The following is a 115343-nucleotide window of genomic DNA, read 5'->3' as shown; positions in this document are numbered from 1 at the left end:
GGGATTGTATGCCCCGCGAGGAGCCTCGGCGGCGGCGTTGGATCAGCACTTAGCGTCGTTGAGCGCACGCCTGAGTCTGACGGACAAGCTGAGTCGGCCCTTGAGCCAGCTCTCCGGGGGAGAATGGCAGCGCGTACGCCTGGCGGCGGTGCTGCTCCAGATCTGGCCGACGCTCAATCCCTCTGCGCGTTTGCTGCTATTGGATGAGCCGATGAGCGGCTTGGATATCCGCCAACAGGCGGCGTTGGATGGGCTACTCGCCGAGTTATGCGGCCATGGCATCACGGTGATTGCCAGTGCCCATGATCTGAATCACACCTTGTTTCATGCCGATGAGGTGTGGATGGTCGGGCAGGGGCGGGTATTGGCGCAGGGGCCGACCTCGACGGTGATGCAGTTGGCGGCGTTGAGTGACTTGTTCGGTGTCCCCTTTACCCGTGCGCGCGGTGGTGATCGCGACTGGCTCTACTATCAATCGTGTTAAAAAAGCTTGACCGACGCGCCGCTTTTGTCATGATTTAGCGGTGGCTGCCATCGCGGTATCGCTTGATTCGGCAGCAGAAAACGCCTTGTTCATTCCATTTGCCGGCTCGTCGTCGGTCCAGAGGCAATCGCGGCATCACAGAGGTTCTAGGGAGATGAGTCGACTGGCATCGAGATATCGCTACGGATTATTGTGTGGCATCGCGTTATTCCTCGCGGGCTGTAGCAGCCAACACCGCACCGCGCCAACCAGCACGCGACTGGGCGATCCCATCATGGTGGTCGCGCAGTTGAATGATCAATTGCAGCAGTGGCATGGTGCGCCTTATCGCTATGGCGGCTTGGAGCGCAACGGCGTCGACTGTTCCGGCTTTGTTTACCGTACCTTCCGTGATCGTTTTGCCATTCAGCTGCCGCGCACCACGCAGGAGCAAACTGCATTAGGAACCCGCGTCGCGCGCGCCGATCTGCTGCCTGGCGACCTGGTCTTCTTCCGCACGGGGCGGGGGGAGAATGGATTACATGTGGGGATCTACGATACCGACGATACCTTCATTCACGCCTCTACCTCACAGGGTGTAACGCGCTCCTCGCTGGATAACGTCTACTGGCGTAATGTCTACTGGCAGGCCCGCCGCCTGTAACCTCATCTCATCAAGGGTGCGAAGCCAGCGGTTGTGCTACCGGCTTCGCGTTCGCCCTCTCACGCATCCTGATCGCGCTGTGCGCCCAGCGTTGTGTCGCCGTTGGCGCTAGGCGCAGACGCCTCGTACTCTCTTCGCGTGGCGACCCGGTCGTTTATCGCTCAGCGTGCGCCGCAAACGACGTGCAACCTCATCGAGGGTGAATAGCGGCGGCGGAATGCGCGCCGCCGGGTAACGTTACAGCAGCGGGGCCGCCTGGGGGAAGGCGTGCTGCAATTGCGCACGCGTCGGCGCGCCATCGGGGCCCGGACGGCTGACCACATAGGCGGCGACGCGGTTACCGAGATCGACGGCCTGGTGTAACGTGAGGCCGAGCGCCAGACCGGCCAGCACGCCGCCGCAATGCGCGTCGCCCGCGCCGATGGTATCGGCCACCTGCACCGCATAGGCGGGCAGATGGCCCTGTCCACCCTCGGGGCTGCACAACCAGGCACCGTTGGCATCGAGACGACAGATGAGGTGGATGGCATGACGCCGGGCGAAGTCGGCTGCCGCCGCGACCGGATCACCCTCTCCGCACAGCTGTGCGATCTCGTCACGATTCAGGGTCAACACGCTGCCGGCGGGGAGCCGATCCCAGAGTTCGGCGGGCAAGGCGGGTAGCCGCGGTCCCGGATCCAACAGCAGAGTGCAATGCGCGGGCAAGCGGTATAGCCAGTCACGCAGCGCCTGGCAATGCGCCTCCGCCAGCTCATAACCGCTCAGATAGACCAACGCCCCTGGCGGCAGGGGGATGTGAGCCAGTTGCTCGTGAGACCAATGGGTCTCACAGCCGGCGATGCTGATGAAGGTACGCTCGCCGTCCGCCTCGACACAGGCCAGGCACCAGCCGTTGTCTCGCTGGGAGTCACGCAGCAATACCGGTAGTGCCAAGGCCGCCATCGCCTGTTCGGCGAGGGCACCCCAAGGGCCATTGCCGACCGGCATGCCATTGATCACCGGTAAGTCGAGGCGGCGCAGGGCGCGCGCCACGTTAAAGGCACAACCTCCGATGGCGCGCCCACCTTCCTCGGCCGCGATATCTTCGCCACGCAGCGGCAGACGGGGCAGCGTCAGGATCAGGTCGCCGATGGCGCCGCCGATCACTAACACCGGGCGAGGGGTCATCAAGGCCGTCATGCGCGCCCCCGTAGCGTGACCAGTAGGCTATAGCTCACCAGGCTGATCAGGAAGGCGACGAACAGTCCCAGGCTGGAGTCGGCGAAGACGCCGTATGCCAGGGGGCCGTCAATAAAGCCGGTACGCGTCACCATTAGGCCGCCCAGGGCACCGAACAGCCAACAGAGCAACGGGCCGACGCGCACGCCGGCGTTGGGACCTTGCAGATCGAACAGTTGACTATCCTGATAGCCTTGATGGCGCCGTAGGCAGACGTAATCCACCAGGAAGATGGCCTCCCAGGCGGCGAGGAATACGCCGCAGCATAGCAGGAAGGCGATGAACGGCCCCATGAAGTCGCCGGCGACGAACAAGATATACAGCGCGATACCCAACACGATCAGCGCATCGAGCGTCACCGCCCAGATTTGGCGAATGCGCACCCCGATGGTCAACAGGTTGAGGCTGGCGGAGTAGAGGCTGAGGACGGCGATGGTCACGATACCGGCGGTGGCGGCCAGTAGATAGGGGATGGCCATCCACGGCGGCAGCACCGAGCCGATCAGGGCGATCGGGTTTTCCGCCGCCGCCAGATCGGGCAGTCGGGCAGAAAGCAGGATACCGGCCAACATTAATAGACAGAGCGGCAGGGCGGCTCCACCGCTGACGGCGGCGAAGATATGGCTATTCTTGCTCTTGGCCGACTGGTAGCGGCTGTAATCCGCCCCGGCGATGGCCCAACTGATGCCGGTCCCGGCGGCGATCACCGAGACGGCCGGTAGGAAGGCGGTTAACCAGTCACCGCTGGGCATGGCCAATACCGTTTGCCAAGGGGTGGTAAACAGGATATAGCCGACCACGATCAGCGTCATGCTGCCGAAGATGCGAGTAAACCAACGCTGAATAGCGACCACGGCGGCTTGACCGAGGAGGCTGACGGCGATCGCTAACCCGGCGAACAGGACCAGACAGAGTAGGGTCAGGCCATGGCCGCTCGGTAGACCACAGGCTTGTAGCAAGGCCGCCAGGGTCAAGGTGCCGGTAATGATATTCACCGCCTCCCAACCCATCAGGTTGATCCAACTGAATAGCGTGGGGGCGATGTTGCCACGGATACCGAAGATGGCGCGGGAGAGGGTCAGGGTGGAGGTACGGCCGATCTTACCGGCGAAGCTGAAGTAACCGACCAGGCAGAAACTCAATACACCGAGTAGCGCGGCCAGAATGGCTTGGATGAAAGAGAGACCGAAGCTGACGATGATGGCGCCGTAGACGACCCCGAGAATCCCGATGTTCGCCGCCGACCAGACCCAAAACAGCTCACTGGGGGTACTGCGGCAGGCCGCTTCGGGAACTCGATCGATACCGATCTCCTCGACTTGCCAGGCCGAATTCGCGTTAGTGTCACTCATTATTCAAATCACTCCCTGTTGTTGACGCGTGCTAACACACCGTAACCAGTTGTCGACCCCCTTCCCGTGTGACGGCGCCGCGCAGCGGAGGGGGAAAATCCATGCGCGCACAGTCTACTGATCCCACTTAAGGATGCCAATATAAAACCATCAAGAAACATAATGAGAGAGGCGCCGGCGGGCCGGCGCGGGAGAGAGCCTCAACGGCGGAGATGGATCTGGGGCTCACCACTCTCGGGGTGGCGTCCAGCGACGAGATCGGCCTGATACCAACGGCTGAGCAGCGCCGGGTCCAATACCTGTTCCGGCGGGCCGTTGGCGACCAGTTCACCGTGATGCAGCAGTAGGATACGGTCGGCGTACAGCGCCGCTAAGTTGAGATCGTGCAGGATGCAACAGACCGCGAGCGGCTCACGCCGTGTCATCCCGTGTAACAGGCGCAACAGTTGTTGCTGATGGTAGAGATCGAGCGCCGAGGTCGGTTCGTCGAGGAACAGCCAGCGCGGCTGGGGATCGGGTTGCCATAACTGCGCCAGGGCGCGTGCCAATTGCACCCGTTGCTGCTCACCGCCGGAGAGGGTGCGGTAGTCACGGTCGGCCAACGGCAGGCAGCCGCTCTGCTGCATTACCCGCTGCAGCGCCTGGGGATGATGCCCGGTGGGACAGGGCGCCCGTCCCATGGCGATCACCTCGCGTACACTGAAGGGAAAGGCCAGCGCGCTATGCTGGCGCATCACCGCCCGACGGCGCGCCAACTGCTGGGCGGGCCAGTCGGCGAGATCGCGCCCCAGCAGGGTGCAGCGTCCCGCATCAGGGTGTAGATAACCGGCCAACAATCGCATTAGGGTAGACTTCCCGGCTCCGTTGGGGCCGATGATCGCCACCAGCTCGCCACAGGCCAGGCTCAACGAGACCCGATCGATCAGGGTGCGCCCGTTCGCGCGCAAGACGATCTGCTCTGCGCGTAAGGTTGGGTCATGCGCCATGAGTTATCTCCCGATAACGTAATATCAACCAGAGAAAATAGGGGCCGCCGAGCAGACTGGTTAGCATGCCGACCGGCATCTCCGCTGGCGCGGCCAAGGTACGCGCCAGGGTATCGGCCAGTAACAACAGGCAGGCTCCGCCGAGCGCCGAGCAGGGCAGCAACCAGCGGTGGTCGGCACCCAGGCGGAGACGGAACAGATGAGGCACCACCAGACCGATGAAGCCGATGACGCCGCTGACGGCGACGGCGGCCCCGACCAACAGCGCACTGAGCAGCAGTAGCAGGCGTTTAGTGCGCGCCACATCGAGGCCGAGGTAGTGCGCCTCCTCGTCGCCGAGTTGCAGCAGGTTGAGGCGCTGGGCGAGGGTCAAGGTGTAGAGGCAAGCGGGCAAGATCAGCAGGGCGCAGGCGGCGAGGGTATGCCACTCACCGCGTGACAAGCTGCCCATGCTCCACAGGGTGAATTGGCGCAGTTGCTGATCGTCGCTCAGGTAGCTCAAGACGCCGACCAGGGCGAAGCAGAGCGCATTGATGGCGATCCCCGCGAGCAACAGGCGTGACAGTGTCACTGATGCGCCGCGACTGAGCAGATAGATCAGCAACGAGATGACCAGGCTACCGGTGAAAGCGGCCAGCATCTGCGCATACAGCGCCAGCAGCGGTGTCAACGCCAAGGGGAGAACGATGGTCAAGGCTACGCTCAGCGCGGCGCCACTACTGATCCCCAGCAACGCCGGATCGGCCAGCGGGTTACGGAATAGCCCCTGCATGATGGCGCCGGAGACCGCCAGCGCCATGCCGATGAGTAACGCCAGCAGGATGCGCGGTAGGCGGATATTGAGCCAGATCTGCCACTGGAGGGCATCCCCGTCGCGCAGCAGCGCGACGGGGGATAGGCGCAGGGCGCCGAGGTGCGCGGAGAGCGCCAAGGTCACCAGCAACAGGGCACACAAGAGCGCCAAGGTACGGCGCGGCGAGCGATGCGTCATGGGTGTTGCGCCTGTGAGGCCGCCTGATGCAGCGCCGCCAGCGCATCCGGTGTGCCGAGGGTGAAACCGAGCAGCGCCATGTCATCTACGACCAATACGCGCCGGTGACGGGCGGCGGGCGTCTGGGCCAAACCGGGGAGGTTCCAGACCCGCTCGCTGCCGCCGAGTGCGGCGGCACCATCACGCGTCAGCAGGATCAGATCCGGTTGTGCGGCGATCACCCCCTCCTGAGACAATGGGCGGTAACGGTTGAAGCCCTGCATGGCATTCTGTGCCCCGGCGGCCCGAATGATGGCATCGGCGGCGGTCTGTTGCCCGGCTGCCATCGGTGACATGCCGTTATGGCTCAGGATAAACAACACGCGGCTGGCGAGCGGTGTGCGAGGCACCGCCGCCAAACGCCGCTGGTAGTCGGCGATCAGCGCCTGGCCTTCGCGTTGGCGCCCGAGAGCCTCGGCCAGCTGGCGGATCTTGACCTCGACGGCGTCTAACGAGTTGGCACCGTCGATCTGGGTGAGTGGCACGCCGACCTCTTGGATCTGCTTCAGCGCCAGAGCCGGTTGCGCCTGATCGCTGGCTAACACCCGTGTCGGTTTCAGCGCCAGGATCCCCTCGGCATTTAACTGACGCATGTAGCCGACATCGGGGAGGGCGTTAACGGCAGCGGGATGGGTGCTGGTACTGTCGCGCGCCACCACCTGATCGCCAGCGCCGAGCGCGAAGACGATTTCGGTTACATCGCCACCGATGGTCACTAGACGTTCGGCGGCCTGACTGCCGACGCTAAACAGCGCCAGCAGACACAGGGCATGACGGAGGCGTGGTCTCATGCCGGTACCTCCGTCAGCGCTGCCAGTGCCGCCAGTTGCTCACGCCAACGCGGTTGCTCGGCGTTGCCTTCGGTACGCTGGCCGAACAGTTGGGCGATTTGGCTACCGTCGGCGGCAAACAGCTCCAGGCTGCTGACGATGCCGTCGCGGGTGGGTTTACGCGTGACCCAACTGCTGGCGATGGCGGGCGCCTGTAAATGCAGGATGAAGCGTGGGTTGAACACGTTGAGCCACTGCTGGTGGGTCGTCACCTGCGCGATCTGACCGGTGAAGATCTGTACACAGCCGCGATTGCCGACGAAGATCATGATCTCATTCTGATCGTGCCGGGCTTGCTCCAGGATCTGCTGCAATGCGCCATTGTCAACCGGGTAGGCCAGATCGTCGGCGACGGCGGCGAAGGCTTGCTGACGGGTGACGCCGTGGCGGCGGAGTAGCGGGAAGAACTGATGGACATCCGTCATTGCGCGCCATTCACGCTCCAACGCGGCGCTATCGACGGTGGGCATGGCTGCGGAGGCGGCGGGTGGCGGCGTTGTGCCATTGGGGAAGGCGGGGTTTTCCGGGCTGGCGAAACGCTCGACCAGTGCCTGCCACGCGTCCATGTCACTCTGTTCGGTCGCATAGATCTTATGTACGGCGTCGCCGTATTGATCGAAACACTGCAGGCTGAGGCGTTCACCGCGCGCGCTCTGTTCGCACAGGGCGAAGACGCTATGCCAATGTTGCAGGAACAGGCGTAGGTCTAGCTCACGCGGGTTAAGGATCAGGCCGCCGTGTTCACTCAGACTCAGATTGGTGTAACGCCCCAGATGTTCATGCACGGCATATTCGTTGCGCGTGATGGCCTTAATTTCACCCAGCGCCGCACAGGCCTCGAGCAGGGTAGCGGCATCGACCTGGAGGCGGCGGGCATCGTGGCCGACGCGCGCTCGGGTCAGTTCGCCTTCGCTGACGCCTAAGTGTTGCGCCAGATCGCGTGCATAGCGTTGTGGCTGTTGTTGGCGGGCTTCCAGATAGCGTGTATACAGGGCATGACTCATGGGATGACTCTTCCTTCGTTGATTAGCGTGCAGGTGAACGTGGGCCGTGTCGACGGCCCTGATTATTATTGGGTTACCACTGGTAGCTCAGCAGCAGACGGGCGCCGCGCCCATCTTGTAACGCACCGTTCGGCGCGTAATAGGTCTTGTCGAGCGCGTTACTGAGTACCGCCGTGGCGCTAAAGGTGCCACCCGTTGCCGCGCCACGGTAGCTGAGATAGAGATCGTTGACGCCGTAGCCCGCCTGCGGCTGGCTGCGTGGGCCATAGTGATGGAATGGGGCGGCGAAGGTCCCGATCCAACCGACGGAGAAGCCACTATGAGCCAGCGGGACGTCTAGGCGGTTGGTGATCGTGTCCGGCGTCCCGTTGGCGATCCATTCACCGGTACGGCTATTCTTGCCGCGGGTGTGGTTATAGGCAGAGCGCCAGCTGAAGGCGTCACTCTGGTAGTCTAGACTCATGTCCCAGCCCCACAGCTTGACATCGCTGACGTTGACCGAGGTGCTGTAGAACTGGAAGGTGTGGAAGTTGTTAACCACCTCGGTATCGATATAGTCCTTGGCGCGGGTACCGAAGTAGCTGGACTTGAACTGGAGCGTGTCACCATCGCTCACCAGATCATCGAAGCGCAACCCGAATCCGGCCTCCTGGGTGGCATTACTCTCCGGGCGCAGATTGGGGTTGGGGCGCCAGTAGTTGGTGAAAGGGCCGATGCGGAAGTGAATGGCATCGTTGTACATTTCGCCGATGGTCGGGGCGCGGAACGCCTGGGCATAGCTGGCGAACAGCATCAACCAGTCGGCGGGGGTGACGGTCAACGCGGCACGCGATGACCATTTATCGGCATTGATGTCGCCATATTGGTCGTTATGCGCCCGATAGCTGTCGTAGCGTGCGCCAGCGACTAGGCTGACGGGGAGATCGCGCAAGGTGATCTCATCCTGTAGCCAGCCGGAGGCGAACCGGATGTCGGCCTGCGGGTAGCTGCCTGCGTTGCCGCCGGGTTTCTGGCTCTGGCGATAGGTCTCGCCGCCGTAGGTCAGCAGATGGGCCGCAGACGAGTCACTCAGCAGACGTGAGCGGTTTTCTAGGCGCAGGCCGGTGGTTCGTTGCGTGCGGCGCTCATCGTGTTCCCCCTCGGGGTTGGCCGTGATGTTGACATCGGAGTAGTAGGGGCGCAGCGTGGCATCCAACCATGACTGTTCGCTCGGCCGTAGACGGTACTCCAGTTGAATATCGCGCTGACGCGTGTCGCGATCGGTCATGACGTTGTTGGCGGAGGGGGCGATCTCTTGCGGATTTTTCGGCTCACGCGCCGCATTGTCATAATAGCGGAGGCTGGCGCGCAGAGACTGGGCCGCGTCGATCTGCCAGCTGCCCTTGGCCAGCAGGTCGCCGATCACCTCACGGTTGGCGGCACGCTGACCCGCGCCGAGGCGCAGATCGCCCCGTTGCCGGGTGCTGAAGGAGAGCAGCCCATCCAGGGTGTCGCTCTTGGCGTAGGCGCTGGCGCCCATACCCAGGCTGCTATCCTGGCTGCCGCCGCTGGCGAACAGGCGGTAGCCGCTCGTTTTCCCCGGCGCCAGCAGATCGGCGGCATCCACCGTCTGGTAGGCGATGACGCCCCCCAGGGCCCCGCTGCCATACAGCAGGGCGCCGGGGCCGCGAACCACCTCGACGCGTTTGATTAACGCCGGATCGAGGAAGGTACCGTTTAGGTGCCCGCTATCAACGCCCTGACGCACACCATCCACCAGCACCAAGATGCCTCGATTATCGTAGCCCCGCAGGGTGATGTCTTGACCATTGCTCCGGCCAACCCCGCTCAGCGTCAGGCCGGGCACGGCCCGCAGCATCTCCGGCGCCGAGGCGGCGCTGCTGGCAACCGGATCATGGCTATCGATGACGCTGATCATCATCGGGGCGCTAAAGCTATCGCGTTGGTTACCGGTAGCGACGACCGTCATCGTATCGTTGTGGCTCGGTGCCGCCTGTAGCGCCATCGGCGTCAGTAGGATGCTGGCGATGGCCAGAGTGAGCGGACGTAAGGCGGGGCGGGAAAGTGGGGGCATGGCTCAACACTCCAAATGTAATCACGGCATTGGGATGCTGGCTGCCTTGCCGCACCGTATCGGGTGGGCTGGGTGGCTGGCAAAAAATCGAGGTGCACGATGGTGCGGGAACTACTTGGTCAGGATCAGCTTGCCTGAACGCGTCTGACGCAACTGGTAATGCTCTCCCTGGTGGCTGATGATCACTCGGCCATCCCGACCGAGTAGGAGATGACTGGCGATGATCGCTCCGGGCATTGAGAGCGGCTCTGGCGTTGTTTTGCTACGCACTGAATCGAGATTCACTTTTTCCATAATCGCGTAAGATCAAATTAAGTCGTTATCTTAATGATAATCATTATCGTATAAGCCGCCGGTGGCGGCAAGCAATTTTTACGCGGTGTGGCGTTCCGTGGCCTGCAAGTGTGGATCGATCAGGGTATGGATCTGGTTCCAGGCTTGCGGCTGTGCCATCAAGTGGTACATCCACTGGGCGACATCGGCGCGACGCACCAGACCGTGGCGCGGCGTGGCGTAAAGCTGAGCCTGCCCGCTGGCCTCGCCCGTCAACAGGCCGCCGGGGCGTAGGATGCAGTAGTGCATGCCGCTACTCTGTAGCCAACTCTCTGCCAGGCTCTTCTCACGCACGCTCTGGCCGAAGGCGGCCCGTGCCGCCGGTGAGAGTAACGGCCAGCTATCGCCGCAACCGAGCGACGTCACGAGCAACATCCGTTGGATACCCTGAGCGACGCCCTGGTCGATCATCGCCCGATGTGCGCTGTAGTCGCACCCGCCACCGCCGAGGGTGGAGAGGATGGCACTCTTTGCACCGGCTTGACGGAACAGCGTCGCCAACAGTGCCTCGTCGCGCGCGTCGCCGAGGGTAACCTGGACGCCGAGGTCACGCAGGCGCTGCGCCTGCTCTGTGCGTCGTACCAATGCATACAGCGGGCGCTCGCCCGCCGCCCGTTGCGCCAGCGCCAAGCCGCAGCCTTGCCCGGCGCCGAAGAGGATCCAGGGGGTCATGGTGTCACCTCTGCGCGCGCTTGCGTGGCCAGGCGTTGTGCCAGGGCGCGGAACTGAGCCAACGGCTCCGCACGCAGGCGGCGTTGTTCATCGCGCCCGACGAAGACTTTGAGCATGGCTTGTCCCTCGGGATTGAGAAACCAGACGCTGGCCGTCGCCATGCCCATGAAGGGGCGTTCTACCAGCGCGATGTGGTGGCACCGCTCCGCGCGGATATGGCCGCTCAGTCCGCCGCTTCCCTTCAAGTTGAAGAAGCCGTGGCGGTGGGCACCGGCGGGTAGCGGGCCGTGGAACTCCAGGATCAGATCACGATTGTTGATCAGGGTGGTGACGTCGCCCCACTCGGTCAGGGTCTGCCAGACCTGATCGAAGGCGCCGCCGTCGCACAGGGTGACTTGAGGCAGGCGGCGTAGCACCGCCAGGCAGGATAGGGCGAAACGCTGGGCGATCTCTTCTACGGTGATGGTCGGGGCCGTGGCGAGAAAGGCGTCAAGTTCGGCGTAGTGGCTGTTGTTTTCAGGATGCATGATGATGGGCCTCGTGTCGGGATGAACGATGAGTGGTGCGGCCATTCGCCGCGTCCATTGCTGACGGCTCGCCGAGCAGTTGAGCGATCAGCTGTTGTAGCGCCTGTAACAGGTTACTGGCCCAGAAACGGCCGCGCGCGGTCAGCAGGATGCAATGTTGCTGGAGGTGCAGCAGATCACACTGTTGCCACTGCTGTAATAGCGGCAACAAGGGGGCGGGATCGGCCAGCAGGGTGGTTAAGTCTAGGCGACCGGTCTCGATACCGCCTTGCAGCGTCAGTCGCCAATGGTGTTGAGGCGCGGGCGCACTGAGCATCATCAAGGGCTTACGTCGCGCATCGAGCGAACGGTAATAGCTTGTTAAATCGCGTTGCAGCATATAGGACTGGCCGTTGAGGTGGCCGCCGGCGCCGCTGCCGAAAGCCAGGCAGTCTGCTCCCTGTTTGATCAGCAGGTTATACAGGTTGCGCTCGCGGGTGGTCCGTGCCCAGTGGCTGTTGCTGAGCTGGTGCCACCCGCGCTGCGCCAAGTGCTCCAGCGCGTGCAGATAGAATGCCTGGCGCTGTGCGGCGTCGGCGATCTGGCTGCGACCGCTGTCGACCGCCTTGGCCAGCGGGGTCGAGGGCAGCAGGTTGAGGGCGTACAGATCCACGCCATCCAGCGGCAACGCCGAGACGATGTCCAGATCGTTTTGCCAGCTGGCGGCGGTTTGTCCTGGCAGGCCAAACATCAGGTCGCAGATCACCGCGGCCCGATCGCGCTCGGCCAGATCGCGCAGGAAGGCGATCGCCTCATCGCGATCGGCGCGACGTCCCATGCGTTGGCGCAAACGGGTATCGAAGGTCTGGATGCCGATGGAGAAGCGATTCGCCCCGGCCTCCAGGCAGGCATCGATACGCGCGGCGTCGAAGTTAAAAATACGTCCCTCGACGGTGATCTCGCAGTCGGCGGCCAGGGGCAGTGAGCTGCGCAACTGGCCGATCAGGCGGCGCAGTTGCTCGGCGCTGAGGGCACTGGGCGTCCCGCCGCCGAAGTAGATGGCGTGGATCGGGGCGGACTGTTGCAACGGCTGGGCGCACTCCAGGGCAATCTCCTGTTGCAGGTAGTCGCAGTAGCGGGCGATGGCCTCGTCGTCGAGGCGATTCTGGTAGAAGCCACAGAAGTTGCAGCGCGTGGCGCAGAATGGGATGTGGACATACAGCAGACGTTTGTTAGCTGGCAGGGGCTGCTGGCATAACCTTTGCCAGCCCGACGCGATCTGCTCGCCGGGCAGAGGCTGTTGATGGCGCCATGGCATGGTGGCCCAACGATCGGGAAAGGGGATCCCGTCGGGGGAGGCCAGATAGGGGGTAATGTCCAGCGTCATGATAACTCTCCGTGAAGATCTGAATTGCGCGGCATTGAATGATAATAGTTATCATTCGATCAACGACAATGCGTATCAATCATGATCTGAGTCAAGAAAAAAGCGAAAAATCGTCTGGTAAGGAGAGGGATCGTGGCAAGGAAAGGCGCGGGACGCCGTGATAGACGTCCCGCTATGGGATTACTGGCGGCTGGCGACGGCGTCGGCTAATAATGCCAGTAGTTGCTCGCTTTCCGCCCAACCTAGGCAGGGATCGGTGATGGATTGACCGTAGGTCAATGGCTGACCGGGTAGGTTCTTCTGCGCGCCCTCGGTGATGAAACTCTCGGCCATCAGGCCGACAATATTACGCGAACCGGCGCGGATCTGGCGTGCCACCTCTTCGGCGACCACCAACTGTTGGCGGTGCTGCTTCTGACTGTTGCCATGGCTGGCGTCGACGATCAGATAAGGCGGTAGATCGAACTGACGCAGGCTATCGCAGGTCTGTGCAATATCGGCGGCATGATAGTTGGGCTGCTTACCGCCACGCATGATGATGTGGCCGAATGGATTACCGCTGGTCTGGTAGATGGTCATGCGCCCCGCTTTATCGGGAGAGAGGAACATATGGCTCGCGCGGGCGGCGCGGATGGCATCGATGGCGATACGGGTGCTGCCATCGGTGCCATTCTTGAAGCCGACGGGGCAGGAGAGTGCCGAGGCCATTTCGCGATGGATCTGGCTTTCGGTGGTGCGCGCGCCGATGGCCCCCCAACTGATCAGATCGGCAATATACTGCCCGGTCACCATATCCAGGAATTCGGTGGCGGTGGGTACCCCGAGTTGGTTCACCCGTAGCAGCAGTTCACGGGCCAGGCGGATACCGTGATTGACGCGGCAGGCACCGTTGAGGTCGGGATCGGAGATCAGCCCCTTCCAGCCGATGACGGTGCGAGGCTTCTCGAAGTAGGTGCGCATCACGATCTCCAGCCGATCGCGGTAACGCTGGCAGAGTGGTGCCAGGCGTTGGGCATAGTCTAACGCCGCCGCCGGATCATGAATGGAGCAAGGGCCGATGATCACCAACAAACGGGGATCGTCACCTTGCAGGATGCGTTCAATACGTTTTCGTGACGTTGTCACGTGTTCCGCCACCGAGGGATCGATAGGCAGTTGCTGCGCCAGTTCTGCAGGCGAAACGAGCGTGTCGATGCGTGCAGTGCGCAGTTCATCGGTTTTGTGCATGGTGTTCTCTAAAAAGCTGGTCTTCTCAACGGCAGGAGTACCGGGAAGTGATGGAGATCACGATAAAGCAATTGCCGGACAAATCAATAGAGCGCCGCCGCTTTTGTGAGCTGTTGGTGTACTTTCTTACTAGTACGAGTGAGCGAGCGCACGATCGGTCACTTTTTTCGCCTTGCACACAGGGCGGCGGGCGGTCAGTACATGCGGCGGTTGAGGCCCAGGGTGTCGATGATCTTGGCGGCGATCTCTTCGACCGAATGATTGGTGGTGTTGAGGTAGTGGATCTGCTGCTTGCGGTATAACGCCTCGACCTCGGCCAGCTCAAGACGACACTGACGCAAAGAGGCATAGCGACTGTTCTCTCGCCGCTCCTCACGGATAGCGGCCAAGCGTTCAGGATTAATCGTCAGACCGAACAACTTGCCGGCATGTTCGCGTAACGCCGGCGGCAGTTGTAGGTGATCCATATCGTCGGCGGTAAAGGGGTAGTTGGCGGCGAAGATACCGAACTGCATCGCCAGATAGAGGCTGGTCGGGGTCTTACCACAGCGCGATACCCCCAGCAGGATCACCTGGGCACGCTCCAGATTGCGTAGCGAGATGCCATCATCGTGAGCCAGGGTGTAGTCCACGGCGGCGATACGCGCATCGTAACGGTTGAGATTGTGGGCCGTTAGGCCATGCGTCAAGTTGGCGACATGCACCGGTTGAATGCCGAGTTCCTGCTGCAGTGGGGAGACTAAGGCGCGGACGATATCTTGGCAGAACCCTTCGCTGCGTTCGATGATGGTGCGTACGGCCGGTGAGACGATGGAGTAGAACACCAAGGGGCGCACACCGGTATTTTGATAGATCGCGTCGATCTGTTGCCGTACCTCCTCGGCACGCGCCTCGGTTTCGACAAAGGGGAGGGTATAGCTCGTGATCTCCAAGGCAAATTGCGAGAGCACCGCGTGCCCCAGCACCTCGGCGGTGATGGCCGTTCCATCGGAAATATAGAACACGCTACGCTTCATGCTCGGCTCCTGTCGCTGGCGGTAAAGAATGCGCGGCGGGTGGCTTGCCACCCGGTTGCTGATAAATAGCACGAATGAATTTTTAAGACTACAGTTAATTAAGGTCTGGCAAAGAAAGTCTTTTCTTTCAATATGCTGCCTCAAATTATTCACCTGTTTATCTCATCGTTTCTCGGGGGGCGGCACCAAGCGGCGTCAGCTAAGGGCGCCGATCGGCGAAAATAGCTGACGGATTTCAGCTTGAATCAGTAAAAAAGTGCGCTATTTGGCAGAATGTCAAAATCCGCGCCAGGTGGAACGATTCACCTGTCTTGGGCTGAGCGTGCAGTGTGATAGTCTGGCGACACCGCCTTGGCGGAGTCATGTTTCCGAAACCCATGCTTTGAAAAAGAAAGGATTGCTTCGATGTCTAGTAATGGCGCGCAATTGCATCATGTGGTGTGGTACAACCAGCTCGGGATGCACGATGTCGATCGGGTAGGCGGTAAGAACGCCTCCCTGGGGGAGATGATCACCAACTTGTCTGAACTGGGAGTGTCGGTGCCGAATGGCTTCGCCACGACGGCTCAGGCGTTTAACGATTTTCTGGAGCAGAGTGGCGTTAACCAGCGGATCTACGCGCTGCTGGATCAGACGGATATCGACGATGTCGATGCGCTGGCACGCGCGGGCGCACAGATCCGCCGTTGGGTGGTGGAGACCCCGTTTCCGTCGGCGTTAGAGCACGCGATCCGTGAGGCTTACACGACGCTCGCCGCCGATAATGCACACGCCTCCTTCGCCGTACGCTCTTCGGCGACGGCAGAGGATATGCCCGACGCCTCCTTTGCCGGTCAGCAGGAGACCTTCCTCAATGTGCAGGGTATTGAGGCGGTGATGACGGCGGTGAAACATGTCTTCGCCTCACTGTTTAACGATCGCGCCATCTCTTACCGGGTGCATCAGGGGTACGATCACCGCGGCGTGGCGCTTTCCGCCGGGGTACAGTTGATGGTGCGCTCCGATCTGGCCTCCTCTGGGGTGATGTTTACGCTGGATACCGAATCGGGTTTCGATCAGGTCGTTTTCATTACCTCGGCTTACGGCTTGGGGGAGATGGTGGTACAGGGGGCGGTGAATCCCGACGAGTTCTACGTGCATAAGCCGACGCTGCAGGCGGGGCGCCCGGCAATCGTGCGCCGTACCCTGGGTTCCAAGAAGATCCGCATGGTCTATGCCGACAGCCAGGAGCATGGCAAGCAGGTACGTATCGAAGAGGTGCCCGCGACGCTCTCGGCGCGTTTTAGCCTCAGCGATGAGGAGGTGCAGCAGCTGGCGCGTCAGGCCCTGCTGATCGAGCAGCATTATGGGCGGCCGATGGATATTGAATGGGCCAAGGATGGACACAGTGGCAAGCTGTATATCGTACAGGCGCGGCCGGAGACGGTGCGGGCGAACGAGCAGGTGATGGAGCGTTATCAGTTGAGCCGGCGTGGCGAAGTGCTGGTGGAGGGTCGAGCCATCGGTCACCGTATCGGCGCCGGTTCGGTTAAGGTGATCACCGATATCAGCGAGATGCATCGTATCGAACCGGGCGATGTGTTGGTCACCGACATGACCGATCCCGACTGGGAGCCGATTATGAAGAAGGCATCGGCGATCGTCACCAATCGCGGCGGACGGACCTGTCACGCGGCGATCATCGCCCGCGAACTGGGTATCCCGGCGGTAGTCGGTTGCGGCGATGCTACCGAGCGCTTGCAGGAGGGGGATCTGGTCACCGTCTCCTGTGCCGAAGGGGACACCGGATACGTTTACCGTGAATGCCTCGATTTCCAGATACAGAGTTCACAGGTCGATCAGATGCCGGCGTTGCCCTTGAAGATCATGATGAACGTTGGGAATCCGGATCGCGCCTTCGACTTTGCCCGCCTACCGAATGAAGGGGTTGGCTTGGCTCGCCTGGAGTTTATCATTAACCGCATGATCGGGGTGCATCCGCGCGCCTTGTTGGAGTTCGATCGTCAGGAGCCGGCGGTACAGGCGGAGATCCGCCAGCTGATGCAGGGATTCGATGATCCGGTGGAGTTCTATGTAGGGCGTCTGACGGAGGGCATCGCGACGCTGGCGGCGGCGTTCTGGCCGAAGCGGGTGATCGTGCGCCTGTCTGACTTCAAATCCAACGAGTATGCCAATCTGATCGGCGGTGAGCGTTATGAGCCGCACGAGGAGAACCCGATGTTGGGCTTCCGCGGCGCCGGGCGCTACGTGGCGGAGAGCTTTGCTCCCTGTTTCGCATTGGAGTGTGCGGCGATTAAGCGGGTACGCAACGAGATGGGGCTGACCAACGTCGAAGTGATGATTCCATTTGTGCGTACGGTGGAGCAGGCGCAGGCGGTGGTCGCGCAGCTGGCCCACGAGGGGTTACGCCGTGGGGAAAACGGCCTGAAGGTGATCATGATGTGTGAGATCCCCTCTAACGCCTTGCTGGCCGACGATTTCCTGGCACATTTCGACGGTTTCTCGATCGGCTCGAACGATATGACGCAGTTGACGCTGGGCTTGGATCGTGACTCCGGCGTGGTGTCCGAGCTATTCGATGAGCGCAATGCGGCGGTGAAGGCGTTGCTGGCGATGGCGATCCGTAGCGCTAAGGCGCAGGGTAAGTATGTGGGGATCTGTGGCCAAGGGCCGTCGGATCATCAGGACTTCGCTCGCTGGTTGATGGAGCAGGGAATCGACAGCCTGTCATTAAATCCCGATACGGTGGTACAGACCTGGATTAATTTGGCCGAAGAATAAGCTAATCGTATTAGATTAAATGGAGACGGTCGCTCGGCGGCCGTTTTTTTTGTCCGTTTCTGGGTCAAAAATAAGCCGGATGGTTTGTCGCATGAGGTAAAAAAAAGCCCACCGAGATGATGGGCAAAGACTACACACAGCAATAGGGGACGAAATCCGGCGCGCGGCAACCATGCCGTGGCGTATTTCGAGATTCGGGGGAACGGGCGGCTTGTGGTCTGCTATTGGTCTATACCGCCGGGATACGTTACCGCAGCGGATTATATATCTAATTTATTACTATGACGATAGTTAACTTATAAAAAATAAGTAAGTCAGAATCTTTATAGTCAGTGAATAGGAAAGCAATATGTACAGATTAAGGGTGAGGCGTTATTAAATAATCACATTTGGCTATGGGTAAATATCCGCCCATTTCTGGGCGGATATTATGGTTCAGATGAATTAACGTAATTTTTCCAGTTCGTCGCTGAGTTGCCGCGCGTCTTTTACTGGTGGGGGGGCCTCGTTGACCCAGGCCGAAACCAGGCGGTAGGAGACCGCTAATACCACCGGTCCGATAAACAACCCGATCATACCAAAGGCTAATAGGCCACCGATAACACCGGAGAGCACTAAGAGCATCGGTAGATCGGCCCCCATACGGATCAAGGCGGGGCGCAGGACGTTATCCATGGTGCCAACCACGCCGCTCCATACCAACAATAATGTCCCCCAGGTGGTATCGCCGCTCCAATAGAGCCAGCCGACTGCCGGTAACAGCACCAGTAGTGGCCCGAGTTGCGCCAGGCAGCAGACAAACATGACCACGGTCAATAACACCGCATAGTGGATACCGCTGACGGCGAGACCAATCCCCGCTAACAGCGACTGAGCCAAGGCCGTTACCACTACCCCTAAGGCTACGGCGCGAATGGCCTGACCACCGAGGATCACCGCCGCATCGCCGCGTTCGGCAGCCAGTCGGATGGCGAAGTGGCGGATCCCCAGCGCGACATTCTCGCCACGGCTATACAGCAGCGCGCTAAATAGCAGCATCAGTGAACAGTGCAGGAAGAAACCGCCGACATGGGCGGCCTGGGTGACAAACCAGGTGATCGCTTGGCCGATGTAGGGCTGGATCTTCGCCATTAAGGCGCCTTCACTCATCAGCCCATGCCAACTGGCATACAGCTTTTCACCGACAAGCGGCAGCGTCTGGAGCCACTCTAGCTGCGGCATCTGCCAGTTACGCGCATTAGCCGCCCAGTCGAGGATCGGCCCGGCATTCGTGATCAGACTGGCGATCACCATCCCGATCGGAATGACAAACAGCAGTAACAGTAACAGCGTCATCAATAACACGGCCAACCAACGCTTTCCCCAGAGGTGGCGTTGTAGCCACACCAAGACCGGCCAGGTGGCGATGACCACCATGCTGGCCCAGGTGAAGCCCAGAATAAAGGGCTGCACCACCCACAGGCAGGAGATGAGCAGCAGGGCAATAAACAGTGACCCGAAAATAATCCGGGCCAGATCATACTTCGCTTGTGGCTTATCCATAGACTCCATCCAGATTGTGCGCAGTACCGTGCGCGATGCCTATGATGCGCAGAATAGAGAGAAAACCCAAGTCCCGCACGCGGATCTTTCTGTGGTTCTGGCCGAGGCGAGGAAAATTTCACCGTTGCCGCTTTTATGATAGCTTGAATGTTCGCCTATTGGTGAAACCCCTCATGACGAGCGGCGTGCAGCCAGGCCGGGGCTATTGCTGCCGGGGCGGAGGATGGATTGGGCAGCGCACGGAGAATCAAACGATAAGGCGTGCGCCGGGGTGTGGGCCGATGCCTGCACAGTATTACTCTATGGACAGGATTCACGCGCATGATCCCACAGCTTTCTCAGCCGCCGGGCCTCGACCCGACGGTGATGGCATTCATTCAGCAATTGACCGAGCAGGGGTTTACCGGCGAATGCGACACGTGCTACGCGGCGCGTTTGAGCATGGCGACGGACAACAGTATTTACCAGCAATTACCGGACGCATTACTGTTCCCGCGTTCGACGGCCGATGTGGTGCTGATCGCGCGCCTCGCGGCGGAGACGGTGTTTCGTTCACTCAATTTTACGCCGCGTGGCGGTGGAACCGGCACCAATGGTCAGGCGTTGAACGCTGGGGTAGTGGTGGACATGTCGCGTCATATGCAGCGCATTCTGGAGATCAATCCTCAGGAGGGATGGGTACGGGTCGAGGCGGGGGTGATCAAGGATCAGTTGAACGCCTGTCTCAAACCGTATGGCTACTTCTTTGCGCCCGAGCTCTCCACCAGCAACCGTGCCACCTTGGGGGGAATGATTAACACCGATGCCTGCGGGCAGGGTTCGCGTGTCTATGGCAAAACCTCTGACCATATTCAAGGGCTGCGCAGCGTGTTGCTGGGGGGCGAGATCCTCGACAGCGCCCCGATGCCGACTCGCCTGGCGCAGCATCTGGCACAGCAGGGGGGGCGCATCGGCGCGATCTATCGCGGGGTGCTGGAGACCTGCCTCGGCCAGCGTGAGGCGATCGTCGAAAAGTTTCCGCCGCTCAATCGCTTCTTGACGGGATACGATCTCCGTCATGTATTGAGCGATGATCTCCAGACCTTCGATCTCTCGCGCCTGTTAGCCGGTTCGGAGGGGACGCTGGCCTTCGTGACCGAGGCGCGTCTGCATATCACGCGGTTACCGCGTGTTCGCCGCCTGGTGAATGTGAAGTATGACAGCTTCGATGCGGCGTTGCGTAACGCGCCACTGATGTTGGAGGCCAGCGCCCTGTCGGTGGAGACTGTGGATTCGCGGGTGTTGGATCTGGCACGCCAGGATATCATCTGGCACGCGGTACGCGATCTGATCGACGACAGCCCGACGCGTCCGTTGCAAGGGTTGAATATCGTCGAGTTTGCCGGTGAGGATGAGGCACAGATCGAGGCGCGTGTGGCGGCGCTCTGTCAGCAGCTTGAGGAGTTGGCCAGCGCCGGCGAGGCGGGCGTCATCGGCTACCAATGTTGTCGCGACGGCGAGAGTATCGAGCGTATCTACGCCATGCGCAAGAAGGCGGTCGGCTTACTGGGCAACGCCAAAGGCGCGGCCAAGCCGATTCCCTTCGTCGAGGATACCTGTGTGCCGCCACAGCATCTGGCGGACTATATCGCCGAGTTTCGTGCCCTGCTCGATGCCCATCAGCTCAGTTATGGCATGTTCGGTCATGTTGACGCCGGGGTCCTGCATGTGCGGCCAGCGTTAGACATGTGTAATCCGCAACACGAAGCGTTGGTCGGCGAGATCTCCGACGCGGTCGTGGCGTTGACGGCGAAGTATGGCGGCCTGTTGTGGGGGGAGCATGGTAAGGGATTCCGTGCCCAATACAGCCCGGCGTTCTTCGGCGAGGCGTTGTATCACGAGCTACGCCGCATCAAGACGCTGTTCGATGCCGATAATCGCCTCAATCCCGGTAAGATCTGCCCGCCGTTGGCGTGTGATACGCCGATGAAGCAGGTGGATGCGGTGAAACGTGGCACCTTCGATCGCCAGATCCCGCTGGCGGTGCGCAGCGCGTATCGCGGCGCGCTGGAGTGTAATGGTAACGGACTCTGTTTCAATTTCGATCGGTACAGCCCGATGTGCCCATCGATGAAACTCAGTGGCGACCGTATCCACTCGCCCAAGGGGCGTGCCGCCTTGGTGCGTGAATGGTTACGCCTCTTGGCGGAGCAAGGCGTCGATCCCTTGCGCCTGGAGGCGGCGCTGGGCGCTACGGCTTCGTTGCGCGGACTGATCGCCCGGACGCGCCACAGTTGGCGAGCGCATCGCGGCGAGTATGACTTCTCGCACGAGGTGAAGGCGGCGATGGCCGGTTGTCTGGCCTGTAAGGCGTGTTCTAGCCAGTGCCCGATCAAGATCGATGTGCCCGACTTCCGCGCCCGTTTCCTGCAACTCTACCATAGCCGTTATCTGCGCCCGCTGCGTGACCATCTGGTGGCGAATGTGGAGAGTTATACCCCCTGGCTGGCGCGCGCCCCGCGCCTGTTTAATTTCTTCCTACGTCAGCCGTTAACGGCACGTCTCAGCGAACGAACCATCGGCATGACCGATTTGCCGCAGCTCTCGACGCCGACGTTGCGTCAGGCCTTGGCCGGTCATCCGGCATTGATAACGTCGCTGGAAGCGCTGGAGGGATTGGACGCGGCGGCGCGGGCGCGGCGGGTCTTGATCGTACAGGACCCATTCACCAGTTATTACGATGCGCAGGTGGTCGAGGCGTTGATCCGCCTGTGTGATCGCCTAGGCTTCCAGGCTCAACTGTTGCCCTTCGTCCCGAACGGCAAGGCGCAACATATCAAGGGATTCCTGCAGCGCTTCGCGCGTACGGCACGCCATGGGGCCGAGTTTCTCAATCGGGTCGCTCGCCTGGGAATACCGCTAGTAGGCGTCGATCCGGCGATGGTGTTATGCTATCGCGATGAATATAAAACTATTCTTGGTGAACAGCGTGGCGATTTTCACGTCCAACTGATCCAAGAGTGGTTGGCGCAGGTCCTGCCGGCGTCACCCGCCGCGTCGGCGACGTCGGCAAGACCTTGGTATCTGTTCGCGCACTGTACCGAAAGCTGCGCCGAGCCGGTCAGTATCAACCAATGGCAGCAGGTGTTCGCGCGCCTCGGCGCGCGTCTGGAATCGGTTCGCGTGGGATGTTGCGGCATGGCGGGAACCTATGGCCATGAGATGCCCAATCAGGCGGCATCGCGCGGCATCTATGCGTTGTCCTGGCAACCGATGCTGGCGGAGCGGCCTGCGGAACGCTGCTTGGCCACGGGGTATTCCTGTCGCGGGCAGGTGCTGCGCCAACAGGGGGTGGCGTTACGCCATCCGGTTCAGGCCTTACTGGAGATAAGTCATGATTTGGAAACGCACGCTGACACTGGAACAGCTTAATCAGGCGGGCGCGACCTGTATGGTCGGCCATCTGGGGATCACGATCACCCGGATGGGGGAGGATACCCTAGAGGGCAGCATGCCGGTGGATGAGCGGACTCGCCAGCCTTTCGGGCTGCTGCATGGCGGTGCCTCGGTGGTGCTGGCGGAGACGTTGGGATCGTTGGCCGGTTACCTGTGCAGTGAGGGGGAGCAGCAGGTGGTGGGGTTGGAGATCAACGCCAACCATCTGCGCGCCGTGCGCAGCGGTGTGGTGCATGGCATCTGCCGAGCGTTGCATCTGGGACGCAGCCATCAGGTGTGGCAGATCGAGATCCGCGACGAGCGTGGGCGGCTGTGCTGCACCTCGCGCCTGACCACGGCACTCCTGGATGGACGACGCTGAGCGGTAGCTATGCGATAAACCTCGGGGAGAGACGAGATGACAGAGAACCAGCCGATCGACGCGACATCCTTGCCGTTGACGCGGGCGGTGTATGCCTTGCAACTGAATGGTGAGGGGGGCTGTCTGCCGTTGACCGTCGCGGCGCCGCTCGCCATATCACATCCGGCCTGGCTACACCTCGACGCCAACGATGCCGAGAGCCGTCACTGGTTGGCGGCGACACCGCTGGTGCCGGAGACGCTGCGCCAGAGTCTATCGGGCGAGAGCCTACGGCCCCGCATGACACGTCAGGGGGAGGGGGCGCTGCTCACTCTGCGCAGTATCGAGTTGGCCAGCCCGGCGGCGGTGTCGCACTGGGTGGTGATCCGCATCTATGCGACCGGAACCTTGTTGTTAACCTCGGGGCAGCGCCAGAGCGCGGTGCTGGAGGCGGTGCGTGGCGACCTCTTGGGGAACTTAGGGGCCGATGATACCAGCGGTTTGCTGGTGGCGATCGCCGATGCGCTGGTGGATCAGGTAAGCGAGGCCATCGACACCCTGCACGATCGCATCATCGACATGGAGGATAGCCTGCTGGATCAGCAACTACCGCCGCGTGGTGAGTTGGCTCAGTTGCGTAAACAGTTGATCGTGATGCGCCGTTACCTGGCGCCGCAACGCGATGTCTTGGCGCGGCTGGCGATCGAACGGCTCCCCTGGTTAACGGATGATGATCGCCGCCGGTTACAGGATATCGCCGATCGCCTGGGGCGGGGACTGGAAGATCTGGACAGTTGTATCGCCCGTACTGCGTTGTTGGCCGATGAAATCGCCTCGTTGGTGGCGGATGCGCTTAATCGCCGCACCTATACCATGTCGTTACTGGCGATGCTGTTCCTGCCAGCGACGTTTTTAACCGGGCTGTTCGGCGTCAATCTGGGCGGCATCCCCGGTAACGCGTCGCCGCTGGCTTTTATGCTGTTTTGTTTATTGCTACTGATTTTGGCAACCTGCGTTGCTTTATGGTTAAAACGCAGTAAATGGTTGTAATGGCGCGGGCCGGCAATCTTTGTGACGTGTCAAACTTCATGGGGCCGGTGAGCAAAAGCGCAAAGGAAATTGAGCAATATCAAACTTTACTCATAATGGGTAGGGCAGACTTCATTTCGCAGGTGAATGCAACGTCAAGCGATGGGCGTTGCGCTCCATATTGTCTTACTTCCTAATTTTGAATTATTGCATAGCACAATTTAATTCGTCGTATGCCGGTGATCACCGGCATTTTTTTTGCCTATCGTCCCGCTCTATGGGGATGAAGGGCGCCGTGACGCCCCTCTGGCCGCTTACTTCACCTCCACCACATCCAGGCGCAACGCGGCGTCCTGCGTCGGCTCGTCACCGTCATTCAGGCCGACGGGCTGCAGCGGGATGCTTTGACGATCGAAGGCCAGGTCGCCGCCATCGATCACCTCGCCGCCCTGTTGCAGGCTCTTGAAGTCAAACAATGCGCCGTCGGCCAGATGCGACGGCACGACGTTCTGCATGGCGCGGAACATGGTTTCGATGCGTCCGGGATAACGCTTGTCCCAGTCACGCAGCATCTCCTTGATCACCTGACGTTGCAGGTTAGGCTGTGAGCCGCACAGGTTGCAGGGGATGATCGGGAAGGCCTTGGCACTGGCGAAGCGTTCGATATCTTTTTCGCGGCAGTAAGCCAGCGGACGAATGACGATGTGCTGGCCGTCGTCGCTCATCAATTTGGGGGGCATCCCCTTTAGCTTGCCGCCGTAGAACATGTTGAGGAACAGGGTTTCCAGCATATCGTCGCGATGGTGGCCGAGGGCGATTTTATTACAGTTTAGCTCAGTGGCGGTGCGATAGAGGATGCCGCGGCGCAGGCGAGAGCAGAGGGAGCAGGTGGTTTTCCCCTCGGGGATCTTCTCCTTGACGATGCCATAGGTATCCTCCTCGACGATGCGGTATTCGATGCCTTGGGCGTCGAGGTAGGCGGGCAGTACGGTTTCGGGGAAGCCGGGTTGTTTCTGGTCGAGGTTGACCGCCACCAGGGTAAAGTCGACCGGAGCACTCTGCTGCAGGTTGCGCAGGATCTCCAGCATGGTGTAGCTGTCTTTCCCGCCGGACAGGCAAACCATGACGCGATCGCCTTCCTCGATCATATTGAAGTCGGCGATCGCCTCACCGACGCAGCGGCGCAGGCGCTTCTGCAACTTGTTCAGGTTGTATTGCTCTTTTTTGCTGATCTCTTGCATCTCTGACATCGTTTCTGTTACCCGGCATAAACAAAGGGGTGACGGCAGCGCGGCGGGCGCTGTCGCGCGAATAAGGGGCAGTCATCGAGGACGGCGTGGCGTGTATGGTACGGATTACGGCGCCGAATGCCAGCAAGAATTGTGCCTGCGCGCCTGGCGAGCCGTGATGTCGCGCCGCTTCCCCCATCATGGGGGCAGGTTGGCGGTGTCATGGGTGGCATGGCGTCGTGTGAGCGGTGACTTGCTTTCTTGCGCGGCATACTCTATTTTGTATCAATCAATACAAAATTGAGGAGCGAATGATGCGAGCGTTGCGCGCGATCTTGGCGGTAATTTTTCTGCTCTCTGGCGTGGCCAAGCTGATGGCGTTGCCGTTTGAGGTGGCGGCGTTCGAGCGCTGGGGTTACGCCATCGGGTTTATGTATGTGGTCGGCCTGGCGGAGTGCGCCGGGGCCATTGGCGTGCTGTTGCCCTTACCCTCCCTGCGCCGAGTGGCGGCCGGGGGGTTGATACTCCTGATGCTCGGTGCGTTGCAGACCCATCTGCGGCATGCCGAAGGGGGAATGGCCGTGTTGGCGGCGTTACTGCTGCTGGCGTTAGCGTTAGTGGTATGGCGGCCCGGTGGGGGCGATGTCAACAGGATGGCCGACTCACGCCGATTGAGATAGCGGCGTCGTCTCTCAGGTGATGCATGTGATCCTGCCCGCCGGGCGGCGGGCAGGGGTGAGACACGTTTAGGCGATCTCTTCCAGACGAATACGCGGACGCTGCGCTTCGACGCCGAAGTAACGCATCATACCATCGGCGGCATGGCGCCCTTCGGCGATGGCGGTGACCACCAGATCGGCGCCACGTACCGCGTCGCCACCGGCGAAGATGCGTGGGTTTGTGGTCTGGTAGGGGATGGCGCTATCCACGCGGGCGATGATGCGCCCGGCGCGGTCGAGCTTCACGCCTTGCGCCTCCAGCCACGGCATCGGATGGGGGGTGAAACCGAAGGCGATGACGACGGCGTCCGCCGGCATCAGGAATTCGGAGCCCGGGATCGGCTTGGGACGGCGGCGCCCGGCGGCGTCCGGCTCACCTAGCGCGGTGCGTAACATATGAATGCCGCATACCTTGCCCTGATCGTCGATGGCGATGGAGAGCGGCTGGACGTTAAATTCAAACTCCACTCCCTCTTCACGCGCATTCTTGACCTCTTTCTTCGAGCCCGGCATGTTGGCCTCGTCGCGGCGATAGGCGCAGGTCACCCGGGTAGCCCCTTGGCGAATCGAGGTGCGCACACAATCCATCGCGGTATCGCCGCCTCCCAGCACCACCACCTGTTTGCCTTCCATGCTGATGTACGGATAGTCGTCGCTGTGCGCCAGCCCCATCACTTGCTTGGTGTTGGCGATCAGGAACGGCAGGGCGTCATAGACACCTGGCGCCTGCTCGTTTTCGATGCCGGCTTGCATCGAGGTATAGGTCCCGGCACCGATAAATACGGCGTCGAAGTCGGCCAACAATTGCTCCAGGGTCACGTCGCGTCCCACCTCGGTATTCAGGCGGAACTCGATGCCCATGGCGCTGAAGATCTCACGCCGACGCGCCAGGATGCGCTTATCCAGCTTGAAGGCCGGGATCCCGAAGGTCAGTAGGCCGCCGATCTCCGGGTGGCGGTCGAAGACTACCGCCTGGATGCCGTTACGCGCCAGCACATCGGCGCAAGCCAGACCGGCCGGTCCGGCACCGACGATGGCCACGCGGCGATCGACCGGTTTGACATAGGAGAGATCGGGACGCCAGCCGAGGGCGAAGGCGGTATCGCTAATGTAGCGCTCGATGTTGCCGATGGTCATGGCACCATACTCCTTACCCAGGGTACAGGCCCCCTCACACAGGCGATCCTGCGGGCATACACGCCCGGTGACTTCCGGTAGGCAGTTGGTCTGGTGCGATAATTCTACCGCCTCCAAGATACGCCCCTCTTTAACCAGGCGGATCCAGTGCGGAATATGGTTGTGCAGTGGGCAGGTCCACTCGCAGACGCTGTGGGTGCCGCAGGCTAGGCAGCGTTCGCTTTGCCCCTGCGCCTGTTCGCGGCTGAAGGTGGGGTAGATCTCATCGAATTGCGTTTTGCGGATCGCCAGCGCGATCTTCACCGGATCTTGGCGCGGAGGCGTCTGGCGCAACTGGCCGACCTTACTGCCAGTACCGGGAGCGGCGAGGCTGATGGCCTGCGCATCGGCGTTGGCGCTGCCATTGAACAGGCGCCCGGCCTGTTCGTTAAATACGGCCCGCAATTGGCGTTGTTGGCGTAGCTGGTTGAGCAAGGCCTCATCGATCAGTTGCAGGGCATTACTCGGGCAGGCGGCGACACAGGAGGGCGATTCGGCCACCTCGTCACACAGATCGCACTTATGAGCATTGGCGCGCACGCTGTCGGGATGGTTGCTGCGCGGATCGGCCTGGGTGATCACTTCGATGGCGCCGAATGGGCAAGCCACGACGCAGGTTTTGCAACCGATACACTTCTCTTGCTTGACCTGGATGCTGTCGTTACGTTTCTCGATGGCGCCGTTGGGACATACGCTGGCGCAGGGAGCATCTTCACAGTGGCGGCAGAGGAGTGCCGTGCTGCGGTTTTCGCGTTTGATGACGTGGATGCGCGGCTGGAACTGCGCCGCAGTGAGAACATGCTCGCCGTGATTGTGGGCCATTACGCAGGCGATCTCACAGCTACGACAACCGATGCAGTTGTTAGCATCGGCGATGACAAAACGATTCATAACGACCTCACCCAAAGACGAAAAGGAGAAAACATGTTTGGGATATATGCACATCGCGTGCACAAATGTAGGGGAAATCCTTATTAAAGGTAAGGAAACCTGACGGCTGCGCAATGTATCACAGTTTTTGTTATGAACTGATTAAAAAATCGCTAAAAATGGGGAAATGATGCGTTGCATCAAGAGAAGCATGCAAATTAATTTGTTGTGAAGCTTTTTTTTGTTGTATCACGATTATCACAGTGACACAGAATGAGTTTTTATTGTGTACAAAGTGATAATCGCCGCGAGAAATGTAGCCAAGAGGTAAAATGGCGCTACCCCGTAGGATAGCGCCATGGGTCATTCAGCAGAGTTATCGTCGTTTTGGCTGGCTAGACGGCTGAGGAAGGCGAAACGTTGGCGTAAGTTCTCGGCCGCCTCAAGGTACAACGCCTGCGCCTGTTGCGGATCTTGGCTATTCAGGCGGCGGAAGCGCTGCTCAGCCAGCAGGGTCTGAGCCAGATCACCGCTCGGCGGACGCGAGTCGAGGGCCAGGGCGGCCTTACCGCTGGCGGGACGTCGCGGATCGAAGCGGTACAAGGGCCAGAAACCATTGGCGGTGAGTCGCTTCATCTGCTCGTGGCTGTCGGCCAGATCGTAGCCATGCTCCTCGCAGGGGCTATAGGCGATAATCAGCGATGGCCCAGGGTAGGCCTCCGCCTCCTGCAACGCCTTGACGGTTTGGTTGAGCTGGGCGCCCAGCGAAATCTGTGCCACATAGACATGTCCGTACATCATCATGCTAATGCCGAGATCCTTGCGGGCCTTGCGTTTACCATGCTCACCAAACTTGGTGACTGCCGCCAATGGCGTCGCCTTCGACTGCTGTCCACCGGTATTGGAGTAACACTGGGTATCGAGTACCAGCACGTTGACGTTTTCCGTCAGGCTGAGTACGTGATCCAAGCCGCCGAAACCGATGTCATAAGCCCAGCCATCGCCGCCGATCAGCCAAATGGATTTCTCTACCAACGCATCGGCGTCGCGCGCCAACTCACGAGCCTGCGCCGTATCGATCTCGGCGAGGGCATCACGCAGGGCCGCGACCTGTTGACGCCGTGTGTCGATATCTGCCTCCGGCTGAGCCAAGGCGTGCGTCAATGTCTCAGGCAGACGATCACCTAACCCGTCGAGTAGGCGCAGTGCCCGTTGGCGGTGTTGGCTGGTGCTCAGACGGAAACCGAGACCAAATTCGGCGTTATCCTCGAACAACGAGTTGGCCCAGGCCGGTCCGCGCCCATGGGTATCGGTGGTGTAAGGCGTCGTGGGCAGGTTGCCGCCGTAGATGGAGGAGCAGCCGGTGGCGTTGGCGATCAACATGCGATCGCCGAACAACTGTGTCAGCAACTTGATGTATGGCGTCTCGCCACAGCCGGAACAGGCGCCCGAGTACTCGAACAGGGGCGAAATCAGCTGTGAAGTGCGGATGTCGATGCGCTCCAGACGACGGCGATCGATCTCCGGTAGGGCGAGGAAGGCATCATAGTTAGCGCGCTCGGTCGCCAGATGCGCCAGGCGTGGCTGCATGTTGATCGCTTTGATGCTGGGATCTTGGCGATCGGCGGCTGGGCAGACCGTGACACACAGGTTACAGCCGGTGCAATCCTCCGGGGCGACCTGTAGCACATAGCGTTGGCCACGCATATCACGCGATCTGACTTCCAGGCTGGCGAGGGTATCGGGGGCGTCGGTTAACGCGGCCGGATCGACCACCTTGGCGCGGATCGCCGCGTGTGGGCAGGCGGCGACACAATGGTTGCACTGGGTGCAGAGTGTGGGCTGCCAGATGGGAATCGCGTCGGCGATATTGCGTTTCTCCCAGCGCGTGGTACCCACGGGCCAGGTGCCGTCCGGCGGGAAGGCCGAGACAGGCAGGGTGTCGCCGAGGCCGGCCAGCATGGTCGCCGTCACCGTCTTGACGAAATCCGGGGCCTGATCGGAGACGATCGGTGGCCGGCGCGGGCTGGTGGGATCGACCGGGCGTAACGGTATGGCATGCAGGGCCTCTTGTGCCATGGTCAGCGACTGCCAGTTGCGCTCGACGATCTCTTGTCCCTTGCTGGCGTAGCTACGCGCGATGGCGTCTTGCAGCAACGGCAACGCGCCGCCCTCGGGGATCAGCGCGCTGAGATGGAGGAAGGCCATCTGCATCACGGTATTGATACGGGCGCCGAGTTGACACTCGCGCGCGATGCGGGCGGCATTGATGATGTAGAAACGCGCGCGGCGCGCATTCAGCAGTGCTTGTACCTCTTGCGGCAATTGCGCCCAGATCTCGCTGGCGGAATAGGGGGTGTTGAGTAAGAAGATCCCGCCGGGGCGCAGCCGCTCGACCATCTGATAACGTTCGATAAACTGCCATTGATGGCAGCCAATAAAGTCGGCCTGATCCACGAGGTAGGCGGAGTGGATAGGCGTTTCTCGTACCCGCAGATGGGAGACGGTCAGGCCGCCCGCCTTCTTGGAATCATAGACGAAGTAGCCTTGGGCATAGAGCGGCGTGCTGTTGCCGATGATCTTGATGTTATTCTTGGCCGCCGAGACGGTGCCATCGCTGCCCAGACCATAGAACAGGGCCTCCAGACGATTGGTGACCGGACGAACGTCCGCCTGGCGCGTCAGGGAGAGTTGGCTGACATCGTCGTTGATGCCGACGGTAAAACGCGCTTTCGGTTCGGGAGCGGCCAACTCGTCGAAGACCGCCAGGGCACAGTCGGGCCCGAACTCCTTGGAGGAGAGGCCGTAACGTCCGCCGATCACCCGCGGTAGCGAGGCGCGTTCCCCCTGGCTGACGGCTTGCGCCAGCGCGGCAATGATATCCAGATAGAGCGGCTCGCCTAACGCGCCCGGCTCCTTGGTACGATCGAGCACGGCGATGCGTTCGACACTGTTGGGCAGCGCGGCGAGCAGATGGCGCGCGGAGAAGGGACGATAGAGACGGACCTTGAGCACCCCGACCCGTTCACCGCGTGCCAGTAGCATATCGCACAGCTCGCAGCAGGTGCCACAGGCCGAGCCCATGACGATGATCACCCGGGTCGCTTGGGGATGACCGTAGTATTCGAAGGGCTGATAACGCCGTCCACTGTGTTCGGCAAAGGCATCCATCGCCGCGGCGACATGGTCATAGGCGGCGTCATACCAGGGGTTGGCCGCCTCGCGCGCCTGGAAATAGGTGTCGGGGTTGGCCGAAGTACCGCGGATCACCGGATGGTCGGGGGTAAGGGCGCGGGCGCGGTGGGCCTCGATGGCCGCCTGCGGCAGCAGGTCACGCAGCGTCTCATCCGCCAGCGGCACGATCTTGTTGATCTCGTGTGAGGTGCGGAAGCCGTCGAAGAAATGGATAAACGGCAGCCGGCTGTTCAGCGAGGCGATGTGGGCGATCAGGGCGAAGTCTTGCGCCTCTTGCACACTGGCGGCGCATAGCATGGCGCAACCGGTCTGGCGCACTGCCATCACATCGGAGTGATCGCCAAAGATGGAGAGCGCATGCGTGGCGACGGTGCGGGCGGCGACATGGAGGACGAAGGGCGTCAGCTCCCCCGCCAGCTTATACAGGGTGGGGATCATCAGCAGCAATCCCTGCGAGGAGGTAAAGCTGGTGGCCAGTGTGCCGCTCTGTAGCGCGCCGTGTACGGCGGCGATGGCGCCTCCCTCCGACTGCATCTCTACCACGCGCGGGATATCGCCCCATAGGTTGTGACGCCCATCCGCCGACCAGGCGGAGGCTTGCTCAGCCATGCTGGAACTGGGGGTAATCGGATAGATAGCAATGACTTCGCTCAGCCGGTAGGCCACGGATGCCACTGCGCTGTTACCATCAATGGTGATCATTAAGGTTACCTTTGGCTCACAGTGTGATTTTGTTATTAACGAAATTCTAGCAAACGCGATTTCAGCCTCTTATCAGTTTTATGGCAAATAGTTGTCGGCGGAGGGAATGAACGAATGTGTCGGCGTGTGGATTGTCGTCGCTGCGGGAGGCGGCTAGAATTGCGCCGGCTATATATATTCAAAGGATGAATAAATGAACGGATATGTCTATCTGGCGATGGCGATCGGCGCCGAAGTGATCGCGACCACGGCCCTCAAGGCGACCGAGGGATTCACCAAGCTGGGGCCAAGTTTACTGGTCGTTGCTGGCTATGGCATTGCTTTTTGGGGACTTTCTCAGGTAGTCAAGACGATTCCTCTGGGGGTGGCCTATGCCATCTGGTCCGGTATGGGCATCGTGCTGGTATCGTTAGCCGCCTACTGGTTGTATCAGCAGACGCTCGATTGGGCCGCGCTGTTGGGCATGGCGTTGATCATTGCCGGCGTCGCGGTCATTAATCTCTTTTCCCACACCTCGGCACACTAAATTACATTCTGTCATCACCTGGGCGGGGGAAGAGAGGCCGCCCAGGGGCGCGTGCGCTTAACGTATCTCGATGATCTGTATCCCTGGTAAGGCCTGAAGTTGCTGATACAGTTCGCTGATCGGTTGCTTTGGCCGTAGGGTGAGTTCGAGACGAACCTCGCACAGTGTGGCGTCCGGCGCTTGGCGCAGCGAGAGGCGCTCAGGCGTGAGATGCTGCTGTTGCAGGGCCAGTAACAGGGCGCTCACCCTGTCGGGGGGTAATTGCACGCTCAGGCGGTGGTGTTGCCCCATCAGGCGGTTGCTCAGTTGACGGAAGAGCTCCAAGACGATCAGGGTCATCAGGGTGCCGTAGATCCCGATCTCATACAGCCCGCTGCCGATAACCAGCCCGATGGCGGCGGTGACCCACATCCCGGCGGCGGTGGTCAGCCCTTTGACGGCCTGCTTCTGGATGATGATGGTGCCGGCGCCGAGGAAACCCATGCCGGAGACCACTTGAGCCGCGATACGGCTAGGGTCAAGTCCGACATGGTTGAGCGCGAGAATATCGGCGAAGCCATACTTCGAGACGATCATAAATAGCGCGCTGCCGATACCGACCAGAATGTGGGTGCGTAGTCCTGCCTCCTTGGCGCGGAGTTGGCGTTCGATGCCGATTAATCCGCCCAAGAGTCCTGCCAGGGCGACGCGCAGCAATAAGTCGCTGACCATACCTACCTCAGTTGTTTGTGACCTGCTTGTTTTCCTGCCCCATTCGGCGTACAACCCCGAGCAGAGTTCAGTTAACTGTCTATGTTAACAAATCTTGAGGCGTTTGCCGCCTCGCGCAGCGGGCGCGATAGTATCAGACGGTAACGCGCAATCAGACAGGTCGGGAGGAGTCAATCGATGAGAGGTGGGGTGTTCGGAGCGGCATTGCTGGCGTTGGCGCTGACGGGGTGCGCCGATGAGGCGGCAGAGCAGACGGCGAAGGCATCGCCGCGTATCGCCGCCAGCGCGGCGTTGAGTGAGGGGTGCGCGCTGGTGGGGGGCGAGATAGCCTTGGCGCATCAGCTCGATGGCAGCGCACTGGTTCAGTGCCAGTTACCGGATGGCAAACGCTGTAGCGAACGCGGGGTGATCAGCGGCAACTGCCCCAATTGAGGGGCCTCGCTCGGTCGCTATAACCAATCGCGTAGGTGATAGCGGAAACGGTGGCCGTGACGATCGATTAATTCCAGACTATAGGGGGCTTGGCGCCAGCGCAGCGTCCCCCCTTGGCGTAACAGCGCCGCTAAGCGGGATTGTGCCATCTGCCAGCGGGGATCGGCACAGGGGGTGGGTTGCTCCTGCAGATCGGCGACGCGTAACTGACCCGCGTGTAGCGTCGCCTGGCCACTCATCTGGCCGCAGAGTGTGGCGCTGAGCCACATCCCTTGGCCAAACTCCAGATCGGGCGTCATGCGTTGTGCGTCGCCGGCGATCGGTTGCTCATCGATAGCCTGTAAGACGTAGTGATGGTGTTGGAGTTGGGCCGCCGTTGGCGCCAGGCGACAACCGACCAGTAGGGCACTCATGCCCAGTAGTAATAGGATGCGCATCATTTCTTTTCTCCATCTCGGTATCGCCGCATCGCGACGCCGATTTCTCTTTGCTTTTCCCGGCACGTTTTCCATTTAACGCTACACTTAAGTCTAAGATGCGTCACCCGCCAACACGGGGACGTATCATCGTACGTCGGCGTGGTTGGGGAGATTCAGTATGCCACAGTGTGATGTCATGCTGGCGTCGGCGGCGGAAGTGACGTCGGAGTAAGGGAGTAGGGAGCATCGTGCGGGCGGCGTTGACCGACCCGCGTCTCGTCGCGTCTTCAGGCTGGCGCGTGAGACACGCCGCTTACGGGTGCCCCATGGCGCTGTGTGGCGGTGATGGCAATTGGCGTGTGTATCAATACAGAAAAAGGAGTGTGCGAAATGGTGATGGTATCCGAGCCACCTAACGCGGCGTTTAGCACAAATACCATGGACTTTCTGGCCAGTAGTATTGCAATGATGGAGTTTCAGGGGCGTAACATCAGCGCCCGCGATGTGCAGGGTAATATGACGGCGCAGCAACGCGCGTTGTTCAATGAGCGTCTGGCCTATTATCGCCAGCAGTATACGGAGGAGGCGCTGGCGTAAACGGTCGCTCTGTCGATAAGGAGTAAAAAAAACCCGCCTCGGCGGGTTTTTTTGTGGGATGCGCGCAGGCTATTCGGCGGTAAGCAGGTTAGGGCAGTGACGGTGCTGGATCAGATCGTCAATATTTTGCAACGTGGTCAGCGAGATGCTGGTCAAGGCCTCCTCGGTGAGGAAAGCCTGATGACCGGTGAACAGCACGTTATGGCAGGCCGACAGGCGGCGGAACACATCGTCCTGGATCACGTCGTTAGATTTGTCTTCGAAGAACAGATCGCGCTCGTTCTCATACACGTCCATCCCCAGCGCCCCGATCTTCTGTTGCTTCAGCGCGTCGATGGCGGCACTCGAGTCGATCAAAGCCCCACGGCTGGTGTTGATGATCATCACCCCATCCTTCATCTGGGCGAAGGCCTCTTGATTCAGGAGGTGGTGGTTTTCCGGCGTCAGCGGGCAGTGCAAGGTGATCACATCGGAGCGGGCATACAGCGTCTTCAGATCGACATACTCCGCCCCAAGCTCCAGCGCCTGCGGGTTGGGGTAGGGATCGAAGGCGAGGATGTGCATGCCGAATCCTTTGAGGATACGCATGGTAGCGATGCCGATCTTGCCGGTCCCAATCACCCCGGCGGTACGGTTATGCATGTTAAAACCGATCAACCCTTCGAGAGAGAAGTTGGCGTCGCGTGTCCGTTGGTAGGCGCGATGGATGCGGCGGTTGAGGGCTAGCATCATGCCGACGGTGTGTTCGGCGACGGCCTCTGGCGAGTAGGCCGGGACGCGGACGACGGCGATCCCGAGCTCTTTGGCCGCGGCCAGATCGACGTTGTTAAATCCGGCGCAGCGCAGCGCGACGATGCGGATGCCCATGGCCGCTAGCTGCTCCAGCACCTCACGTCCGGCGTCGTCGTTAACGAAGATGCACACCGCATCGAACCCTTGGGCCGTTTTGACCGTCTGGGGACGCAGTAAAAAGTCAAAAAACTCCAGTTCAAAACCAAACTGTTTATTCACCAGCTCAATGTATTTTCGGTCGTATTGTTTAGTGCTGTAGATAGCGAGTTTCATACGATGTCTCCAACTTAAATTGTGATCATCATAGCAAAAATCGCCATGGTCGACAAAAGTGACGCCGGGGTGTGATGTAAATCATTTTTTCCTCTCAGTGCATTGAATGGCAATAGATTAATCCGCTATTGTCCCGCCGTCATTTAGCTAAACTGATCACTATGATGAGGCGATAGCGTGCGGTGGAACGGGGGCGGTATGAGGAGAGTGTGGCGTATCGGCGCGCTGACGGCGGCACTCGTGTTGGGCGGCGGCGTCGCGGCGTGGTGGGCGCTGCCCTATTGGCTCCCGCCACTACTGCGACCGTGGCTGCCCGCCGGGGCGGCGTTGCGTCTGCCCGAGCGTCCCTATTGGTCCCAGGGCGCGTTGCGCCTGCCGCAGCTGGAATATCGCCAGGCGGGATGCCCGCTACTGACGTTGCGCCAGGCGGCATTGCGTTATCGCCAGGCGCATTGGCAGTTACAGGCGGCGACGTTGGCGCTGGATAGCCGCTGTTTCAGTGCCGGGACGGGCGGCGGCAGCTTGCCCACGCTGAGTGCCCTGCAACAGGCGTTGCCGCCGTTGAACCTCACCATCGATCGATTGACATTGCTCCCCTGGCAGCACTATGGCGGCACGCTACAGCTGCATAATCAGAATGGTCGTCAACGCCTAGGCCTGAATGGCGAACAGTTGCAACTGGATGTGGCGTTGGAGCGCCAGGCATTGAGCGTACGGCGCCTGTTACTGAAGCTGCCGCAACTGGATCAAGATCTGCAACTCCAAGGGCAGATAACCTTGGGCCTGGATCTGGCCAGTACCCCGCCTGGCGGGGCATTACAGGCGCAGTTTCGTCTGGCCGGCACGCCCGACCCGTTGCAGTTACGTCTGCGTTGGCAGGCGCAAGGGGGGCGGGCATGGCTCACGCGTGATGGCAGCACGCGGCCATTACTCGATCTCCCCTGGCAACAGCAGCAGGATCGGTTGCGTATTCGTGACGGCGCTTGGTTTTGGCCCTATGGCCCGCAACCACTCCACGGGGCGATTAACCTCACGTTAGAGGAGTGGCGGCAGGGATGGCGCCATGCCACCTTGCAGGCACGCTTGAATATGTTGAGTCAGGGAGAGCAGGGTAAGGCGAATCTGGTGATGCAGCTTGGGCCAGGACGCTTGGATCTCCAACCGGGGGCTTTCCCTTTGCGCCTGGATGGGCGAGTCAATCAGCAGGCATTGTCTTTCGCCGCCGCGCTCTCGGCCGAGGTGACGGGGACGCCAGACGATCCCACGCTACGCTTCTTACCCGGAGCCTTATTGCGTTTCTGGGGGCGGACGGATGCGCAGACGACGATCAGGGAGGCGCGTTGGCCCCTGGCGGGGGTTCAGCTCAATCGTGCCGGGATCAGTGGGCGTCTCCAGGCGATTCTACGCGTCACTCACCGTTACTGGGGGGAGGGACAACTGCATCTCGATGGCCAGGCCGTGGCCTTTCGCCCCGACAGCGGCAGTTGGCGTTGGCGCTATTGGGGCAAGGGGCGCATGCCGCCATTACGGGCACGTTGGGATGTCAGCGGTCAGGGCGGTTGGCTGAATGATGAGTTACGCGTCGATCACCTCTCTGCCGGTTTCGATCGTCTGGCCTATGGCTTGGCCCGTGTGACGCAACCGCGCCTGACGTTGAGTCAGCCGCTGATCTGGCAGCGTTCGGCCCAGCATGCCGCCTTCAGCGCCGGCTTCGATCTCGCGGCTCGGCGGGTCGACTTCAAGAATGGCGGCTACCTGCCCACGCCACAATTGCGTGTCGTGGCTGTCGGCAGCGCGCCTCAGTCGATGCAGTTGCGTGGTGATCTGCGTGCCGGTGCCATCGGCCCGATCCGCCTCGCCGGGCGTTGGGATGGTTCCCGTTTGCGTGGCCAGGCCTGGTGGGAAAGTCAACCGATGCGTGTCTTCCAGCCGTTACTGGCGCCGGCGTTAGGGATGCAACTCCATGCCGGACGTTTCCACGCTCAAGCGGCCTTCTCCGCGGCCCGTGGGCAAGGTTTTATCGCCGGGGGACATCTCCAGGCACAGCGAGTGGGGCTATGGCTGAAGGAGGGGAGAGTCGAAGGGCTGGATTTGATCTTGCCTTACCGTCTACACGATAGTCGTTGGCAGCTTGGCCCCCATGGGCCGGTGTCTCTGCGCATCGATCGTCTGGTCAATCAATTCGATTTGCAACAGATCCAGGCGGATCTACAGGGTTACTATCCCTATAGCGAGGCCTATCCCTTAACGGTGTCAGGGGTGAGTGCCGGCCTGTTTGGCGGTGAGGTGGCCTTATCCTCCCTGCGTCTTCCCCAACACCAGGCGGCGGTATTGCGCCTGCACGCTATCGAGTTGAGTGAACTGATCACGGCGCTGAAGGTGAAGCAGTTTGCCCTGTCGGGACGGGTAGATGGGGCGTTGCCCCTCTATCTGCACAATCCGCAATGGATCATCCACAATGGTTGGTTCGCCAATACACGACCGATCACCCTACGACTGGACAAGGACATGGTGGATGCCGTGGAGGGGAATAATTTGGCGGGCGGGGCCGCCTTGGATTGGTTGCGCTATTTGGAGGTGGGGCGCTCTCATGCCCGCATCGATTTGAGCAATCTGGGCGAACTGACGCTGGATGCCACCCTGTATGGCATCAACCGGATGAAGGATGACCGACGCGTCATCGCACTCAACTACCGCCAACAAGAGAATGTATTTCAGTTGTGGCGCAGTCTACGCTTCGGCGATAACTTACAGGCCTGGCTGGAGTCCCGCTTGGCCCATATTACGAGGAGTCAGCATGAGTAACGCCATGATGATGGGGCCAGCGTTAATGCTGGCGCTACTGGTGACGGGGTGTACGCCACGTATCGAAGTGGCGGCACCGACCCAGCCGATCACCATCAATATGAATGTGAAGATCGAACATGATATTCACATCACCTTGGATAAAGAGGTGGAAGCCCTGTTGAAGTCTAAACCCGGCCTATTCTAAGGGGGACGCGTGAATCGTTATCTTACAGGATTGCTGGGCATACTGTTGGCACTGAGCCTGGCGTCACCGGCCTGGGCCTTGACGCTGGATGAGGCGCGTGCCAGTGGACGTGTGGGGGAGACGTTAAGCGGTTACCTGGCGGCGCGTAGTCAGGATGCCGAGACCTTGGCGCTGGTGGCGCGGGTTAATCAGGGCCGAGCGCAGAGCTACCAGGCTCTGGCGCAGAGCAATGGCGTCAGTCGTGAGAGTGTGGCGCGTCTGGCCGGTGAGAAGTTGGTCGCACGCGCCCCGCGTGGGGAGTACGTCCAAGGGATCAATGGATTGTGGCTGCGTAAGCCCTAAGCCCTAAGCCCTAAGCCCTAAGCCCTAAGCGCGTGCGGCGTGTCCTCGTCGGGTGCGCTTCGCTGTCCCGAGGTGTGAGAGCAGGGGGAGACGTCCGCGCGCGGGTAAGCGACGGTGTGTTTGGGCGGGGGAAAACCGACCCGACCCTCGATGGCGTTGCTTTTTCGGCGCGACGACGCGTGTTGGAGAGGGAAATTGCGCGCGGCGTCACACTCCGATGCGACGCCGTGCTGTGGTAAGATAGTCACATACCCGGATATTAACTGCCGCGTCGGCGCCTGTTTGCCTATCGGCACCTTTCCAATCCAAGGAATTCTGATCGTGAAATCCCCACTTGCTGCGCTGGTCGACCAGCTTGATGATGTCATGCTGCGCGATCGTCAGCGTTTACTGCGCCGTATCCAGGGCGCCAAGAAGATGACTCAGCCCGCCGCCGTGCAGGCGATCGCCGAGACGTTGGCCGGTGATATCGCTCAGGCGCGTCAGGTGACCGCCAATCGACGTGCCGCCTGTCCGACGATTAGTTATCCGCCAGGGCTTCCCGTCAGTCAGAAACGTGATGCGTTATTGGCGGCGATCCGAGACCATCAGGTGGTGATCGTCGCCGGGGAGACCGGTTCGGGTAAGACCACCCAGCTACCCAAGATGTGCCTCGAGTTAGGACGTGGCGTGCGCGGGATGATTGGCCACAGTCAGCCACGTCGTCTGGCCGCGCGTTCGGTCGCCGAGCGTATCGCTCATGAGCTTGAGACCCCGCTGGGAGGATGCGTTGGCTACAAGGTGCGCTTTAGCGATCAGGTGGGCGAGAATACCCTGGTTAAGTTGATGACCGACGGTATTCTGCTGGCGGAGATCCAGCAAGATCGCATGTTGATGCAATATGACACGTTGATCATCGACGAGGCGCACGAACGTAGCCTCAATATCGACTTCATCCTGGGCTATCTACGCCAGCTATTGCCGAAGCGTCCAGACCTGAAGGTGATCATCACCTCGGCGACCATCGATCCGCAGCGTTTCTCTCGCCACTTCAATCAGGCTCCCATCATCGAGGTCTCCGGGCGTACCTACCCGGTCGAGGTGCGCTACCGGCCGATTGCCGATGGCGACGGTGAGCGGGATCAGACGCAGGCGATCATCGACGCGGTCGACGAATTGGGTCACGAGACACCGGGGGATATTCTGATCTTTATGAGCGGTGAACGGGAGATCCGTGATACTGCCGATGCCCTGACACGCCTGGCGCTGCCGCATACCGAGGTGCTACCGCTATATGCCCGCCTCTCCGCCGCCGAACAGAACCGTGTGTTTCACTCCCATAGCGGACGGCGCATCGTGCTGGCGACTAACGTGGCAGAGACCTCGCTGACGGTGCCAGGAATTAAATACGTTATCGATCCCGGTACCGCACGAATTAGCCGTTATAGCTATCGAACGAAGGTACAACGCCTGCCGATTGAGCCGATCTCTCAGGCCTCCGCCAATCAACGTAAGGGGCGGTGTGGACGTGTCTCCGACGGTATCTGCATCCGTCTGTATGATGAGCAAGATTTCCTGTCTCGTCCCGCCTTTACCGATCCGGAGATCTTGCGTACCAATCTGGCCTCGGTGATCTTGCAGATGACGGCGTTGGGACTGGGGGATATCGCCGCCTTTCCCTTCGTCGAGGCACCGGATAAGCGCAATATCCAGGACGGGGTTCGCTTGCTGGAAGAGTTGGGCGCGGTGACGTTGAATCAGCGTGGTCATCAGCAATTGACCGCCTTGGGACGTCAACTGGCCAAGCTGCCCATCGATCCGCGCTTGGCACGCATGGTGATCGAAGGGGAACGTAACGGCGCCTTACGTGAGGTGATGGTGATTGCCGCCGGTTTGTCGATCCAGGATCCGCGTGAGCGTCCCGCCGATCGTCCTCAGGCCGCGGATGAGAAACATCGACGCTTCCAGGACAAGGAGAGTGATTTCCTGGCGCTAGTCAATTTGTGGGACTATCTGCGCGAGCAGCAACAGGCGCTCTCCAGTAATCAGCTACGCCGTCTGTGCAAGAGTGAGTTTCTCAATTATCTGCGGGTGCGCGAGTGGCAGGATATCTATACCCAGTTGCGTCAGGTGGTGAAGTCACTCGGTTTTCATATCAATAGCGCCCCGGCCGATTATCGCGCGTTACATTGCGCGCTGCTGAGCGGGCTGTTGTCCCATATCGGCCAGAAGGATGTCGAGAAGCAGGAGTTTACCGGGGCGCGTAACGCACGTTTCGCCATCTTCCCCGGCTCGGCCCTGTTTAAGAAGCCGCCCAAATGGACCATGGTGGCGGAGTTAGTTGAGACCTCGCGCTTGTGGGGACGCGTGGCGGCGCGCATCGATCCAGAATGGATCGAGCCATTGGCCCAGCATCTGATCAAACGCAGCTACAGTGACCCGCATTGGGAGAAGAGCCAGGGCGCGGTGATGGCCAGCGAGAAGGTCACCCTCTATGGTTTGCCGATCGTCAATGAGCGACGCGTCAATTACGGGCGTATCGATCCGCTGTTGTGTCGCGAGCTCTTTATTCGTCATGCCTTGGTGCAAGGGGAGTGGCAGGCTAAATACGCCTTCCTGCGCGCCAACCAACGTCTGCGCAGCGAGGTTGAGGAGCTAGAGCATAAGTCGCGGCGGCGCGATATTCTGGTAGATGATGAGACGCTGTTCGCCTTCTACGATCAACGCATCGGCCAAGAGGTGGTATCGACACGCCATTTCGATAGCTGGTGGAAGAAGGCGGGCGCCGCTCAACCCGAGCTGCTCAACTTCGAGAAGTCGATGCTGATCAAGGAGGGGGCCACGCGCATCAGTGCACAGGACTATCCCAACGTCTGGCAGCAGGGCAACTTCCGTCTGCGTCTCTCCTATCAGTTTGAGCCGGGAGCCGACGCCGATGGGGTGACGGTACATATCCCTTTGGCGATCCTTAATCAGATCGAGGATCACGGCTTCGATTGGCAGATCCCGGGTATCCGTCGCGAGCGGGTGATCGCGCTGATTAAGTCGTTGCCCAAGCCGCTGCGGCGTAATTTTGTGCCGGCACCGAACTACGCCGAGGCCTTCCTGGCTCGAGCCACGCCGTTAGCGCTGCCGTTGCTGGAGTCGTTGGAACGCGAGCTGCGTCGCATGACGGGAGTGACAGTGTCACGCGATGATTGGCAATTGGCGCAGGTCGCGGATCACCTCAGCGTCACCTTCCGGGTGGTCGATGAGCGTAACCGCCCGTTGGCCGAGGGCAAGTCACTGGAGGCGTTGAAGCTGCGTCTCAAGGATCGATTACAACAGACCCTCTCCGCCGTGGCCGATGACGGACTGGAGCAGCAGGGGTTACATCTGTGGAGTTTCGGTGAGCTGCCGCAGTGTTACGAGCAGAAGCGTGGTAACTACGCTATCAAGGCCTATCCGGCGCTGGTGGACGACAAGGACAGCGTGGCGATCAAGCTGTTCGAAACCGAGCAGGAGCAACAGCAGACGATGGGCGCCGGCTTGCGCCGCTTGCTGCTGTTAAACATTCCCTCACCGGTGAAATACTTGCACGAGAAGCTGCCCAACAAGGCTAAGCTCGGCCTGTACTTCAACCCCTATGGCAAGGTGTTGGAGTTGATCGATGACTGCATCGCGTGCGGTGTGGATGCGTTGATAGCCCGTCATGGCGGCGCCGTTTGGCAGGCGTCGGCCTTCGCCGCGCTGCACGAGCAGGTGCGCGCCGAGCTCAATGAGACGGTGGTGACCATCGCCGCCCAGGTCGAGCGTATCCTGACCTGCGCCAACGGCATCAATAAGCGGCTGAAGGGGCGGGTCGATATGACGATGGCCTTGGCGCTCTCCGATATCAAAGCACAGATGGGGGGATTGATTTACCGGGGCTTCGTCACCGCGACCGGCGCCGAACGTCTGGCGGATGTGGAGCGCTATCTGCATGCCATCGAGCGGCGTCTGGAGAAGTTAGGCGTCGATCCGCATCGCGATCGGGCGCAGATGCTGCGTGTCGAGCAGGTACAGCAGGCCTGGCAACAGTGGATCCAGCGTCTGCCTGCCGTGCGACGCCAGGCGCCCGAGGTGCAGGCGATCCGTTGGATGATCGAGGAGCTGCGCGTCAGCTACTTTGCCCAGCAACTGGGCACGCCCTATCCGGTCTCCGATAAGCGTATTCAGCAGGCGATGGAGGCGTTGGAGCAGGGGTAAACATGTCGGGAGCGGCATGGCGCCGGCGTCGCTCCCTTCGCCCTGTTATTGCATCAGGCGTTGCAGCCCGCCTTGTAGGGCGGTGACCGCCACCGCATGGTTGTCGGCCAAGGCTCGGTTTTCCGGCGCGGGCGCCGAGCTTTGAATGGCGACTAACGTCCATCCCTTATCGTTTCGCATCAACAACGGTGAACCGCTATCGCCCGGTAGGGTATCGCAACGATGGCTCAAGACGCCACTCTGGGCCCAGCCGGTGATCAGACAGTCCTGATGGCGGTAGAGACCGTCCAGATGGTCCTGCGGATAACCGGCCTGGGTCACCTGACGTCGCTGCGCCTTCAGTGCGGCGCTCAACGCCGGTGCCGTGCCTTGCCAGACCGGCAGTGGGCGGATGTCAGGCAGCGGGCCGCCGGTGATTTCGACCAGACCATAATCCTGCGGCGCGGCCGCCGGCGGGACGATCCAGCCATCGCCGTCCGCCTTGAGTTTATTCTGCAACTGGGGATTGACCCGGGTACGCAGTTGGTGTGTCTGATAGCGCCACTTCCCATCGTTGGCGATGAAGCGCAGCGCTACGGCACGATCGATCTTCCCCGGCGGCGCCAGTAGGCAGTGACCGGCGGTCAACGCCCAACGAGGGGCGATCAGCGTGGCGGTACATAAGTTGCCGCTGGCCGTCTCCACCTGACCGATGGCCTGCCAAGGCCAGGCTGTGACATCGTTGACTTGGCTACGATCATCATAACCGAAGAAGAGTTGGCGTTGTTGCGCCGGGGTAAGGCCATCATCCGCTTGCGCAGTGGTTGGCAGCCAAGGGGTCAATAACAGCGTGAGACTCAATAGAGCGGGGAAGCGCATAATCAAATCCATATGTCATCTGTCACAATCAACAGTATAGTCAATAAGTTGCCTGCCATGTCGGCCCGTGTCTTTGCTACAGATAAAAACTGGCTGCGATGAGACCGCATAGGATCAGCAACAATAGCAGCAGTTCGAAGCGATAGTGACGAAACATAGCGATACCCTGATGGTGCGGGCTGGCGATGATATTATGGTAGAAGATTACCGGGATGACGACTGTGGCAGAATGGTTTCGGCATGTAACCCTTTGTACGTCGTCAGGCAACCATGGCCCTTTCCCTCATCACGGGTATCCTCTTATCGCCGCGTCCACGCCATGCCGGGCGACGGGGCTTACAGTCGCCTGATCAACCTGGCGGGATTTCCGGCATAAATACCGGTTATCTCGATGGGTTTAACGACCACCGCCCCGGCGCCAATGACCGAGCCGCTACAAATGTAGGGCGATAGGATGGTGGCTCCGCTACCGACGACGACAGCCTCGGCGAGGGCGATCCTCAGCCAGCTTTTCGCCGACGGATCGGGCGTGCCGCTGCGAAACAGATCGTTGGCGAAGGTCACATTATGGCCAATAAAGCAGCGCTGCCCCAGCGTGACGTTTTGGCAGATAAAGGTATGTGACTGGATGCGACTCGCGTTACCGATCACGCACCCTTGCTGTATTTCGACAAAGGGGCCGACAAAGACGCCATCGCCAAGCTCGCATTCATAAATATTGGCCGGTTTAATGATGGTAACGTTTTTCCCACAAATGACGTCACGGATTTCACTCTCGACTATTCTCATCGTCCTAGCTCCAATGGCGGGGGAAGGGGCGCGAGCGGCAGGATAGCGCCGTGATACGCGTTATCGGCTCCTCGCTCGGAGGCCTGGGTGCTGGCGATTCCGTCGAGCAGAGAGCGAGGCGTGCCTGCATACCCGCGTTGTGATATCTGTTAGCTCGCGCAATACGTGAGGTCACCGGCACTAGGGGCGAGAGTAGTGTGATGACCGAGTGCGGTCGCGATAGCGAGCAGAAAGAGCAGAACAAAAAAACGGCGTAATGTAAATGTCCCTGATGATTTTCGCGGCGTAGTAGAGCGGGCTTGCGCAGATCGTTCCACCAATTGGCTCGCGCCAGGAAATCGCTCGCCTTATCGCTGGTTAGCGGCTAGTCACGGGCTGGGGCGAGAGCGACGCCGCGACATAACGAGAGCGTGTCGCCTACATTTACGTTAATTAGTTACAACATACATATGATCATGTTTTCTCCCTCTCCTGAAACCCATACGCCAACGAAAAGTTACCGCCACTCTTCAGGTAAGAAGGGGGGCCTATGGCACACCTCCGGGCAAGGGGGCTCTTTGACGGCCGCCTGACTGAGCTCTGATACTGATAAGGGGAAGGGAGATCGCTCTTTATGCGTGTAGCAGGCCCGGGGAGGGCGCAGGGTGTCTTTCCCGGGCCGTACCGGCGTAAGATTACTGCGCTGCGTGATTCAGCACCGCATTAAATTGTTCGACCGGACAGAAGCCGTTGGCATCTACCGGACAGCCGCTGAGTGCAAGTGTCACCCGCTGCGGCGGTGACGCCAGCGTCAGGGGGGCGGCATCGCGTAGCTGGCGGGTGCTTTGATACAGGTACTCAATCTTCATCATCTCTCGGTTTTTTGCCGTATCTCGCCAGCGCTGGAATACGATTTTTCCGCCGATGGGCGTACGTTCATACTGGTCATGCAGCCGGTAGGGTTTGAAATCCAGCGCCGTCAGCAGCGAGGCGATGTTCGAATCATGTCCCACCAGTAGGGTTATTTTCGGCGCTTTCGCCGCGTCGGTCACCAGTGCCTTATCCAGGTATTTTACCAGCGGCTTGGCGACGTTACGCGCTACCGCCGGGGAGGTAAACAGGCTGTCTTGATAGCCGTTTTTCAGCTGCGACAAGCGCCGCCACTGCGCGTCGGTGTTGATCTCGCCCCATGCGACCTGATCCGCCGGAAAACCTTGGTAATACTGCAGGGTAAATGCATCGACCAGCGAATTACCGATCTTCAGCGGCCCGGAGACGCTCGGCTCCTGCCCCAGGTTGGCGCTAAAATGATCCTTTCCGTCCGCCAGCGAACACAGGTGCTTCTCTTTGCATGCCGGGGAGTCTTGATAGTCTACGATCTTCGCCAGCAGCCTGTAGCTATCGCCCAGCTGCATTTTTTGCCGCTCACTCTCCATCGCCTTCAGCGCCTGTTCGCGAAACGCCGGAGAGGCATCCGTAATCACCGGATTAAACGTGGGATCCATGGTGCCCATCTTATCCTGGTGATGCACCACGATATCGCACCCCGGAAACGCGCCGGTAATGAAGAACTGCGCAGTAGCGACGGTGCGCTGCAGGCTGTTGGCGTAGGCATATACCGCATCGGGGGCAGGACATTCGCCGCTGCTGATAAGCCCTTGTTGCACCAGCCATTCACGCACATAGTGTCCCATGTACACCTCGAGCACGCCGCCTTTGGTGGTGAGCTGTCCGCCTGGGACATCCCACTGCGGCCAGGCTTTGGCGGTTGATTGCTCCAGCACGCTCCCGTTATTGGCCAGCGGGGCTCGTAGATTGTGCCGGCTCATGATCAGCACCTGCTGCAACTGGTATCCCTGCGGTTCACTTTGCGCCTGTGCGGCACCGGCCGTCAGCAGCACCCCGACAACGACCGCGACTATCTGTTTTTTCATCCCTAACTCCTTACGCTTCTTTGATACGCCGTAAAAGTGTGACAGGTTGGCGATAATTTGCCTGGCGCTATACCGCAAAGTTACACCTACGCTGCATGTAGACTTTATCGGCAGGCGCTGGCCATGGGCATAAGTGGTAGAGGTCATTCGGCGTCTCTCAGCCGGAAAGGCGCCCGCGGCTTTTCCGTTTTATCTCCACAGGAGCGGCGCCTAGGCGCCATTAGGACAGAGTGCGGGCTCAGCGTGCAGGTTAGGCATACAGGAGATAATGTTGATGTGTTATTTTATTGTCTTGTAAGATTTTTTCTCATTATGGCCTGCTGTAACCTCACGCCCCGGCAGACAGGGAACCCCCTCTCCACCACATGAAAACCATGTCGCATAAAGAACCGTTCGGCAGCCTGGCTGACATTTGACGTAAGCGCACTCACGCCGAGTCGGATGGCCTCTTCATGCAGGCGATTCATCAGTAATGTCCCGACGCCTTGGCCGGAGCAGGCTCCCGAGACAAAGAAATGGTCTATGTATCCATTGGGCTGAAGATCGGCGTATCCAGCGATTTCGCCATTTATCTCAACGATAAAGGGGCGCAGCTCCCTCATATGGCGGGCCCATTGTTCTGGGTCGATATCGGCGGGAGCCCAGGCTGCGATTTGTTCACGAGTGTAGTAGCGTGATGCAATGGTATGTACAGAAGAGAAAAAGACGCGGAATAACGCCATTTCATCCCCATGTCTAAACCTTCTTATTTTCATCAAACCTCGCGGGTCAGGTGGGGGGAGCCCGGCTGATAAAGCCTCGTTCATGCCGTTCGAGCTGCTGTTGCAACGTTATCCCGGCGCTTTCAGCCACAACCAACCTCAACCGACAAGGGGCGTAACTCCCTGGCGTGAGGCGCGGTGCTTGGCGAGGCTCCGTTGATAAAGCGTGACGTCATAACGGCCCCTCTGATGCAGAAAAAACGGAGTCGCCAGCGAATAGAATGGACTGGCGGCGCATTGCGCACACGCTGTTTATGCCTAACAGACTCCGAGATCCCGCGCTACGTCGCTAATAACGTCGAGAGCGGGATCGCGTCATGATTTTCTAGGCTATTGAGACAGACGATCATCGTCCATGCCCTCCCGCGGCGCGGAAGGTGCACACATGCCTTATCGTAAACACTCCTCTGTTTCCTGCGGGGAGCCAAGATAGCGTTGCTCCAGATGGCGCCGCAGGTAATCTGGGTTCAGCGGCTCCCCACAGGCGTTACGGATCAGGGTGTCGGTATCCCAGCGTGAACCATGGCGCCAGACATGCTCACGCAGCCAGTCGCTGACCGGCGCCAGCATACCGGCCGCCACCTGGGCGGATAGATCGGGAATCGCTCGCTCAGCGGCGGCATACAATTGGGCGGCGTACATGGCGCCGAGGGTATAGGTCGGGAAGTAGCCGAAGGAGCCATCCGTCCAGTGAATATCCTGCATGCAACCATCGCGATCATTCCCTGCGGTACTTAACCCCAATGACTGGCGCATCTTCTCATCCCACAGCGCGGGAATGTCCTCCACCTCGATATCGCCTTCGATCAGAGCGCGTTCGATCTCATAGCGTAGGATGACGTGGGCCGGGTAGCTCACTTCATCGGCATCGACGCGGATGTAGCCAGGTGCGACGGATTGATTGAGGCGAACAAAATTGTCGGCACTAAAGGCGGGATCGTCGCCAAAGGCTTCGATGACCCAGGGGCGCAGGAAGTTCAGGAATCCATGGCTACGGGCGATTTGCATCTCAAAGAACAAACTTTGTGATTCATGGATGGCGGTAGATCGCGCCTCCCCAATGGGCTGCCCAGCCCACTGTGTAGGGAGATTCTGCTCATAGCGAGCATGGCCGGTCTCATGCACGATCCCCAACAAGGCGCTGAGGAAATCGTCGTTGTCGTAACGGGTTGTGATGCGGACATCCTGTGGAACCCCGCCGCAGAAGGGATGCGCGCTGATATCCAGACGACCATGCTGGAAGTCGAAGCCCAAGCGCTCCATGACGCGCAACCCGAGTCGCCGCTGCGCCTCGGTGGCGAAGGGGCCACGTGGCTGATGTGCAGGCTGGCGCCGCTGCCGTTCCACGACACGTTGCAGTAACGCGGGGAGCCAGCCCTTGATATCGCCGAAGAGGCTATCGAGACGGGCGCTATTCATGCCAGGTTCATACAAATCCAGCAGGGCATCGTAGCGGCTGACGCCCGCGTGTTCGGCACGGATGCGTGCCTCTTCACGGCTTAGACGAACGACCGGACGGAAGTTTTCCATGAAACCTTGCCAGTCATTCTGCTGGCGCTGCGTGCGCCAGGCGTGTTCACAGCGCATACCCGCCAGGGATTTCTCTTCGACCAGCGCGGCGGGGAGTAGGCTGGCCTGTTGGTAGCGACGTTGCATCTCGGCCAGGTTAGCGCTCTGCTCCTCGCTGAGACTCTCTTGCTCCGCGCGTTGCAACCATTGACCAGTCTGTGCATCGCTCAAGATTTGATGCATCAGTAGGCTGAGTTCGGTCAGCGCCTCAGATCGCGCGACGCTCCCGCCGGCAGGCATGTTGGTCTGCATATCCCAGCCCGTGATCGCGGAGAGATGGCCGAAACGAGCCAGGCGTTGAAAGGTATGTTCCAGATGCTGATAGGCATTTGTCATGATAGGACCTCCACGGCTCGTGTCGCGAGCCGTCTAATCGATTAGTCGAGATCAGGCCGAGGGTAACGGCGCTGATGGTAGGGCGGCGGCGTGACGTGGCCAGGTGAACAGGAAACTGGCGCCACCGAGCGAGGAGCTGCTGATGGTGATTTGACCCTGATAGGCCTGAACGATGCTGGCAACGATGGCTAATCCTAATCCACAACCGCCGGTGGCTCGATCACGGCTGGGGTCGAGGCGGACAAAGGGTTCAAAGACCCGATCTCGCTCGGAGGCCGGAATCCCCGGGCCATCGTCCTCGACCTGTAGGCAAGCCTGATCACCGTCGAGCCACAGTCCAATGCGTAGTTTATCCTGATTGTAACGTAAGGCGTTGTTAATCAGATTATCTAACAAGCGTTCCAACAGGCGCACATCAATGGCGCCAAAGTCGCCACGATGCGGTATATCCAAAATGATTGCTTGCTGCGGATGCATCTGGCGTAACTCTGCGACCTTTTCATCCAGCCAGAGCGGCAGATCGAGCGCCTCAAGGTGGGTGCTGACTTGAGGGCGATCGAGCCGGGCATAGGTCAATAGCTCGTCGATCAAGCCTTCTAACTGACCAATGTCGCGGTTAATCGCGGTTTGCTCCTCGACGCTGAGACTATCACTCATCGCCAGGCGATAACGTAAACGCACCAAGGGTGTGCGCAGCTCATGGGCGATGCCGTCGATGAGCTGTTTCTTACTGGCGATCAGAGTATTGATATTATCCGCCATGCGGTTGAAGGCGACCCCTAGGCGATGCAGGCTCGAGGTGCTATCGAAATGGGTACGCTCTTCGAGATGCCCCTCGCCAAGGCGTTGAGCGGCATTTTCCAGTTTGAGTAAATCTTGCCAGTGGGGACGCATCCAGAGAAAGACCGGTAACGCTAACGATAGGCCGATGAGTAGCATCAGGGCGAAATCGAATAGGCGCATCTCATGCAAGAAGAACAGGTAGGGAATGGGGCCAACTGCCAACACGTAGTGACTGCGTGGAATACGCTGTAAAAAGGTGTACTCGTCGTCCAGCGCGACGATCTCGCCATCGCGGAGCTTGCGCTCCTGATTCGCTGAGAGCTGGCGCTTGCCGAGTGGCTCGATATGAAACTGAAAGGAGAGATTCCAGTCCAGTTTATTGATGGTCTTGTTCCAGTCACGCGGCGGAATCTCGCGTAACTGGCTGCGGATCAGGTATAACGAGCTTTTCATCAGATCATCCATCGACTGGCGGCCGGCTCGCTCGGCGGTGACCTTGTAGACCAGGCCCACCAACATGGCCATCACCAAGAAGCAGACAAACAGCAATAGATAGAACTGGATGAATAATTTGCGCATCGCGTTACTCCCAGGCGTGGGGCGCGAAGAGATATCCCTTATTGCGAACGGTCTTGATGCGCAAGGGTTCCGGGCCGGTGTCGTGGAGCTTACGCCGTAAGCGTGAGATGGCGACATCGATGCTGCGATCCAGCCCGTCATAGCTAACGCCGCGCAGGTTTTGCAGCAGGGCATCGCGATCCATGATGGTACCCGCGTGGGTGGCCAGCTCCCAGAGCAGATCAAAATCAGACGTGGAGAGATGCACCTCATCGGCAGCGAGGCGTACCGCCCGGTTCACCGGGTCGATGTATAGCTGGCCGATCGTAAGCGGATTGAGGCGAGCCGAGGGTGAAGGCGCATGGCTCGCCTCAGGCTGCGGCGTTGCATGTTGACGCAGGTGTAGACGTAACCGCGCCAGCAGCACCGCCGGCGGGGTAGTCTTGAGGATATAGTCGTTAGCACCCATTTCCAGCGAGAGAATATGGTTCATGTCGCTATCGAGTGAGGTGAGTAGCACGATAGGCCCGTTATAGAGCGGGCGCAGGTCGCGGCATAAGCTCATACCATCCTTTCCCGGCAGCATAATGTCGAGCAAGGCCAGGTCGGGTTTCAGTCGGGTGATGGTCTCCAAGGCGGTATCACCGCGTGGCTCTAATGTGACATCAATGTCATGTTTACCCAGATAGGCCGCAATCAGTTGACCAACATCGGGATCGTCTTCAACAAATACAATTCTGTTCATCGTCTCTTAGCCTGGTTAGCGCAGGGGGCGGCCACCGTCGACCCCTATGGTACGACCGGTAATGAAACGACTATTCAACAGGAAGTCAATGGCGTTGACAATTTCTTGTTCGCCTGCGGCAATTTTCATCAATGATTTGTCTAGCGCCTTGTGTCGATAGGTCTCATCATCCTCAGGGTTGAACAGGATCAAGGCGGGGGCGATGGCGTTGACTTTGACCTCTGGCGCTAACTTGCGAGCAAAAGAGCGGGTCATATTATCCAGCGCCGCCTTACTGGCCGCATACGCGATATGGCCGTCACTCCCGCGCTCGACCACATAGTCGGTGATATGGATGATATCGGCCCCGGCCTCGCCTTGGCCGCGTAGTTGTGGCTCAAGCAACTGGTTAAGGAGGTAAGGGGTATAGACATGAATTTGCAACATGGCGCTCAGCGTCTGCTCGGGGGGGACGCTACTCGACTCCGCCTGCCAGGCGCTCGCGTTATGGATCACCGCCCGCAGCTGTGGCGTGGCCTGCTGTACCCGCCGAGCGAAGTCATAGATCCCCGCGGTGGTTGAAAAGTCGCTTGCTAGACACTGTACTCCCGCCTGACGTAACTGAGTCAGGGCAGGGTATTCGCTGCGGTAGGCAACGATGACCGGAATCGCCCGGGCGCGTAGTGCTAACGTGAGTGCTAGCCCGACACGACGGGCACCGCCGGTGATGAGAACCGGTGCGCTCGGTTGATTGTCCATCTCTATCTTTTCCTGTTAACAATATGGATGTGTAATGCGTAAATATTATGCCATTTGCTGCATGGCGATATCTATGGCGTTAATTCGATGTAAATAAATATAGGATAATACCAAAATAGTGCAATAGTGCACCTGATAACGGGAGTGCGAGATGGAGCGTGATCTTCGTCACCATTATTGACGACGATTGGAATAGCTTGCGGTAAAACAGTGCGTAACACTAGAGGTAATTATGTAAATAAAGATAACCACCTCATGGTTAATATGTCGTTATCTTTTTAAATACGTTTTTCCCTATCGTTGAAATACGCCATATCTATTAAGTTTTATCTCTTTAAATCAAAGTGTTGTTTATTTTTTGTTGTGCAGCTTATGTTAACTCGCTGCTAATAAACTGGGTCTGAAGTTAACCTGTTGATACGAGTATCATAGGCTATTTGTATGTTTAATCCCTAGCAGCCTAAAAGCCACAACTTTTATATTGAACTCTCACCAGTGAGTTGGAATAATAGCCCGGTAGCGTAGAAATAAAATGCTATGCGCTATTCATGGATGTACTCAGCGCCAGCGTGATGCGATTAGGAGTCTGGAATATGTCTGATCTTCATCAGTCTGTCGGAAAACACGAACGGGTCTGTTTTGACTATACCCATTTTTTATCTGCATCTTGTAATAAGCGTTGGCGCTTCGTTGATGCCATTTGTGGCGTGATGCCGCTGTTTGGTATGGTGACTCGCGATAGCGGGGCCACCGAGCGCATCAGCCATAGTTCACGCCTTGGTCAGTTGGCGCTTCAGGTACTGTCGACCCAAGTGAGCGATGAGACCAACATTCTGCGTCTGATCGAGCTGGTGAATCATCAGGGCTTGCCGGAGATAGAGATTCAGCTACCCTATGCACTGGAAGAGTCTCAGTTGCACGCCATCGCCGCCCAGTCCACCATTCCAGTCCGTATCGAGCTGCATGGTGAGCGCCTCTTGATCGCGCTCGAGTAAGCGTCAGGCATCGCGGGCTGGCCCGTCGTAGTGAAATAACTAAAAAGAAAAGGTGGCTAGGCCACCTTTTTGCATTGTGGGATGGCGCCCCTTGGGGCGCGCATGTCTTAATGCAGGATAAACCACCCGGCGGGTAGGGTCGCCAAGAGCAACAGGCAGATCCCCCCTCGCTCTAGCAGACTCATGCGTTGACGATCTGTCAATGCCCGACGGGCGTACATAAAGACCAGCAGGCCCGGAGCGTATAGCAGCACCGACATCAGTAGATGCGTCAGGCCAGAGGCATACAACAGCCATAAGCCGTAGGCGCAGGCGCCGAGTGCCGCCAGGGTGATCCAACGGTCGCCACGCTGCCGCGCCACCTTATACAAGAACGCGCCAACCAGGAAGTAGGGTACCAAGATCATCTCTGAGGCGATGGTCAGCAGATTGTTGTAGTTGGCACCGGTCGCCCAGATGAGGATCAGGGTGATTTGGACCGCCCCATTGGTCAGCCAGAGCGATGAGGCGGGCGCCTCTTTGGCATTCTGGCGGGCGAAGATCTTGGGAAATGCACCATGCTGTGAGGCGAGGAATGGAACCTCCGCCGCCATGATGGTCCAACTCAGGTAGGCTCCGCAGACGGAGACAATCAGACCCGCCGCGATCAAGAGTTCACCGACTGGACCAATCATCTTCACCATCAGCCCGGCCATCGAGGGATTACGCATCTCGGCCAACTCGGCACGCGGCACCACACCCAGAGAAAGCAGGGTGATCAGCAGGTAAACCACCAGCGCGGAGACGACCGCCAACATGGTGGCGCGTCCGACATCGCGTTTATGGCGGGCACGCGCGGAAACCACGACCGCGCCCTCGACCCCGATGAACACCCACAAGGTGAACAGCATGGTGTCTTTTACCTGCTCCCAAACCGGCACCCCCATCTTCACGCCAGTGAAGTCGATCGTAAAGGTGTCTAGGCGGAAGGCAATGGCGGCGAGGATGGCGAAGAGGCCCAGCGGCAACAGTTTGGCCAGGGTCGCCACCAGATTGATACCGGCGGCCGTCTTCACGCCCCGCAGCACCATGAAATGCACGACCCATAATAGGATCGACTCACCCAGTACCGCCTGCCAGGTGTTGCCATCACCGAAAATCGTCTGCTGTGCCGAGTCGGTAAAGAAACTCAAGGCGGCGAAAACGATCACCAGATAAGAGACGTTAGCGATTACCGCGCACAGCCAGTAGCCCCATGCCGAGCAGAAACCGACCAGCTCACCGAACCCCTCTTTGGCATAGGTGAAGATGCCACCATCCAGATCGGGACGCAGACGGGTCAACAGCAGCATGGCGAGCGCTAATAAGAGAATGCCGACGCCGGTAATGGCCCAGCCGATCAACAAGGCTGCGGGGCTTGCCACCTCCGCCATATTTTGCGGCAGGCTGAATACACCGGCACCGAGCATGGAGCTCAGAACCAGCGCCGTCAGAGCGGTAAGTCCGAGTTTTTTTTCCAAGGCGAAATCCAACAGATAGATAAATTAACCCATATTTTACATTGCTATGATGTAAAAACTGACGATTACCGAAGTCCATCGCGGAGCGTGGTAAAAGTGGCGCCGATTGTACGGAGTGTGCGCCGAGGGCGCAATGGAAGACTATGCAATTTGAGTAAAAAATTATTCAAAAATAGCCGGTGATACGAGGTTTATCATGGGAAAACGGCCCCGTAGGGCCGTCAATAGCAGCAAGTGTGGTTTATTTAAACAGATCGGCGCTAACGGTCAGGTTACCGCCGCTCTGATTCTGCCACTGGCGCGTGATGTGGTAATACTTCGCCCCTTTGGCTGCCGCCCGTTTTGCCGTCTCTATCGACATGTCGGTCATGCTGTTAAAACGACCGCTGAAGGTGATGGAGTCGAAGGGAACCATCTGTGCGGCGGTGGCGTTATTCAGTTCCTGGATCTGCTTACCGTCGGGGAGCGTGACAGTGTAACGATTTGCGGTGGAGGATTGCGTCTGCCAGAATTGACCGACGCTATGGCTCATGCTGGAAGAGGTCGCGACGCCCGGGATCTCGACATTGGCGGCCGCGGCACCCCCGGCGGCGAGCGCCGCGCGCCCCGCGTCAGAGTCTGCGGGAATGGCGTTGGGGCTCTGTACCTGGCGCTTAGGCGCATCAGCCTTAAAGACATAGGCGGTGACGCTCTGATTCCCACCATTGTTGGTATCGATCTGACGGACAATATAGAAGGCAGCGGCATCTTTCTTCTTCGCAGCCCGGGCTATCGCGTCATTCACCTCCGGCTGGCTATTGAAGAAGCCATTGACCGTGACCGTATCGAAAGGCTGTAAGCGGACGGCTTCCTGCTTGGGGAGCTCCTTGACGCCGAAGAACGTCCGGTAGGTTTGCGCGTTATCGACACTCGGCGCATCTTTCTTATAGATATCGGCGACGACACGCCAGTTACCACCGCCGTTGCTGGCATTAGTATCCTGAATATAAAAATAGGCGGCGCCTAATTGATCGGCACGACGGGAGACGGCATCGGCCGCCTCACTCAGCATATTGAAGCGGCCGGTGATGGTGATACGCTCGAAAGGCTTTAGCTCCGCGGCTTTCTCGGGCGAGAGCTCCTGGGCCGCCTGGGCAGAGCATGCCGCCGCGGAGAGGAGGGCCGACGCAATGAGGGTGGTTTTCAGCTTCATATCAAAAAATCCTTTACGCCTTATTCAGTTATATTGGTTAGCGGCAGAAGCGCACACCGAGGCATCCCACTTTTGCCAAACCTTGCCGCGCTTAACAATGACGACACACAATAATGCGCTCGATTATTACATGTAATTGCCTGCCTTGCCTCAGGATTTTATACGATAAATGCTTTGGGGGCCTGTTCGCCTCGGCGTGCATCAAGCGAACTTGGCGGCAACACGATCGGCCTCCTCTAACATCCATTGATCCAGCCTCGCCACCCCGCCGATGCCCATTACACGCTTTAGTGTGTGTTTTTAGGCTGGAAACGGTGCAATAAATGTCCAGAAATCAGATGCTAGCCAGCATTACTATGACAAATAGGCAGATTTTATAATTTTACTGTCAAGCGTGATGAACAATAGTGGATCGGCGCATCTGTTTTCAGTAGTTTATAACAAGCTATTCAGCAATCTTCGCTAACAGCATACAAGGTCATCGCAGATTATGGATGACGCTCATCTTATTGACAGGTGAAAAGGGACGATTATGCGTATTGGTGTACCAAAAGAGCGGTTGGCCAATGAAGCCCGCGTAGCAGCGACGCCGAAGACGGTCGAACAACTGCTTAAACTGGGTTTCACGGTGGCTATCGAGAGCGGGGCCGGCAAGCTGGCCAGCTTTGAGGATGCAGCCTATCAACAGGCTGGCGCCGAAGTGGTTACGTTGGATGAGGTGTGGCAGAGTGATGTGATCCTCAAGGTCAATGCGCCGGAGGATGACGAGATTGCGCGCATGAAGGCCGGTGCGACGTTGATCAGCTTTATCTGGCCGGCGCAGAATCAGCCGTTGCTCGATAAGCTCGCACAGCGTCAGGTGACGGTGATGGCGATGGATTCGGTGCCGCGTATTTCGCGCGCTCAGTCGATGGATGCCCTGAGCTCAATGGCCAATATCGCCGGTTACCGAGCTATCGTGGAGGCGGCGCATGAGTTTGGCCGTTTCTTTACCGGGCAGATCACGGCAGCGGGTAAAGTCCCGCCGGCGAAAGTGATGGTGATTGGGGCCGGTGTTGCCGGGTTGGCCGCCATCGGTGCCGCCGGAAGCCTGGGGGCGATTGTGCGCGCCTTCGATACTCGTCCAGAAGTGAAGGAGCAGGTGCAGAGTATGGGCGCCGAGTTCCTCGAACTGGATTTCGAAGAGGAGGCGGGCAGTGGCGATGGCTATGCCAAGGTGATGTCTGAGGCTTTCATCAAGGCGGAGATGGCACTGTTCGCCGCCCAGGCACAAGAGGTCGATATCATCGTCACCACGGCGTTGATTCCGGGCAAGCCAGCACCGCGTTTGATCACCAAAGAGATGGTCGCCACCATGAAACCGGGGAGTGTCATCGTCGATCTGGCGGCACAGACCGGTGGTAACTGCGAGCTGACGCAGGCCGACCACGTCGTGACCACGGAGAATGGCGTTAAGATCATCGGTTATACCGATTTGCCTAGCCGCTTGCCTACACAGTCTTCCCAGCTGTATGCCACCAACCTGGTTAACTTGCTCAAGCTATTGTGTAAAGAGAAGGATGGGACGCTACACGTGGACTTCGAGGATGTCATCATCCGCGGGGTAACCGTGACGCAGGACGGGGAGATTACCTGGCCGGCACCAGCGATTAAGGTCTCCGCGCAACCACAGGCGGCGAAAGTCGAACCTGTCGCTGCCGTGGCCGCCAAACCGACCTCACCGTGGCGGAAGTATCTGCTGATCGCCTTGGCCATCGTGTTGTTTGGCTGGATGGCCAGCGTGGCGCCGAGTGAGTTTCTCTCCCACTTTACCGTCTTCGCGCTCTCCTGCGTGGTGGGGTACTACGTGGTGTGGAATGTGAGCCATGCGTTGCATACACCGCTGATGTCGGTCACGAATGCAATCTCTGGCATCATCGTGGTCGGTGCGCTGTTGCAGATTGGGCATGGCGGTTGGATCACCTTCTTTGCCTTTATTGCGGTGTTGATCGCCAGTATCAACATCTTCGGTGGTTTCACCGTCACCCAGCGCATGCTGAAAATGTTTCGCAAGAACTGAAGGAGGTAACAAATGTCTGGAGGATTAGTAACCGCAGCATACATTGTTGCCGCCATCCTGTTTATTTTTAGTCTGGCTGGCTTGTCCAAGCATGAGACATCGAAGCAGGGTAACACCTTCGGTATGGTCGGTATGGCCATCGCCCTGATCGCGACCATCTGTGGCCCTGACGCCGCAAACATCGGTTGGATCATCGTGGCGATGGTGATCGGGGGGGCTATCGGTATCTATCTGGCGCGCAAGGTTGAAATGACCGAGATGCCGGAGCTGGTTGCCGTGCTGCATAGCTTCGTCGGTTTGGCCGCCGTCCTGGTAGGTTACAATAGCTATATCGAGCATGAGCCGGGCAGTATGGCGCAGGTGCTGGAGAACATCCATCTGGTGGAGGTTTTCCTCGGTGTCTTCATCGGTGCCGTGACCTTTACCGGGTCGATCGTCGCGTTTGGTAAACTACGCGGTATCATTTCGTCCAAGCCGTTGATGCTGCCTCATCGCCACAAGTTGAATCTGGCGGCGTTGGTCGTCTCATTCCTGTTGCTATTGTGGTTTGTGAACACCGGATCTACCGGCGCGCAGGTCGTTGCCTTGTTGCTGATGACCGTGATCGCACTGGCCTTCGGCTGGCACTTGGTGGCCTCCATCGGCGGTGCCGACATGCCGGTCGTGGTGTCGATGTTGAACTCCTATTCGGGTTGGGCCGCGGCGGCCGCCGGCTTTATGCTGAGCAACGATCTGCTGATCGTCACCGGTGCGTTGGTCGGTTCTTCCGGTGCCATCCTCTCTTACATCATGTGTAAGGCGATGAATCGCTCCTTCATCAGCGTAATCGCCGGTGGTTTCGGGACCGATGGTTCGTCGACGGGCGATGAAGGTGAGATGGGCGAATACCGTGAGGCGAGCGCCGAAGAGGTGGCCGAGATGCTGAAGAACTCCTCGTCGGTCATCATCACCCCGGGCTATGGTATGGCCGTCGCTCAGGCTCAGTATCCGGTAGCCGAGATCACCCAGAAGCTGCGCGATCGTGGTGTGAAGGTGCGTTTCGGTATCCACCCGGTCGCGGGGCGACTGCCTGGCCATATGAACGTGCTGCTGGCCGAGGCCAAGGTGCCTTATGACGTGGTGCTGGAGATGGACGAGATTAACGATGATTTCGCCGATACGGATACGGTGCTGGTTATCGGTGCTAACGACACGGTCAACCCGGCGGCGATGGAGGATCCCCGTAGTCCGATCGCGGGGATGCCGGTATTGGAGGTGTGGAAGGCGCAAAACGTCATCGTGTTCAAGCGCTCAATGAATACCGGTTATGCCGGGGTTCAGAACCCGTTGTTCTTTAAAGAGAATACTCAGATGCTGTTCGGCGATGCCAAGGATAGCGTCGAGGCGATTCTACGCGCATTATAAGCGTGATGGGCGGCCCGGCATGATGCCGGGCCTGCTCGTGATATCCAGCGCCCAACCGGGCGCTTTTTTTATTTTATGCGCGCCGGACTGATTAATCGTCTGCGTCGTCATCGATCTGTGCAGTGCCAGCGAGTGGCGACTGGTAGCCGTCGGGTTTTATCGCTAGCAGATCACACGTGAGGTGATCGATCACATGTTCAGCGGTATTGCCAATAAACGCCGCCGAGATACCGGTACGCCCCAGGGTGCCGAGGACGACTACCCCGGCATTGAGACGCCGCGCCACGTCGGGGATCACCTCTTCAGGTAGACCATGTTCGACATGAGTGTGGCTTTCCGGGATGGCGAACTTCTGCCGGAGCGCCTTCATCGCGACCAGATGCTGGCCGCGAATGGCTTCGTTGTATACGCGTGGATCGAAGTCAGGTATCTCGATAGAGACATTGACCGGTGTGACGGGGTAGGCGGCGACCAGATGGATGTCGCTATGACCGACGCCTTTCGCCAGATCTAACGATTCGCGGATCAGTTTCACATTCAGCGGATCGTGATAGGGCTCTTCACTGGAGAGGTTCACCGCCACCAGCGCCGCGCCATTCTCCGGCCAGGGCTGATCCTTGACCATCCAGACAGGGCAAGGGCACTTGCGCAGCAGATGCCAGTCGGTCGGGGTGAAGATCACCGACTCAAGGCGATCATGTTGGTGGGTCATCTTCAGTAATAGGTCATGGCCGCCTTGGATCACCTCTTGGATGATGGCCTCATAGGGGCGGTTATGCCAGATGACCTTAATCTCGATGGCGACCCCCGCCTCCAGATAGTAGTGGCACTGCTCACGGATCCAGGCTGTCCGTTGCGTTATCACCCCTTGGCGCATGGTAATGCGCTCGCTCGGCGATAACAGCGTGGTCATTTCATAGGACAGATCATAGATGGGGAGAAATGCCAAAATCTGGCCGCCGTTACGCTGCACCAGGTATACCGCGCGGCGGAGCGCCGGTTGGTCATCCTGGTTCGGATCGATAGCCACCAGTATTTTCTGATAGTCGGCCATATACCTTCTCCTTACTTCACCGTGATAGCCATATTTATACGATAAACTCATAGCTCACCATACAATAGAATAGGTAAGGAAAATGCTACTGGGCGACAAATTGCAAAATATAATCGTGAAGCAGGGCGAGGGGGCTGCGCCGATAAAAAAAACGGCGCATGCGCCGTTTCTTGTTAACCGCTTATCACGATTTACTCACAGGGAGTGCGTGGGTTACCCGCTAATTGGGCTAAAGCATCAATATCCTGAATTGTAATGTATTTACCTTTCACGCTCAGAATATCGCTTTTCTGGAAACGGCCAAGCAGGCGACTGATGGTCTCGACGGTGAGGCCAAGATAATTACCGATATCGCCGCGTGTCATGGTCAACCGGAACTCACGTGGCGAGAAGCCGCGCTGGGCAAAGCGACGGGAGAGGTTATAGATGAAGGCGGCCAGACGCTCTTCGGCGTTCTTCTTCGACAACAGTAAGATCATATCCTGATCGCCTTTAATCTCACCGCTCATCAGGCGCATCATCTGCTGACGTAGGCTAGGCATCTTGCCAGACAGATCATCCAGCGTCTCGAAGGGGATCTCGCACACCATCGAGGTTTCCAATGCCTGGGCGAAGCTGGGATGCATCTGTGCCCCGATGGCGTCGAACCCCACGAGGTCGCCCGCGAGGTGGAATGCGGTGATCTGCTCGTCGCCCTGTTCGGTGATGGTATAGCTCTTAATGGTTCCGGAACGGATCGCATACAGCGATTTCAGCTCATCCCCCGCCTTAAACAGCGCCTGGCCCTTTTGAATCGGCTTTTTCCGCTCAATGATGTTATCAAGCTGGTCCAGCTCATGCTCATTAAGCGTAAACGGGATACACAGCTGGCTGATGCTGCAATCCTGACAGTGGATCGCACAACCACCAGACTGGATTCGACGAATGACACGTTTTTCCGGAATCATAGGTGTTGCCTAAATAATATTGATATCGGTCAATTTTAACATCTTTTATGTGGGATAATAAACCCTATTGTTGATCCAGATGGTGAGATGCGAATTAAGGCACAATTCGTGTATAAGCTGTGATGCATCGCACATTATTGATTAGTGACATTGTCACTGGAATATGATTAGCGACATTAATTATGTTAGGGCTATGATTTTTCCTGTTGATGTGATGTTATTTCAGGCTAATGATAAGGGGTAAAAATAAGCGTTAGGGTAGAGTAGATGCGGCTTAGCCGTGAGGCAACGATCAGCGCGGAAATTAAAAGTTACAGCTTAGCCCCGAATAAAATCATACAAAATCACGCAAACCGTGAATACGGTATAAAAAGGTAATTTAATTATGATAACACGTCGGGTCGATGAGCGAATAGTCGCCGACTTCGCGTACCGCTGAGGCCACCAGGCATCAATGGCGAGAAATTCGTGTGGCCAGCCTTGTAACTCCCCCTGACGCGACTACAATAGCGCCGTTTTACACACTAACCACGGTAACTGCATGCGCCAACCCACGAACAAGCTTGAACTCCTCAGTCCCGCCCGCGAGGCGGCCATCGGCCGCGAGGCCATCCTGCACGGCGCCGACGCGGTTTACATCGGCGGGCCGAGCTTTGGCGCGCGCCATAATGCCGGCAACTCGCTGAGCGACATCGCCGGATTGACCAGCTTCGCTCACCGCTATGGGGCGAAAGTCTTCGTCACCTTGAATACCATCCTGCATGACAACGAGCTGGAGCCGGCTCGGCGACTGATCCACCAACTCTATGATGCTGGTGTCGATGCGCTGATCGTGCAGGATATGGGGATCCTACAGATGGATATCCCGCCGATCGATCTCCACGCCAGTACCCAGTGTGACATTCGCACCGTCGAGAAGGCCCGCTTTCTCTCCCAGGTGGGGTTCTCCCAGATCGTGCTGGCGCGTGAATTAAGCCTGACGCAGATCGCCGATATCCGTGACAATATCGATGCCAACATCGAGTTCTTTATTCATGGTGCGCTATGTGTGGCTTACTCGGGCCAGTGCTATATCTCTCATGCCCAGACTGGGCGCAGCGCTAACCGTGGCGATTGTTCTCAGGCTTGTCGTCTGCCCTATACCCTGAAGGATGAACAGGGGCGGGTCGTTGCCTATGAGAAACATCTGCTGTCGCTTAAGGACAATGATCAGAGCCATAACTTGGCGGCGCTGATCGAGGCTGGCGTACGCTCCTTCAAGATCGAGGGGCGTTATAAGGATATGAGCTATGTGAAGAATATCACGGCATATTATCGCCAGCAGTTAGATGCCCTCCTGGAGCAGCGTCCTGAGTTGAGTCGTGCCTCACTGGGACGGACCCACCATTTCTTCACCCCATCACCCGATAAGACCTTCCACCGCGGCAATACCGACTACTTCGTGCGTGAGCGGCAGATCGACATCGGTGCCTTCGACTCGCCGAAGTTTATCGGTGTGCCAATCGGTGAACTCACGGCCGTTGCGGCAACGCACCTGGATGTTGCCGTGAACGTCGAATTGCATAATGGTGATGGCTTAAACGTATTGGTTAAACGGGAGATCGTCGGCCTACGCGCGAATACGGTAGAGGCGCGCGGCGCAGGGCGTTACCGTGTCTGGCCTAACGAGATGCCGGCTGAGTTGGCGAAGCTGCGCCTGCCGCATCCCCTGAACCGTAACCTGGATCATGATTGGCAACAGGCGCTCCTGAAAACCTCCAGCGAACGTCGGCTAGCGCTCGATCTGCATCTGAGTGGGACGGCGCAGCAGTTGCAACTTACGGTCACCAGCGAGGATGGCGTCAGCGCGACGCAGTCATTGGCTGGGCCATTCGAACCCGCACGCCAGGCGGAGCGGGCGGAGCAGGGGTTACGCGATGGTTTAAGTAAGCTTGGACAAACCTTGTACCAGGCACGTACGGTTACGATCGATCTCGCGCAGCCCTATTTTGTTCCGAATAGCCAACTGAACCAGCTGCGTCGTGAGGCGATTGAGCGGCTGGATGCGTTGCGTGCGGGCCAAGATAATCGTCCACGACGCAAACCCGCGCTGATGCCGCCGGTGTTGTATCCGCAGACACACCTGACTTATCTGGACAACGTCTATAACCACCTGGCGCGCGAGTTTTACCAGCAGCACGGGGTGACGTTGATCGAGGCTGCCTATGAGGCGCATGCCGAGAAGGGCGAGGTACCGGTGATGATCACCAAGCACTGCCTGCGCTTCGCCTTTAATCTCTGCCCGAAACAGGCACGCGGTATCCAGGGGGTGAAGGGGCGCGCCTCACCGATGCAATTGGTGCATCAAGATGAGGTCCTAACCCTGAAATTCGATTGCAAGCAGTGTGAAATGCAGGTCATTGGGAAGATCAAACCTCATGTCCTCAAGATGGCGCTACCGGGGAGTATCGTGGCGAGCATTACACCGGATGATCTGCTGAAAACTTTACCGAATAGAAGAAAATAACGCGCTTACGCCCATCCATCTCAACTCCTCAGCCATGGCGGGAGGTTCTCTCCCGCCAAAAACCTGATCTAGCTTATATTTCTGACTTCTCATCTGGCAGTGCCTACCATCGATATTCTCGCAATCACCTGTTTTAAAAAGGTAAATTTTATTTACCTATTTTGAGATTATCATCAACATACATTTCGCGTAAGTCGTGGCCGACAGGGCGTTATATATTCAGGTATAGAATATCCATACAATTAACGTGGAGAAGTCATTATGTCACTTCGTTTGTCTGAGGCCGATGCTGATGCGGCACTGGCGCGCCTACGCCGTCACTACCGAGTCTATGCGCCGGTGGCGGAGTACCGCGGCGGACGTTTTTCCGATACCGATAATATCGTTTACCAAGAGGTAAGCCGCTGGCGAGATATCGTCTGGCAGGAAAAATCCCATATGGCTCCCAGTACGGTGATCTCCCCGATCACCGAGACGTTGTTCCACTTCGATCATGATGTCATCCAAATTGCCGAGGTTGACCGTCGTCCGCGTTTGATCTTAGCTCGCGCCTGTGACATTAACGCGATGAGTCGCCTCGACTATATGTATCTAAAGAATGGGAATAATGCCGACTATAGCTATGCCTTGATCCGCGATAGCATCAAGTTTGTCTTGATGGAGTGCGCGAGCAGCTTCGAAAACTGTTTCTGTGTCTCGATGGGGACGAACCGTACCGATAACTACAGTGCCGCGTTACGTTTCGATGAGCAGGGGGTGAATGTCGAAATCACCGATCCTGCGTTGCAAGAGGCCTTTGCTGACTTGGGGCAGGCATGCGATTACCATGCCGGCTTCGTCAGCGAGAACCCAGAGAAGGTCGTCACTCCCGACCAGGTCTGTGACGACCCGAAACGGGTACGTCAGATCCTACAGGACAGTCCATTGTGGAATGACTATCAACACCGTTGCATCGGCTGTGGCCGCTGCACCACCGGTTGCCCAACCTGTACCTGCTATAGCATCTTCGATGTCGCCTATGCCGAGAATCCACAGCGCGGTGAGCGCCGTCGCCAATGGGCCAGTTGCATGGTCGAGGGATTTACCGATATGGCCGGTGGCCATCACTTCCGTAATAAGGTCAGCGAGCGACTCCGCTTCCGCGCGCTACATAAGGTGAATGACTATCGCGCCAGAGCCAAAGAGGGCGAGCATATGTGTGTCGGCTGTGGCCGCTGCGATGATCGTTGCCCTCAGTACATTAAATTCTCAAATATTATTAACAAGATGAGTGCTGAGGTCGCCCGCGTACTGCAGGAGGAGCAGAAATAATGTGTAACGGTAACTGTGAGAAACGTCATCAAGTCCTGCTGCCGGCGGCCTATCCGATCCTGGATATTGAGAAACACACCGATCTGGAGTGGAACTTCCGTGTCGCCTGTGATTTCCCGGTACATTATGGCCAATTTGTCGAGGTGTCATTGCCACGTGTCGGTGAGGCACCGATTTCAGTCTCTGACTACGGCGATGGTTGGGTCGATCTGCTGATCCGTCGGGTTGGGACGGTGACCGATGCGCTATTCGCCTTGCAGGTTGGCGATCGGGTGTGGCTGCGTGGCGCCTATGGCAATGGTTACGATCTGACAAAGTTCCATGGTAAACGCCTGGTGGTGGTAGCCGGGGGAACCGGTGTCGCGCCGGTAAAAGGACTACTGCGCCATTTTTGTGAGCATCCCGATCAGGTGAAAAGCCTGGATATGATCCTCGGTTACAAGAATCCGCAGAGTGTGCTGTATAAGCGTGAGCTGGATTTCTGGCGGGGTCAGCACAATCTCTGCCTAACCTTGGATGAGGGTGAGCCGGTCGCCGAGTACTACCACTTAGGGCGAGTGACCGACCATCTGCCATACCTCGATTTTAGTGCGCCGGAAGAGGTCCAAGCCATCGTGGTTGGGCCACCGGTGATGATCCGTGCGACGGTGGCGTTGTTACAGGACAACGGCCTGCGCGATGAGCAAATCTGGGTCGACTATGAGCGGCGCATGGCTTGCTCGGTCGGGAAGTGCGGCCATTGCCGCATGGGGGATGTCTATATCTGTGTGGATGGGCCGGTATTTAACTATGCCGACGCGCGCACCATGGTCGATTAAAGGAGCCAACAATGAGTATCGATGTCGATATCTACCGCGCCCGAGCGCTAAATGAATACCGCTTCTCTAAGGTTCGCTCCGAAGCCATGGTCAGCGTGCGGATACCCGGCGGTATCCTGCCAGCGCGCCTGTTGAGCGTCGCCCAACAGATCGCCGAGCAGTACGGTAATGGTCTGATCCATCTGACGACCCGCCAGAAGTTAGCGATGCCAGGGATCCGTTATGAGGATATGGATAAGGTCAACGCCGCGCTAGAACCCTTCATCCGCGAGATAGAAATTGAGACTTGCGGCATCGAGGTGGAGGATCCGAAAGCGGGCTACCAGGCCATCGGCGGACGTAATATCGTCGCTTGCCAGGGTAACCGTATCTGCCAGAAGGCAAACACGGATACCACCGGCATGGCGCAGCGTCTGGAGAAACTGGTCTACCCGAGTCGCTATCACTTGAAGGTGGTGTTGGCGGGTTGCCCCAACGACTGCGCCAAGGCCACTATGGCCGACTTGGGTGTCTTGGGGATTGCGCGCATTAAGTTTACGCCTGAGCGTTGTATCGGCTGTGGCGCCTGTGTGCGTGCCTGTAAGCATCATGCCGTCGACTGCCTGTCATTACATAATGGTAAGGCCAGCAAACAGGAGAGCCTATGCATCGGTTGTGGCGAGTGTGTGTTGGCTTGTCCAACGCTGGCTTGGCAACGGCAACCCGATCAACTGTATCAGGTGCGTCTGGGGGGGCGTACCAGTAAGAAGACGCCACGCGTCGGTAAAGTGTTCCTCAACTGGGTCACCGAGGATGTAATTCAGGCGGTCATTCGCAACATTTTTGAGTTCGAACGTGAGATGTTAGACGGTACTCCGGTTTACCTACACATGGGGCACCTGATCGATCGCGCTGGTTACAATAACTTTAAACAGCGAGTGTTGCGTGGGGTGACGTTAAATCCTGGTGCCCAGGTCGCCGAACGCATGCATTGGCACGAAGATACCTATGTCGGCAATGTGCATCTGAAGTCGGTATAACCTTGTCCCATTGTCATTCTGTGGAGGCCCGTTGCGTACGGGCCTTTTGGTTTTCATAACCTGTAAAACTGGTTGTATATATTATTATTAATCGTTTTTATTAATTATTAATTTGTTTTACTCTAGACACAGTTGATAATTAATGAGGGTAATGTGATGAAAGACGTCGTCGATAAATGCAGTAATAAAGGGTGTGCAATCGATATTGGCTCCGTGCTGGATAACGACAATTGCACGACTGTCATCACCCAAGCCTATGCGACACGCGATGAAGCGGAAAAACAGCTGGCGCGCTTAACCAGTAAGGCTCAAGGTGTCGCTCAGGCCGAGTATCCCTGTGTGATTACCCATCAGATTAATGAAAAAGAAGGAGAGTTCGTTTTAGATGCTCACTTTACTTTTTCTTGTCAGGCAGAAACCGTTATTTTTGAGCTTTCATTGCGCCACGCTTAAGTAGTAGGGGATAATGTCATGGTTAGAGACAAGTTTATTTTAAAAAGTTTTTCAACCATTAAAGTATGGATCGCTAGTCATGTCCATTTGGGAATTAAGAGTGCCGATGTAGTCGCTATTTCTGGTTATTCCCGCTCTTATTTTCTACGTGAGTTTGAATTAGCGACAGGCATGACATTAGCCAACTACATCCGTCAGGAGCGACTTAAACGTTCGTTACAGCAGTTGGAAGAGACGGATATGCGTATTAAGGAGATTAGCCATTCACTTGGTTATCCCAGCCAGAGTACCTTCTGCCAGATATTTAAGAATCAATATCGTGTTTCTCCTTCTGAGTATCGTCTACTGTGCCGTCGAACCGCGCGTCTGGCCAGTTAGTCTCTCCTGTCAGCGTGGTTGCGCCACGCTGACTTGTTTATCTTGGCAATGATACTCCCCGCCGACACACACTAAGTAACACATTGAAACCATTCTCTGGGGATCAACCACTCAAGTTTATGCCCGTAGCGCCGTTAGTTATAAGACAACATTATTAAGATTTATCTTACTGACTACACAGGCAGGTTTCTCATGTTCGATTCTATTCGGGCACGTATTCTCGCCACGACGGGTATCATTGTTGTGGTATCCCTTTGCGTTAATACATTAATTAATTATCGGATTGCTAATGATGCCAATAACGAGGCGATACAACATACACTCAGCTCATTGACCGCGAGCCATACTGCGACAGTTCAGCAATGGGTAGAGAACCAACGTGCATTAATCGCTTCCTTGACACCCCATGTGAGTGACAGCGATCCGCGACCACTCTTAAAGCAGATCGCCAATGCCGGCGGATTTATCAGTGTCGATATTGGTTATGCCAATAAGGTCGAACTCTCCTCTGATCCCAGCAGTGTCCCTGCCGGATTCGATCCCACGACCCGCGCCTGGTTTAATAATGCGCGTAAGGCGGGGAGGCCGATCGTGACGGCCCCCTATATGGATGCGAATACCCATACTTTAGTCGTGACCTTTGCCGCGCCCGGACAGGCAAAAGCCGGTGCGGTCGACGGTGTCGTGGAGGGGGATGTCCACATGGATAAGGTCATCGCCAACGTGCGTTCGATCCATCCGACACCGAAAAGTTTCGGCATGCTGCTTAATGACGATGGTACCATTATTGCTCATCCCGATGAGCAATTGACGCTGACGCCACTGTCCGAGATCGCGCCGCATCTCAGTCTGAGCCAGTTATTGACCACGAGCCAGCCGGTAGACGCGACGCTTTCTGGCCGTGATATGTTACTGCTGGCGATGCCCGTTGCCGGAACGCATTGGTTTACGGTGGTCGCGATGGATAAAGCTGAAGCGACAGCGGGTATGCGTTCCTTATTACTCGCTTCGATGATCGCCTTATTGGTGTTAATCGTCATTTCGACGCTGGTTATCGGCTGGGTTACCACTCGTGCTTTACGCCCGCTATATCATATCCGTCTGGCGATGGAAAATATTGGTGCTGGGAATAATGCCGATCTGAGTAAGCGGCTGACGATAGAAGGGAACGATGAGGTATCGCAGATCGCACGAGCCTTCAATCAGTTTGTCGATAAACTGGCCGGTGTGATGACATCCATCCATAGCACCAGCGAATCGGTACGCATCGCCGCGCGGGAGATCGCGGCCGGTAACGAGGATCTCTCAAGTCGCACCGAGTCCGCAGCCGCCAGTCTGCAACAAACTTCCGCAGCGTTGGAACAGATCTCCGCAACGGTAGCGCAATCGGCGGCCTCGGCACAGCAGGCCAATGAAGCCGTCGGTTCCGCCGCTCAAGTTGCCGAACGGGGTGGGGCGATGATCAGCCAAGTCATTTCAACCATGTCTTCGATTGAGGTGGCCTCGGCCAAAATTGGCGATATTACCGGAGTGATCGATGGTATTGCTTTCCAGACTAATATTCTGGCGTTGAATGCGGCAGTCGAGGCGGCACGCGCCGGCGAGCAGGGGCGCGGTTTCGCCGTGGTAGCTGGGGAGGTCAGAACCTTGGCGCAACGTAGTGCCCAGGCAGCTAAAGAGATTAAAGTGTTGATCGACTCGACCGTTAGCAGTGTCGCTTCGGGCTCGCATCAAGTTCGCCAAAGTGGTGAAACCATGACCGAGATCGTGAATAGCGTCGGTATGGTTAGCGCCATTATGGGAGAGATCACGAATGCGGCACAAGAGCAGAATCGTGGTATCAGTGAGATCAACCGTGCGGTGATCCAGTTAGATACCATGGTGCAGCAGAATGCCGCTTTAGTTGAACAATCGACGGCCGCGTCTTCCGCCTTACAAGGGCAGGCGGGTGAGTTGGCCGATGCGGTAGGTCAGTTCCAGATGTAATGTCCCCAACTGCGGAGCACAGTATCCTACCATTCTGTTCTCCGCAGTTTACACAATATATTCATATTATTTATATAATCCCACTACTCCTGCTATTCCTTCCTAATTCCCCTTGACGAATAGTCGCTATACTTACTACCAGCGCCATAATTATTCGGTGCCAATTTACCGTTGCTAGGCAAGATCATGCAATCTATTACGGGAGAGCACGATGAAATTGAAATATTCTCTATGGGCTGTGTTAGCTTGCGCCCCATTCGTATTAGGCGGTTGCGCCTCTGTCCCCGCAAGTATTCAGGGGAATAATAGCCCAATTTTACAGAAAAACTTCAGCCAGATACGCATGGCACCTAACCTGTATAACGGTCAGCAGGTCCGTTTGGGCGGGCAAGTTATCAATGTGATCAATCAGCCTAAACAGACGTTACTCGAAATTGCCATATTACCGCTCAATAGCGCGGCTAGGCCGGAGTTAGGTCAAGGATATCAAGGGCGTGTCATCGCCCGTAGCGATCATTTTCTCGATCCGGTCAATTATCGTCATCACTTAGTCACGGTATTGGGTACACTGAGTGGTAGTGAGCAAGGTAAGGTTGGTGCGACGCCTTATACCTTTGTTACCCTAAATATCAAGGGGATACAAGTATGGCGAGTCGATGAAACCTTGCCGCCGGTTGCAGAGTGGGATTATGGTATCGGCCCGAACTGGCCGTCAACCTGGCAAAACAATATGGATCCCGGCTGGGGATGGTATCCGGCGCTGCAACCTGAGGCCGTCGCCAACCGCTGATTGGATAAATAGACAACAAGTTGTATTAAATAGCCGCCAATATTGTGAGTTTGACGGCTTTTTTTTGCACAAAACAGGCTGCGCTAGGTAAAATCTCGCGGGTAATCCATCGCATAAAATCTCAGATTTCACCTAGCGTTACCGATGGAGCAGGGGGATAAACGGTATCCGTATCGGCCTCGCGATACCAAACTGGTCGGAAAGGTGTAGCCGCGGGATTATAAGACGTTATTTGGCCATTTCACTATGGCGAGGCAGGATGTTTCATGCTGCCGATAGCGTTAGTTGAAGTGAAGGCCGGACAACAAGATCGATGCCGATAGCGAGCAACCGTCAGGTAAAACAGATCAGCGGATCGATACCGGCGATAACATGTGCGCATGCAGTATAGGAGAAGTAGGAAGAATGAGTTGGCGTTGGTGTGTAACACGCTTATCATCGCGGGCCATAGCTAAGGAAGTCCGAGTCGACATTGAACTTGAACTAATGTGGTACGCGTATGGCATAACGTTACTCAACCACAATCGGCTAAAGGTAAGGCACCATAGATCGTGTATAACCCGATGCTTATGGGCTAGGCCAACCATGCTGGCCATCACCAAACTGATCGCATGGCTATCATATGCCTGGATATCGCTGCAGTCCTGTAGTGATACCCGATCTCCTTATCGGCTATTGGTGCTGGCATCGACTGCGACTGGTTGAGCCGTTTCTCTTATCCTCACATCCACCCACGCTCAAGTTCGCATAATGTATATTATGTTAAATTGATGCTGGCCATTAGGAACCCTGGCCGCTTCTCTACTCTGGGGCCAGATTCTCTATCTGGCGGCACCATATATTGGTAATGTTAACCGTACTTTCCCCCACCCTTGCTCCAAGAGAGGATGCTCATACTATGCATTACTCGTCGAGAATACAGCGCGAACCCGTGCTCTAGCGGGATCGCGACTAGTGGATATCATCTCGGTGATTGTCTAATACGGTTAGTGCGTGAGTCGATTAGAACATCGACACCGCCCAACACCATGTGTAGAGATCGTCTTTATGCATCAATGCGATGGTCACCGCCGCTGGAAATAAAGCCGCAGGTAAAGATGGCCTCTGACAATCTGGCGATCGCCGCTTTCTTTGCACTATCACGGATCGCTTTCACTCATGACTTTTTCTCGCTGTTCCGTGGCCAAATTTTAGCAATAGCGAGGCAGAAAATTACCTGGCGATAAGCGGACTAAAGTAGCGTCGCAGCTGCTGTTTCCCCTACTCTATTATTGGTAACGCTAGGTGAAATCTGAGATTTTATGCGAGGGATTACCCGCGAGATTTCACCTAACACACGCAAATGTGCGTAAAAAGCAGACTGCTTGCGGGCGGTATTGATGCTAGTTTGAGCGATACTTGAGGGATTAGGTCTCTGGATAGCCTATTCCCGGTATTGATTTCCTAGTTGAGCGAGGCTGATTAGCGATTCCTACTCACCAAGAGCGTCAGGATCAACCAACCCTCGGACGTCTTTTATCGTGATTTAACGGTTTACCGACAGTACCATCTTGTTCGAGAAGCATGCACCGATCGGTGATGAGGATCATCAGTAAGTTGGACCAAAGTTAAGACGTTAAGATGCAGGATATAAAGGCATCACCACCGCTCAATCGACGACGTTAGCAGATGACTCACTGAGCTATGCTCTTTTCGGTAGCGTTCGGTGCCGCGTTAAGCGGCACCCTGACCAAGCCAAAAGTGACAACGTCACTTATCTATTTCCACTCACCCCTCTTGCCTGCATAAAGAGGCAGCAAAAGCACGGTGCGCCATCGATGGTTAGGCGCCGGAAAATAGGTACTTGCTATTCACGTCCTGTGCCAACTGGGTGAACAGTTGATTAGTTAATTCCTGTGTAACCGTTAATGCCTCGGCGCATGCCTGAGCACAGAATTGTTGTATCAAGAGACGTGCCTTGAGGCTATCTGATCGGTAGATGGATAAATATTCTCGCTCCATCTCCTGGCGTAATACTTCAAAGTGAATCTCTAATTGCTGGTAGCGCTGCTGCACCTGCGGCGCATAGCGTGTATAGTTTTGCATCGCCAAGGTTTGTAATTTACGGAACTGCCACTGAGCTGAAATATCCTCAGCCGTACCATCGGTGACGGTGCGGTACGCTAAAGGAAAATCATCGATGGCTTGGGGATAGCAAGGGATATAGACGGAGAGACTGGGCATGCCGTAGGAGATATACTCGACGTCGGCCAACTCGGCCGGTAACCCGCTACGTGATTGTAAAATATGCGATTGCTGGGTACGGAATAGTGAGATTGGCCGCCAAGTATAGTCTGGTGTTTCCGCATAGGGTTGCCGGCCTAAATTCTGATAACTATTTCTCAACCCCTGCTTCACCGCCTCCACATCCAAGGGCGCTTGTGGCTGCTCGAATACCGCAAAGTCATGGGGGCGTTGCAGGTCGCGTGCCGTATCGGGAGTATATAATTGCTGTAAGGCGAACACACGCGGATAGTTGTAGTAATGATCGTGCGGGTCATCGTGGCGGGTATAGACTCGCTCAAAGTCGAAGGCACCATCGCGCTCGGCATCGTAGAAACCCTGTTGTTGAGCAAAGGTGATCAGCGTCGCTGAAGCCATATAGTTTTCCTGATCATCGGGATCATAGGCACGTAACCTCCCCTGATTACCGGTGACAAAATAGCGACTCTCCGGCAGACGGGTCGCTAGCCACTGATGGGCACTACCCGTCTCCAGATACCAGATCTCATCGCGGTCAATAAAGGCCACGCCGAATCCTTCACCGGCACCATAGGTTTCGATCAGTTCTCCCAGACGCGCGGCACCTTCTCGCGCCGAAGTGACGTACGGTAGGACGACGTCGGTGATGCTATCTTCGGTGATACCGCTGGTCGGTAGATAGGGATCGCAAGCCAATATCTGTGGGTTGGCAAAGATAGTCTCGGTGGCCGTCATCCCGACACCAGACTGATTAAACCCTGCTGCTCCCCACGTCATTTGCTCGGCGCTTTTACCGATCTTACCATTCGCGAAGACGCTATAGGCCTGCGCTAGCGCCGGTAACGGGCAGCGAAATGCATTCTCGTTAGCCTGGAAGTGTGACTGCTGCTGAGTTCGGGCCGGATGTTTAAGTAATACTTTGGAGAGTAGCGGATCGTGGTCCTCTGTACGCGCGATAATGCGTGAGCCATCGCGTGTCGCCGCACTACCAATCAGGATTGTGGTGCAGGAGTCAGGACGCGCTTCTGTTGATGAGCGCATATCCTTAGGTGTATGGGGAGTGACATTCATTATGATGCTCCATCACAGAATAAGAAAAGCATAGGTTCAGAGGATGTGAACCTTTTCGTCACCTTTCAGCATACGCCATCGCTAAATAGTCTGCAGCCGCATCTGATAATTATTGCATGCGTTATCGTTACTTAGGTAGTGGCTGCGGAGGTTATGACTATTATTCATACATCAAACAGTTATTTTGTGTTACCGAATTCAAGATGATACGGCTAAATTTGAATAGTAGGGCCAATAGGAGAAACGATTATGTATAGCAATATAATGATACTACTTGACCTGAAAACGGCATCACAGGCGGATGAGCAGTTATTGGACAAGGGGGGGGCGTTGGCGACGAGCCTGCATGCCCAGGTTCATCCAGTTCACGTGGTGCTGGATATCGAGCCGGGCGAAAATGGCAACCAATCTTTGTATTTCAAACAGTTAGAGGAGCAGGCAAATCACTTGCAACAGTCACGCGGCGCCGCGTGTCCAGAGATCGCCATTATTATCAGTAACGACTTTTCCTCCTCTTTACAGGATTTTATTCAGCAGAAAAAGATCGATTTGATAATTCTCGGCCATCATAACAGTGCTTTCGCCCAGAAATTTGTTTCTTTCCTCTCCGTTGCCAAAAACACTATCGACACGATTAACATTGATACGTTGATCGTGCCGTTAAGCGGTAACTAACGCTATCGCAGGCTAATAGACCCGGCACGTTTAGCGCCGGGTGCTATTCTTAGGTTATCGATCCAGAACCGATGAATAGCCTGCCATGAAGCCATCGCGTACCATTCCCTTTTATCTGCATATCGCCTCACTATTTATCGGGTTACTGGTAGTCTTTTCTGCACTGATCTTGTGGTACCAATATCATGCCAGCACCCGTCTATTATTGAGTACGACCGATAATCACTATCGAAATGTGGCGCTTGAAACGGCTAATGAAATGGAGCAAGCCTACCATAGCGGTGCCCTATTAGTTGAGCTATTGGCGAATCAGCGGATTAATCGTGCGGATGACACGTTGACGCAGCGCCTGACGCATCTCACTTTTTATATCACGGCGTTACGCAATAGTCCGAAGTTAACCGCGCTATACACTGGCTACGATAACGGCAGTTTCTTTCTGGTGCGCCGCTATACTCCTTCGGCTGAAATCATTCGTCAGTTTGATCCGCCACCAGATACGGCCTGGATCGTACAGAGTCAAAGCGCTAATTCGGCGGGTAAGATGTCTGGCGATTATCTGTTCTATAACGCGGATCTTATGCTCTTGCAGCAACGCAGCGTCGAAGCTTATCGCTTTGATCCTCGTCTGCGTAATTGGTATCAACTGGCGCAGCAGGCTGGCAAGCTTTCGAGTACCTCGCCTTATCGTTTTGCGAGCGGCGGGCTTTTGGGGATCACGGTTGCCACACGCATGATGTATGCCCCGGGCGTGGTCGGTAGCGATATTCAGATCGACGGGCTGGAGCGTTTGCTACAAGCGGCTCGTGTCACACCCAATAGCCACCTGGCATTATTGAATGCACAGGGGCAACTTCTGGCCAGTGATGTCGATCTGCCTACGATGGATATGACGTATGATGTTGCCCCGCCCCGGCTAGCTCAGATGCAGCACTCCCCGTTAGCACCACTGATCTCGCTCGATGATAAACCCGCGTTACAAATGATACCGCTACACCAGGCTGATGGCCGAGCGTGGCAAGGGATGGTTGTGAAGTTTAGCATACCCGGTGGTGAGGTATTGCGCCTGCTGATGGCCTCACCCGACAATGAGTTGATGGCTAATGTCAAAGAGGATGTCGGCCGTATTTTGCGCATCTCGATCTTGATCCTGCTATTGGGATTGGTTGGTGCACTCTGGTTGGCGCATAGAGCCTCTAAACCATTGAATCTTTTGCTTGAGGAGGTAGGTAAGATCGAAGCGTTTCGTTTTGATGAGCCTGTTACCATCAAGAGTAATATCATCGAGATCCATCGTCTGGCCAAGGCATTCGCTCAGATGAAGGACAGTATTAATCACTTTATGACGATTTCTCAGGCGCTGGTCGCTGAGCGTCATCAACAGACGCTCTTGGCGCGAATATTGGCGGAGATGACCCAACAAACTCATGCCTGTGGTGGGTTAATCCTATTAGAGGAGACGGGAACGCTATATCCGGTGCAGTCCCGTTGGCAGGCAACGACGTCGAGCATTGAGACGCCGCAGCGTACCTGGGTTTCTGCAACAGGAATGGTGCGATTACAGCAGGCTCTCCAGCAGAATATCCATCACCAGCTTATCACCCCGGTGGAGTTCGCCGCCGCCTTTCCGGCGTTTCCCCCGGTCATCGCTCCCCTCACTTTGTTGGTCCTGCCGTTGAGCAATGCGGAACAGGAACGCCTTGGTCTATTGTTACTGTTCATCGATCCGCAGCAATTCCCCGTGTCACCCCGTATGCTTGCTTTCGCTCAAGCCTTAGCGGGGAGTGCCGCTGTCGCGTTGAATACTCAGCACTTGTTGAATGAGCAAAAGCGCTTACTTGAGGATTTTATTCGCATGATCGCCGGTGCTATCGATGCGAAGAGTCCACATACGGGCGAGCACTGCCAACGCGTCCCGATTTTGGCAAAAATGTTAGCCCAGGCAGCTTGTGAACAACAGCGCGGGCCATTCGCCAACTTTTCCCTGAATGAGGATGAATGGGAGGCATTGCGCATTGCCGCTTGGTTACATGACTGCGGCAAGATAACCACGCCGGATTATGTGATGGAGAAGGCAACGAAATTAGAGACACTCCATGATCGTATTCATGAGATCCGTCTGCGTTTCGAACTGTTAAAGCGAGATGCCGATCTCGCCTATTGGCAGGGGGCGGCCACTGGCGGTGATGTGGTAGCATTAGCTCAGGTACGCGACGAATTAAAGGCGAAGCTCGATGAGGAGTTTACTTTTATTGCCCACTGCAATCTCGGTGATACAACGCTTAAGCCTGATGATATCGCCCGTATACAGCGTATTGCGCAACGGACCTGGACTCGTACCCTCTCCGATCGGATCGGTATTTCTCATGAGGAGATGCAGCGGAAACAAAAAACACCGGAGATGCCGCTTCCGGTTGTCGAGCCCCTCTTAGCCGATCGCCCGGAACATATATTACCTCACACCTCATCAGCGAATGGTGCTACGAAGCGGGCTGCGTCGCATGGCTTTAATATGACGATGTCTGAACATCAGTATCACCGTGGCGAGTTACATAACTTAACGATATGCCAAGGAACGTTGAATAACGAAGAGCGTTTTAAGATCAACGAGCACATCATTCAAACCATCTTAATGTTGGAACAGCTCACCTTCCCTCGCCATCTCCGTCAGGTTCCTGAGATCGCCGGGAGTCATCATGAGCATATTGATGGCTCTGGCTACCCGCGGGGTTTGACTCAGGCGCAAATGTCTTTGCCCGCGCGTATCATGGTGATCGCCGATATTTTCGAGGCGCTCACCGCCAGCGATCGACCCTATAAACCGGCAAAGACGCTATCACAGACGCTTGCCATTATGAGTGATATGGTTCGACGGCAGCATATCGATGCCGATCTCTTTCGTCTATTCGTACAGAGCGGCACTTACCTGGAGTATGCACGTCATTATCTGCAACCCGAGCAGATTGATCGGGTCGATATCACCCACCTACTGCGTCAGTTGGCTGATATCTCAGCGGTGGCCCACTAAAAGGATGGCGCTCCGTAGACTAGAGCGCCTATCGTTAAGCACTATACTATTTCTTACAGGCGTGTTCGCAACGTGCATTGCGTAATAATATATAGGTGCGGCTTGTAATAATACCCAGTCATTTCGGTGTCAATAGAATTAGACAAGTCGAAACTATCAAAACAGAGAATAAAGATAAACCAACAATCCTTTTGTCATGTCAGCGTTGATTATGGGTTTCGATGAGAACAATCACACCATTTGTCGTATTGGTTGAACTTGTATGTATTTTTACATAGCCTTTAATATAGGCAGTAGGATATCAGCTGTTTTTTATAGTATATCTATTTTATATGGCTTGCTAGTCTGCCCAACTTATTTTCACCCGCCTATCCGCTGATGCGGTTTGATATGGATTGAATTATTATCATGGTTACATCCTAGGATAAATCTGGCATGATGCCAGCAGGTTTCAATGCGAGGGAGTGAGTATGAACGTGTTTATTACCGGTGCGAGCGCTGGGTTCGGCGCCGCTATCGCCCGTAAGTTTATCCACCATGGCCACCGTGTTATCGCTACAGGTCGGCGAGTCGAGCGTTTGCAGGCATTGCGCGATGAGTTAGGCGATGCCTTGACGATTTTACCTCTCGATGTGCGTAACCGTGCGGCGATCCGCAATGCGCTTGAGCAGCTAACACCGGCGCAGCGTACTATCGATCTATTGGTGAATAATGCCGGACTGGCTTTGGGGTTGGAGCCGGCGCATCAGGCCGATATCGAGGATTGGGATACCATGATCGATACCAACGTAAAAGGTGTGGTGAACATGACGCGCGCCCTACTACCTGACATGGTGGCACGCAACACGGGCCATATCATTAATATTGGCTCCACCGCCGGAAGCTGGCCTTACGCTGGCGGTAACGTATATGGTGCGACGAAGGCGTTTGTGCGTCAGTTTAGCCTAGGGTTACGCGCCGATCTGCATGGTACCCAAGTGCGGGTCAGCGACATTGAACCCGGTCTAGTCGAAGGCACGGAGTTTTCCAATGTGCGTTTTAAGGGCGATGAGCAACGTGTCGTCAATACCTATAAGAACAGCCATGCGCTGACGGCACAGGATATTGCCGAGGCTGTTTACTGGGTGGCCACATTGCCCGCTCACGTCAATATCAACACCATCGAAATGATGCCGGTATCCCAATCTTTCTCGCCGCTTGCCATATATCGTAGCGAGTAAGTTAACTTTTTATGGGGGGAACGGCTATAGCGGCGAAAGGAAAATCGTGGCAGAGTGAACCTATTGCACTCTGTATCATCTGAAGAGTGGCATTTTTGTTGAGGATAACACTGTGAAGAGAGAGAAACGATATCTACGCCGCGCCGCCCTCCCCATGGTGCTGCTGCTTGCTAACTTTGCCTGGCAAGGAAACGCGCTGGCGGCCAATTGTGAGGCTGGTAGTACCTGCGTATTTGGCTCTAGCGGCGGCCAAGATAATTCCCTGACCAAGGAGCAGGCGCGTGAGCAACGCGAGCAATGGGATAATACCCGTACGCTGCGCCATAAGGTGAATAACCATGTGGAAAAGGAGTTCGATAAGGCTGATCGCGCTGTCGATCAGCGAGAGCGCTGCGAAAGTAGCCTCAATGTGAACGCCTACTGGGAGGCGAATACGCGGCGCTGTTTAGATCGCCAGAGCGGTCGCCCATTAACCCCCTAATCTAACGTCACGATAGGTAACCTATGCGTAAGTCCCTTTTAGTCTCCCTCCTACTGCTGACACCCTGGTTCGCTCAGGCTGCGGCGCTGGTCACCTGTGAGAGCATCCAGGAAGAAATTCAGCAGAAGATTCTAGCGAATGGTGTCCCGGCCGACGCCTTTACCCTGGAGATCGTGCCTAACGATCAGGCGCAACAAGCCGGGGGGCAAGTCGTTGGTCACTGTGGCAATGATACGCAGAAGATCATCTATCTTCGTACCGATGGCGCAGAGCCCGGCGCCTATAGCGGCAATCACGCGCCGCAGGATAGCCAGTAAGTGTGACGCCGGGCGACAACCCGGCGACTATTTTTTCTCATCGACTACCTCGATGCGCTCCCGTAAACCAGCGCCTGCGGGGATCAACCAGGCTGCTAACAACGCTAACCAGGCGATCAGCGCGGCCGCGATGAATACCGCATGTAATGAGCTGGCGACCGGCATGAGTAGCTGGGAGACATCATCATTATGCTGTAGGCGATGCGCCATCAACTGTTGTACCGGATCGCTAACCTCTGGCAGGCGCCAGGCTAAGTTAAGGTTGAGAGTTGCCCCGAGGATCGCCGTCCCTAACGCCGACCCCAACATGCGAGTAAATACGGTACAGGCTGTCGCGATCCCACGCATCGCCTGCGGGGCACTATTCTGCACGGAAACCAGAAAGGTCGTGTTGGTCATCCCCATCGCGGCACCGATGATGAAGGCCGAGATCCTCCCCCACCATAGGCTGCCTTGCGGAGTTTGCCACAGTAGACATAGGCTACCGATGATTAACAGCATGCTACCGATTAACGCCGTCGTGCGATAAGAGGTGCGTAGCATCAGATGGCCACTCAGGGTACTGGCGATTGGCCAGCCGATCGACATCAATGCCAGCGTCATCCCCGCCTCTAGGGCCGAATGTCCCATTACGCCCTGAACATAGGTCGGTAAGAACGCGGCGACCCCCATCATCGAGGCGCCGACGATTAATCCACCGATATTGCCAGCCACCATAATGCGATCGCGCCAGAGTGCCGCAGGAAATAATGGCTCCGCCGCGCGTTGCTCTTGGCGCCAGAGCAACAGGCCACTTATCACCGCGATCGCCAGCAATACGATGAGCCAACGGCCAAGGAGTTCGGCCTGCAATAATGCGAGCAGTAGTGCGCTAACGCCGATAGCTAACCAAGCGGTGCCGGCGAGATCCAACACATGGCGCCGTGGGTGCAGTTGTTCCGGGAAATAGCGCCACAATAGATACATGGCACTACAACCGATGGGCAAGTTGATCCAGAAGACTAATGACCAGTGAAAATGTTGGACGATGAAAGCCCCCAAGAGCGGCCCGACGATCGCCGATATCCCCCATACACTGGAAAGGTAACCTTGGATGCGCGGTCGCTCCAGGGGGCTATAGACGTCGGCGATAATGGTGACTGCGATAGGGGTGATAGCGCCGGCGCCGGCTCCCTGTAAGGCACGGAAGAGGATCAGCCATAGCATGTTCTGAGCGAAGCCACAGAGTACGGAGCCCAGCAAAAATAGCGTTGCCCCGATGTAAAACATCCGCTTGCGGCCATGCAGATCGGCTAGCCGGCCATAGATGGGGATCGAGATGGCCTGTGTTAATAAATAAGCGGCAAAGACCCACCCCAGCAGAGAGAAACCGCCGAGATCTGCAATGATAGTCGGCATGGCCGTGGAGACGATGGTCACCTCAATGGCCGCCATAAACGTCGCCAGCATACATGCTACTAGCACCAAGACCCGCTTGGGGTGAATTGCCTGTGTATCCGTACTCATAAGCCCCATATCACGACAAACGCTACTGGGAACATACTAGCACGCTATGTGGGAAACGCCGCGCCTTAGTTTCTACGCTAACCCATTGAAGGCGCACTGCTAGCGCCACCCACATCACCCTGTTCGTCGTGACATAATCGGGCATCAATACGGCACCACGCCCTCACACGCCGATACGACCGATTACCACCAGATCTCCGCTTGTACGCCAAAGCTTAACTGGTCAAGCTTATCGTCGTCGAAGGCAAACTGCGTGATCTCGTTTCGCTGCGTCTTCAGATAGGTGCTATAGAAACGGATCTCTGGGCGTGAGCGCAGCATGCTGGTATCGACCTTAAAAGCATGGAATAACGTCACCTTATATCCCTCTTCACGGTAGTCTCGTTGGTCGGCTCGATTCTTTTGGGTAAACCACCCCAACTCAATCCCAGTCTGGTTGAAGGTGTTCCAAATATAGGCTGGGCGGATCACTGCTCTGATCGCATCGAAGTCGCTATGAGCCATACGGGTCTCATAGCTATAGAGATCACTACCGTGAGCATAAACCAAGGCGTTCGCAACGATAATTTCTGGACAGAGATAGGCTTCACCTTGAGAGATTAAGCGAACCGCACTGCCGTTAGTATGTTCACCACCATAGTACTCCCAGTTACCATAATGTGGGTTGGAGCTCGAAATACTCATGAAGCCGCTGGCGACAGAGTTATTCGCACTCTGAAGCACAAATTCGTTGAAGCCGCCGCCAGCGAACTCCTGGCGTAGAATGATGGAGGCAAGATAGGCGTTTTTCATCGAAAAGTAGTCATCAGATTTCGCTTTGCTACTGCGATTAGCCATATCATAACGCCCCGCCAATTCTAACGTGGCTCCGTCCCATAACGGTAGGTTCCGGTAATGTAGTTCGATGGCATTGGTATTAACGTGGGTGTCCGATGCATAATCCCGGGTATAGAGTTTGAGATCTTGCCGCACCAGGGACAGATCCAGCAGGCCGGGCCCCAAGTTTACATTCTCGAGGCCGAACCCCCCTGCCGATAATGCCCAGTTGGTCTTCCAGTCCAACATCTGGATTTCATAGAAAGGCAAACTATTCTTTCCTACCCAGAAGGTTGCTTCGGGGAGAAAAGGAATAAAGCCGGTCGTATTAACAAAGAGATTGGAAAACTGTAATCGGTTATCTTCGAAGGTATTGAACCAACCGGAGGCATAGTCGTTGTTCACGTTACCATCTAATTGCACCACCGCATTGACCGTTTTACCCTCACGGGAGTACACCGGTTTGTCTAAGCGTAGATCGAACCAGGCACCATACTCGTTACCGAGACGCCCCAATGAGCCAACGGCGTAAGATTCGGCGACCCCTCGCCGCGATGTTGCCCAGCCACTACGGAAGTAGCCGGTATAGATCAACCCCATATCCTCTTTTCCTGCGCCGGGAGGGAGAGAGCCACTTTCGTCCTGAGGAATGCTCTCGCCCTCCTCGCTGAGTGGCTGGGTTGCTGGTGTCGATGAGGGCGTGGCTGGGTGTTGATACTCTTGTAATTGTTGTTGTGTCGCCTGTAATTCTTGTTTACTTTCCTGTAATGCCTTCTCCAATGACTCTAGACGCTGCTCCACCGAGAGCGGCGCCGCGCTAGCATAGCCACAGGATAATAGTATTGCGAGGAGTAATATGCTGCGTTTGAATCTGTATTCTTGATGCATGATGAATATTCCATGGCCGCGCATAAGAAGCGACAAAACTGAATGCGCCGTCGTTTCTCTAGCCGGATAATTTTTGTGATGAGCTCCGCGTCCAGTTCTATCGACACAACGGAAATATTCTTCGTCGCCTCTGTGTGAATGGCGTAAAGTGCCTTCAGTTGCCGATAAATAGCGGTAACTGATTGAGCGCTGTGTACAAACCATGATTAATCGTTAGGCTGAGGACATGATTTATCTCCTGGATCAACATCGTTATTTACTGTGCGGTAAGGTCTCGCCCGCATTCCATGCGTCTTGACCGTATCGTCATCTCGGCAATACGGCCTTATTGGGCTACTCTTTTCCCTGGCGTGCAGTGTGAATGGGCTACCTAACGTGCTGGACGATGGCGGCGTGGATGCCCCTTGTGCGCCAGGTAGTGAGAGTCCTGAGCGCTGGAAAGAGAGACTTCATGTGAGGAGACGGGGTCGAGGGTGCGTCGCCGCATGTTGATGACCAAGGTACGCGCATTACGCCTGCCACTAACCTGCGACTGACGCCAGATACGACGGCGCTCCTTGCCATACGTCCTGGCTGACCCGGTACCAACGCGCAATTGCAGAACCAGGATAACGGGTCAGATAGGTAATAATAACTTAATTTACCGTATTAGAATTCAGGCTAATCTATATCCATTTTTACGCTATCCCGCCCCCTTTCTCTGAGGCATGAGCGCGGCTTAGTGCTGAAGCGAGGTCGACTCGACAATACCAATATCATTTCTGATAAGTATAGAGGATTGCTGTATTGGTATCGGTTATGACATAAATATAAGCGAACCACTTCACCATTACCTCTTTAGAGGTAATGGTGCATTCACGTTACGTCTATTTTTTACTTCAAGTCTTAACAAAGGCTAAACAGCATCATTATGTCACTTTGATTTTTCTTGAATATATATCTGAATTTAATGGATAGTGGCAGTCCAATAAAAAATGGATCTCTCCTTGTTATGCAAATATCAACGCACACCTTACCGAATGGGATCGCGCTATCTTGGTATCACCCTGCAGAAGAAGCAATTTCGCCAGTGATTATATTGTGCCACGGTTTCTGTGGTATTCAGCAGGCCTTGTTACCGGCGTTTGCGGAGGCTTTCGCTCAAGCGGGTTTCTCGGCATTGACCTTTGATTATCGAGGCTTTGGCGCCAGTGCCGGCGAGCGGGGTCGCCTGGTTCCCGCGTTACAGATCGCTGATATTATTAGCGTCATCGATTGGGCTACGACACAACCGGCCATCGATGCCGAGCGCATTGGACTGTGGGGCTCCTCATTAGGCGGTTGCCACGTCTTTGCCGCCGCCGCCGATGATAATCGAGTGAAATGTGTCGTTAGCCAATTAGCTTTTGCCGACGGTGAGTCGATGGTGACGGGGCATATGAGCGCGGAAGAGAAAAGTACCTTTATCGCTTCACTGCTACGTATGGAGGAGAAAAAACATACTAGCGGTAAAGAGATGATGGTCGCTGTCACGCGAGTATTAAGCGATGAGGAATCTAAGGCCTTCTTTGCCGAATATCGCTTACGCTATCCACAGATGGATATCAAAATCCCTTTCTTGACGGTATTGGAGACCCTACGCTACCAGCCGGCTCGTTTTGCGGCACAGGTAAAATGCCCTGCGCTGGTGGTCGTGGCGGAACAAGATACGGTGAATCCGCCACAGCAAGGTATCGATCTATTCATGGCGCTGGGAGCGACTAACAAGCGTCTGTATATCGCGGATGGGGCGCGCCATTACGATATGTACGACGGGATGCATTTTCAGCGTGCCATTAGCGAACAGTTAGCATGGTTTAATGCCCACCTGTAAGTGAAATAACGGCTTCCTCTTGCGCCGCAGATGAAGTCATGCTGGATTGCTTGGATGTATGTCCTGCAATCCAGCACACCTTTCCTCACCTGTTCAATTCTCTCTTGTCCAATTTCCTCCCCCCTATTCCGAATAAAGATGGTGAGGTTAATAGATATTGCGTATCTGCTTTTCCTTTCTTTAATTATTCGATTGAATCACAGCTAGTGTGAGAATTGAGGTATCCATCATATGGATATTTAACAAAATTTCCCCAGGCGCTGATGAGCAACGAAGTAACTTTCACCTTGTTTATTATGCTCATAGGTTATCAAAACTTACTACCGATAATGTCAACACCTGGCGCAAGTGTTGAGACCTCATGGTGCGAGGCAATAAAATCTTGTATATATAGTAGGTTAACCAGATCTCGCTCTGGCGCCTCGTGACAGCATCCGAAACGATATATTACAAAGAGGAATATACCAAGATAAAACACAGGATATTGTCATAGATTTACCATGATAGCGAAATTAGATTCTGTAAACCCTTTGTTAATCGCCGCACCCTATCCAAATGATAGGTGATGCCTAGCGCTATCGTTGACACTTATCAATTATCGCGGCGCTTCGCCCCGGCACTATGGGCGCGTCGGTTCGCCGGCATTTATCGGTTGCAGCCGCAGCCGTATTCGTACTCTCAAAAGGAGTTTTGTCACAATGAAAAAAATAACGAAATGGGCAGGCGGGATAGTTATTGCCGGTATTGCCTGTTACTTAGGGTTGGTCGGTTATGTCTACAATCACGATAAAGCGCGCAATACGTTGCCGAGTGAACCGGCAAGTTCTCCTCTTAACGCACAGGTCCTGGGCATCCTGAGCGAAAAGGGTTGCGACTACTGCCATACACCATCCTCGAACCTGCCGTTCTACGCTAAAGTTCCCGGCGTGAAGCAGTTGATGGAATATGACATGTACCAAGGATATAAGGCGTTCAACTTGATCCCGTTGCGGGAAAGTCTGTTGAAGCCTTCTCCGTGGAAGACCTCTAGTGGTCAACCGCCGACACTGACCGACCTGAATAAGCTGGAATGGGTTATCGAAAACCAAACCATGCCGCCGACCCGCTATACCATGATGCACTGGGCGGGTCGAATGTCTGAGGCCGATCGTGAGACTCTGCTGAAATGGATCAAGGATCAGCGTGAGAAATACTACACGACAACAGATATGGCGCCAGCGATGCGTAATGAGCCGATTCAGCCGATCCCTCAATCGCTAGCGGTCGATGCCGAAAAAGCTGCATTGGGCTTCCGCCTGTATCACGATCCGCGTCTCTCTGGCGATGACTCCATCGCTTGTGCCCACTGCCACCAGTTGTCCGCAGGTGGGGTCGACGGCCGCAAGACCTCGCTAGGGGTCGACGATCAAGTCGGGCCGATCAATGCGCCAACGGTGTTTAACGCGGCATTCAACATCGCCCAGTTCTGGGATGGCCGTGCGGCAACGCTACAGGATCAAGCGGGTGGCCCGCCGTTGAACCCGATCGAGATGTCATCGAAGTCATGGGATGAGATTATCGCGAAACTCGATAAGGATCAGGCCTTCAAGCAAGCGTTCCTCAAGGTGTATCCGCAAGGTTTCAGTGGTAAGACTATCACCAATGCGATCGCCGAGTTTGAACGGACCCTGATTACGCCGAACGCACCGTTTGACCGTTATTTACGGGGTGATGCGAGTGCGCTCACCGCGCAACAGAAGCATGGCTATCAGCTGTTCAAGGATAACCGTTGTGCGACCTGCCACGCCGGTGTATCCATGGGCGGTGAGTCCTATGAGCCGCTCGGTCTCATGGCCGATTATCCGTTTGGTAAGCTGACCAGCGCCGATATCGGTCGCATGAACGTGACTCAGGATCTGCGTGATCGTCTGCGCCAGAAGGTACCGACACTGCGTAACGTAGAGCTGACTGCCCCCTACTTCCATCGCGGCGACGTGAAGACGCTGGATGAGGCGGTGAAACTGATGCTGAAATACCAGGTCGGTGTCACGCTGCCCCAGAAAGATGTCGATGACATCGTCGCCTTCTTGAAGAGCCTCAACGGCGTCTATACGCCCTATCAGGCCGGACAGGAGAAGTCGATGAAAGCGGCACCGACCGGTGAGGCGAAGCCAGCAAGTGATGCTTCAGCCGCTCACGCCATGCCGGCAACATCTACATCGGCGGCCACGCCCGCCCACCCCTGATTGCCCTTCTCGAACGAACAAGGGCGTGCCAACGGCGCGCCCTTTTTTATCCATAATACACCACCGCTCAAGCGAGTCTCGAGTGTTGCTGTGATGTGTCGTATCACATTTCCCTGTTCCATACGGCCCTGAGCGATGACGAGCCCTGTGACTTCACGCCGCGATGTACCCTCTTCGCCTCATAACGTGCGCTCAGATGATAGGGATAACGCCTCCCGAGATGGATAACGGAAATCCTGTCATGCAATCACGCGACTCTGCATAGCGGGTTCGATAGGTGAGCGGAGAACAGCAGCGGAATGGTGTGCTAGAGAATGCCGCATCGTGCGGGCTGTATTTTATGCTGTACGGTACAATAACCCCCGTATCAAGCGGGGGTTAGAAAAAATACACGATATGGGTTAGGCGAGTGCGGAAAGATCGATATAACGTGCCAACGCCTTCTCTTCCGGCCGATAGAGATAAGGGATCTCACCCAATTGTGGCGCCGGTAACTTCTGACGCAAAGCATCGATGGTTTCGGCGTAATGCGATAGTCCAGGATTGATGCGGTTGGCAATCCAGCCGGCGAACGGCAGGCCGTCGTTGATGATCGCCTGCGCCGTCAGAATGGCATGACTGATACATCCCAGCTTGATCCCGACGACTAAAATGACCGGTAGTTGCTCCTGTACCACCCACTCTGACAAGGGGCGCAAGTCTTGCATTAAGACTCGCCAACCGCCGGTCCCTTGCACCACGACATGCTGAGCCTTGTCGCTCAACTGCTGCAATCCACGGCTCATGGCACCATAGTCCAGCGCTTCGCCGGTATACGCATTAGCAATCTCCTCACGCAAGGTGATCGGATTGACCTCGTCGTAGCTCAATGCCAGGCTCGAGGCATGCAACAGCGTCAATGCGTCGTGGTTACGCAGCCCCTGAGGTGTTTCTTCGCTGCCCACGGCAATCGGCTTATAACCGACGGCGCTTTCTCCTGTGGCCTGAATGGCTTGTAATAACGCACGAGACGCCACCGTTTTTCCAACTTCGGTGTCAGTGCCCGTAACGAATACGCGTTTTAACATGAAATAATGACTCCGGAGAGACTCCGATTAGTAATAAAAAAGCTCAGTGTGATCTGACCGGAATATGCTGTGTGCCCGCGATCACCGATAAACCGGAAAAGTCTAGGCGAAGCGTTGAGAGTACGGCTTGCGTTAGCTCAAATTTTTATTTATCGCATTGATGATTTTCCCGTTTTATGTCCGCAAAGTAACAAAATGGCAAAATTGCAGACACAAACGGGTTGCTTAACCAGGATTAGCCCTGCAAGAGTCGCAGTAGTAGTGAACCGTTGTACAACGCCTCTTTAACTAACGCGGCGGCCGGCATGGTGCCATGATTATGGAATTGACTGGCCTCGACGGCCAAATGTTGCGTGTAATGCGGCAGCGCTTGTTGACGGATGGCGCTGGCGATCGAGGGGTAAAGAATATCGGCCGCCTGATTCAACGGCGAACCGATGAGGATCTTCTCGGGATTAAACAGATTCACCATCACCGCCGCAATACGCCCAACGCTATGCCCGACACTGTTGATCAGATCGCGTCCAAGTTGGTCGCCTTGTAACGCCGCTTGGCAGAGCGCCTCAATGGTCAAGGGGCGTGTAGCGTGTAGCTGTGATGACGGTGACATCGCCAAGCGTTGTTCCGCTAGCGAGAGAATGTTCTGTAGGCCAGCGATGGTCTCAAGGCAACCATGGTTGCCGCAGTAGCACTGTTTACCATAGGGATCGACCTGGGTATGCCCTATTTCGACCAGGCTTTGACGACTGCCATTCAGCAAGCGTCCCTCGCTGATAACCCCGGCTCCCACGTTATAGTCGATGACGATCTGGATCAAATTCGCACACCCGCTACCCGCGCCGAACAGTGACTCTGCCATGGTCCAGGCACAGACGTCATGCTGTAGATAGATCGGCAGCCCGGTGTGGCGTTCGAGCTCTTCGCTTAACGCCATATCCTGCACCTCGGCATAGTATGGCATGCGATGCACAATGCCCTGCGCCGCGTTAACCAGGCCCGGCAATGTTACCGCGATGGCGGTCAGGCGCTCCAACTGGTGTTGATGACGCGTGAAGAAACGATCGATTTCGCCGATTAAGCGATTCAATAGCGGCACGTCACGTTGCGCCGGTAGCGCGATCTCCTCTTCGACCACCAAGGCACTGCTCAGATCGCGCAATGCTAACGTCATGGTACCGAGGCCGATGCGTACACAGAGGTAATGCCAAGAGGCCGTATCGAGGATCAGGCCAACGGCGGGACGCCCACGACACCCCGGCTCCTGAAACTCCGTCTCCTGCACCAGATGAGCCTCGAGCAGTTCGCGTACAATCTTGGTAATACTGGCGGGCGCCAGCTGTGCGCGTTTCGAAAGCTCAATGCGCGAAATAGGACCAAACCGATCGATAAGACGATACACTGCCCCAGCATTTATCTGCTTGATTTGATCAATATGCCCCGGCTGACCGTCAGCAATCACCACCGCTACTCCCAGTTATTTTTCGCGCTTCAAAATAAATCTTACCGACAAAGGTGAGGATTTTACAAAAATGCGTAAACCATTTGATTCGTTATGTGATTAGGCGCACAAATACTTGCTTTTTCAGCCTAAGTTCTGTCCCGTTCGCTGCGCGTTAACGAACTTCTGCGGGGGCGCTGAGCAGCGCGATCAGGGCTTGAGCCTGGGCGCTTAACGGTCGCTGACGGTGATAGGCGAGCCAGATTTCGGTGTAGGCCTCCGGCTCCGCCAAGGGGCGATAACAGACACCATCCACCTGAATGCGCGTATAGGAGGCCGGTAAGATCGAGACGCCCAATCCTGCCGAGATCAATCCGACGATGGTCATCGCCTCGCCCACCTCTTGGGTAATGTAGGGAACGATCCCCGCGCGTTTGAGCAAGGTCAGCAGTTCGTCATAGAGCGCCGTGCCATCCCCGCGCGAGAAGAAGACGAAAGGCTGATCGGCCAAGTCGTTAAAGCGTAACGCCGCCTCCCGTTGCGCCAACGGATGATGGCGATGTAGCACGGCGACCAGGGGCTCACGTCGTAACACCTGATGGGTCAGGGTGCTGGGGAGTTTAGTATTGCGCAGGATACCGATATCCAGCTTGCCATCGTTTAACGGTTCGATCTGCTGTTTAGTATTCAATTCACGCATTTGCAGATGAACCTGGGGGTAATGTTGACGGTAGGCGAAAAGCGAACGCGCGACCTGGGGAACAAACGGCATCGATGAGGTAAAGCCGATAGTCAGATCGCCACTCTCCCCACGATGCGCCCGTGCCGCCTTTTCCGCCGCCTGCTCTAATTGCCCGACGATGGCATAGCACTCTTTTAAAAAGATCTGGCCTGCCTGAGTGAGGTTGACGCTACGGTTGGTTCGTAGCAAGAGACGGGCGCCAAGCTCTTTCTCCAACGCTTGGATCTGCTGGCTCAAGGGCGGTTGCGAGATGGCCAATCGCTCGGCTGCACGATTGAAGTGCCGCTCTTCGGCGACGGCGATAAAGTATTTGAGGTGACGGATCTCGATACGCATAGCGATATTGATATCTTATAAATATTATTTGTTCTTATTAATATATTAGACATTCACTGGAGGCAATCCTATTCTCGGTGGCTAGTCGCTCTGCTAGCGATTCATGAGTGACAGTGTCACGTTTGTGTTTTACCCGTATTGAAGGATATTGTGTGAATACCTCCCCGGCAGATCTTGCGCCGGATGCCGCGATGCCGGCACCCGCACAAGCCAATGATGGCGTCAATGGCAAACTTCCCTTTATCACCCGTGAACGGCCCGATTTTAAACGCGTCACCCTGGCGCTCTTCTCCGCCGGTCTGGCAACCTTCGCCCTGCTCTACTGTGTCCAGCCGATCCTACCGGTGCTGTCGCAAGACTTCGCAATTACCCCGGCGCGCAGCAGTTTATCGCTCTCCGTATCAACCGCGATGCTGGCCATTGGCCTGCTGTTTACCGGCCCGCTCTCCGATGCCATCGGACGGAAAAACGTCATGGTCACGGCGCTGTTGCTGGCGGCGGGCTGTACGCTGATCGGCGCGTTGATGAGCAGTTGGCATGGCATTCTGGTGATGCGCGCCCTGGTAGGGTTGGCTCTGAGCGGTGTCGCCGCCGTCGCCATGACCTACCTGAGCGAAGAGATGGATCCCTCCGTGGTCGCCTTCTCCATGGGGCTGTATATCAGCGGAAACTCCATCGGCGGCATGAGTGGCCGCCTGATCAGCGGCGTCTTAACCGACTATTTCTCCTGGCGTATCACGCTGGCGGTCATCGGCCTGTTTGCCCTGGCATGCGCCCTGATGTTTTGGCGTATCCTACCTCCCTCTCGCCATTTCCGCCCAAGCTCGCTGCGGCCGCGAACCTTGCTGCTTAATCTACGCTTGCACTGCCACGATCGTGGATTACCGTTGCTGTTCGCCGAAGGTTTTCTCCTTATGGGGAGCTTTGTTACGCTATTCAACTACATCGGCTATCGTCTACTAGAGACGCCCTATTTATTGAGTCAGGCCGTTGTCGGGATGCTTTCGCTGGTTTATATCAGCGGTACCTATAGCTCGCCGAAGGCCGGTACGCTGACCGCACGCTTCGGGCGTGGTCCGGTATTAAGCGTCGCAATTATCATCATGCTGCTAGGGTTACTCATTACCGTCTTGAGTCCCTTGTGGGTGATCTTTATTGGTATGCTCCTGTTTACCACGGGTTTCTTCGCCGCCCACTCTGTCGCCAGCAGCTGGATCGGGCGCCGAGCGCGGCGCGCCAAGGGGCAAGCCTCCTCGCTGTATCTGTTTAGCTACTATGTGGGTTCCAGCGTCGCTGGGACGCTGGGCGGTGTCTTCTGGCACCAAGCTGGCTGGAATGGCATCGTCATTTTCCTTGGTGCGATGCTGTTGCTGGCCTGGCTACTTGGCCGTCGCCTACAACATTTACCCGAAGCCGCGTCACACTGAGAAACCGGCAGGCCGAGTATGCTCTTGGCCTGCGTTATTATAGCGCTGGAGCCGTGGTGATGATGGCCAGCATGAAACGGGTATGCTAGCCCGCTGGATAAGGCGTGATGACAGCCAACGCGCTTTCTCCAGCGTCGCTGAGTGGCATGCCAGACATCGCCCAGCGCTTGGTGCGCTTTCATTCTATTGATATTCATGCGCGCCCTATTCGTGCCGGAAGAGGTGGGCTTCCCGATCTTCGCGGGGCGGGTCTCCTTCCCGCCAACACCTTGCATGACATCGACGGCGCCCGCTCTGTGCGTATCGATGGCCCCCTCATCAGCAGATGACGGGAAATAGGGGAAAGTCCTACCCCGCTCATCGAGCCGTCCGCCGTTCGACCTGGCACCTATCAGGTTACCCCAATCAAGTCAGTAATACATCTCCAGCGTTAGCGCCGCTCTTCTCCCCGGGTGATGCCATGTCCTTTTTTCCTGTTTGGCTTTTGGGTTAATGGTTATGTTTGTCGGCGTTAATCTGGCAAGGAGTATTCGTGGTTTCAGGCGGAATAGAGTAAGATAGCCATATGTATGTTGTAACTAATTAGGTAAGGCATTAGCCTTATTAAAGGAGCATAAATGTCCACCAGCGAGATCGTTGAACAACTCCATACCTGCTTTCGCCAACTCGAGGAGGCGCTGGATGAGACCGACCACCAGCTAGCCGAGCTCTCACCATTACAGGCAGAGGTTTTCGAGCTCCCGGACATAGAAAAGGGACAAGAACATGACGCGATTCAACGAATCTCCGTCCTCCCTGCCAGCGGCGAGACGGCCTTTAACCTAGGACGCCAACATTTTCGTCGCCTCTTCCTGCATCATCATAGCCAGAATATCAGCAGTAAGGCTGCGGTTCGCCTACCTGGCGTGTTATGTTACTACGCGACCCTCCCCCAACGTCAGGCATTACAGCGTACCATCGAACGGGTTAATGCCCATAAGCAGCGGCTGGAACAGATCATTGCGGTCGAGAGCGGATTGGCCCCGGAGCAACGTTTCGAATTTGTCCATCGCCAGCTGAAAGGATTATTAACGCTCAGTGCCTACCGCGCCCTTACCCTGCTGGACGCGCCGAGTAGCATTCATTTTGGCTGGGCAAATAAGCAGGTGATCAATAACTTAACTCGTGCCGAGATGTTGAATCGTCTCGATAAAAGCCTGCGCGCCGGACGTGCCGTCCCCCCTTATACCCGGGAGCAGTGGACACAACGGTTGCTCGAAGAGCGAGATTTACTGATGACGCTGCCAGAAGATGTGCGTCTGAAGATACGGCGTCCGGTTAAGGTGCAGCCCATTGCCCGCGCCTGGTACAGTGCTAGCCAAAAACAGGTACAGCATCCTTGCAGCATGCCGCTTATCGCCTTGTACCAGGAGCCCGATCCATGCCCGCGTATCGGTACGTTGCCCGATTACGATGCCAATAACATCGCCCTACGCCACCGACCACGCGCGCGCCCGCTCATTCCGCTGATCCCGCGGCTACACCTTTATCGCGAGGCCGATACGGATACAGATTAAAAGAGTGCGCCACATCGCCCGAAGGGAAGCGCGGCGCTAACGCTGGAGATAGGTTACCAAACCCAGGACATGGGTTGCTCTTCCGCGCAATAAAACTAGCGGGCGCCTTGATATTATGCGTATTTCTTAACTGACTCTCATTTTCCGACGGATGCCGTGATCACTTTGCAGGACTCGTTAAAAATGATGATGGAGCGAGTATTGACGATGAGATTGGCTCTGTAGAGATATCATTGCATTTTTCATGGCTAAACCAACGATTCGAAGCATTCATCTTCCACGTGCAACATGATGTATTGTTAGCACGTTAACAGACGGCTAAAGGAATAACATCAGAAGGCCTTATCCCGTTTTCACCATTATCGGCACAGCGTCAATCCGAGGTTATCCGTGGATACCTCCTCTCTGTTAACGGAGCCAGCAGACGACGGCACGACAACGCGGATGTACGCAAAGAACCTGTAGGCTATTCAGCAAATTCCTTCAAATACAGCGGAAGACGAAGTCAGCCGTCTGGAAGAAAGGTGCCTTCTCCTACCGTGCCAGGTAAAGCGGTTTACGCCATCTTCGCCTCCTATGGCAACCGGCAATCGGCAATCGGCAGCAGAGGCCTTATCCGACCTTGTTCACCTTCATCGACGATCGAGCCCCTCGGGATATCGAGCCCGAACACATAGCCACGCCGCCATGTGATGAGAGATCGCCCCACCCGACTCGCCTATCTCAGCATAGATGAAAAGTTAGGCACCAATAACGCCCCCCGATGGCAACGAGCCATTTTCAGCATCAATCCGCTTGCAGAAGCAGGGGCGGTTCCTGTTTACTGACACAAATTCACTTTTCACTGACTAGCGGAATCGACAGATGCAAAAGATGACCAACGCCATACAGCATTACGCCTGGGGTAGCCACGACGCGCTGACTAAGCTCTATGGCATCGCCAACCCGGATAACCAGCCGATGGCCGAAATGTGGATGGGTGCCCATCCGTTGAATAGCTCACGGGTACAAGACGCTCAAGGCGTGAGCCATACGCTGCGCGATCAGATCGCCGCCGCTCCGCGGGCACAGTTGGGCGATGCCGTTGCGCGACGTTTTGGCGAATTACCCTTCCTGTTTAAGGTGCTATGCGCCGCTCAACCCCTCTCCATTCAGGTGCACCCCAATAAGCGCGCCGCCGAGGAGGGGTTCGCACGCGAAGAGGCCGCCGGCATCGCGCGCAACGCCGCGAACCGCAACTATAAAGATGCCAATCATAAGCCGGAGCTGGTCTATGCACTGACGCCCTTCGCTGCAATGAATGGCTTTCGCCCCTTCGCACAGATCGCCGCGCTGCTGCAGCCATTACGCCAGGCGCATCCCGACATCGATGCCTTTATCCGGCAGCCGGATGCCGAGCATCTGCGCACCCTATTCGCCAATCTCCTCAATATGCAGGACGACGTTAAAGCACAGGCGCTACGCTGCCTGCGTGACGTCTTAGCTCAGCAGCAGGGCGACGTCTGGGATACTATTCGCACCATCGCCACCATCTATCCCGATGACAGTGGGCTGTTCTCACCATTACTGTTGAATGTCATTCATCTGGCGCCAGGCCAGGCGATGTTCCTGGATGCCGAGACGCCTCACGCCTATCTACACGGCGTAGCATTAGAGGTGATGGCCAACTCAGATAACGTACTGCGTGCCGGCCTAACGCCCAAGTATATCGATGTCGCCGAGTTGCTGGATAATGTGCGCTTTGTCGCACGCTCTGCCGACACCCTGTTAACGGCCCCTCAGCGCCATGGCAACGAGACCCACTTCCCGGTCCCTGTCGCCGATTTCGCCTTCTCGGTACATACGCTTGACGCTCAGCCACAGCCACTACGCCAAGCGAGTGCCGCGGTGTTATTCTGTATTCGCGGCGAGGCACGGCTACAACAGGGTGAGCACAGCCTGATCCTGCACTCCGGTGATGCCTGCTACCTGAGTGCCTCCGAGGCGCCTGTGACGGTAAGCGGCCAAGGGGAATTGGCGCGCGTATTTAATCAATTAGATTAATTTTCCACGAATTATTTGCCAATCGGCACAGCTTGCCGCCACAATAAAAAAACGCCTGCGGGCGTTTTTTTTCCTTACCGGGCCCAACGATAATCGATGCCCGATTCTGGCTACATTAAGGACAGAGTATGAAAAAATCAGCCGTCGCCGTTGCGATCATCGTCGTGTTAGGTGCCGCCTGGAGCGGCGCATCCTGGTACACCGGGAAGCTTATCGAACAGCGTATGGACAGCGAGGTAGCCCGTATCAATACACAGCTCACTCAACAGCTCCCCCAGTCAGGTCTGAAAGTCAGCTACCAGGATTACCAACGCGGCCTCTTCTCCAGCCGGATGCAGATCGTTATCCAAGCCGATCCGACGCATAAGTCCGAGGGCTGGTTAAAACCGGGACAGACACTGAACCTGGACGAAACCATTAGCCACGGTCCTTTCCCGCTTACCCATTTCTCCCTGATGCCGAGTATGGCCGTCATCCATAGCCAACTCGCAGATACCCCCCTGGTCGCCACACTGTTTAAGGAGACGAAAGGTAAAACGCCGCTCGAGGCATATTCCCGCTTAGCTTATAACGGTGACAGCCAAAACCAGATCACCCTGGCAGCGCTGACGACTCAGCAAGGCACGACCAAGGTGGCGTTTGCCGGTGCACAGATCCAGGCTGATTTCGGCAATGGACTGAACCGTATCGACCTCAATGGTGACGTCAAGGGGATCACGCTTAGCGCCCCCAATGGCGAACAGTCTGAAACACTGGCGCTGGAGGGGGTCACCTTTAGCTCCCATACCACGCTTGGTAAGTTCGACATCAATGTCGGTAAACAGCAAATGGCGGCCAAACGGTTAAGTCTGACGGGGAATGGCAAGGAGAGCGTCGTCCTGGATGATGTGTCCCTACACGCTAACCTGAGCGAAGATGAGCACACCTTGAGTGCTAAGGCCGACTATGCGCTGGGCGCGTTGCAGATCAATGGCAAGGCATTTGGTGGCGGTGCGCTGACGTTAAGTCTCGACAGATTCGATGGTAAAGCGGTACAAGCATTCAGCGAGCAGTACCAGCGCTTCCTCAGCCAACAGCTAGCCAATGGTAACAGCAGCGATAGCCTCGCCTACCAACAGCAACTGACGGCCTTGATGGACGCCGCGCTGCCCTCGCTACTAAGCGGTAACCCACAGATCACCATCAAGCCGCTCAGCTGGAAGAACAGCGCCGGAAGCAGTCAGTTCGATCTCAATCTGCTGCTAGGCACACCGCAGAAAACGCCAGCGGATAGCACGCTACCGCCGTTGCTACAGAGGGTTCGCGGCCTGGATTTCTCCCTCGACATCTCCATGCCTATGGCGACGCAGTTGGCCGCCCATGTCGCCGAACTGGAGGGCTACCCCGCCGATCAGGCACAGAAGCTGGCGACCCAACAGGTACAAGGCGTCTCAGCCATGGGGCAGATGTTTAAATTGACGACACAGCAAGATCAGAGCATCGTCAGCAAACTGCATTACGCCGACGGTCAGATCACGCTGAATGGTAAGCAGATGAGCCTAGCGCAGTTCGCCGGTCTATTCGGCCTGCTCGATGGTATCGAGGGTCAAGCGCCCGCCGGACAGTAATCTATCTCCGCAACCTCACAGCGCCTGTGCCTCGGGCGCTGTGATACTCCCCACCAATGCGCGCCTCGCCATCCCCCCCTTTTCCCCGCTCCTGCGATGAACCAACCGCCACGCCTTTGCCGCTAAGGCGCCAAGAACCGTCTTAGCGTATCCTCCGCGACTAAACAGGATTACCCACGCTACTAACGCCAGTGCTACGACGGCGCCTACAAGATCGACAGAAAGGTGTAAGCGGTGGGGGAAACACGCATAACTGTATAAATATACAGTTATGCCATAAAACGGCTATCCTCGCGGATATTTTGTGATGCTCATCACATTTATATGTAACTGAATAGCAAATTACATCGCATTGTTTTTATACTGATGCGCACTTTACGTCCGATAACTGAGAGTGCTCATCATGATTGATTCGCGTTTTCCCCTGACCGACCTGCACCGCCATCTCGACGGAAACATCCGACCGCAAACGATCCTCGATCTGGGACAACAGTATCATCTGGCCCTACCGGCCAATGAGCTGGAGGCATTACGTCCTCATGTACAAATCGGCGACAACGCGCCCGACTTGGTCACCTTTCTGCAAAAATTAGATTGGGGTGTGGCGGTCTTAGCCAGCCTGGATGCCTGCCGTCGTATCGCCTATGAGAACGTCGAGGACCTGCAACGTGCCGGGATCGACTATGCCGAGTTACGCTTCTCGCCCTACTATATGGCGCGTCAGCATCAGCTCCCGCTACAAGGGGTGGTCGAGGCGGTGATCGACGGCGTCAACGCCGGAGTGCGCGATCTCGGTATTCCGGTACGTCTGATCGGCATCCTGAGCCGCACCTTCGGCCAAGCGGCCTGTGACCAAGAACTGGAGGCGCTGCTGGCCTGCCGCGATCATATCACCGCGTTGGATCTGGCTGGCGATGAGCTGGGTTTCCCTGGCGCCCTATTCCTGCCACACTTCAAGCAAGCACGTGACGCTGGCTGGCACATCACGGTACACGCTGGCGAAGCCGCCGGCGCGGACAGCATCTGGCAAGCGATCCGTGAACTCGGCGCCGAGCGCATCGGCCATGGTGTTAACGCCATTCACGATGCGCGCCTCATGGATTACCTGGCCGAGCATGCCATCGGTATTGAGTCCTGCCTGACCTCGAATCTCCAGACCAGCACCGTCAGCTCACTGGCCCAGCATCCGCTGAAACACTTCTTAGCACATGGCTGCCTGGCCAACATCAACACCGATGATCCGGCGGTCGAAGGCATCGAACTGCGCCACGAATACCAGGTCGCCGCCCCGGCCGCCGGGTTAAGCGGCGAGCAGATCCGCCAAGCACAGTACAATGGCCTCAGCATGGCCTTCCTCTCGCCTGCCGAGAAACAGGCGCTACGTGATGCCAAATCATTGGGTTAATAGTTAGCACCTGACACGCTAGCTCACCATAGGGCGCCGCCAGGGCGCCCTATGCGTTTGTCGTCGCGGGGAGATTAACGACGCGCCACCGGCTCCGTCTCGCTCGACTGTTGAGCCCGCTGTCGCGCGTAACGCTGCGCCAGCCAGGCACAGACCATCAGTTGGAGCTGATGGAAGATCATCAACGGCAACACCATCATGCCGACTGAAGCCGCCGGAAACAGCACATTCGCCATCGGAATACCATTCGCCAGGCTCTTTTTAGAACCGCAGAACACAATCGTGATCTCATCGGCTTTATCGAATCCCAACGCCCGCGCGGCAAAGGTGTTTATCAACAGCACCACCGTCAGCAACACGGCAGAAACCAGCAGGATCACCAGCAGCGACCAACCATCGATGCGTTGCCAGATCCCCTCGATCACCGCCTCACTAAAGGCGGTATAGACCACCAGTAAGATGGAGGAGCGATCGGTCACGTTGATCAGACGGCGATGGCGGCCGACCCACGACGCCGTGAGCGGGCGCGACAGGTGACCGAGCACAAACGGCACCATCAATTGCAAGATGATCGCGCCAATGGCATGCAAGCTATCGATGCCACTGCCCTGCGTCTGCATCAATAGACCGACCAGCAACGGTGACAAGAAAACACCCAGCATACTGGAAGCCGAGGCGCTACAGACGGCGGCGGCCACGTTCCCCCCAGCCATCGAGGTGTAGGCGATCGCCGATTGTACGGTCGCTGGCAAGGCGCACAGATAGAGGAAGCCTAAGTAAATCACCGGGCTCATCAACGCCGGCACCACGACACCCAGAGCCACCCCCAGCAAGGGAAACAGAGCAAAGGTACTGAGGAAAACCAGCAGATGCAGACGCCAGTGGCCCATGCCGGCGACGATCGCCTCACGCGATAACTTGGCGCCATGCATAAAGAACAGCAGGGCAATCGCTGCCGTCGTCAAATGGCTGAAGAGCGCTTTGGCCGTTCCCTGGCAAGGAAATAACGAGGCCAGCAGCACCACCAGGATCAAGACCAGCAGAAACGGATCGATCCGCAAACGTTGTAACCAACACGACATGGCACCTTATTCCTTAGTCAACGACGGCAATTCCTCTCCATGATAATCCGCTTTAAGCGTGACGCCAGCGCCATTATCTTGTAGACACGCTAATTGTATGGATTATGTATACGTGCCATTTGATAAATTTGTAATCCAAATCACTAATCTCTCTCTAGACGTATTAGCGTAATTACTGAATACTGTTATTCATTATACATATTCGCCTAATACAACGACCGAAAAATGAGCACAATTGAATTTCTGCATAAGTTCCGCAAGGTAAATAATAGCGAGAGTCTGGAAAAGCTTTTTGACTATTTAAATTACTCGCTGCATGACGAAAAAGAGATCATCAATATGTATCGTGCCGCCGATCATCGTCGCGCCGAGCTAGTTAGCGGCGGGAAGTTGTTCGATCTTGGCTGCGTCCCCAAGGAGATTTGGCATTACGTCGTCTAATCTCGTATACGCCCTCCCTACCCGCTATTTTTCCCAGCGAACCTTGCACAGGGGCGCGTGGTAGGGCTATCGCACTAAATGTCTGCCTCATGCTACGTCGCACACGAGCATTAGCGAGACTTATACAATCTGGCGCTAACCTAACGGCTCACCGCTGCCGTTTGCCTCGCTCTCCTGCTGGGCAACGTAGCCAATGCGATCAAATTAGCTTTGCCCCTCATGGCCGAAGAAACAATTACTCCGAGTAATTAACGCGCCACGATGAATTATCGCGCTTATTTTTTCGCCGCCATTTACAGTGAAATATCCGTAATTATTTGCGCTTTCACCAAGTAACCGTTTGCGTGCTATGGCATAATCAGCAGTATTCTCCGCCTAGGCGTATAATCACTGGCGCGCAGCCTCTCCCGCCTTGCGGCCAGTGGTCGGCAGCGCCTGGGTTTACACTGTCTCTATAAAGGATTACGACACGCTATGACATCTCGCTGCGAAACGATGCCCACCCACCAACCCGCGTTGCAGCCGATCGCCGCCATCGCCAAGCGGATAGGCATCTCTCCGGAGGCGCTCATTCCCTATGGCCCCTATGCGGCCAAGGTTGATCTGCGCCGTATCGCCCACCGCGCACCGCGCGGCAAGCTGGTCCTGGTCTCCAGTATTACCCCGACGCCATTGGGTGAAGGTAAAACCGTTACCACCCTCGGTCTGAGCCAAGGGCTAAACCACCTAGGCCACCCCGCCATCGCCTGTATCCGCCAGCCCAGCCTGGGGCCAGTCTTTGGCGTCAAGGGCGGTGCCGCCGGTGGTGGGGCCTCGCAGGTACTGCCGATGGAGCAGCTCAACCTGCATCTGACCGGGGACATTCACGCCATCAGCGCGGCCCATAACTTGGCCGCCGCCGCACTCGATGCGCGCCTCTTCCACGAGCAACGACTCGGCGACGAATTTACGGCACAGAGCGGGTTGGCTCGACTGGATATCGATCCACAACGCATCGTCTGGAAGCGTGTCATGGATCATAACGATCGCGCGCTACGCAGCATCGAGGTCGGCGTGGGTGGCGGTAACAACGGGGTGCCTCGCCACGACGGCTTTGACATCAGCGCCGCCTCGGAGCTGATGGCTATTCTGGCCCTCTCCGAAAGCCTGGCCGATATGCGGGCGCGTATCGGTAAGGTGATCCTCGCCTATTCGACCCAAGGGCAAGCGATCACCGCCGACGATCTGCAAGTCGCCGGGGCCATGACAGTGGTGATGAAAGAGGCGATTCACCCGACGCTGATGCAGAGCAGCGAGCAGACCCCAGTACTGATCCATGCCGGGCCGTTCGCCAACATCGCCCACGGCAACTCATCGGTATTAGCCGATCGCCTGGCGTTACAGTTGGCCGACTATGTGGTCACCGAGGCGGGTTTCGGCTCCGACATGGGGATGGAGAAGTTCTTCAATATCAAATACCGCCAGTCGGGGATCGCCCCCTCCTGCGTGGTGCTGGTCGCCACCCTGCGTAGCCTGAAGGCCAATAGCGGGCGTTTCAATATGAAGCCAGGTCAGGCCTTGCCGGAAGAGGTGAAACAACCGAATGCCGATCTGCTGCGACTCGGCTGTGAGAATCTGGGTTGGCATATCGCTAACGCTCGTCGCTATGGTTTACCCGTGGTGATCGCCGTCAACCGCTGGCCGGAGGATAGCGCGCAGGAGTTAGCCATCCTGCGTGACTATGCACTCAGTGCCGGCGCCTTTGGCGTCGAGTTCAGCGAGGCCTTCGCCCGCGGTGGTGAGGGTGCGGCGCGTCTGGCCGCCTGTGTCACCGACGCCTGCAGTCAGCCGGGTCAGGTGACACTGCTCTATCCGGATGATCTCCCGCTGGCCGATAAGTTGCAGACCCTCGCCCGCAGCTACGGCGCTAGCCAAGTCGAACTCACGGAACAGGCGCAACAGGAGTTGGCGGCGCTGGAGCAGGCGGGCTTCGGCCACTTGCCGCTGTGCATGGCCAAGACGCCGTTATCGATCAGCGCCGATCCGGCATTGAAGAATGTCCCGCGTGACTTTACGCTGCCGGTACGTAGCCTGCAGGTCTCCGCCGGGGCGGGCTTTATTCGCGTCTATGCCGGCAACATTATGACCATGCCGGGGCTGAGCACACGGCCAGCCTATCTCCACATCGATATCGATCAGGACGGTAATACCGTCGGCCTCAGTTAAACCGACGACCCGATCTCTGCACCCAGTGGCGCCGGGATCGGGTATACTGCCCGCCATCCGTTTTTTACTCGGTACTTTACCTTATGAAAACTGACCGCATCGGCGGCTGGCTGTTTGCCCCCTTGGCGTATATGCTGCTCTCTCTCCTCTCCTCCAGCCTGATGCTGGTTCTCTTCATCATGGCCTTGCTACAGCATGGCGCCGGCCAACGGATCTGGACATTAGGTGGGGTCTTCTTCACACAGTGGGGATTCTCGCTGATGATCACCGCCGCCGTCTGGGGATTCTCCCTGTATGTGCTGCGTCTGTTCTTTAAGCGCTCATGCCGCTTTCCCAAGCTGTTTATCGTTTGGCTGCTGGTGATGTTGCTGCTGGCGCTGAAATCCTTCGCCTTCTCGCCGGTCAGCGACGCCGTCGCGCTGCGTGGTATCATCATGCCGCTCATTGCCGCCGCGATCTTCGTACCCTATATCAAGCGCTCGGCACGCGTACGCCAGACATTTATCGAGCCGTAGACGCTTTTTCGGCCATCCTGGCCCGCTACAACGGGGGGAATTTGCGCAAATCGTAATAACCCCACGTTTCATCTGTTGTCGTCGGCCGGTTAAACCCCGATAATACAGCGGTTTTATCTTCCGGCTGATCTTTCTGCATTGTAGGTTTTGTGTGATGACCGATTACCTGTTGTTGCTGGTCGGCACCGTCCTGGTCAATAACTTCGTCTTAGTTAAATTTCTCGGCCTCTGCCCCTTCATGGGGGTATCGAAAAAACTTGAGACGGCGATGGGCATGGGGCTGGCAACCACCTTCGTACTCACCCTGGCGTCTGTCTGCGCCTGGGCCGTCAACCAGTTTATCCTGGTTCCTCTAGGTCTGGCCTATCTGCGCACACTGACCTTTATCCTGGTCATCGCGGTAGTGGTACAATTCACCGAGTTGGCGGTACGTAAGACCAGCCCGGTGCTGTATCGCCTATTGGGCATCTTTTTACCGTTGATCACCACCAACTGCGCGGTGCTCGGCGTGGCGTTGCTCAACGTCAATCAGTCGCACAACTTCTTGCAGTCGGCGGTGTACGGTTTCAGTGCCGCCGCCGGTTTCTCGTTGGTGATGGTGCTGTTCGCCGCCATCCGCGAACGGTTGGCATTGGCCGACGTTCCGGCGCCGTTTCGTGGTTCGTCCATTGCCCTCATCACCGCCGGGCTGATGTCTCTTGCCTTTATGGGCTTTAGCGGATTGGTGAAATTCTAATGTCTTCATTGTGGATAGCGATAGCCGCCGTCAGCGCCATCGCGCTGCTATCCGGCTTAATCCTGGGCTTTGCCGCCCGTCGTTTTCAGGTGGAGGCTGACCCGATCGTCGAACGTATCGATGCCCTCCTGCCACAGAGCCAATGCGGCCAGTGTGGCTACCCGGGGTGCCGCCCCTACGCCGAGGCGATCGCCGAGGGCGAGAAGATCAATCGTTGCGCACCGGGCGGTGAGACGGTGATGCGTAATATCGCCGCCCTGCTGGCCGTCGATCCACAACCGCTGGAGGGGGAAGCCGCCCAGGCGACACCGCAGCGCCAGGTGGCGATCATCGATGAGCACAACTGCATCGGCTGTACCAAATGCATTCAAGCCTGCCCTGTCGATGCCATCGTCGGTGCGACGCGCGCGGTGCATACCGTTATCAGCGCACAATGCACCGGTTGCGGCCTGTGCCTGTCTCCCTGCCCGACGGAGTGCATCCAACTGATCCCCGTGCGTAACTCTACCGCCAACTGGAAGTGGGATTTGCACACCATTCCCGTACAAATCCTGGAAGTTGAACGCCATGTTTAAGCTGTTCGCCGCGCTGCGCAAAGAGAAACTATGGGACTTTAAGGGCGGGATCCATCCGCCGGAGATGAAGCAGATCTCCAGCGAGGTTCCCCTGCGCCGCATTCCATTGCCCAATCTGCTGATTATTCCGTTACAGCAACACCTCGGACCGGAAGGCGATCTCCTGGTCAAGGTGGGCGAACAAGTACTGAAGGGGCAAGCGCTGACGCGCGGCAACGGGCGCACTCTCCCGGTGCATGCCTCGACATCAGGCACCATCAGCGCCATCTCACAACAGGTCACCGCCCACCCCTCTGGCCTCACCGAGTTGTGCATCAGCCTGATCCCGGATCACCAGGAGCGCTGGGCCGAGCGTAAAGCGCTACCCGATTACCAGGCACTCAGCCCACAGGCGTTGATCGAACATATTCACCAGGCCGGGATCGCCGGGCTCGGTGGCGCCGGTTTCCCGACGGCCGCCAAGTTGCGGGGCGGTGCGGACTGCGTCAATACGCTGATCATTAATGCCGCCGAATGTGAACCTTATATCACCGCCGACGATCGTCTCATGCGTGAACATGCCGATGAGATCGTCGCAGGCTGCGCCATCCTACAGCACATCCTGGCGCCGGAGCGGATACTGATCGGTATCGAAGACAACAAACCGCAAGCCATCGCCGCGCTACGCCAGGCGTTACAGTGTCACTCGCAGATTCATCTGCGTGTGATCCCGACCAAGTATCCCTCCGGCGGCGCCAAACAGTTAATCAAGATCCTCACCGGGATGGAGGTGCCCTATGGCCATCACTCCTCATCGATCGGTGTCTTGATGCAAAACGTGGCGACGGTCTATGCCATCAAGCGCGCCGTCATCGATGGCGAGCCTCTGATTGAGCGCATCGTCACCCTGACCGGCGAGCAGATGCATCGCCCCGGTAATGTGTGGGCGCCACTGGGGACATCGGTCAAACATCTACTGCAACACGGTGGTTTTATCGCTCAAGATAAACACCCGATGGTCATCATGGGCGGCCCGTTGATGGGCTTTACCCTCTCCCGCCTCGGCGTGCCAGTCGTCAAGATCACGAACTGTATTCTGGCGCCTTCGCGTGACGAATTTAGTGCGCCGCAAGAGGAGCAACCCTGTATTCGCTGCAGCAGCTGCGCCGATGTCTGCCCCGTCCGCCTGTTACCTCAGCAGCTTTATTGGTATAGCCGCGGCCAGGAGCATGACAAGGCGCGCAGCCATCACCTACAAGAGTGCATCGAATGTGGCGCCTGCGCCTATGTCTGCCCGAGTAATATCCCCTTAGTACAATATTACCGCCGAGAGAAGGCCGAGATCCGCGCCTTGGACGACGAGGCACGCCGAGCCGCCGAAGCGAAGGCACGCTTCGAAGCGCGCCTCGCCCGCTTGGAGCGGGAGAAGGCCGCGCGCCAGCAACGTCACCAGCAGGCTGCCGTCAGCGTCAGTCACAGCGATCAGGCTACCATTCAAGCCGCCTTACAGCGCATCAATCTCAAGAAAACCCAGGCAGAGAACGTGGCCAGCGAGGCCCCGAACGATGCTCGCCAGGCTGCCTTGGCCGCCGCTATCGCTCGCGCCAAGGCCAAACAGGCTGGGGCCACACCGGCCCCGTCAAGCGCTGATCACACCGACGCCGCGCCAGCGCCACAGGAAGATCCGCGTAAGGCGGCCATCGCCGCCGCTATCGCCCGCGCCAAGGCGAAACAGGCTGGGGCCACACCGGCCCCGTCGAGCGCTGATCACGCCGACGCCGCGCCAGCGCCACAGGACGATCCGCGCAAGGCGGCCATCGCCGCCGCTATCGCCCGCGCCAAGGCCAAACAGGCTGGGGCCACACCGGCCCCGTCGAGCGCTGACCACGCCGCCACTGCGCCGGAGCCACAGGACGATCCGCGCAAGGCGGCCATCGCCGCCGCTATCGCCCGCGCCAAGGCCAAACAGGCTGGGACCACACCGGCCCCGTCGAGCGCTGACCACGCCGACACTGCGCCAGCGCCACAGGACGATCCGCGCAAGGCGGCCATCGCCGCCGCTATCGCTCGCGCCAAGGCCAAACAGGCCGGGGCCACACCGGCCCCGTCGAGCGCTGATCACGCCGACACTGCGCCAGCGCCACAGGACGATCCGCGCAAGGCGGCCATCGCCGCCGCTATCGCCCGCGCCAAGGCCAAACAGGCTGGGGCCACACGGAGCAGCAGCGTCAGCGACACCCCGACGGATCACGCACCTTCGCCAGCCGCCGCCCGTGTACAGGCTGCCTATGGTGAGGCGCATCCCGCAACGGAACCCCTACGCCAGGAAACGGATGACCCGGCACGTCAGGCAGCCATCGCCACGGCAATCGCCCGGGTTAAGGCCCGCCAGGCATTGAGCGCCGAAGACGCCCCCGCCACACCGGCATCATCATCACCGACGGAAGCCCAAAAAGCCGCCGTCGCGGCCGCCATCGCCCGAATTAAGGCGAAGCAGTCATCCGCAGCAGCCAGCGAGGAATAAATGGCCTTCAGAATCGCCAGTTCACCCTTTACCCATAATCGCCAGAATACGGCGCGCATCATGTTCTGGGTCGTGGCCGCCGCCCTACCCGGCATCGTGGCGCAAATCTACTTTTTTGGTTACGGCACGCTGATCCAACTCACGTTGGCCATCCTCACCGCCTGCCTCTGTGAGGCGCTGGTATTACGCCTGCGGCGTCGCCCGCTCGCCACGCTCGGTGACAACTCCGCGTTGCTAACCGGTCTGCTACTCGGCATTAGTCTGCCGCCCCTCGCTCCGTGGTGGCTGGTGGTACTGGGCAGCGCCTTCGCCATCATCGTCGCCAAGCAGTTGTATGGCGGCCTAGGACAGAATCCCTTTAACCCGGCGATGGTCGGTTACGTCATGCTGCTGATCGCCTTCCCGGTGCCAATGACCAGTTGGTTACCGCCGCAGAGCCTGCTGGCGCAACCGATCGACTTCGGCCTCGCCTTCGCGCAAATCTTCAGCGGCCATAGCAGCGAACTGCATGCGTTACTGGCTGTCGATGGCATCAGCTCCGCCACCCCGCTTGATAGCGTCAAGACCGGGCTGCGCAGTGGCCTGAACATGTCTACGATCTTCCAACAACCCATCTGGCAGAGTGAGTGGGCCGGGCTCGGCTGGCAGTGGATCAACGCCGGCTTCTTGCTCGGAGGCCTGTTACTCCTACTGCGTCGCGTCATCCACTGGCAGATCCCGCTGGGTTTCCTGGGCGCCATGGCGCTGTGCGCCGCTATCGGTCATAGCCTGGCACCGGGTAGCATCACCTCGCCGCTGATCACCCTGTTCTCCGGCGCCACCATGCTGGGTGCCTTCTTTATCGCCACCGATCCGGTCACCGCCTCCACCACGCCGCGTGGACGCCTGATCTTCGGCTTGTTATGCGGCCTGTTAGTCTGGTTGATCCGCACCTATGGCGGCTACCCTGACGGCGTGGCCTTCGCCGTGCTACTGGCCAATATCTGCGTTCCGCTGATCGATCACTACACCCAGCCACGCGTCTATGGCCATCGCTAAGGAGCCGCCATGCTAACCACTATGCGCCGCCACGGCATCCGCCTGGCCCTGTTCGCGGTACTCGCCACCGCCCTGACCGCCGTCGTCCACCAGTTGACGAGCCGCACCATCGCCCAACAGGCGGCACGGCAACAGCAACAACTGTTCGACCAGGTGATCGCGCCCGCCGACTACGATAACGATTTGCAGGGGAGCTGCCGCCTGATCCGCGACGCCCGGCTCGGTGACGATCAGCCTCATCGCCTCTATCTGGCACAGCGCCAAGGGCAGCCCGTCGCCGCTCTGGTCGAGGCCACCGCTCCCGACGGTTACGCTGGCGCCATTCGTCTCTTGGTCGGTACCGATTTTGCCGGTAAGGTCCTCGGAGTACGCGTCATCGAGCAGCATGAAACACCAGGACTCGGCGATAAGATCGAACGCCGCGTCTCCGATTGGATCGACAGCTTCCGCAATAAAGTGGTACATGGTGCCGCCGATCCGACGTTCCGGGTGAAAAAAGATGGCGGGGAGTTCGACCAATTCACCGGCGCCACCATCACCCCACGCGCGGTGGTCAATGCCGTGCGCCGTTCGACCCTGGTGATCCAGGATAGCCGTCCTCAGTTGGCGAGCCTGCCCGCCTGTGGAGAAAGAGAATGAGTGAAGCGAAAAATCTGCTGATCAATGGGCTATGGAAGAATAACTCGGCCTTAGTGCAACTACTCGGTCTGTGTCCACTGCTGGCCGTCTCCTCGACCGCGACCAATGCTCTGGGACTCGGACTGGCGACCACGTTAGTACTGGTATTGACCAATAGCGCCGTCTCGGCGTTGCGCCGCTGGGTGCCGACCGAGATCCGCATACCCATCTATGTCATGATCATCGCCTCGGTGGTCAGCGCGGTACAGATGCTAATCAATGCCTACGCCTTCGGCCTCTATCAATCGTTGGGGATCTTCATTCCCTTGATCGTCACCAACTGTATCGTTATCGGCCGAGCCGAAGCTTACGCCGCCCACAATCCGGTTGGCCTGGCGGCGCTGGATGGATTGGCGACCGGGTTAGGTGCCAGCGCCGCCTTGCTCGTCTTGGGTGCCCTGCGCGAGATCTTGGGTAATGGTACCCTATTCGATGGTGCCGATCAGTTACTCGGCCCTTGGGCCAGTGCGCTACGCATGCAACTCTTCCATAGCGATACCCCGTTCCTACTGGCCATTTTGCCACCGGGCGCATTCCTTGGCCTTGGATTTATGCTGGCGGGCAAATATGTTATCGATCAGAAGATGCGTAGCCGTCAGGCGCTGCGCGCCGCCCAACACACACGTCGCACCGAGCTAAGCGATACGGCAGCGTCAAACCATGAGCAGGCATAATGAATCAGGCAAAACGTATTGAGATCCTGCGGCGGTTGCAGGCCGCCAACCCACAACCTACCACCGAATTACGCTACGCCTCACCGTTCGAGTTGTTGATTGCCGTACTGCTATCGGCTCAGGCGACTGACGTCAGCGTCAACAAGGCAACCGCGACCCTCTTCCCGCTCGCCAATACCCCGCAGGCCTTGTTAGATCTCGGTGTCGAGGGTATCAAACAGCATATTAAGACCATCGGCTTGTATAACAGCAAGGCCGAAAATATCGTCAAGACCTGCCGCCTGCTGCTGGATTTGCATGGCGGCGAGGTTCCGGAAGATCGTCAAGCCCTGGAAGCCTTGCCCGGCGTTGGGCGCAAAACGGCCAATGTGGTGCTTAACACCGCCTTCGGTTGGCCGACCATCGCCGTCGATACGCATATCTTCCGCGTCTGCAACCGCACTCGCTTCGCCCCAGGTGACACGGTGAATGCCGTCGAGGAGAAGCTGCTCAAGGTGGTACCGGCGGAGTTCGCCCTTAACTGCCACCACTGGCTGATCCTACATGGGCGCTATACCTGCATCGCTCGTCGTCCACGCTGTGGCTCTTGCTTGATCGAGGATCTGTGCGAGTACCGTGACAAGGTCTACCCTGAAGCGTAACACACCGCCCTGGCGCCAGAATGGCGCCTAGGCGCTACGCCGCATACGACCAGCGCATTCTCGCGCGCCTGACTGTGATCGTTCCCGCCTTTTTACCTCTGCTCACCTCTCTGCACGAGCTCACTATTGACGCAAGCACTTTCGTTTTCATTATTTTGAACTAGATCACATTTAAGTGGTTAAATTTATTTCCCGAATGATAAACCATTGTTAGTTAATTGGATGATTTTGGAAAAATATCATTCTTTAGAAGAATGAAAGGCATTTTTAGCACTCAGCCAGACGATATCCCTATTTTTTAGCAAAATAGCAAAACATATAACGAAAAGCGTTTTGCATAGCAATTCGGCAAAATTTTACATCGCAAAACCCATTTTATGCGCGAGTTCCCTCTGATTAACATTTGTAACATTATCGGATTATTCCAGAAGCGGTTTATGTAACAGGATATTACAAAGGTATTGTCATCCCATAAAATATCGTGAAGAGTACCTCTCTTCTCGTCACGTATAACAATGTAAATAGTGTTTTTTTTAAACAACGCGCCGTGACTATTACCCGCTACGTAGCGGGCATGAATAACCAGAGGTAACTTGTGTCAAACGCAAACAACAACCCCGAAATTAGCCTAAACGCTTTTAAGCAACCCCGAGCCTTCTATCTCATCTTCTCCATCGAGTTATGGGAACGTTTCGGTTACTACGGCCTACAAGGCATCATGGCCGTCTACCTGGTCAAGATGCTCGGCATGACCGAGGCCGACTCGATCACCTTATTCTCGTCCTTCAGCGCCCTGGTGTATGGCTTCGTCGCCATCGGTGGCTGGTTGGGTGACAAAGTCCTCGGCGCCAAACGCGTCATCATGCTCGGCGCCCTGGTCTTAGCCATCGGTTATGCCTTCGTCGCCTACTCCGGCCATGACTTATCACTGGTCTACGTGGGGATGGCGACCATTGCGGTCGGTAATGGCCTGTTTAAGGCTAACCCTTCCTCTCTGCTCTCGACCTGCTATGAGAAGAATGACCCGCGTTTAGACGGCGCCTTCACCATGTACTATATGTCGGTGAATATCGGCTCCTTCTTCTCTATGCTGGCCACCCCGTGGTTGGCCGCCCGTTTCGGGTGGAGCGTTGCCTTCTCGCTGAGCGTGGTCGGTATGCTGATCACCTTGGTTAACTTTATGATGTGCCGCCGTTGGGTCAAGGATCAGGGGTCCAAGCCTGACTTTGCGCCGCTGCAAGTGGGCAAACTGGTGATGACCCTGATCGGGGTCGTGATCCTGGTCGCTATCTCTACCTGGCTGCTGCATAACCAGACCATCGCTCGTTGGGCGCTGGCCATCATCTCTGCCTGCATCGTACTGATCTTCGCCAAAGAGACCTTCGCCCTGCAGGGGGGCGCTCGTCGTAAGATGATCGTCGCCTTCCTGCTGATGCTGGAAGCCGTGGTGTTCTTCGTGCTGTATAGCCAGATGCCGACCTCGCTGAACTTCTTCGCTATCCATAACGTCGAGCACAGCATCTTCGGTATCGCCTTCGAGCCGGAGCAGTATCAGGCACTGAACCCGTTCTGGATCATGGTCGCCAGCCCGATCCTGGCTGCAATCTATAACAAGATGGGTGACCGTCTGCCGATGCCGCATAAATTCGCTATCGGTATGGTGCTGTGCTCCTGTGCCTTCCTGGTCCTGCCGTGGGGCGCCTCCTTCGCGAACGACGCGGGCATCGTCTCCGTTCATTGGCTGGTGTTGAGCTATGCCCTGCAGAGTATCGGCGAACTGATGATCTCCGGTCTGGGTCTGGCGATGGTGGCACAGCTGGTTCCGCAGCGCCTGATGGGCTTCATCATGGGGTCCTGGTTCCTGACCACCGCCGCCGCCGCGCTGATCGCCGGTAAGGTCGCCGCACTGACCGCCGTCCCGGGTGACGTCGCCGATCCGCACGCCTCGCTGGCCATCTATAGCCACGTCTTTATGCAGATCGGTATCGCCACCGCCGTGATCGCCGTGCTGATGATGCTGACCGCACCGAAACTGAATCGTATGACGCAGGGCGACTAATCATCCCCCAACGCTTCATCTAAGGCGCCCACTCGGGCGCCTTTTTTTTGCCCTACTCACGCCGCCTAACAAGAAATTCTACCGTTTGCACAGACAGCGCCGATCCGACTGACTACGCTAAGAGGATGTTCTTTCTTCCCACAGGAAACGTCCAAGGAGCGAGCGATGAAGTTATTCTATAAATCAGGGGCCTGTTCACTCTCGCCACATATTGTTCTACGCGAGGCGGGGTTAGACTTCACCATCGAAAGCGTCGATCTGGCCAATAAGCGCACCGAACATGGCGGTGACTATCTGCAAATCAACCCCAAAGGGCAGGTACCGGCATTACTGCTCGATGATGGCACTCTACTGACCGAAGGGGTCGCCATCGTGCAGTATCTGGCCGATCGCGTCCCCGATCGTAAGCTGATCCCCCCTGCAGAGACGATGGCGCGCTATCACGCCATCGAGTGGCTCAACTATATTGCCACCGAGCTCCACAAGGGATTTGGCCCATTATTCAACCCCCGTCTGTCGGACGAAAACAAAGCGGCGGCACGGGCCGGGCTGGAGAAACAGTTTCACTACCTCGATACGGCCCTCGGCGAACGCCCCTACCTACTCGGTCAGGACTTTAGCGTCGCCGATGCCTACCTGTTCACCATCCTCTGTTGGGCGAAGGCGATGCATTTCGATCTGAGCCAATGGCCGACGTTGGCCGCCTATATGGCGCGCATCTCCGCCCGTCCGGCGGTGGTGGCGACGCTGAGCGCCGAAGGATTGGCATAAGCCTAACGCCAAGCGATACCAGAAACGAAAAGGCCTCCCAACGGGAGGCCTAACACAGCGTGATCGGTCGCGCGACTTAGCCGTGCAATGCCCGCGCCGTATAATGATGTTGCGGTTGCGCGATGCGATCTTGCGCCGCCACCAGTTGGAGCTCATATTCCCCCATCGCCTGCGTGGTCAACATCACCTCGTAAACCGCGGCGGTCACATGCTCCAGTGCACTCTGCAACGACTCGCCTTTCAGGAGATTGACCAGTAGCAGGCCGCTGGTCAGATCGCCCACCCCAACCGGCTGACGCGCACCGAAGTCCACCAGCGGACGGGCGATATGCCAGGCCTCCTGAGCGGTGACCAGCAACATCTCGAAACGGTCGTGATCATAACCGGCATTATGCAGATGTTTGACCAGCACGATGCGCGGCCCGCGAGCGATCAGCTCACGCGAGGCGGCCAAGGCTTCATCGACACTGCTGATGCGGCGATCCGTCAGCGTCTCCAGTTCTAGCAGGTTAGGTGCCATGATGTCGCTACAGGCCACCGCCTGCTGGCAGAAAAACTCCGCGACGCCCGGCGCCACGATGCACCCCTTCTCCGGATGCCCCATCACTGGGTCGCAAAAATACCATGCTGCGGGGTTACTCTGTTTCACCTGACGGACGATCTGCAGGATATGCTCGCCCTGCTGCGGTGAACCGATGTAGCCGCTCAACACCGCGTCGCAGCGCTGAAGCTCCCCGATATCGGCAATCCCTTGCACAATCTCGGTCAAATGCGTCGCCGGCATCACGCTGCCGGTCCAGTGACCGTACTGAGTATGATTGGAGAACTGAACGGTATTCAGTGGCCAGACATTCGCCCCCATGCGACGCATCGGGAAAACGGCGGCACTGTTACCGGCGTGGCCAAACACCACGTGAGATTGTATGGAAAGGATATTCTTCATCGTATTTTTACTTATCTGCCCGGAGGCAGCCGTTGATTTGAGTGGGGGCCGTAGCCCCCTTTGCTGTGATTACTTCCAGCAGATCAGGCAATAGTTCTTCTTGCCACGACGCAGCAGCGTGTAGCGGCCGAACAGACGATCGCTGTCGCTGAAAGTGTATTCGGGATCGGCTTGTTTCTCGCCGTTAACGGTGACCGCATTGGAGGCGATGGTCTTACGCGCCTGGCCACGAGACGGTTGCAGCTCGGAGTCGACCAACGCCTGCTGGAGATCGGCGCCGATGCTCATTTCGATCATCGGCATGCCATCCTGTGCCAGTTGCGCGAAGTCGGCTTCGGTCATCTCGTTCAGGCTGCCCGAGAACAGGCTGTGAGTGATGCGTTGTGCCGCCTGCAAACCTTCCGCGCCATGCACCAGGCGTGTGACTTCTTCGGCCAGCACATACTGGGCACGCGGGGCCTTGCCACTGTTCTTATCTTCCTCTTCCAAGGCATCGATCGCCTCGAGGCTCATAAAGGTAAAGAACTTGAGGAAACGGTATACATCGGCATCGGAGGTGTTGATCCAGAACTGATAGAACTTGTACGGGCTGGTCTTCTTCGGATCCAGCCACACCGCCCCACCCTCGGTCTTGCCAAACTTGGTGCCGTCGGCCTTAGTGATCAACGGTACCGTCAAGCCCCACACTTGCTGTTGGTTCAGACGACGGGTCAAGTCGATACCGGAGGTGATGTTACCCCACTGGTCGGAGCCGCCGATCTGCAACTCGACGCCATGCATACGGTTCAGGCTGGCGAAGTCGTAGCCCTGCAACAAGTTATAGGAGAATTCGGTGAAGGAGATGCCGACATCGTCGCGATTCAGGCGTTGCTTAACCGCTTCCTTGTTAATCATCTGGTTAACGGAGAAGTGCTTACCGATGTCGCGCAGGAAGGTCAGCACATTCATGCCGCCAAACCAGTCGTAGTTATTGGCGGCGATGGCGCTGTTAGCCCCACAATCGAAATCCAGGAACGGTGCGACCTGGTGGCGGATCTTCTCGACCCAACCCTGTACCGTCTCTTCCGTATTCAGCTTACGCTCGCTCGCCTTGAAACTCGGGTCGCCGATCAGCCCTGTCGCCCCGCCGACCAACGCCACCGGCTTATGCCCGGCCAGTTGGAAGCGCTTCAGACACAGCAGGGGAACCAGATGGCCCAAATGCAAGCTGTCTGCGGTCGGATCGAATCCGCAATACAGTGCGATAGGCCCCTGCGCCAGTCGCTCTGCCAACGCCTCTTCGTCCGTAACCTGGGCCACGAGGCCCCGCTCTTGCAATTGTTTAATCAGGTTGCTGCTTGCCATTAATAACTCCATTAATTATACACACACCGTAATCCATGCCAGACGCTGCCGGCAGGCCGATGCCAGGGCGGATTATAAACGCTATAGGATAAAGCGCCGGGCGCCGTCACGCCAGCCTTTAACCGGGAAATTACGCCGCTAGGGCGCTAAGCGATCGATCTGCCAGCCATCCTCGGCGCGCTGGTACAGAAAACGGTCATGCAGGCGATTTTCTCGCCCCTGCCAGAACTCCATGCTGTCGATGGCTACGCGATATCCCCCCCAGAAACTGGGTAGTGGAACCTCGCCTTGTAAGAACTTCTGCTTCAGCTCGAGGAACTTGCCCTCCAGGATGCCGCGGGTCGAAATACGCGCCGACTGATGAGAGACCCAAGCGGCGATTTGACTATCCTTGGGACGGCTGTGGAAATATTTCATCACCTCCAAGGTGGAGAGACGACTGGCACGCCCGGTCACGCTGACCTGACGATCCAGCATGTGCCAGGGAAAGTGCAAACTGATACGAGGATTCGTCTCCAACTGCTGCGCCTTATTGCTGCCCAGGTTGGTATAGAACACCATCCCCTGCTCATCATAGTGTTTCAACAGGACGATACGCTGATGAGGCTGCCCCGACTTATCTACCGTCGCCACACACATGGCGGTGGGATCGGCAAGACGCGCGTC

General features: G+C 57.1%; 91 protein-coding genes (2 of these 91 cut by a window edge). 49 read left to right on the top strand and 42 right to left on the bottom strand.

The genetic code is table 11. The features are described from left to right. Together btuD and ACEQFP_RS04655 are read left to right on the top strand one after the other, a co-directional pair. Positions 1-484, top strand: the 3' portion of a protein-coding gene (gene btuD, locus ACEQFP_RS04660; protein ID WP_005293654.1) for a vitamin B12 ABC transporter ATP-binding protein BtuD. 284 nt of this gene lie to the left of the window's left edge; 484 of the gene's 768 nt are visible here — the last part of the coding sequence; the start codon falls outside the window, past its left edge; its stop codon occupies positions 482-484. 154 nt (positions 485-638) lie between these two features. Next, a complete protein-coding gene (locus ACEQFP_RS04655) occupies positions 639-1127 on the top strand; it encodes an NlpC/P60 family protein (protein ID WP_047059929.1) in 489 nt (162 codons plus the stop codon). Positions 1128-1364: 237 nt separating this feature from the next. On the opposite strand, the gene ACEQFP_RS04650 is transcribed toward ACEQFP_RS04655, so the two are convergent. From ACEQFP_RS04650 to ACEQFP_RS04590, 13 genes are all read right to left on the bottom strand, one after another. After that, positions 1365-2306 carry a PfkB family carbohydrate kinase gene (locus ACEQFP_RS04650; protein ID WP_370547532.1) on the bottom strand — a complete coding sequence of 314 codons (942 nt, stop codon included), beginning with the start codon at positions 2304-2306 and terminating at the stop codon, positions 1365-1367. Then, the gene (locus ACEQFP_RS04645; protein WP_005285834.1) at positions 2303-3697 is read right to left on the bottom strand and encodes a cytosine permease; all 1395 of its coding nucleotides are present in this window, start codon (positions 3695-3697) and stop codon (positions 2303-2305) included. Before ACEQFP_RS04645 ends, ACEQFP_RS04650 begins: the two co-directional genes overlap by 4 nt. A gap of 200 nt (positions 3698-3897) precedes the next feature. After that, positions 3898-4683 carry a heme ABC transporter ATP-binding protein gene (locus ACEQFP_RS04640; RefSeq protein ID WP_370547531.1) on the bottom strand — a complete coding sequence of 262 codons (786 nt, stop codon included), beginning with the start codon at positions 4681-4683 and terminating at the stop codon, positions 3898-3900. After that, positions 4673-5674, bottom strand: a complete 1002-nt coding sequence (locus ACEQFP_RS04635) for an iron ABC transporter permease (protein ID WP_005285838.1) — start codon at positions 5672-5674, stop codon at positions 4673-4675. Before ACEQFP_RS04635 ends, ACEQFP_RS04640 begins: the two co-directional genes overlap by 11 nt. Next, positions 5671-6504, bottom strand: a complete 834-nt coding sequence (locus ACEQFP_RS04630) for a hemin ABC transporter substrate-binding protein (RefSeq protein ID WP_005285840.1) — start codon at positions 6502-6504, stop codon at positions 5671-5673. Before ACEQFP_RS04630 ends, ACEQFP_RS04635 begins: the two co-directional genes overlap by 4 nt. Continuing rightward, on the bottom strand, positions 6501-7547 hold the full coding sequence (locus tag ACEQFP_RS04625) for a hemin-degrading factor (RefSeq protein ID WP_370547530.1): 1047 nt from the start codon (positions 7545-7547) through the stop codon (positions 6501-6503). Before ACEQFP_RS04625 ends, ACEQFP_RS04630 begins: the two co-directional genes overlap by 4 nt. 73 nt (positions 7548-7620) lie before the next feature. Then, entirely contained in the window at positions 7621-9621 is a 2001-nt protein-coding gene (locus tag ACEQFP_RS04620) for a TonB-dependent hemoglobin/transferrin/lactoferrin family receptor (protein ID WP_370547528.1), read from the bottom strand. 111 nt (positions 9622-9732) lie between these two features. Then, on the bottom strand, positions 9733-9915 hold the full coding sequence (hemP, locus tag ACEQFP_RS04615) for a hemin uptake protein HemP (RefSeq protein ID WP_005285846.1): 183 nt from the start codon (positions 9913-9915) through the stop codon (positions 9733-9735). Between the two features lie 78 nt (positions 9916-9993). Continuing rightward, positions 9994-10626, bottom strand: coding sequence for an NAD(P)H-binding protein (locus tag ACEQFP_RS04610; RefSeq protein WP_005285848.1), 633 nt, complete (start codon positions 10624-10626; stop codon positions 9994-9996). Next, positions 10623-11153 carry a heme utilization cystosolic carrier protein HutX gene (gene hutX / locus ACEQFP_RS04605; protein ID WP_035596853.1) on the bottom strand — a complete coding sequence of 177 codons (531 nt, stop codon included), beginning with the start codon at positions 11151-11153 and terminating at the stop codon, positions 10623-10625. Before hutX ends, ACEQFP_RS04610 begins: the two co-directional genes overlap by 4 nt. Next, positions 11143-12519, bottom strand: a complete 1377-nt coding sequence (gene hutW / locus ACEQFP_RS04600; RefSeq protein WP_109610148.1) for a heme anaerobic degradation radical SAM methyltransferase ChuW/HutW — start codon at positions 12517-12519, stop codon at positions 11143-11145. The genes hutX and hutW overlap by 11 nt, the downstream gene beginning before the upstream one ends. A gap of 180 nt (positions 12520-12699) precedes the next feature. Next, the gene (locus ACEQFP_RS04595; protein ID WP_005285858.1) at positions 12700-13746 is read right to left on the bottom strand and encodes a 3-deoxy-7-phosphoheptulonate synthase; all 1047 of its coding nucleotides are present in this window, start codon (positions 13744-13746) and stop codon (positions 12700-12702) included. Between the two features lie 194 nt (positions 13747-13940). Beyond that, the gene (locus ACEQFP_RS04590; protein WP_005293667.1) at positions 13941-14762 is read right to left on the bottom strand and encodes a pyruvate, water dikinase regulatory protein; all 822 of its coding nucleotides are present in this window, start codon (positions 14760-14762) and stop codon (positions 13941-13943) included. Between the two features lie 405 nt (positions 14763-15167). Here ACEQFP_RS04590 and ppsA point away from each other — a divergent pair, with 405 nt between their 5' ends. After that, positions 15168-17543, top strand: coding sequence for a phosphoenolpyruvate synthase (gene ppsA / locus ACEQFP_RS04585; RefSeq protein WP_370547527.1), 2376 nt, complete (start codon positions 15168-15170; stop codon positions 17541-17543). Positions 17544-17987: 444 nt separating this feature from the next. Here ppsA and ydiK read toward each other — a convergent pair whose 3' ends face one another. Beyond that, entirely contained in the window at positions 17988-19085 is a 1098-nt protein-coding gene (gene ydiK / locus ACEQFP_RS04580; RefSeq protein ID WP_370547526.1) for an AI-2E family transporter YdiK, read from the bottom strand. Between the two features lie 321 nt (positions 19086-19406). Here ydiK and ACEQFP_RS04575 point away from each other — a divergent pair, with 321 nt between their 5' ends. The 3 genes from ACEQFP_RS04575 to zntB are packed head-to-tail and all read left to right on the top strand — an operon-like array spanning position 19407 to position 23910. Beyond that, a complete protein-coding gene (locus tag ACEQFP_RS04575) occupies positions 19407-22496 on the top strand; it encodes an FAD-binding and (Fe-S)-binding domain-containing protein (protein WP_370547525.1) in 3090 nt (1029 codons plus the stop codon). Next, entirely contained in the window at positions 22459-22881 is a 423-nt protein-coding gene (locus ACEQFP_RS04570; RefSeq protein WP_005285869.1) for a hotdog fold thioesterase, read from the top strand. Before ACEQFP_RS04575 ends, ACEQFP_RS04570 begins: the two co-directional genes overlap by 38 nt. 36 nt (positions 22882-22917) lie before the next feature. Then, positions 22918-23910 carry a zinc transporter ZntB gene (zntB, locus tag ACEQFP_RS04565; protein WP_035596860.1) on the top strand — a complete coding sequence of 331 codons (993 nt, stop codon included), beginning with the start codon at positions 22918-22920 and terminating at the stop codon, positions 23908-23910. A 293-nt stretch (positions 23911-24203) separates the two neighbouring features. On the opposite strand, the gene ttcA is transcribed toward zntB, so the two are convergent. Next, the gene (gene ttcA, locus ACEQFP_RS04560) at positions 24204-25139 is read right to left on the bottom strand and encodes a tRNA 2-thiocytidine(32) synthetase TtcA (RefSeq protein WP_035596863.1); all 936 of its coding nucleotides are present in this window, start codon (positions 25137-25139) and stop codon (positions 24204-24206) included. A gap of 293 nt (positions 25140-25432) precedes the next feature. Between ttcA and ACEQFP_RS04555 the strand changes: the two genes are divergently transcribed. Beyond that, the gene (locus ACEQFP_RS04555) at positions 25433-25798 is read left to right on the top strand and encodes a DoxX family protein (RefSeq protein ID WP_005293679.1); all 366 of its coding nucleotides are present in this window, start codon (positions 25433-25435) and stop codon (positions 25796-25798) included. Between the two features lie 66 nt (positions 25799-25864). Here the strand turns inward: ACEQFP_RS04555 and aegA are convergent, their stop codons facing one another. Both aegA and nifJ read right to left on the bottom strand, forming a co-directional pair. Then, complete coding sequence (gene aegA / locus ACEQFP_RS04550; protein WP_005293682.1) at positions 25865-27904, bottom strand: formate-dependent uric acid utilization protein AegA; 2040 nt, start codon at positions 27902-27904, stop codon at positions 25865-25867. 342 nt (positions 27905-28246) lie between these two features. Continuing rightward, on the bottom strand, positions 28247-31780 hold the full coding sequence (nifJ, locus tag ACEQFP_RS04545) for a pyruvate:ferredoxin (flavodoxin) oxidoreductase (protein WP_370547523.1): 3534 nt from the start codon (positions 31778-31780) through the stop codon (positions 28247-28249). A gap of 193 nt (positions 31781-31973) precedes the next feature. Here nifJ and ACEQFP_RS04540 point away from each other — a divergent pair, with 193 nt between their 5' ends. Further along, complete coding sequence (locus ACEQFP_RS04540) at positions 31974-32306, top strand: multidrug efflux SMR transporter (protein ID WP_005285893.1); 333 nt, start codon at positions 31974-31976, stop codon at positions 32304-32306. A gap of 57 nt (positions 32307-32363) precedes the next feature. Here the strand turns inward: ACEQFP_RS04540 and ACEQFP_RS04535 are convergent, their stop codons facing one another. Next, positions 32364-33017 (bottom strand): MgtC/SapB family protein, encoded by a 654-nt coding sequence (locus ACEQFP_RS04535; protein ID WP_005285895.1) that lies wholly within the window; start codon positions 33015-33017, stop codon positions 32364-32366. 177 nt (positions 33018-33194) lie between these two features. Between ACEQFP_RS04535 and ACEQFP_RS04530 the strand changes: the two genes are divergently transcribed. Next, entirely contained in the window at positions 33195-33449 is a 255-nt protein-coding gene (locus ACEQFP_RS04530; protein WP_005285898.1) for a DUF333 domain-containing protein, read from the top strand. 17 nt (positions 33450-33466) lie between these two features. Here ACEQFP_RS04530 and ACEQFP_RS04525 read toward each other — a convergent pair whose 3' ends face one another. Then, positions 33467-33889 carry an META domain-containing protein gene (locus tag ACEQFP_RS04525; protein WP_035598846.1) on the bottom strand — a complete coding sequence of 141 codons (423 nt, stop codon included), beginning with the start codon at positions 33887-33889 and terminating at the stop codon, positions 33467-33469. A gap of 369 nt (positions 33890-34258) precedes the next feature. On the opposite strand from ACEQFP_RS04525, the gene ACEQFP_RS04520 reads away from it, so the two are divergent. Next, positions 34259-34465, top strand: a complete 207-nt coding sequence (locus ACEQFP_RS04520; RefSeq protein ID WP_370547521.1) for a glycogen synthase — start codon at positions 34259-34261, stop codon at positions 34463-34465. 69 nt (positions 34466-34534) lie between these two features. Here the strand turns inward: ACEQFP_RS04520 and ACEQFP_RS04515 are convergent, their stop codons facing one another. Next, on the bottom strand, positions 34535-35530 hold the full coding sequence (locus ACEQFP_RS04515) for a 2-hydroxyacid dehydrogenase (RefSeq protein ID WP_005285904.1): 996 nt from the start codon (positions 35528-35530) through the stop codon (positions 34535-34537). Positions 35531-35728: 198 nt separating this feature from the next. On the opposite strand from ACEQFP_RS04515, the gene ACEQFP_RS04510 reads away from it, so the two are divergent. The 4 genes from ACEQFP_RS04510 (at position 35729) to hrpA (ending at position 43070) form a co-directional block, all read left to right on the top strand. After that, on the top strand, positions 35729-38335 hold the full coding sequence (locus ACEQFP_RS04510; protein WP_097364669.1) for a YdbH family protein: 2607 nt from the start codon (positions 35729-35731) through the stop codon (positions 38333-38335). After that, entirely contained in the window at positions 38328-38522 is a 195-nt protein-coding gene (locus ACEQFP_RS04505; protein WP_005285910.1) for a YnbE family lipoprotein, read from the top strand. The genes ACEQFP_RS04510 and ACEQFP_RS04505 overlap by 8 nt, the downstream gene beginning before the upstream one ends. A 9-nt stretch (positions 38523-38531) precedes the next feature. Then, positions 38532-38864 carry a YdbL family protein gene (locus ACEQFP_RS04500; protein ID WP_005293696.1) on the top strand — a complete coding sequence of 111 codons (333 nt, stop codon included), beginning with the start codon at positions 38532-38534 and terminating at the stop codon, positions 38862-38864. Between the two features lie 321 nt (positions 38865-39185). After that, complete coding sequence (hrpA, locus tag ACEQFP_RS04495; protein WP_396463934.1) at positions 39186-43070, top strand: ATP-dependent RNA helicase HrpA; 3885 nt, start codon at positions 39186-39188, stop codon at positions 43068-43070. A 45-nt stretch (positions 43071-43115) separates the two neighbouring features. On the opposite strand, the gene ACEQFP_RS04490 is transcribed toward hrpA, so the two are convergent. The 8 genes from ACEQFP_RS04490 to folM form a co-directional block, all read right to left on the bottom strand. After that, positions 43116-43928, bottom strand: a complete 813-nt coding sequence (locus tag ACEQFP_RS04490; RefSeq protein WP_370547519.1) for a serine protease — start codon at positions 43926-43928, stop codon at positions 43116-43118. A 336-nt stretch (positions 43929-44264) separates the two neighbouring features. After that, positions 44265-44717 (bottom strand): acyltransferase, encoded by a 453-nt coding sequence (locus ACEQFP_RS04485; RefSeq protein WP_370547518.1) that lies wholly within the window; start codon positions 44715-44717, stop codon positions 44265-44267. Positions 44718-45391: 674 nt separating this feature from the next. Beyond that, positions 45392-46630, bottom strand: coding sequence for a bifunctional glucose-1-phosphatase/inositol phosphatase (gene agp / locus ACEQFP_RS04480; protein WP_370547517.1), 1239 nt, complete (start codon positions 46628-46630; stop codon positions 45392-45394). A gap of 284 nt (positions 46631-46914) precedes the next feature. After that, the gene (locus ACEQFP_RS04475; protein ID WP_370547515.1) at positions 46915-47385 is read right to left on the bottom strand and encodes a GNAT family N-acetyltransferase; all 471 of its coding nucleotides are present in this window, start codon (positions 47383-47385) and stop codon (positions 46915-46917) included. Between the two features lie 396 nt (positions 47386-47781). Beyond that, entirely contained in the window at positions 47782-49296 is a 1515-nt protein-coding gene (locus ACEQFP_RS04470; RefSeq protein ID WP_370547514.1) for a carboxypeptidase M32, read from the bottom strand. 51 nt (positions 49297-49347) lie between these two features. Continuing rightward, positions 49348-50658: a two-component system sensor histidine kinase RstB gene (gene rstB / locus ACEQFP_RS04465; RefSeq protein WP_005285933.1), complete on the bottom strand. Its 1311-nt coding sequence runs from the start codon at positions 50656-50658 to the stop codon at positions 49348-49350. 4 nt (positions 50659-50662) lie between these two features. Further along, on the bottom strand, positions 50663-51382 hold the full coding sequence (rstA, locus tag ACEQFP_RS04460) for a two-component system response regulator RstA (RefSeq protein WP_005285935.1): 720 nt from the start codon (positions 51380-51382) through the stop codon (positions 50663-50665). 15 nt (positions 51383-51397) lie between these two features. Further along, complete coding sequence (gene folM, locus ACEQFP_RS04455) at positions 51398-52120, bottom strand: dihydromonapterin reductase (RefSeq protein ID WP_370547513.1); 723 nt, start codon at positions 52118-52120, stop codon at positions 51398-51400. 593 nt (positions 52121-52713) lie between these two features. Between folM and ACEQFP_RS04450 the strand changes: the two genes are divergently transcribed. Then, a complete protein-coding gene (locus ACEQFP_RS04450; protein ID WP_005293714.1) occupies positions 52714-53115 on the top strand; it encodes a hypothetical protein in 402 nt (133 codons plus the stop codon). A gap of 107 nt (positions 53116-53222) precedes the next feature. Here the strand turns inward: ACEQFP_RS04450 and ACEQFP_RS04445 are convergent, their stop codons facing one another. Together ACEQFP_RS04445 and ydgH are read right to left on the bottom strand one after the other, a co-directional pair. Beyond that, positions 53223-54614 (bottom strand): amino acid permease, encoded by a 1392-nt coding sequence (locus ACEQFP_RS04445; protein WP_035598867.1) that lies wholly within the window; start codon positions 54612-54614, stop codon positions 53223-53225. 241 nt (positions 54615-54855) lie between these two features. Beyond that, positions 54856-55806, bottom strand: coding sequence for a DUF1471 family protein YdgH (gene ydgH / locus ACEQFP_RS04440; RefSeq protein ID WP_370547512.1), 951 nt, complete (start codon positions 55804-55806; stop codon positions 54856-54858). A gap of 532 nt (positions 55807-56338) precedes the next feature. On the opposite strand from ydgH, the gene pntA reads away from it, so the two are divergent. Beyond that, positions 56339-57865 carry a Re/Si-specific NAD(P)(+) transhydrogenase subunit alpha gene (pntA, locus tag ACEQFP_RS04435; protein ID WP_370547511.1) on the top strand — a complete coding sequence of 509 codons (1527 nt, stop codon included), beginning with the start codon at positions 56339-56341 and terminating at the stop codon, positions 57863-57865. Positions 57866-57877: 12 nt separating this feature from the next. Further along, a complete protein-coding gene (pntB, locus tag ACEQFP_RS04430) occupies positions 57878-59269 on the top strand; it encodes a Re/Si-specific NAD(P)(+) transhydrogenase subunit beta (protein WP_005285952.1) in 1392 nt (463 codons plus the stop codon). Between the two features lie 91 nt (positions 59270-59360). Here pntB and uspE read toward each other — a convergent pair whose 3' ends face one another. Both uspE and ACEQFP_RS04420 read right to left on the bottom strand, forming a co-directional pair. Then, complete coding sequence (gene uspE, locus ACEQFP_RS04425) at positions 59361-60323, bottom strand: universal stress protein UspE (RefSeq protein ID WP_005293721.1); 963 nt, start codon at positions 60321-60323, stop codon at positions 59361-59363. 191 nt (positions 60324-60514) lie between these two features. Further along, positions 60515-61270 carry an FNR family transcription factor gene (locus tag ACEQFP_RS04420; protein ID WP_005285956.1) on the bottom strand — a complete coding sequence of 252 codons (756 nt, stop codon included), beginning with the start codon at positions 61268-61270 and terminating at the stop codon, positions 60515-60517. A gap of 541 nt (positions 61271-61811) precedes the next feature. Here ACEQFP_RS04420 and ACEQFP_RS04415 point away from each other — a divergent pair. From ACEQFP_RS04415 to ACEQFP_RS04380, 8 genes are all read left to right on the top strand, one after another. Further along, the gene (locus ACEQFP_RS04415; RefSeq protein ID WP_035598873.1) at positions 61812-63776 is read left to right on the top strand and encodes a U32 family peptidase; all 1965 of its coding nucleotides are present in this window, start codon (positions 61812-61814) and stop codon (positions 63774-63776) included. Positions 63777-64037: 261 nt separating this feature from the next. Further along, a complete protein-coding gene (gene asrA / locus ACEQFP_RS04410) occupies positions 64038-65087 on the top strand; it encodes an anaerobic sulfite reductase subunit AsrA (RefSeq protein ID WP_035606969.1) in 1050 nt (349 codons plus the stop codon). After that, on the top strand, positions 65087-65905 hold the full coding sequence (asrB, locus tag ACEQFP_RS04405) for an anaerobic sulfite reductase subunit AsrB (RefSeq protein ID WP_035598879.1): 819 nt from the start codon (positions 65087-65089) through the stop codon (positions 65903-65905). The genes asrA and asrB overlap by 1 nt, the downstream gene beginning before the upstream one ends. Before the next feature lie 11 nt (positions 65906-65916). Further along, entirely contained in the window at positions 65917-66924 is a 1008-nt protein-coding gene (gene asrC / locus ACEQFP_RS04400; RefSeq protein WP_005285964.1) for a sulfite reductase subunit C, read from the top strand. Positions 66925-67080: 156 nt separating this feature from the next. Beyond that, positions 67081-67377, top strand: coding sequence for a DUF406 domain-containing protein (locus ACEQFP_RS04395; RefSeq protein WP_005285966.1), 297 nt, complete (start codon positions 67081-67083; stop codon positions 67375-67377). An 18-nt stretch (positions 67378-67395) separates the two neighbouring features. Continuing rightward, on the top strand, positions 67396-67755 hold the full coding sequence (locus ACEQFP_RS04390; RefSeq protein WP_005293727.1) for a helix-turn-helix transcriptional regulator: 360 nt from the start codon (positions 67396-67398) through the stop codon (positions 67753-67755). Positions 67756-67947: 192 nt separating this feature from the next. Then, positions 67948-69741: a methyl-accepting chemotaxis protein gene (locus ACEQFP_RS04385; protein ID WP_109610136.1), complete on the top strand. Its 1794-nt coding sequence runs from the start codon at positions 67948-67950 to the stop codon at positions 69739-69741. Positions 69742-69952: 211 nt separating this feature from the next. Continuing rightward, complete coding sequence (locus ACEQFP_RS04380) at positions 69953-70531, top strand: Slp family lipoprotein (RefSeq protein WP_035598889.1); 579 nt, start codon at positions 69953-69955, stop codon at positions 70529-70531. A gap of 1821 nt (positions 70532-72352) precedes the next feature. Here the strand turns inward: ACEQFP_RS04380 and ACEQFP_RS04375 are convergent. Further along, complete coding sequence (locus tag ACEQFP_RS04375; protein ID WP_035598895.1) at positions 72353-73813, bottom strand: C69 family dipeptidase; 1461 nt, start codon at positions 73811-73813, stop codon at positions 72353-72355. Between the two features lie 279 nt (positions 73814-74092). On the opposite strand from ACEQFP_RS04375, the gene ACEQFP_RS04370 reads away from it, so the two are divergent. The 5 genes from ACEQFP_RS04370 (at position 74093) to ACEQFP_RS04350 (ending at position 79564) form a co-directional block, all read left to right on the top strand. After that, the gene (locus ACEQFP_RS04370; protein WP_370547510.1) at positions 74093-74518 is read left to right on the top strand and encodes a universal stress protein; all 426 of its coding nucleotides are present in this window, start codon (positions 74093-74095) and stop codon (positions 74516-74518) included. A gap of 85 nt (positions 74519-74603) precedes the next feature. Then, a complete protein-coding gene (locus ACEQFP_RS04365) occupies positions 74604-77546 on the top strand; it encodes an HD domain-containing phosphohydrolase (protein WP_109579076.1) in 2943 nt (980 codons plus the stop codon). A 470-nt stretch (positions 77547-78016) separates the two neighbouring features. Beyond that, positions 78017-78766 carry a bifunctional NADP-dependent 3-hydroxy acid dehydrogenase/3-hydroxypropionate dehydrogenase YdfG gene (gene ydfG / locus ACEQFP_RS04360; protein ID WP_005285986.1) on the top strand — a complete coding sequence of 250 codons (750 nt, stop codon included), beginning with the start codon at positions 78017-78019 and terminating at the stop codon, positions 78764-78766. Between the two features lie 154 nt (positions 78767-78920). Continuing rightward, on the top strand, positions 78921-79247 hold the full coding sequence (locus ACEQFP_RS04355; protein WP_005285988.1) for a DUF1283 family protein: 327 nt from the start codon (positions 78921-78923) through the stop codon (positions 79245-79247). A gap of 23 nt (positions 79248-79270) precedes the next feature. Next, a complete protein-coding gene (locus ACEQFP_RS04350; protein ID WP_005285990.1) occupies positions 79271-79564 on the top strand; it encodes a DUF1161 domain-containing protein in 294 nt (97 codons plus the stop codon). A gap of 27 nt (positions 79565-79591) precedes the next feature. Here ACEQFP_RS04350 and ACEQFP_RS04345 read toward each other — a convergent pair whose 3' ends face one another. Both ACEQFP_RS04345 and ACEQFP_RS04340 read right to left on the bottom strand, forming a co-directional pair. Next, positions 79592-81070 (bottom strand): MDR family MFS transporter, encoded by a 1479-nt coding sequence (locus ACEQFP_RS04345; protein ID WP_005293738.1) that lies wholly within the window; start codon positions 81068-81070, stop codon positions 79592-79594. Positions 81071-81253: 183 nt separating this feature from the next. Next, positions 81254-82774, bottom strand: coding sequence for a carbohydrate porin (locus ACEQFP_RS04340; protein ID WP_370547509.1), 1521 nt, complete (start codon positions 82772-82774; stop codon positions 81254-81256). A 991-nt stretch (positions 82775-83765) separates the two neighbouring features. Here ACEQFP_RS04340 and ACEQFP_RS04335 point away from each other — a divergent pair. Continuing rightward, the gene (locus ACEQFP_RS04335; RefSeq protein ID WP_035598901.1) at positions 83766-84626 is read left to right on the top strand and encodes an alpha/beta hydrolase; all 861 of its coding nucleotides are present in this window, start codon (positions 83766-83768) and stop codon (positions 84624-84626) included. 698 nt (positions 84627-85324) lie between these two features. After that, the gene (locus ACEQFP_RS04330) at positions 85325-86851 is read left to right on the top strand and encodes a cytochrome-c peroxidase (RefSeq protein WP_035598903.1); all 1527 of its coding nucleotides are present in this window, start codon (positions 85325-85327) and stop codon (positions 86849-86851) included. A 401-nt stretch (positions 86852-87252) separates the two neighbouring features. Here ACEQFP_RS04330 and bioD read toward each other — a convergent pair whose 3' ends face one another. The 3 genes from bioD to ACEQFP_RS04315 form a co-directional block, all read right to left on the bottom strand. Continuing rightward, a complete protein-coding gene (gene bioD, locus ACEQFP_RS04325; RefSeq protein ID WP_005286019.1) occupies positions 87253-87918 on the bottom strand; it encodes a dethiobiotin synthase in 666 nt (221 codons plus the stop codon). Positions 87919-88153: 235 nt separating this feature from the next. Further along, positions 88154-89377: an ROK family transcriptional regulator gene (locus tag ACEQFP_RS04320; protein ID WP_035594988.1), complete on the bottom strand. Its 1224-nt coding sequence runs from the start codon at positions 89375-89377 to the stop codon at positions 88154-88156. A gap of 154 nt (positions 89378-89531) precedes the next feature. Further along, positions 89532-90434 (bottom strand): LysR family transcriptional regulator, encoded by a 903-nt coding sequence (locus ACEQFP_RS04315; RefSeq protein WP_005286027.1) that lies wholly within the window; start codon positions 90432-90434, stop codon positions 89532-89534. 191 nt (positions 90435-90625) lie between these two features. Between ACEQFP_RS04315 and ACEQFP_RS04310 the strand changes: the two genes are divergently transcribed. The 5 genes from ACEQFP_RS04310 to add all read left to right on the top strand — a co-directional run bounded on the left by ACEQFP_RS04310 (position 90626) and on the right by add (position 98472). After that, on the top strand, positions 90626-91861 hold the full coding sequence (locus ACEQFP_RS04310) for an MFS transporter (protein WP_370547552.1): 1236 nt from the start codon (positions 90626-90628) through the stop codon (positions 91859-91861). A 617-nt stretch (positions 91862-92478) separates the two neighbouring features. Further along, entirely contained in the window at positions 92479-93417 is a 939-nt protein-coding gene (tus, locus tag ACEQFP_RS04305) for a DNA replication terminus site-binding protein (protein WP_109728137.1), read from the top strand. Positions 93418-94281: 864 nt separating this feature from the next. After that, the gene (gene manA / locus ACEQFP_RS04300; protein ID WP_370547507.1) at positions 94282-95460 is read left to right on the top strand and encodes a mannose-6-phosphate isomerase; all 1179 of its coding nucleotides are present in this window, start codon (positions 94282-94284) and stop codon (positions 95458-95460) included. Between the two features lie 128 nt (positions 95461-95588). After that, positions 95589-97067: a YdgA family protein gene (locus ACEQFP_RS04295; protein WP_109728139.1), complete on the top strand. Its 1479-nt coding sequence runs from the start codon at positions 95589-95591 to the stop codon at positions 97065-97067. A gap of 403 nt (positions 97068-97470) precedes the next feature. Beyond that, positions 97471-98472 carry an adenosine deaminase gene (add, locus tag ACEQFP_RS04290; protein WP_005286063.1) on the top strand — a complete coding sequence of 334 codons (1002 nt, stop codon included), beginning with the start codon at positions 97471-97473 and terminating at the stop codon, positions 98470-98472. A 74-nt stretch (positions 98473-98546) separates the two neighbouring features. Here the strand turns inward: add and ACEQFP_RS04285 are convergent, their stop codons facing one another. Continuing rightward, the gene (locus tag ACEQFP_RS04285; RefSeq protein WP_077999422.1) at positions 98547-99554 is read right to left on the bottom strand and encodes a bile acid:sodium symporter family protein; all 1008 of its coding nucleotides are present in this window, start codon (positions 99552-99554) and stop codon (positions 98547-98549) included. A gap of 225 nt (positions 99555-99779) precedes the next feature. On the opposite strand from ACEQFP_RS04285, the gene ydgT reads away from it, so the two are divergent. The 12 genes from ydgT (at position 99780) to gstA (ending at position 112390) form a co-directional block, all read left to right on the top strand. Continuing rightward, positions 99780-99995: a transcription modulator YdgT gene (gene ydgT, locus ACEQFP_RS04280; protein WP_370547506.1), complete on the top strand. Its 216-nt coding sequence runs from the start codon at positions 99780-99782 to the stop codon at positions 99993-99995. A 474-nt stretch (positions 99996-100469) separates the two neighbouring features. Next, complete coding sequence (locus ACEQFP_RS04275; protein ID WP_005293757.1) at positions 100470-102200, top strand: formate--tetrahydrofolate ligase; 1731 nt, start codon at positions 100470-100472, stop codon at positions 102198-102200. Between the two features lie 83 nt (positions 102201-102283). Then, the gene (locus ACEQFP_RS04270) at positions 102284-102715 is read left to right on the top strand and encodes a DUF2569 domain-containing protein (RefSeq protein WP_005286082.1); all 432 of its coding nucleotides are present in this window, start codon (positions 102284-102286) and stop codon (positions 102713-102715) included. Positions 102716-102869: 154 nt separating this feature from the next. Beyond that, positions 102870-103451 carry an electron transport complex subunit RsxA gene (rsxA, locus tag ACEQFP_RS04265; RefSeq protein ID WP_005286085.1) on the top strand — a complete coding sequence of 194 codons (582 nt, stop codon included), beginning with the start codon at positions 102870-102872 and terminating at the stop codon, positions 103449-103451. Continuing rightward, positions 103451-104026 carry an electron transport complex subunit RsxB gene (gene rsxB / locus ACEQFP_RS04260; protein ID WP_005293761.1) on the top strand — a complete coding sequence of 192 codons (576 nt, stop codon included), beginning with the start codon at positions 103451-103453 and terminating at the stop codon, positions 104024-104026. The genes rsxA and rsxB overlap by 1 nt, the downstream gene beginning before the upstream one ends. Continuing rightward, positions 104019-106529 (top strand): electron transport complex subunit RsxC, encoded by a 2511-nt coding sequence (gene rsxC, locus ACEQFP_RS04255; protein ID WP_370547505.1) that lies wholly within the window; start codon positions 104019-104021, stop codon positions 106527-106529. Before rsxB ends, rsxC begins: the two co-directional genes overlap by 8 nt. Continuing rightward, positions 106530-107567 carry an electron transport complex subunit RsxD gene (gene rsxD / locus ACEQFP_RS04250; RefSeq protein ID WP_005286101.1) on the top strand — a complete coding sequence of 346 codons (1038 nt, stop codon included), beginning with the start codon at positions 106530-106532 and terminating at the stop codon, positions 107565-107567. A gap of 9 nt (positions 107568-107576) precedes the next feature. After that, complete coding sequence (gene rsxG, locus ACEQFP_RS04245) at positions 107577-108206, top strand: electron transport complex subunit RsxG (protein WP_035600678.1); 630 nt, start codon at positions 107577-107579, stop codon at positions 108204-108206. Next, a complete protein-coding gene (locus ACEQFP_RS04240) occupies positions 108203-108919 on the top strand; it encodes an electron transport complex subunit E (protein ID WP_005286106.1) in 717 nt (238 codons plus the stop codon). Before rsxG ends, ACEQFP_RS04240 begins: the two co-directional genes overlap by 4 nt. Beyond that, positions 108919-109560, top strand: coding sequence for an endonuclease III (gene nth, locus ACEQFP_RS04235; protein WP_005286109.1), 642 nt, complete (start codon positions 108919-108921; stop codon positions 109558-109560). The genes ACEQFP_RS04240 and nth overlap by 1 nt, the downstream gene beginning before the upstream one ends. Before the next feature lie 595 nt (positions 109561-110155). Then, on the top strand, positions 110156-111619 hold the full coding sequence (gene dtpA, locus ACEQFP_RS04230) for a dipeptide/tripeptide permease DtpA (protein ID WP_005286115.1): 1464 nt from the start codon (positions 110156-110158) through the stop codon (positions 111617-111619). 165 nt (positions 111620-111784) lie between these two features. Beyond that, on the top strand, positions 111785-112390 hold the full coding sequence (gene gstA / locus ACEQFP_RS04225; protein ID WP_098143216.1) for a glutathione transferase GstA: 606 nt from the start codon (positions 111785-111787) through the stop codon (positions 112388-112390). Positions 112391-112466: 76 nt separating this feature from the next. Here gstA and pdxY read toward each other — a convergent pair whose 3' ends face one another. From pdxY to pdxH, 3 genes are all read right to left on the bottom strand, one after another. Next, a complete protein-coding gene (gene pdxY, locus ACEQFP_RS04220; RefSeq protein WP_005286122.1) occupies positions 112467-113333 on the bottom strand; it encodes a pyridoxal kinase PdxY in 867 nt (288 codons plus the stop codon). A 69-nt stretch (positions 113334-113402) separates the two neighbouring features. Further along, entirely contained in the window at positions 113403-114677 is a 1275-nt protein-coding gene (gene tyrS / locus ACEQFP_RS04215) for a tyrosine--tRNA ligase (RefSeq protein WP_005294292.1), read from the bottom strand. 138 nt (positions 114678-114815) lie between these two features. Then, positions 114816-115343, bottom strand: partial view of a pyridoxamine 5'-phosphate oxidase gene (pdxH, locus tag ACEQFP_RS04210; protein ID WP_097364652.1) — the 3' portion only. The gene runs 126 nt beyond the window's last position; only the last 528 of its 654 coding nucleotides appear in the window; the start codon falls outside the window, past its right edge; the stop codon is at positions 114816-114818.

Source organism: Edwardsiella sp. A.80236, assembly GCF_044540725.1.
In the GTDB taxonomy this organism is placed as follows: Bacteria; Pseudomonadota; Gammaproteobacteria; order Enterobacterales; family Enterobacteriaceae; genus Edwardsiella; species Edwardsiella tarda.
This window is presented reverse-complemented; position numbering and strand designations above follow the sequence as displayed.

Coding starts and splice junctions, on each gene's coding strand:
- asrA (WP_035606969.1), top strand. CDS start 64,038: ATGTCACTTCGTTTGTCTGAGGCCGATGCTGATGCGGCACTGGCGCGC.
- bioD (WP_005286019.1), bottom strand. CDS start 87,918: ATGTTAAAACGCGTATTCGTTACGGGCACTGACACCGAAGTTGGAAAA.
- ACEQFP_RS04385 (WP_109610136.1), top strand. CDS start 67,948: ATGTTCGATTCTATTCGGGCACGTATTCTCGCCACGACGGGTATCATT.
- ACEQFP_RS04555 (WP_005293679.1), top strand. CDS start 25,433: ATGCGAGCGTTGCGCGCGATCTTGGCGGTAATTTTTCTGCTCTCTGGC.
- ACEQFP_RS04625 (WP_370547530.1), bottom strand. CDS start 7,547: ATGAGTCATGCCCTGTATACACGCTATCTGGAAGCCCGCCAACAACAG.
- ACEQFP_RS04650 (WP_370547532.1), bottom strand. CDS start 2,306: ATGACGGCCTTGATGACCCCTCGCCCGGTGTTAGTGATCGGCGGCGCC.
- add (WP_005286063.1), top strand. CDS start 97,471: ATGATTGATTCGCGTTTTCCCCTGACCGACCTGCACCGCCATCTCGAC.
- ACEQFP_RS04510 (WP_097364669.1), top strand. CDS start 35,729: ATGAGGAGAGTGTGGCGTATCGGCGCGCTGACGGCGGCACTCGTGTTG.
- ACEQFP_RS04315 (WP_005286027.1), bottom strand. CDS start 90,434: ATGCGTATCGAGATCCGTCACCTCAAATACTTTATCGCCGTCGCCGAA.
- ACEQFP_RS04570 (WP_005285869.1), top strand. CDS start 22,459: ATGATTTGGAAACGCACGCTGACACTGGAACAGCTTAATCAGGCGGGC.
- ACEQFP_RS04475 (WP_370547515.1), bottom strand. CDS start 47,385: ATGAAAATAAGAAGGTTTAGACATGGGGATGAAATGGCGTTATTCCGC.
- ACEQFP_RS04335 (WP_035598901.1), top strand. CDS start 83,766: ATGCAAATATCAACGCACACCTTACCGAATGGGATCGCGCTATCTTGG.
- hutX (WP_035596853.1), bottom strand. CDS start 11,153: ATGCATCCTGAAAACAACAGCCACTACGCCGAACTTGACGCCTTTCTC.
- ACEQFP_RS04395 (WP_005285966.1), top strand. CDS start 67,081: ATGAAAGACGTCGTCGATAAATGCAGTAATAAAGGGTGTGCAATCGAT.
- rsxG (WP_035600678.1), top strand. CDS start 107,577: ATGCTAACCACTATGCGCCGCCACGGCATCCGCCTGGCCCTGTTCGCG.
- zntB (WP_035596860.1), top strand. CDS start 22,918: ATGACAGAGAACCAGCCGATCGACGCGACATCCTTGCCGTTGACGCGG.
- ACEQFP_RS04525 (WP_035598846.1), bottom strand. CDS start 33,889: ATGATGCGCATCCTATTACTACTGGGCATGAGTGCCCTACTGGTCGGT.
- ydiK (WP_370547526.1), bottom strand. CDS start 19,085: ATGGATAAGCCACAAGCGAAGTATGATCTGGCCCGGATTATTTTCGGG.
- ACEQFP_RS04635 (WP_005285838.1), bottom strand. CDS start 5,674: ATGACGCATCGCTCGCCGCGCCGTACCTTGGCGCTCTTGTGTGCCCTG.
- ttcA (WP_035596863.1), bottom strand. CDS start 25,139: ATGTCAGAGATGCAAGAGATCAGCAAAAAAGAGCAATACAACCTGAAC.
- ACEQFP_RS04515 (WP_005285904.1), bottom strand. CDS start 35,530: ATGAAACTCGCTATCTACAGCACTAAACAATACGACCGAAAATACATT.
- ydfG (WP_005285986.1), top strand. CDS start 78,017: ATGAACGTGTTTATTACCGGTGCGAGCGCTGGGTTCGGCGCCGCTATC.
- ACEQFP_RS04610 (WP_005285848.1), bottom strand. CDS start 10,626: ATGACCCCCTGGATCCTCTTCGGCGCCGGGCAAGGCTGCGGCTTGGCG.
- ACEQFP_RS04375 (WP_035598895.1), bottom strand. CDS start 73,813: ATGCGCTCATCAACAGAAGCGCGTCCTGACTCCTGCACCACAATCCTG.
- rsxD (WP_005286101.1), top strand. CDS start 106,530: ATGGCCTTCAGAATCGCCAGTTCACCCTTTACCCATAATCGCCAGAAT.
- ACEQFP_RS04390 (WP_005293727.1), top strand. CDS start 67,396: ATGGTTAGAGACAAGTTTATTTTAAAAAGTTTTTCAACCATTAAAGTA.
- rstA (WP_005285935.1), bottom strand. CDS start 51,382: ATGAACAGAATTGTATTTGTTGAAGACGATCCCGATGTTGGTCAACTG.
- ACEQFP_RS04380 (WP_035598889.1), top strand. CDS start 69,953: ATGAAATTGAAATATTCTCTATGGGCTGTGTTAGCTTGCGCCCCATTC.
- uspE (WP_005293721.1), bottom strand. CDS start 60,323: ATGGCCGACTATCAGAAAATACTGGTGGCTATCGATCCGAACCAGGAT.
- ACEQFP_RS04355 (WP_005285988.1), top strand. CDS start 78,921: ATGGTGCTGCTGCTTGCTAACTTTGCCTGGCAAGGAAACGCGCTGGCG.
- ACEQFP_RS04620 (WP_370547528.1), bottom strand. CDS start 9,621: ATGCCCCCACTTTCCCGCCCCGCCTTACGTCCGCTCACTCTGGCCATC.
- ACEQFP_RS04310 (WP_370547552.1), top strand. CDS start 90,626: ATGCCGGCACCCGCACAAGCCAATGATGGCGTCAATGGCAAACTTCCC.
- ACEQFP_RS04415 (WP_035598873.1), top strand. CDS start 61,812: ATGCGCCAACCCACGAACAAGCTTGAACTCCTCAGTCCCGCCCGCGAG.
- ACEQFP_RS04420 (WP_005285956.1), bottom strand. CDS start 61,270: ATGATTCCGGAAAAACGTGTCATTCGTCGAATCCAGTCTGGTGGTTGT.
- pntA (WP_370547511.1), top strand. CDS start 56,339: ATGCGTATTGGTGTACCAAAAGAGCGGTTGGCCAATGAAGCCCGCGTA.
- ACEQFP_RS04645 (WP_005285834.1), bottom strand. CDS start 3,697: ATGAGTGACACTAACGCGAATTCGGCCTGGCAAGTCGAGGAGATCGGT.
- ACEQFP_RS04345 (WP_005293738.1), bottom strand. CDS start 81,070: ATGAGTACGGATACACAGGCAATTCACCCCAAGCGGGTCTTGGTGCTA.
- ACEQFP_RS04590 (WP_005293667.1), bottom strand. CDS start 14,762: ATGAAGCGTAGCGTGTTCTATATTTCCGATGGAACGGCCATCACCGCC.
- pdxY (WP_005286122.1), bottom strand. CDS start 113,333: ATGAAGAATATCCTTTCCATACAATCTCACGTGGTGTTTGGCCACGCC.
- ACEQFP_RS04485 (WP_370547518.1), bottom strand. CDS start 44,717: ATGAGAATAGTCGAGAGTGAAATCCGTGACGTCATTTGTGGGAAAAAC.
- ACEQFP_RS04540 (WP_005285893.1), top strand. CDS start 31,974: ATGAACGGATATGTCTATCTGGCGATGGCGATCGGCGCCGAAGTGATC.
- ppsA (WP_370547527.1), top strand. CDS start 15,168: ATGTCTAGTAATGGCGCGCAATTGCATCATGTGGTGTGGTACAACCAG.
- manA (WP_370547507.1), top strand. CDS start 94,282: ATGCAAAAGATGACCAACGCCATACAGCATTACGCCTGGGGTAGCCAC.
- gstA (WP_098143216.1), top strand. CDS start 111,785: ATGAAGTTATTCTATAAATCAGGGGCCTGTTCACTCTCGCCACATATT.
- rstB (WP_005285933.1), bottom strand. CDS start 50,658: ATGCGCAAATTATTCATCCAGTTCTATCTATTGCTGTTTGTCTGCTTC.
- tus (WP_109728137.1), top strand. CDS start 92,479: ATGTCCACCAGCGAGATCGTTGAACAACTCCATACCTGCTTTCGCCAA.
- rsxB (WP_005293761.1), top strand. CDS start 103,451: ATGTCTTCATTGTGGATAGCGATAGCCGCCGTCAGCGCCATCGCGCTG.
- rsxA (WP_005286085.1), top strand. CDS start 102,870: ATGACCGATTACCTGTTGTTGCTGGTCGGCACCGTCCTGGTCAATAAC.
- ACEQFP_RS04470 (WP_370547514.1), bottom strand. CDS start 49,296: ATGACAAATGCCTATCAGCATCTGGAACATACCTTTCAACGCCTGGCT.
- ACEQFP_RS04450 (WP_005293714.1), top strand. CDS start 52,714: ATGTCTGATCTTCATCAGTCTGTCGGAAAACACGAACGGGTCTGTTTT.
- folM (WP_370547513.1), bottom strand. CDS start 52,120: ATGGACAATCAACCGAGCGCACCGGTTCTCATCACCGGCGGTGCCCGT.
- ACEQFP_RS04520 (WP_370547521.1), top strand. CDS start 34,259: ATGGTGATGGTATCCGAGCCACCTAACGCGGCGTTTAGCACAAATACC.
- ACEQFP_RS04535 (WP_005285895.1), bottom strand. CDS start 33,017: ATGGTCAGCGACTTATTGCTGCGCGTCGCCCTGGCAGGACTCTTGGGC.
- ACEQFP_RS04270 (WP_005286082.1), top strand. CDS start 102,284: ATGAAAACTGACCGCATCGGCGGCTGGCTGTTTGCCCCCTTGGCGTAT.
- asrB (WP_035598879.1), top strand. CDS start 65,087: ATGTGTAACGGTAACTGTGAGAAACGTCATCAAGTCCTGCTGCCGGCG.
- ACEQFP_RS04505 (WP_005285910.1), top strand. CDS start 38,328: ATGAGTAACGCCATGATGATGGGGCCAGCGTTAATGCTGGCGCTACTG.
- ACEQFP_RS04490 (WP_370547519.1), bottom strand. CDS start 43,928: ATGCGCTTCCCCGCTCTATTGAGTCTCACGCTGTTATTGACCCCTTGG.
- ACEQFP_RS04275 (WP_005293757.1), top strand. CDS start 100,470: ATGACATCTCGCTGCGAAACGATGCCCACCCACCAACCCGCGTTGCAG.
- ACEQFP_RS04240 (WP_005286106.1), top strand. CDS start 108,203: ATGAGTGAAGCGAAAAATCTGCTGATCAATGGGCTATGGAAGAATAAC.
- ACEQFP_RS04530 (WP_005285898.1), top strand. CDS start 33,195: ATGAGAGGTGGGGTGTTCGGAGCGGCATTGCTGGCGTTGGCGCTGACG.
- agp (WP_370547517.1), bottom strand. CDS start 46,630: ATGAAAAAACAGATAGTCGCGGTCGTTGTCGGGGTGCTGCTGACGGCC.
- pntB (WP_005285952.1), top strand. CDS start 57,878: ATGTCTGGAGGATTAGTAACCGCAGCATACATTGTTGCCGCCATCCTG.
- ydgH (WP_370547512.1), bottom strand. CDS start 55,806: ATGAAGCTGAAAACCACCCTCATTGCGTCGGCCCTCCTCTCCGCGGCG.
- ACEQFP_RS04655 (WP_047059929.1), top strand. CDS start 639: ATGAGTCGACTGGCATCGAGATATCGCTACGGATTATTGTGTGGCATC.
- nifJ (WP_370547523.1), bottom strand. CDS start 31,780: ATGATCACCATTGATGGTAACAGCGCAGTGGCATCCGTGGCCTACCGG.
- ACEQFP_RS04340 (WP_370547509.1), bottom strand. CDS start 82,774: ATGCATCAAGAATACAGATTCAAACGCAGCATATTACTCCTCGCAATA.
- ydgT (WP_370547506.1), top strand. CDS start 99,780: ATGAGCACAATTGAATTTCTGCATAAGTTCCGCAAGGTAAATAATAGC.
- ACEQFP_RS04640 (WP_370547531.1), bottom strand. CDS start 4,683: ATGGCGCATGACCCAACCTTACGCGCAGAGCAGATCGTCTTGCGCGCG.
- ACEQFP_RS04365 (WP_109579076.1), top strand. CDS start 74,604: ATGAAGCCATCGCGTACCATTCCCTTTTATCTGCATATCGCCTCACTA.
- hutW (WP_109610148.1), bottom strand. CDS start 12,519: ATGACGCTGGACATTACCCCCTATCTGGCCTCCCCCGACGGGATCCCC.
- asrC (WP_005285964.1), top strand. CDS start 65,917: ATGAGTATCGATGTCGATATCTACCGCGCCCGAGCGCTAAATGAATAC.
- ACEQFP_RS04330 (WP_035598903.1), top strand. CDS start 85,325: ATGAAAAAAATAACGAAATGGGCAGGCGGGATAGTTATTGCCGGTATT.
- rsxC (WP_370547505.1), top strand. CDS start 104,019: ATGTTTAAGCTGTTCGCCGCGCTGCGCAAAGAGAAACTATGGGACTTT.
- ACEQFP_RS04575 (WP_370547525.1), top strand. CDS start 19,407: ATGATCCCACAGCTTTCTCAGCCGCCGGGCCTCGACCCGACGGTGATG.
- nth (WP_005286109.1), top strand. CDS start 108,919: ATGAATCAGGCAAAACGTATTGAGATCCTGCGGCGGTTGCAGGCCGCC.
- ACEQFP_RS04595 (WP_005285858.1), bottom strand. CDS start 13,746: ATGCACAAAACCGATGAACTGCGCACTGCACGCATCGACACGCTCGTT.
- ACEQFP_RS04295 (WP_109728139.1), top strand. CDS start 95,589: ATGAAAAAATCAGCCGTCGCCGTTGCGATCATCGTCGTGTTAGGTGCC.
- tyrS (WP_005294292.1), bottom strand. CDS start 114,677: ATGGCAAGCAGCAACCTGATTAAACAATTGCAAGAGCGGGGCCTCGTG.
- aegA (WP_005293682.1), bottom strand. CDS start 27,904: ATGAATCGTTTTGTCATCGCCGATGCTAACAACTGCATCGGTTGTCGT.
- ACEQFP_RS04285 (WP_077999422.1), bottom strand. CDS start 99,554: ATGTCGTGTTGGTTACAACGTTTGCGGATCGATCCGTTTCTGCTGGTC.
- ACEQFP_RS04370 (WP_370547510.1), top strand. CDS start 74,093: ATGTATAGCAATATAATGATACTACTTGACCTGAAAACGGCATCACAG.
- hemP (WP_005285846.1), bottom strand. CDS start 9,915: ATGGAAAAAGTGAATCTCGATTCAGTGCGTAGCAAAACAACGCCAGAG.
- ACEQFP_RS04630 (WP_005285840.1), bottom strand. CDS start 6,504: ATGAGACCACGCCTCCGTCATGCCCTGTGTCTGCTGGCGCTGTTTAGC.
- ACEQFP_RS04350 (WP_005285990.1), top strand. CDS start 79,271: ATGCGTAAGTCCCTTTTAGTCTCCCTCCTACTGCTGACACCCTGGTTC.